The following is a 93864-nucleotide window of genomic DNA, read 5'->3' as shown; positions in this document are numbered from 1 at the left end:
ACGTGAAATGGCAATAAAGAAGTCTAGGTTGGGCAATTGGCTGAAAGCCTCCGTGACTGCTGGGGTGAAGGGCTCATCCAATTCAATGATCATGGTTGCCGTTTGGTCAAGGCGGCTCACGTGCATATGCGCAATATTGAGATTATTTTCGTGACAAATACTGCTGGCGTAGTAGACCATGCCTGGGGAGTCGGGATAGCGGAGGATGAGGGTGGGGTATTCGCCGGTAAAATCAGTGGCAGTCCCATCTATATCCGTAATCCGGATGTTGCCGCCGCCAATGGAAGAGCCGGTGACGGTGAAGTCCGGCGCTTGGTCCCGATGAAAACGAAAGCGGATGGTATTGGGATGGACATTGCCCAGGTCAGCGGATTCAAAGACCAGGTCAATCCCTGCTTGCGCAATGAGGTCTAAGGCCTCTACCAGCCGCTCATCATCAGGGGCATAGCCCAAAAGACCGCCGGCAATGGCCCGGTCGCTGCCATGCCCTTGATAGGTGTGGGCAAAGCTGCCGTGGAGCTCGCAGGTCACAGCGGTCAGGTCCTTTCCATAAATGCGGCGCGCCATATCCGCTAAGCGACAAGCGCCGGCTGTATGGGAGCTGGATGGCCCGACCATAATAGGGCCTAGAATATCAAACATCTCATAATGTTTGCCTTTTGACATAAAACCACCCTTTCTATTACTTTCCTCTTGATTTTGACTTGCGCAATAGCGCTGTATGTGTTAAAATAACTGTGTTTTTGATCCGAACGGTCCGCTGGGTATTGGCCTATGAACGTTCTCTAGATGAAAGGAGAAACTATGGATATCTTAAAGAAAATTGAACAAGACCAACTCAAAACGGATGTACCTGACTTCCGTCCCGGGGACACTGTCCGGGTTCAGGTAAAGGTTGTCGAAGGTAACCGCGAACGTCTGCAGGCTTTCGAAGGTGTTGTCTTGAAACGCGTTGGTGGCGGCTTAACCGAAACCTTTACTGTGCGTCGTACGGCTTATGGGGTCACTGTGGAACGTATTTTCCCGATTCATTCTCCGCGTGTGGCTGAAATTGAGCTTGTACGCCAAGGTCGTGTGCGTCGTGCTAAATTATATTATATGCGCAACCGGTTCGGCAAGGCAGCCCGCATCAAAGAAATTCATCGTTAATGGTAAGCCCCTCGCCTTCGGCGAAGGGCTTTTTCTAGTTGACAGCTAAAAATGTCAGGGAAGGGGGCAGACGCCATGCAAGAAGAGGGCAAGCCCAATAACAATGAAAAAAACCAGCAAAAGGGCGGTTTTATCCGCGAATTTGTGGTACCGGTTGCCATCGCTATCGTACTCGTCTTATTTTTACGGCACTTTATTGTGGGCACCTACTATATTCCTTCAGGCTCCATGATACCAACCCTGGGCTTGAATAATCAAGTCGTGGTAACCAAATTATCCTATAAAATGCATGAGCCGGAACGGGGCGATATTGTGGTCTTTAAATACCCCGTCAATGAGAAAGAGGGCCTGGAGGAAATGGACTATGTCAAAAGGCTCATTGGCTTGCCCGGGGAAAGGGTAGAAGTCAAGAATAATACCGTTTTCATAGACGGTAAGCCCTTAGAAGAACCCTATGTAGCAGCAGATACCAATATGCCTGACTTTGGCCCGGTCCAAGTCCCTGAGGACGAATATTTCATGATGGGCGATAACCGGAACCATTCCAGCGATAGTCGCTACTGGGGAACAGTGGAAGAGGACTATCTTATCGGGAAGGCCCAGTTTATTTACTGGCCAATCAGTGCTTGGCAGGTGTTAGGATGAGTATCCAGTGGTTTCCGGGTCACATGGCTAAGACCCGGCGCATCATTGAAAAAGAATTGGCCATGGTTGATGTAGTGATTGAACTGGTCGATGCCCGGCTCCCTAAAACCAGTAAGAACCCCCTTTTAGAAGAGATTGTCGGTAAAAAGCGGCCTCATTTAATTGTTATGACCAAGGCTGACCTGGCTGACCCCGGCCGGACAGCCCATTGGCTCCAGACCTACCGGAAAAAGGGCTTCGGGGCCCTTGCCCTGGACCTGAGCCGGGGGGGCAAGCAGGCGGCAGCGGCGCTGTCTGAAGCCATTTACGACCTGTCGGCAAAAAAGCGGGAGCGATTTTTAGGTAAAGGGGCCAAAAAAGTACGGGTCCATGCCATGATCATCGGCATCCCCAATGTCGGCAAGTCAACCCTTATTAATGCGGTCATTGGCCGGTCGGTAGCCGATACCGGGAACAAGCCCGGGGTGACCCGGGGCAAGCAGTGGCTGCGCCTATCTGAAGACATTGAACTCTTAGACACCCCGGGGATTTTATGGCCCAAGTTCGACGACGACGAAATCGGCTACCGGCTGGCCATTAGCGGGGCCGTTTCTGACGATGTCTTTGTCCCGGAAGAAGCGGCCTTCCGCCTGGTGCGTCACCTCAAGACCCATTATCCGGAAGCCTTAGCCAGCCGCTATGCCCTGGATTCGGACCTCATCGCTGAAGAAGAACCCTACGCCCTCATGCAGGCCATAGGCCGGCGGCGGGGGGCCCTGATCAGTGGTGGCCGGGTCGATGACCGAAAAACATCGGTACTCTTGCTAAAGGAATTTAGAAATGGAGCCATTGGGCGCATTTCCCTGGAATAGGAGGTCCCATGGAACAAGCAATCGCAGCTATCTATAAAAATCCCACCGCTTTTTATAACCAGGAGGTCCGGCTGACCGGCTGGGTGCGTAACCACCGGGCCGGGAAACAGGTTGGCTTTATCGAATTGGTAGACGGGAGTTGCCCGGATGCCATCCAGCTGGTCTATTCAGCAGACCAGGGGGAGGCCCTGCAGGACCTGTCTCTGGGGGCAGCAGTGGCCGTGTCCGGTCGCTTGCTGGCCACCCCTGAAGCCAAGCAGGCCTTTGAACTCCGGCTAACAGAGCTGGACCTAGTTGGTGGAACAGACGAAGACTACCCCCTACAAAAAAAGCGGCATAGCTTTGAATATTTACGGACCATCGCCCACCTGCGGCCGCGAGCCAATACCTTTCAATCTGTTTTTCGCCTGCGGAGCCTGGTGAGTTTTGCGGTCCACCGCTACTTTCATGAAAAGGGTTTCTTGCAGGTCCATACGCCGATTTTAACGGCCAGTGATGCCGAAGGGGCCGGAGAAATGTTCCAAGTGACCGCCCTGGACTTGGACCGGTTAGCTGTCCAACCACCGGCCGCCTTAGACTATAAGGATGATTTTTTCGGCCGGCCGGCCCACTTGGCCGTTAGTGGCCAGCTGAATGCAGAGGCCTTTGCCCATGCCTTTAAAAATGTCTACAGTTTTGGCCCAACCTTCCGGGCAGAAAACTCCAATACCGCCCGGCATGCAGCGGAATTTTGGATGATTGAACCGGAATGCGCCTTCTGTGACCTAGATGGCCTCATTGACCTGGCGGAAGACTTTATTCGCGCCATGATTCAAACCGCTTTCGAGGAAGCCCCACAAGACATCCAGTTTTTCAATGACTTCATAGATGACGGCCTAATCCAGCGGTTGGAGGCTGTTCAAGCAGCCGGTTTTTCCCGGATGACCTATACTGAGGCCATTGACCTCTTGGAAAAAAGTGGCCAGTCCTTTGCCCATCCGGTCTCCTGGGGGCTAGACCTGCAAACAGAGCATGAGCGGTTTTTGACCGATGAAGTGGTCAAGGGACCGGTCTTTGTCACTGACTACCCGGCAGCCATCAAGGCCTTTTATATGCGGGGGAATGATGACCAAAAGACCGTCGCCGCTGTGGACCTTTTAGTGCCTGGCATCGGTGAGATTATCGGCGGCAGCCAAAGGGAAGAGCGCTTTGACCTCCTGGTCCAGCGGCTAGCGGCTAAGGAAATGTCTACCAAGGCCTACCAATGGTACCTGGATTTACGCCGCTACGGTGGTACCCCGCACGCAGGCTTCGGCGTTGGTTTTGAACGCCTCTTAATGTACCTGTCCGGCATGAAAAATATACGAGATGTGATTCCCTTCCCCCGTGTACCCAAGCAGATCGATTTTTAGGAGGTCATTATGGCTAAAGATGCAACTTTTGATGTGGTTTCTCAAGTGGACACCCAAGAAGTCGACAATGCGGTCAATCAAACCTTAAAAGAAATCACCAACCGCTATGATTTCAAGGGCGCAAAAACAGAAATCAATGTCGATGGGGATACCATCCACTTAAACGCAGATGATGAAATGCGGATGAAGAGTGTTGTAGATGTCTTACAGTCTAAATTTATCCGGCGGGGCGTGCCCATTGAAAATATGGAATACGGGAAGGTAGAAGCTTCCGGTGGCCGGGTCAAGCAGGATATCATCATCCGCCAAGGGATTGACAAGGACCTGGCCAAAAAAATCAGTAAGGATATCCGGGATACCAAGTTGAAAGTCCAGACCCAGATCATGGATGATAAAATCCGGGTCAGCGGTAAAAAAATCGATGACCTGCAAACGGTTATCGGTTTCCTGAAAGAAAAGGATTATGGTCAGGCCCTCCAGTATGAAAACTTCCGGTCATGACCGGTCGGATAAGAAAGCCGGAGACCCGGCCAGCTAGGGAGGAAGACCTTCCGGTCATCGTATTGCCTAAAGGGGCTGTGTCAGAATGGGTAAAATCATTCGACACAGCTTTTTTTGTAAACAAGCTTAGCGCCGATACCTACCTGGGAAAGCTTTGATTCAATCCCATATTGTGGTCAAACATGAGCGATAAGAAGAATAGCAAGGCCCCAGTTCATTTTTTGAGCTGGGGCCTTGCTATTCTTGGGCTATTTTGTAGCATTTCTTTATATTGTTCATAGCTAGACGGGATAAGACTTATTCCCAGTCCTTCTCTGCAAGGAGCCGGTTTTTCCTTGCAGGCACTTATTCAGCGTTGGTATAGACGTTTTGGACATCGTCGTCGGCTTCCAGGTCATTGACCAGTTTGGCGACCTTGGCAGCGACATCTTCTTCGGTCTTGACGACGGTCATCGGAAGCATGCTGATATCGCTGGTGATGACAGCGGCCCCAGCTTCCCGGCAGGCTTCCAAGACTGCAGAAAAGTCTTCCGGGCCGGTGATGACTTCGTAATGGTCGGCTTCGGCGATAAAGTCTTCTGCGCCGGCCTCCAAGACCAGGTCCATCAATTCTTCTTCGCCAAGGGGTGTTTCGGCCCGGTCGATGCCGATGGCCCCCTTGCGTTCAAATAAAAAGGCAACACAACCGTTGGTGCCCAGGTTGCCGCCGTTTTTGTCCAATAAGTGGCGGACATTACCGGCGGTCCGGTTTTTGTTATCGGTCAGGCAGTCGATCATTACCGCAACACCTCCGGGGCCGTAGCCCTCATAGGTGATGTGTTCATAGTTATCAGACGCGGTATCACCGGTTCCTTTTTTTATGGCCCGCTGTATGTTATCATTAGGCATATTGTCAGCCTTGGCCTTGTCGATGGCTAACTTCAGGGTTGCGTTATAAGCCGGGTCCCCACCGCCCATACGGGCAGCAACGCTGATATTGCGCGCATGTTTGGTAAAACTGGCAGACCTTTGGCTGTCCATTTTATTCTTCTTTCCTTCGATGTTATGTATACGACCCATTAAAATCCCCTTTTCTTATTAAACTAGCAGTAAAATTATAGCAGGTTGACATCTATCTTTCAAGAAAAGCGAGGTCTGGAGTGACGATATGATCCTATTTGAAAAAGTGAGTCAAAAGCAGTTTGTAGCCGACTGGATAGATAAACAAGGGGACCGGGAGACCCTAGAGCAAGTGTATGACCAGATTCCCTTGCCCAAGCGGGCAACGGCAGGTAGCGCCGGCTACGATTTTTATCTGCCGGCCGACCTGACCCTGGCCCCAGGCGAGAGCGCCTGCATCCCGACCGGCATCCGGGTCCTGATGCCGGCCGGGGTCGTTCTTTTACTGATGCCCCGGAGCGGGCTGGGAACCCGCTACCGGTTGCAGTTGGCCAATACCACCGGGGTCATTGATAGTGATTATTATGGTGCCTTAAATGAAGGGCATATCCAGGCTACCCTGACCAATGACAGCAAGGAGGGAAAGGTCTTAACCCTGGCTGCCGGGGACCGCTTTATGCAGGGCATCTTTATGCCCTATCTCCTTTGTGATGATGACCAGACCGAGATCGGTCAGCGGCTGGGTGGACTGGGGAGTACTGACCAATCACCGATAGGCCAAAAGCGATAGTCAGGGGGCGTTTTGCAGGGCTTCAGGTGTAGCCCAAATCTTTATCAATTAATGGGTGCTGACAAGGAAAAAAGCTTGACAGCTGCCGGGATCCTTGTTATCATACCAAAGGTGTCAAGGAAAATGGATTGACAGGTGATAGTATGCGTGAAAGTCTAGGCCATTTGACTTATATCACACAGTTATTTGATTTATATTCCAATTTATTAACCAAGCATCAACGACATGTTTTTGCTTTATACAATGAAGAAGACCTTTCATTAGCCGAAATTGCCGAAACCACCCAAACCTCTCGTCAGGCGGTCCACAATACCCTTCAACGGGTAGAAGGGCTACTTGATGAATATGAAGATAAGCTGGGACTGGCCAAAAAAGAGGGTTTGCAACAAGCTTATTTCAACCGGCTCCAAGAGCTGGTTGAAGGGTTGGCAGCAGGTGATCGCAAGCACCTGGATGAGGCAATGGAGATACTTTCAATTTTGAAAGGGGGCCAAAACGATGGCATTTGACGGATTAGCAGACCGCCTGCAGGATGTTTTTGCAAAAATTACCGGCAAGGGTAAAATCAGCGAAGCCGACTTAAAAGAAGTCCTAAAAGAAGTGCGCTTGGCCTTGCTGGAAGCAGACGTCAACTATAAAGTGGTCAAATCTTTTGTGGCCCACATTAAAGACCGGGCCTTAGGGAGCGAGGTCATGGAGAGCCTGACCCCGGGCCAACAGGTGGTCAAAATTGTCCATGACGAGCTGACCCAATTGATGGGCGGAGAGCAGGAAAAGCTGAAGATTGCCTCTAAACCGCCAACGGTCATTATGATGGTCGGTTTACAGGGGTCCGGTAAAACCACTACCTCTGGGAAATTAGCCCGCTACCTGCGGGATAAGCTGAAGAAACGGCCCCTCCTCGTGGCCTGTGACGTTTACCGCCCGGCAGCGGTTAAACAATTAGAAGTCCTGGGCGAACAATTGGAGATTCCTGTTTACTCTGAGGGAACTGATGAAAACCCGGTAGAAATTGCGCAAAGGGCCATTGTCCATGCCGGTAACCATAATAATGACATTGTCATTCTGGATACCGCCGGTCGTCTCCATATTGATGAAGCCCTGATGGGAGAGCTCTCTGCCATCCAAGAGGAAGTAGAGCCGACGGAAATCCTCCTGGTCATCGATGCCATGACCGGGCAAGACGCCGTCAGCGTCGCAGAGGGATTTAACGCAACCCTGGGCATTAGCGGCCTGGTTCTGACCAAACTGGACGGCGACACCCGCGGGGGCGCAGCCCTTTCTGTTAAAGAAGTCACCGGCTGTCCGATTAAGTTCATCGGGATGGGGGAAAAGCTGGATGCTCTTGAGCCCTTCCATCCGGACCGGATGGCCAACCGGATTCTGGGCATGGGCGATGTCCTGACCCTGATTGATAAGGCCCAGGAGGCCTTCGACGAAGACCAGGCCAAGAAAATCCAAGAGCGGATCATCAACCAATCCTTTACCTTGGATGACTACCTGGACCAGATGACCCAAATGCAACAGATGGGCGATATGGACTCTATTTTAGAAATGGTTCCCGGCCTCAATAAAAAGGCCTTGAAAAATGTTAAAATTGACGCCAGAGAAATGGATCGGAGCAAGGCTGTCATCCTTTCCATGACCAAGGCTGAGCGGCAGAATCCCAAGATTATCAATGGGAGTCGCCGCAAACGCATTGCAGCCGGCGCCGGTGTCCGCGTCCAAGACGTCAACCGGCTCTTAAAGCAATTTGACCAATCGCAAACCATGATGAAACAATTAACCCAAATGGCCGGTGGCAAAGGCGGCAAAAAGAAACGCCTGCCCTTTTTCGGCCTGTAATCTCGCATAGGAGGTGAGTAGGAATGGCAACAAAAATCAGATTAAAACGGATGGGCGCTAAAAAGAAACCTTTTTATCGTATTGTTGTAGCTGATAGCCGGGCACCGCGTGACGGTCGCTTCATCGAAGAAATCGGTTATTATGACCCCAACAAGAACCCCGCTGACATTAAAGTTGACGCTGAGAAAGCACAAAAATGGCTTTCCACCGGTGCACAACCGTCTGACACCGTACGTAGCTTATTTAAAAAAGTTGGCGTTAAGAAAAACGCTTAAGGAGTGGGAGCCATGGAAGCACTGGTCAAACACCTGGTGCAAGCACTGGTTGATCAACCAGATCAGGTGGACGTCTCTATAGAAGAAAACGATACCACTGTTCAGGTGACTGTACAGGTCGCTAGCGAAGATATGGGCAAGATTATCGGTAAACAAGGCCGGATTGCCAATGCTTTGCGCACAGTGCTCAAAGCAGTCGGCGCCCGTATGCATAAAAAAGTTTACGTAGAAATTGTAGAATAACTTGAATCCGGAAGCCCGTTGGGATTCCGGATTTTTTAGAAAGGAGATTCCTATGGATGCAAATAAATTAACCGTTATGGGCAAAGTGACTTATAAGCAAGTCGTTACCCAGACCTATAAGGATAAGGCCCTGGCTGAAGTGGATGAGCAAATCAAGCAAATTGACGATGAGCTCGCCAACTTTGACAAGCAAATGGACAAGACCATGACGGAACTCACCCTTAAAGCCCACCCCCAAGTGGAACAACTGCGCCAGCAGTTCAATATGGAGCGGCAAAAAATTGCCGTTTACCGTGAACAAATGGAAGCCAGCAAGGCGGCGGTAGATGCCCTCCAAGAAGGGGAAGAAGTGACCGCCGGAGAAGGCAACTTTGTCACTGAACTGGTCGAAGGGGAGGCCTTCAACCTCAACTTAAACCGTGAAATCGTCGTTAAAGATGACATCGTTGTCAAAATCCGTCAAATCAATGGCTAAGACAATCCTGATTGGACGGGTCCAGGGGGCCCATGGGGTCCAGGGAGAGCTGAAAATCCAGCCCCTCTGTGATGATCCCCTCCGCTTTTCGGACCTGGAGGAAATCATCCTGGTCAAGGGGAACCGGCAAATGGCCCACGCCATTGACCATGTCCGCTACCATAAGGGCAGCGTCCTTCTTGTATTGGCTGATGTAGAAGACCGGACGGCGGCTGAGCTGTTGAAGGGATACGAGTGCCATATTCCTTTGGCCTTAAGGCGCCCTCTGCCGCCGGACCGCTTTTATATCGAGGACTTAATTGGCCTGGATGTCTACCAGGGCGATGAGCACCTGGGCCAGGTCAAGGAGGTCCTCCAGCCCGGCGCCAATGATGTTTATGTGGTCCAGGGGGCAGAGGAGGTCATCTATGTGCCGGCTTTAAAAAAAGTGGTTCGCCAGGTGGACCTGGCTGCCGGCCGGATGGATGTTGACCTGCCCAAGGGCTTGAGGGACTAGGCCGATGAAGATACGTATTTTTTCCTTATTCCCTGAAATGTTTGAAGGGCCCCTGACCGCCAGTCTTTTAGGTAAGGCCTGTGATAAGGGGATCCTTTCTATAGAAGTCGTGAACTTCAGGGACTACGCCCTGGATAAGCACCGGCATGTGGACGATACCCCCTATGGTGGTGGCCAGGGGATGGTTTTAATGCCCCAGCCCCTGGTCGATGCCCTGGAAGACCATGCGCCGACTTCAGCCAATAGTGAGGTCATCCTCCTATCGCCCCAGGGTAAGCCCTTTAGCCAGGCAGATGCCGTCCGTTTATCCAAGCGGGAGGACCTGGCCTTTGTTTGTGGCCACTACGAGGGATTTGATGAGCGGATCCGCCATTTTGTGGATAGCGAGTATTCCATTGGTGACTATGTCCTGACCGGCGGCGAGTTGCCGGCCATGGTTATGATTGATACCATTGCCCGGCTGATCCCCGGGGTCATCAAGGAGCAGGCCTCCTATGAAGAGGACTCTTTTTTCCAGGGGCTCTTGGAATACCCCCAGTATACCAAGCCAAGAGACTACCGGGGGATGGAGGTGCCTGAAGTTCTCCTGTCCGGCCACCATGCCAATATCCGCCGCTGGCAAAAAAAAGAAGCCCTCCGCCGGACCTGGCAGCGGCGGCCGGACTTGCTGGCGGACTACCCTTTCTCGCCTGAAGAAGAAGCACTTTTTCAAGAAGTACAGGCGGAAGAGGGCTTAAGTAAATAGATATGGGAATACCCCGGCAGCTTGTCCTTAGGGATGAGCTGCCGGGGTATTTGTTTATTTATGCATGGGTGCTGGCTCAATATCTCACCTAGATTTGCTTGTATAAATCCATCATTTCCAGGGCGCCGACCGCAACATCGTAGCCTTTATTACCGGCCTTGCTCCCGGCCCGTTCAATGGCTTGGGCAATGGAGTCGGTTGTCAGGACCCCAAACATGACTGGACACTTGGCTGTCATGGATAGGGCGGCAATCCCCTTGGAAACTTCTGCACAGACATAGTCAAAGTGGGGGGTGGCCCCGCGAATGACAGCACCGAGGCAAATAACAGCATCATACTTGTCGCTTAAGGCAACTCGCTGGGCGACAGAGGGGATTTCAAAGGCCCCGGGTACCCAGAATAAGTCAATCTGGTCGCTGGCAATGCCGTGACGGGTCAGGGCATCTTCGGCTCCGCCAATTAATTTATTGACGATGAGCTCGTTAAAGCGGGAAGCAACAATGGCAATTTTTTCGTCTTGACCGACTAAGTGACCGTTGATAATACGCATAATTTCCTCCTAGTTTGTGGTATCGTAGTTGAGCCAGTGGTTCATTTTTTCTTGTTTGGTTTTTAAGTAGCAGGCATCCGTGTCATGCATAGGCATTTGAATGGGGACCCGTTCGACAATTTCCATGCCATAGGCCTTGAGGTCGTAAACCTTTTGGGGGTTGTTGGTCATAATCCGCAGTTGTTTGGCGCCGAGGTCTCGCAGGATTTGGGCGCCTACGCTGTAATCCCGCATATCGTCCGGAAAGCCCAGCATATTATTGGCTTCGATGGTATCATAACCCTGGTCTTGGAGGGCGTAGGCCTTTATTTTATTGATCAGGCCGATACCGCGGCCTTCTTGGCGTAAGTAGAGGAGGATGCCTCGGCCTTTTTCGGCGATGGCCTTCATGGCGGCGTCGTACTGCTCGCCGCAGTCACACCGGCGGCTGCCCAGGGCATCACCGGTTAGACATTCGGAATGGACCCGGCAGAGGACCGGTTGACCGTTGTTGACATCGCCTTTAACCAGGGCTACATGGTGCTCGCCGTTAATGAGGTTAATGTAACCGTAAATGGTGAAGTCGCCATACCGGGTGGGCATTTTTGCCTTGGCCACTTGTTCAATGATGACTTCGTTGACCTTCCGGTAGTGGAGGAGGTCCTTGATGGTGATGAAGGGCATGTCGTACTTTTGGGCCAGCTGGTGGAGGTCAGTGGTCCGCATCATGGTGCCATCGTCATTCATGATTTCGCAGCAAAGCCCGCAGGCATCTAGGCCGGCTAGGCGCAGGAGGTCAACGGTGGCCTCGGTATGCCCTTGCCGTTCAAAGACCCCCCGGTCCTTGGCGATGAGGGGGAACATGTGCCCCGGCCGGCGGAAGTCCTCAGGCTTGGCACTGGGGTCAATACACTGGCGGGCGGTATAGCCCCGCTCTACGGCAGAAATGCCGGTGCTTGTATCGACATGGTCAATAGATACGGTAAAAGCCGTTTCATGGTTATCGGTATTTTTGGTGACCATCTGGGACAGGCCCAGCTTTTCGCCAAATTCACTGCTCATGGGCATACAGATGAGCCCCTTGGCAACGGAGGCCATCATATTGACATTTTCAGTGCTGGCAAATTCGGCGGCACAAATCATATCGCCTTCATTTTCCCGGTCCGGGTCATCTGTTACGATGATGATGCCGCCATCGCGCAGGCGCTGTAAGGCTTCTTCTACGGTATTGAATGCGTGCATAGTCATGCTCCTTTACTTTATAGGTAGCCGTGTTGGGCGAGAAAGTCGAGGTCAACTTGGTCAGAGGGGGCATCGCTGGTGTTTCCGGCCAGCATTTTTTCGACATACTTAGCCAGGATGTCACACTCAATGTTCACTGTTTGCCCGATTGTAGCCTTTTCCAGGGTGGTGGCTTGGAGGCTGTGGGGGATGACAGCGATGGTGATAATGGTCCCTTCGACCTTGGCTAGGGTAAGGCTGATGCCGTCAATGGCAATAGACCCTTTTTCAACGACCCAGCGGGTCATGTCGGAACCGATATCCAGGCTAAAAAGTTTCACTTGGCCATCCGGGACAATCGCCAGGATCTGGCCGGTACCGTCCAGGTGACCGCTAACAATATGGCCACCAAAGCGGCCGCCCATGGCCATGGCCCGTTCTAAATTGACGGCATCGCCGCGGCTAAGCTGGGCAACATTCGACCGGTGGATGCTTTCCCGGCTGACATCTGCGGAAAAGGCCTCACCCTTTATCTTTGTAACGGTCAGGCACATCCCGTTGACAGCAATACTTTCGCCTAAGACCAGCTGGTCGTAGGGCGGGCTGGGTAAGATGGTCAGCTCTAAGCCGGATGGCGTAGGCTCCAGGGATTGGAGGGTTCCGGTGCGGTCGATTAATCCGGTGAACATGGGTCTACCTCCTTATAGGCGAGGGTAGCGGTATAGAGTACATCGTCACCTAAGAGGGCCAGCTCCGGGTGGATGAGCTGGTAGGCGGTAGAGGGGCCCGAACACCCTGTTTCTTGCAGGATGGCCTGGCTGAGGGCCGTCTGGCCCAGGAGCTTCGGCGCTAAAATCAGCTGGAAGGTATGGATTAAGCGGGCTTTAAGCATGGCGGCAGCCAGCTGGGCCCCACCTTCCAGGAGAATTTCATCAATGCCCCTTTCAGATAGGCGGCGACAGAGTTCGGGGAGGGGGACGTCATCTTGGTCCGGCCAATGCCAGAGTTCGATCCCAGCCTGGTCCAGGTCTTCCAAGTAAGCACTTGGGCCGGCACAGGCAAAGATGGTCGGCACTTCCCGGGCTGTCTTCAGAATTTGACTATCTGCCAGGACCTGGCCATCATGCCCCACAATGACGCGAACCAGGGGGGTTGCCGGACTAATGCCGGATCGGTCGGTTAGGCGGGGGTTGTCCTTTCGGACAGTGCCGGCACCAACCATAATGGCCCCGACCCGGTGACGGAGGTCCTGGACCCATTGGTCTGCTTCAGAACCAGAGATTTTCCGGTCCTGGCTGCCCGGAGCCGATGCCACACAGCCATCAGCTGTTGCTGCCACCTTCCAGCGGACCAGGGGAAGGCCGGTCTTTAACCGGTAGAAAAAGGCCTCATTTAACTTTTCTGCCTCTTCCCGCATGAGACCGATGTCTACCTTTAAGCCGGCCTCTAGGAGTATTTCGGCCCCGCCCTTGGCAACCGGGTTGGGGTCCCTGCTGGCGATGACCACCCGGCTAATGCCAGCGGCGATGAGGGCTTCGGTGCAGGGGGGCGTCTTACCGGTATGGCTACAGGGCTCCAGGGTGACGAAGCAGGTGGCCCCCTGCAGGTCCTGGTCACCGGCAGCGGCCAAGGCCTCCCGTTCGGCATGGGGGCCGCCGTACTTTTTATGCCAACCTTCTGCAAGGATTTTGCCATCCTTGGCAATCACACAACCCACCATGGGGTTGGGTGCCACTTGCCCGGCGCCCCGGATGGCTAGGTGTAAGGCGCGGGTCATCATTAAACGATCATTCATAGGCCCTCCAATAAAAAAAGTGTGCCCGGTCAGGGCACACTGAAATGGACTCAATAAGCATCGCTTTTGAGGAAGTCTTCTTTCATCCAGACTCTACTGTCGGCTTCGTACTTGCAACGAATCAGCACCGAAGTGCTCGCGGGCTTTACCGCCGGTCGGGAATTTCACCCTGCCCTGAAGAATTATTCAATTATTAATCTTATGATAGTCCTTTCATATACACCTGTCAAGTCTGTAAAAGGGACCATCCTGGGGGCAAGCGTTGACGTAGTGGAACGGTCAAGGTAAAATAAAACGGAAAGACAGGTGATCGGATGGCTGAATACAGCAGCAAAGAAGATATGATGGCACTTATCGAAAAACTCCGCCATTATGAATATTGTTACTATGTTTTGGATCAGCCGGAAGTTAGCGACAGTAGGTATGACGGCCTTTACCAAACCCTACTCGCTATTGAAGCGGCCCACCCGGATTGGGTCCAGCCGGATTCGCCTAGCCAGCGGGTCGGGGGGGCGGTGGCAGAGGGCTTTGATACAGTCGTCCACCAGGTACCCCTGCTCAGCCTGGCCAATGCCTTTTCTAAAGAGGACCTATACGCCTTTGATAGTCAGGTTCGCCGGAGTCTGGGTAAAGACCAGGTGGCCTACAGTGTTGAATACAAGATTGATGGTCTCTCCATGGCCCTAACCTACCAGGATGGCCTCCTCGTCATGGGGGCCACCCGGGGCAATGGTCAAATTGGCGAAGTGGTGACGGACAATATAAAGACCATCAAGAGCGTGCCCCTGCGGCTTAATGAGCCCGTTGGTCAGCTCGTGGTCCGGGGGGAAGTCTACCTGCCCAAAAAAGACTTTTTAGCCTTAAATGACCAGCGTCAGGCGGCAGACCTGCCCTTATTTGCCAATGCCCGGAATGCAGCAGCAGGGTCTGTCCGGCAGCTTGACCCCAAGGTGGCCGCTGCCCGTCCCTTAGCCCTGCGTTTTTATGATATCCTCGCCAGCAGTGCCTCTTTTTCCAGCCAGGCCGAAGTCCTGGCCGCCATCCGGTCCTGGGGTTTGCGGCCGGTGGAAGCCTACCACTGTGAGGGGATAGAGGCCGTTTGCCAAGCGGTTCAGAAGATAACCGCCGACCGGGACCAAATCCCCTATGATATTGATGGGATTGTCGTCAAGGTGGACAACTTGGCTGACCGATCGGCCTTAAGTGTCCGGGCCAAGACGCCCCGCTGGGCCATTGCCTATAAGTTTCCGGCTGAGCAGCAGGAAACGCGAATCACCGCCATCACAACCCAGGTGGGACGGACAGGTGCAGTTACACCGGTTGCTGAGCTTGAACCGACCCTGGTGGCCGGTTCCGTTGTCAGCCGGGCGACCCTCCATAATGAGGACTTTATCCAGGCCAAGGATGTCCGGGTGGGAGATAGCGTTCTTATCCAAAAAGCCGGCGATGTCATCCCGGAAGTGGTCCAGGTCTTGCCGGAAAAACGTCCGGCAGCCAGTGCACCCTACCAATTTCCCCAGGCCTGCCCATCCTGCCAGTCCCACCTCATCCGCATAGAAGGGGAGGCCGTCTGGCGTTGCCCTAACCGATTGGGTTGTCCGGCTCAAATCCAGGCCGGCATCCTGCACATGGCTGCCAGAGATGCCCTGGATATCGATGGCTTGGGGCCGTCCTTGATTCGACAGCTTTATGAAGCGGGTCTGATCCATACCGCTGCAGACTTATTCCAGCTCAGCAAGGAAGACCTCCTGCCCCTGGACCGGATGGGGGATAAACGGGCGGATAATTTACTCAAGGCCTTGGAAGAAGCGAAATCCAGGCCCTTTGACCGCTTTATTTACGCCCTGGGTATTCCCCTAGTGGGCTTAAATGTCAGCCAAATATTAGTGCGCCACTTACAGGACCTGGATGCCTTTCAAGAAGCCAGGGAAGAAGAACTCCTGGCCATTGACGGCATTGGTCCCGGGATTGCCGAAGCGGTTGTCGGTTACTTTGAGGATGAGGCCAACCAAAAGCTCTTGGCCGCCTTAAAAGCAGCTGGCGTCAGCTACCAGGTCCAGGCACAAGCGGAAGTGGAGGGCCGCCTGACGGGTAAAACCTTTGTTTTAACCGGGACCCTTCCGGACTATTCAAGAAATGAGATGAAGGCCCTCTTGGAGCAGGAAGGGGCTAAGGTTACTGGGTCTGTGAGCAAGAAGACCGACTATGTCGTTGCCGGTGAAGAAGCTGGCTCAAAACTGGATAAGGCCCAGGCCCTGGGGATTCCCATTCTCAACCAAGCGGAGGTCCTTGACCTCCTTCATCAATAGACCATAGATCATTCAGAGGAATAGGAGATGCGAGATGCTAACAAAAGAAACCGTTGAACACATTGCGCATTTGGCGCGGCTGTCCTTCAGCGAAGCGGAAATCGAGGACCAATTAAAACAATTGGATATGATCATTGATATGATGGACATCTTAACCACCATTGATACCGAAGGCGTTCCTCCCTTGAACCACGTTTTAGAGCTTTCCAATGTTTACAGGGAAGATGAAGTTCAAGACAGCTTGCCCCGGGAAGAAGCCCTGGCCAATGGGCCTGAAGTGGCAGCAGGCATGTTTCAAGTGCCCAAGATTGTATAGGAGGAAATATGCATAAACATACTGTCGCCTCTGTGCGAGAGGCCTTTGTTTCCGGTCAGGAAAGTGCTGTGGATATTGCGACAGCCTACTTAAACCGCATCAAGGAAGCGGATAAGACCATCAATGCCTTTATTACTGTAGATGAGACACAGGTTCTTGAGCAAGCAAAAAAATTAGATGAAAAACGGGCCCAGGGCAAAGACCTTGGCCGCTTGGCCGGGGTGCCTATTGCCTTAAAGGATAACCTGAGCACCCGGGGCTTACGCACGACCTGTGCCTCTAAAATGCTCGAAAACTATGAGCCGATTTTCAATGCCCATGTCGTTGACCGGCTTCTGGCCGAGGACGCCATCATTATTGGTAAAACCAATATGGATGAATTTGCCATGGGGGCAACCACCGAGACCTCTTATTTTGGCCCAACCCTGAACCCCATCAGTCAAGACCGGGTACCGGGCGGGTCCAGTGGCGGTTCTGCTGCCGCCATTGCTGCTGACATGGTACCGGTAGCCCTGGGCAGTGACACCGGGGGATCTATCCGTCAACCGGCCGCCTACTGTGGTATTTACGGGATCAAGCCAACCTACGGCGTGGTCTCCCGCTATGGCTGCGTGGCCTTCGGGTCTTCCCTGGACCAAATAGGGCCAATGGGCCATTCTGTCGCTGACCTGGCCACCCTCCTGTCTGTCATTGCTGGCTATGATGACCGGGATAGCAACTGCCTGCCGGAAGACCGGCCGGACTACCTGGCGGCCCTCCAGGCAGACATCAAGGGGAAGAAGATCGGTATTCTCCAGGAAATGCTGGATGCGGTTACCAACCCGGCCATTCGTGAGGCCGTTCAGGAAGCCGCTAAGATATATGAAAGCCTGGGGGCAGAAGTGGAAATCTGCCACCTGGACTACCTGGAAGCCTCTATTCCGACCTACTACCTCATCGCAACCGCTGAGGCCTCCTCTAACCTAGCCCGGTTCGACGGTGTCCGCTACGGCTTGCGGGTTGAAGGCAAGGACGTGGTTTCCATGTTCAAAGAAACCAGACATGACGGCTTTGGCGATGAAGTCAAGCGGCGGATTATGCTCGGGACCTATGCCTTGAGTGCCGGCTATTATGATGCCTTTTACCTTAAGGCCCTGAGAGTCCGTCGGCTCATCCAAAATGCCTTTAAGGACCTCTTTAAGACCTATGATGTCTTATTGACGCCGACCGCCATCCAAGTGGCCCCGGCCCTTGGGGAACACCTGGATGCTGTAGATGCCTACCGGCAGGACCTCCTGACCTGTCCGGTGAATTTAGCCGGCTTACCGGGGTTATCGATGCCCTTTGGCGAATTAGACGGCCTGCCCATAGGCTTGCAGCTCATTGGCGATGTGCGTGGCGACAGCACCCTCATTAGCTTTGCTGCTGCGCTGGAAGGTCAAATGACGGAGGTGGCTCAATGAGATACGAACCGGTAATCGGCTTAGAAGTCCACGTAGAGCTGAAGACAAAAACAAAAATTTTCTGTGGGTGCACCACCGCTTTTGGCGGAGACCCCAATACCCATACCTGCCCGGTTTGTTTAGGCCTACCCGGGACCCTGCCGGTCTTAAATAAGCAGGTCCTCCATTATGCCATTTTGGCCGGCCTGGCAACCAACTGTACCATTAATAAGTTTAGTAAGTTTGACCGGAAGAACTACTTTTATCCGGACCTGACCAAGGCCTATCAGATCTCCCAGTTTGATGAGCCCATTGCTGAACATGGCTATGTTGATATTACTGTAGATGGCCAGGAAAAACGCATCGGCATGACCCGGATCCATATGGAAGAAGACGCCGGGAAACTCATCCACCAAGGGGCCAGCATTACCGCCTCCAATAGTTCCCTAGCTGACTATAACCGGGCCGGTGTCCCCTTAATTGAAATCGTTTCCGAGCCGGATATGCGGTCCGCTGCAGAGGCCCGGGCCTACTTGGAAGAATTAAAGGCCATTATTACCTATATCGGTGTCAGTGACGCTAAAATGGAGGAGGGGTCCTTACGGTGTGACGTCAATATCTCCTTGCGACCGGTCGGCCAGGAAGCCTTCGGGACCCGGGCTGAAATTAAGAATCTCAACTCTTTCCGGGCCGTTGAACGGGCCATTGCCCATGAAATTGACCGGCAAAGTGACCTCCTGGATGACGGTGAAAAAGTGAAACTCGAAACCCGGACCTGGGACGATGCCAAGGGGGTAACCCACTCCCTCCGAAGCAAGGAAAATGCTGATGACTACCGCTACTTCCCCGATGCCGACCTCCCGCCGGTTATTGTTAGTGACGCGGACATTGACCGCTTGCGGGCAGAAATCCCGGAATTACCCCGGAGTCGCCGCCAGCGCTTTGTGACTGAGGCCGGCCTTTCTGAAGCGGATGCCGGTCTCCTGACTGAAGACCGCTACCTGGCTGACTTCTTTGAAGCGGCCTGGAAGGCCTATGGGGAAGCCCAACCGGTTGCCAACTGGCTCCTGGGGGATATTGCGGCCAAACTTAATACAGATGGCATCCAGCTGGCCGATAGCCAGTTCCAACCAGCCCAGCTGGTCGACCTCTTAAATCTGATTAAAGATGGGTCCATCAGTGGTAAAATTGCCAAGGAGGTCTTTGTTAAGGCCTTTGAAACTGGTGACAGCCCGGCTGATATCGTAGAAAGAGAAGGGCTGAAGCAAATTTCCGATACGAGCTCTTTAGAACCCCTTATCCGGGACATTGTAGCGGCCAATCCCAAGTCTGTCGAAGACTATAAGGCCGGGAAAAAGAAGGCTCTGGGCTTTTTGGTCGGCCAGGTTATGAAGGAAACCAAGGGCCAGGCCAACCCCGGCTTGGTAAACCAGCTCCTAACAGAGGTTTTGGACAATGCTTAAGCTAGACAAGGCCGCTATCCTGTCGGCCCTAGACCATACCCTCTTGAAGCCCCAGGCCGGTGCGGCAGACTACCAGGCCTTCTTTCAGGCGGTCAGAGACATTCCTGTTGCCTCGGTTTGCATCCCGCCCAACCGGGTTCGAGCAGCCCAGGCGGCCCTGGAAGGGAAGAATAAAATCTGTACGGTCATCGGCTTTCCCAATGGCTACCAAACCCCTGCGGTCAAGGCCTTTGAGGCCAAGACGGCTGTTGCTGAGGGGGCCGATGAAATCGATATGGTGGTCTGTATTGGTGACGTCTTATCCCGGGATAAGGACCGTCTGACAGACGAGGTCCGGCGGGTCCGGGAGGCGGTGCCGGAGGCCTTGCTCAAGGTCATCATTGAGACCGGGGCCCTGTTCCCGGACCAGATCCGCTGGCTGTGTGAGATTCTACCGCCTTGTGGGGTGGACTTTTTAAAAACCAGCACCGGCTTTAACTTCCCCGGGGCCTCTTTGGAGGCTGTTCACATTATGCGCCAGGCCCTACCAGAGACCATTGGCATCAAGGCTTCAGGGGGGATTCAATCCCTGGAGGAGGCCATGGCCTACCTAGATGCCGGCGCCAGCCGGATTGGGGCCAGTCGCCTACTGGCGGCTTGCCAGTCATTGTAACCAGTAAAAAAATCCTATTCCACAGGTCTGCGGAATAGGATTTTTCATATCTTTTGTACTTGTTTGAGGAGGTGCATATGGCCATTCACTATAAAGGCTACCTGGCAAGGCTGGAAGACCTGCCCAGTTCTGACCTGCCTGACCATGCAGTCCCCTATGATGAGCCGGCCGACCTGGATGGGTTGATCAAGGCGATCATGCCCTGGCACTGGCCCCTTTTGGCCTTGATAGCTGCCGCCTATGTCATCCGGTCCTTGTTGACCGGTCACTGGCTGCACTTGCCTACTCTTTTAGGTTGTCTGGCTATTATTCCCGGCTTTTTTCTCCATGAATGGGTCCATGCCTGGTCTTTTCCAAGGGGGGCAGAGGTCCATATTTATCAAAAGATAGATGCCGGCCTGCTCATGGCTTATTCACCCCAGCCGGTCAGCCGGCTGCGTTTTATTGTCATTTCTGCAGCACCGGGGCTGCTTTTGGGCCTTCTGCCCTTAGGAATTTGGGCCTTGACGGCCAGCGACCATTACCTGGCCCGGTCCCTACTTCCCTTTGGCTGTGCCCTTTTATTAGGGGCTGTTGGAGACTTTTACAATATCTACAATACCCTTGTTCAGGTGCCCAAGGGGGCCCATGTCCAATTATCCGGCTGGCGCAGTTATTGGTTCCGCTAAATCCTGGCTGGCGTGCATCCGGGCATAGACGCCGCCTTTTTCCAGGAGGGTCTGGTGGTTGCCCTGCTCAACAATCCGCCCGTCATCGATGACAATGATGTGGTCTGCATTGCGGATGGTAGAGAGGCGGTGGGCAATGATCATGGTCGTCCGGCCCTTGGTCAGTTGGGCAAAGGAGGCCTGGACCAGCTTCTCTGTTTTGGTATCAATAGAAGAGGTGGCCTCATCCAGAATGAGGAGGGGCTTGTCGGCTAAAATGGCCCGGCTGACGGCCAGCAATTGCCTTTGGCCGCCGGATAGGTTGCTGCCGTTATCCTTTAGGATGGTTTCATAACCGTGGGGCAGCTGGCGGATAAAGTCATCCGCCCCGGCTGCCTTAGCTGCTGCAATGACTTCAGCCTTCGTGGCCGCCGGTCGACTGTAGCGGATGTTATCGGCGACACTCTCCGTAAAGAGGAAGGTGTTTTGGAGGACAAGGCCAATCTGGTCCCGGATAGACTGGCGGGATAGGTGGCTGGTATCTTGGCCATCCAGGAAGATGGCCCCCTTATCTGGGTCATAGTAGCGGTTGAGCAAGGAGGCAATGGTCGTCTTGCCAGACCCGGTCGCCCCGACCAGGGCCACTGTTTCCCCGCTGGGCACTTCAAAGGAAATATCATGGAGGACCTCTTCATCATCATAGCTGAAGGAGACCTGGCGGTAAGAAATGGCGCCGCCCTTGAAGTCATAGGCTCTGAGGCCGGTATCATCTTCCGGCGGGCTATCCAGGAGGTTGAAGATCCGTTCAGCGCCGGCAATGGCTGCCTGGATGGTGTTAAAGAGACTGGCCAGGTCGTTGAGGGGGCGGGTAAACCGCCGCATGTACATCAAGAAGGAGAAGAGAACCCCAACGGTTAAGTGCCCCCCTGTAATAATCAAGTAGCTACCAATGAGGGTGACGGTCAGAAAGACTAGGTTATTCAGAAAGTCGGTAATTGGCTTCAGGACTGAAGCGGCTTGAGCCTTTTTGTAGGCATCTGCCAGGTTGTCATTTAGACGGATAAAATCCTTCTGGACACTATTGCGGGTATCATAGAGGAGGAGCATTTTTTGAGCAGAGATATGCTCTTCCGCATATCCATTGACCGCCCCCAAGTTTTGTTGCAGGGCCCGGTAATAGCGGGATGAAAAGTGAACCACCACCCGGGTACTGATAAAGACGAAGGGGAGGACCAGCATGCTCCAGCCTGTCAGGGTAGGCGATAGGAGCATCATGGCGATGAAAATCCCCACCAGGTTAATGAAGGCCTCTAGGACAGAACTCACACTGGTGGCCAGAGTCTGGTTGATGCTGTCGACATCGTTGGTCAACCGGCTCATCAGGTCGCCGGAGCTCTGTCGGTCAAAATAGGACAGGGGGAGGCGGAGAAGTTGGGTGAAGATGGAGGCTCGTAAGGACTTGGAAATATTTTGGGCGACGAGGGCCATGATGCGGGTGTCTAAGTAGCTTAAAGCAGACGTTGTTATAAAGAGGATAATCATACCCAGGGCCAGCCGGCCGAGCCCCTCCAGGTCCAGCTGTAAAATATACTTATCGATGGCCAGGCCCATCAGGTACATGCTGAAGATGGTCAGGGCGGTGACCAGGGTGTTGGCAATAGAGGCCAGGATGATCATGCCCAAGGAGGGACGGAGGGTGCCGATGAGGCGTTTAAGGGTTGGCCAGGTGTTTTGGGCGGGCTTGGGCCCTGCCATGGCCTTTTTCTGCCGATGTCTACTCATAGCATCACCTCCCGGTCAGATTGGTTCAGGGCAATGGCTTGATAGGTGGGGCTCTCTTCCAACAAAGCCTCATGGGACCCCATGGCTTCGATGCGGCCACGGTTTATAACGATAATTCGGTCACACCGCTTCAAGGTGCTGATTCGTTGGGCGATGATAATCTGGCTTTGCTCGGTCTTATGCCGGTCCAGCTCATCTAAAAAGCGCTTTTCCGTCAGGACGTCTAGGGCGCTGGTGCTATCATCCAAAATCAGGACCCGGGGCTTTTGTAAGAGGACCCTGGCAATGGAGAGCCGCTGTTGCTGGCCGCCGGACAAGTCGTTCCCCCGCTGCTGGATGGCCGTGGATAGGCCACCCTCCCGGTGGACATAGAGCTCCTGGGCCATGGCCTGGTCCAGGGCTTTTTGCATATCATCGCGACCGGCTTGGGGGTTGGCAATTTTCAGGTTTTCTTCAATGTTACCGGAAAGAACGGTAGTGTCCTGCTGGACCAAGCCAATATGCTTCCGCAAGGCCATCAGGTCCAGCTGCGGCAGGGGGACTCCGCCAAAGGAAACAGTCCCCTCTTGGGGGTCATAAAAGCGGAGCATTAAGCCGACCAGGCTGGACTTACCCGACCCTGTCGGCCCAACAATGCCAATCCGTTCATTTTCCCGGATGGTCAAGTGGATATCCCTTAAGGTATCCTCAGCAGCCTCTTCATCATAGCGGAAAGAGACATGGTCAAAGTCAATCTGGTAGCCCTGGGCTTCTTTGCCGCTTGCAGGTGATTGGATGCTGGTTTCTGTATCAACCACTTCCTGGATCCGTTTTAAAGAGGCCTGGGCCTGGGAAAACATATAAATAACAAAAGAGCTAATCATGACCGCCATTAAAATTTGAGACAGATAAGTGGAGAAAGCCATGATTTTCCCGACTTCAAGCTGGCCGGCATAGACTTCATAGCCCCCCACCCAGAGGATGGCGACAGTAGAAAAGTTGAAGGTCATCATAATAAAGGGAGACATGAGGATCATCAGGAGGGCAGACTTGAGCTGCCAGTTATAGAGATCATCATTGGCCTTGCTAAAGCGGATTTTCTCCAGGGGCTCAGCCAAGTAGCCCTTGATAATCGGCATGCCAAGGATGCTTTCCCGGGCAATCCGGTTTAAGGCATCCAATTTTTCCTGGACCACCGGAAAGACCTTGACGGCCCGGACCAGGACAATGGCGATAATAGCAATGAGGACAGGAATAGCGATACAAAAGATCAGAGACAGCTGGCGACTCAGCCGGATGGCCATAAATAGGCCCCCAGCTAATAGGAAGGGGACCTGTAAAAAGGTATTCTGGATGGATAGAATCACCGATTGGACATGGCTGACATCATTGGTCATTCGGGTGATAAGGGTGGGGACGGAAAAACGGTCTAATTCCTTGTGGGAAAAGGTCGTTATTTTTGAAAAGAGAGAAAGCCGGATTCGTTGGCCGGCCCTGGCTGTCGTCCGGGCAGCCATATAATAAGAAAAGATCCCGGCCAGGAGTCCACCGATGGTTGTTAAGAGCATGAACAGGGCTCTTTCTTTGATGTAGGCCAGGTCTCCATTGGCCACCCCGTTATCGACAATCTGCGCCATAAGCGTTGGCTGGAGCAAGTCTGCAGCGACAGATAGGAGCATAAAGGCCGGGGCAATCAGTAAAAAAAGCGCATCTTCTTTAATATACTTCCAAATAAAAGCCATGGGACACCTCCATATCCTAGGATAAATTACCAAATAACCAAGGAAGGTAACCAATAAACATCTATAAAAAAGAAAAAAGTGGTCTGACAATCAGACCACTTAGACCACGCCCAAGGCGGACTTGCCACCGCCTGTGTTTACTAAGTATATCAAATATGGCAAGAGATGACAAAAAGAAAAGCAGTATATAATCCTGAAGCTGATAAAAAGTGGGCTGAAAATAATAAAGACCACCAGCGCTATTTAATTGACCGCACTAGCACTAGGCGTTTCATCCGAACTAAGGCTACAGAAGAGGACTTAGCAGAGTTAAAAGAACTAATCGCCTTGCGTGAAGCGTCTTATCCGAATCAACTGAATAAGAATAACAAACCTATAAATTAAACAAACACATTGATGTTTTAAGAAGCGGGTTTTATAAAAAACGTGTAGAAAAACGTGTAGAACTATTGTCTAAACTTGTGTTTCAGCGAAATGCCAAAATGTTAAAAACCGCTCTATTGAGCGGTTTTTGGGTCTGTTTGAATATCCTCGAGAAGTTATAACACGCCCGATAGGAGTCGAACCTACGCTTTTGCCTCCGGAGGGCAACGCTCTATCCACTGAGCTACGGGCGCTTAACGATTGATATTATAGCCTGAATGAAGTGATTTGTAAAGGGGTGGTTTTCATAAGATAAAAGGAAATTGACCTCGGTCTGGCGGTAGGCTGGTGTGGTCTTTAGGAAAATTTGATAACAGGACATCAATTTTTTGTAAAAAAGGCTTGCATTTTTTCTGGAGTGTGATATTATGTAATAGCGCCAGAGATGAGCGCTATGCGGAAATGGCTCAGTGGTAGAGCATCGCCTTGCCAAGGCGAGGGTCGCGAGTTCGAATCTCGTTTTCCGCTTCCAGCACCCCAAAGGGTGCTTTTTTTATATCTAAAATCAGGAGGGTCTATGATTAAACTGGTACTTGCCACCCATAATGAAAAGAAAAGAAAAGAGATGGAAGCCCTACTTGCTCATTTACCCTTTGAAGTAGAGAGCCTGGCCGCTTACCCGGCTGTAGGTGAGATTGTCGAGGATGGGGAGACCTTCCAGGAAAACGCAGCCATTAAGGCGCAAACCGTCGCCCGTCTGACTGGCCAGCTGGCCCTGGCCGATGACTCAGGCCTGGTGGTAGAGGCCCTAGACGGAGCCCCTGGGATTTATTCGGCCCGGTATGCCGGGGTTGCCCATGATGACGCAGCCAATAATAAAAAATTATTGGCCGATTTGGCCGATACCCCCAATGATAAGCGCCAGGCCCACTTTGTCTGTACCTTAGCCCTGGCCCTTCCCGACCAAGAGCCGATTTTTGTCGAAGGGCGGCTGGATGGGGTCATCCTCCGGTCACCGGTCGGGGCCAATGGCTTTGGCTATGACCCCCTCTTTTTAGTCCCTGAAGCCATGAAGAGCCTGGCTGAAATGGAGGCAGAGGAGAAAAACGCCATCAGCCATCGGGCCCAGGCCTGTGCCAAGGCCGTCCCTATTCTCCAGACCTTTGCTAAAACCGGCCACTTGGCCCAGAAAGGGTAAGGGGCAGGGTCATGAAACAAACAGCTAGCCGCTTATTCTTGTCCTTGGCAGGCTACTGGCTGTCTGACCGGGCCCAGCAAGCGGTTGCCTTTCCCTCGCCCACCGGCCTTTCCTTTTCAACCTTAGGAGAAGAACAGGCCTACCGCCATCGCTTTATCCTACCGGCGGTTTTTTTGGACCAACGCTGCGCCTTTTTCTGCGAAAGCATGGCTGCCCCGGCCTATCTTTATATCAATGGGGTCCTGGCTCATATCCACTATACCCCCGGCAAGCCTGTTGAATTTGCCTGCAATGACTTGCTCCAGGTCGGCGACAACCAGTTGGTTATTCGCTTTGTCAACCTGCCGGATAAGGATACCTGCCCCTTGTTACCGCCGCTCAATATAGCTGCAGAAGACTGGCTGGCCCTAGCTGCCCCCCTTGGCATGCCAAAAGCAGGTGTCTTTGCGACCATTGGCATTAGGACCAGTCCCTGGTCTTATATAGCCGGCTGCAGGATGGGAAGAGAAGAGGGGCCGCTGACTTTTTGCCTGGATACCGTCGGTGAATTGACTCAGCTATATGTCTTTCTTGTTGATGATACAGGCGAGGCCGTTTATACAGGCGAGGGCCAGTGCCATACCATACCGGAAGGTCTGCTGGCTACCTGGTCCCCAGACCAGCCGATCCTCTATCAGCTAGAGGTGCAGGCAGTCGATAATAACCGGCTCATGGACCACTGGTTGTTGCCCTTTGGCCTACTGGCCCCTGGGTCTGATATAGACCGGGACCTCCCCATCCTACCTTTAGAGGCCTTTTGCCAGGGACAAACCGGTCCGCTGGTTCAAGCCCGGAGAGGTTATCTCCGGCTGGATGGCCTGACCCAAGCTGATGCCTACCTAGACCTATGTGACCAGGTTGGCCAGCAGGCCATCCTGGACCTGCCGCCAGTCACTGTCTACGCCCAGGGCCTCAAGGGGGCCAGGCGGCGTACTTTACTGGAAAAATGGTTAAGGCGGTATGGCCACCACCCCTGTATCCAGGCCTGGGGCCTTGGGGAAAATAGCAGCGGCTTTTCTGCAGAGGATCTGGGCGCCTATAGGGCCTTGGTCGACCGGCTGGACCCCTTTCAAAGGCCCTTATTGACCGAGCCCTTGGCCAAACAAAAGGTGACCCCTACCTGGACTAATGACAAGTATTGATAACTTTCAATTGACGCCCATGCAAATCTATGTTAGCCTTAAGGCAATATCATATTGTAATGCAGAGGTTGCGAGGACAATGAGTCGGCTGCGGAGGCGAAAAAGCGCCATTGAAACAGACCTAAAGGTGTCTTCGCCGAAAGAGGGAGTGCTTTCTTCACTGCCCTCTTGGAACTAAACTCAATAGGTTTAGGGCTGTCAATGGGTCCATTGTTGTGCTGCAAAACTGATGCATTACACCACAAGCAATTGTGGTGTTTTTATATGGTAAAAAAAGAGGAGGTTTCTGGATCATGAAACTAAAAAAACTAATGGCAACCGTACTCACCCTGGCTTTAGCGGTATCTGTCACCGCCTGTGGCGGTAATGGCGCCAGCGAAAGCTCTGCAACATCTGAACCGGCGGCGTCAACCGCAGCGACTGATGGCGGACTTCAAACCGTTGAAAAAGGAAAATTAACCATTGCTATGGAAGCCCAATACCCGCCCTTCAACTGGACCCAGGTCGATGACAGCAACAATGCTGCGCCGATTAAGGGGACCAACACCTTTGCCAACGGCTATGACATCCAAATGGCCCAATTGGTTGCTAAAGAACTCGGCTTAGAATTACAAGTGGTTAAACTGCCTTGGGATTCCCTGTCTCCGGCTGTTCAATCCGGTACCGCCGACTTAGTTATGGCCGGGATGAGCCCGACAGCTGAACGCCGAAAAACCGTCAACTTCTCTGACCCCTACTACCTCAGTCAACTGGTTGTTGTCGTCAAAGAAGACAGCCCCTATGCCCAGGCCAAGACCAAGGAAGACTTCAAGGATGCCAAGGTAACGGCTCAGGTCAATACCTTCCATGCTACAGCCCTCAAGCAATTAACGGCAGCTAAGATTCAAGACCCGATGAAGGACTTCAGCACCATGCGGGAAGCCTTAAAATCCGGCATCATCGATGGCTATGTATCTGAAAAAGTAGAAGGCTTATCTGCTCAAAACGCCATCAAAGGCTTTACCTTTGTCGAATTTGACGAAGCCAACGCTTTTGAAACCGACCCTAACGATGTTGCCATTGCTGCAGCTGTGAAAAAAGGCAATGACGCCCTGATGGAAGCGGTTAATAATGCCCTGAAGAAAATCAGCGATGAAGACCGTGAAGCCCTGATGGAAAAGGCCATCAAGGAACAACCGGCTGCATAATCAAGTTCAACTACGGACTGCCCTTATATAAGGGCAGTCTCTTTTCTGAAAGGAAGGCTATAATGGCATTATTAGAACCCATTTCCAATATATTGGCCAATTATGGGCACTGGTACTTGCGCGGCATAGGGGTGACCCTGCTTTTAGCTGTCGTCGGGACCCTGGTGGGTCTGGCCATCGGCATGCTGGTAGGGATGTACCGGGTCATTCCCATCGAGCGTCAGTCTAACAAGGTCCTGGTGACCCTGTATAAAATCGGTCGCTTTCTGACCACCTGCTATATTGAATTTTTCCGGAGTACCCCCATGATGGTCCAGGCCATGTTCATCTACTTTGGGATTGCAGCCGGCCTCTTTGGCGTCCAGCTCAATGTCCTGACGGCCGGGCTCCTCATCATTACCATTAATACCGGGGCCTATATGGCGGAAATTGTCCGGTCCGGGATTATTTCTGTGGATAACGGCCAATATGAGGCGGCCCATTCGGTGGGCCTGAGCCACTGGCAAACGATGAAGGGCATTATCATGCCCCAGGCCCTGCGCAATATTTTACCGACCATCGGTAATGAATTTATCATTAATATGAAGGATAGCTGCGTCTTATCCATTATTGGGGTAACGGAGATTTTCTATACCTCCCAAACCATCGGTGGGGCCATGTTTAATGTTGGCCCGCCCTTCCTCATTGCCTGTGTCATTTATTTGGTTTTAACCCTTGTGACCACCCGGGTTCTGGGTTTAATTGAACGTAAAATGGATGGCAGCGACCACTATGAACTGATGGTTGACTTAGATGGCAGCGCCTATATGAGCAACCTGGGCCAAGGAGGGCAAACGAAATGACAGAAGCTGTTCTTCGGATTGAAAAACTTAAAAAATCCTTCGGCTCCAGGGAAGTGTTGCGGCAAATTGACCTGGATGTGGCGCCGGGTGAAGTGGTCTGCCTCATTGGGTCATCCGGGTCTGGTAAGTCAACCCTGCTCCGCTGCATCAACCTCTTAGAGCAACCGACCGGCGGTGCCATTTACTTTAAAGACCAGAATATCCTAGCGGACCAGGTCGACCAAAACCAATACTGCACGAAAGTAGGGATGGTCTTCCAGCAGTTTAACCTATTCAATAATATGTCTGCCCTTCATAATTGCACCTATGCCCAGGTCAAGGCCCTGGGCCGGTCAGAGCAAGAGGCAGAGGAAACAGCTAAAAAATATCTTAGACAAGTGGGCATGATCGAATTTGCCAATGCCCTGCCCAGGCAACTTTCCGGTGGGCAAAAGCAACGGGTGGCTATAGCCCGGGCCCTCTCCATGGACCCGGAAGTGGTTCTCTTTGACGAACCGACCTCCGCTTTAGACCCGGAAATGGTTGATGGTGTCTTGGCCATCATGAAGGACTTGGCTGATAGCGGTCTGACCATGATTGTCGTCACCCATGAAATGAACTTTGCCCGCGATGTTGCTGACCGAATTGTCTTTATGAATGAAGGCATTATCCTGGAAAGCGGGACGCCGGACCAATTATTCGAAAATCCCCAGCATGACCGGACGCGGGAATTTTTGGCCCGGGCTGCCCGGTAATATTTGACAGCCTAAATCCTGCATGATAGCATGACCGGTAACTGATATATAAAAGGAGATGCTGCTATGAAAGAATTAAATATTGCCGTTGTTGGCGCCACTGGTGCTGTAGGGCAAGAAATTCTCAAAGTGATTGAAGAGCGTAAAGTGCCATTTAAATCCCTAAAGATGCTGGCCAGTTCCCGGAGCGCCGGCAAAAAAATAACCTTTATGGGGAAAACATATACCGTAGAAGAAACCACCCTGGATGCCTTTAAGGGTGTAGATGTGGCCTTATTTGCCGGTGGCCCGGCCAGCAGGGCCTTCGGGCGAGACGTCCAGGCAGCCGGTACGGTTGTCATCGACAATAGCAGCACCTTCCGCTTAGAGGAAGATGTTCCCCTCATTATTCCGGAAGTCAACGGGGAGGCAGCTAAAAACCATAAGGGGCTCATTGCTAGCCCGAACTGCTCGACGACCCTCTTGGTCGGAGCCATTAACCCCCTCCACCAGAAAGCGGGCGTCAAGCGGATTATTGTCAGTACCTACCAGGCCGTTTCCGGTGCCGGTGCTGCCGGCCTGACGGAATTAGAAAACCAGTCCCGTCAAATCCTGGATCACGAACCCATCCATCCGGATGTCTTCCAGCACCAGATTGCCTTTAACTTAATCCCCCATATTGATGTTTGGCAGGAAGAGGACTACAGTAAGGAAGAGACCAAGGTCCTCCATGAAACCCATAAAATTTTAGACGCGCCGGATATGGCCATTACGGTCACAGCCGTTCGGGTGCCGGTCATGCGGAGCCATGCGGAAAGTGTCTATGTAGAGTTTGAAAAGCCCCTTTCCCCGGATGAAGCTCGTGAAATTCTCGCTGCAGCCCCCCGGGTGGTCTTACAGGACAAGCCCCATGATAACATCTACCCCATGCCGATTACGGCAACGGGCAGCGATGATATTTATGTTGGCCGGATTCGCAAAGACCTCTACAATGACCATGCCTTAAACTTATGGGCCTGTTTCGACCAAATTCGTAAGGGGGCAGCTACCAATACGGTGCAAATTTTAGAACTTTTACTAGAAAAGGATTGGATATAAGCAGACCATTCGCTTAAGGAGGCATCCCCTCCTTAAGCGTTTTTTGTGGATTAATAAAAAAAAGTAATCCTAGCATAAAGTAAAACTGTTCCATGTGGAGATATGGTATACTTGATTTGTATGTACAATATGTCGTCTTTATATGGGATTACTTATACAATGAGGTGACGATATGACAGCGAAGGTCATAACGGCCTTGACCTATGCAGAAACCGATGTGCCAAATGTATCCGGGGAAGAATTCCCTGCAGATATCGGTGTTTTATATGATATTCCTTTTAATTATTCGGTTATTGGTCAACGCTTAGCCCTGTTACTATATGAAAAGGGCGTTAAACTATTTGAACAAGAAAAATTAACGGTCGTTTTCAGTACTTACCTACCGGCCACTGAAATTGAAGATGAGATGCGCTTGTCCAATGATGGGTCTAGATACATTACCATTGGGCTCAATGCAGAAGATTTTAACCGGCGGTCAGATCAAGAGAAGAAGGCTATTTTACTGGCGACAACAGAACGTATTCTTTTAACCTATGATGCAGAAGATCAGTTTACCGATGATATCCTAGAGGCGGTAGCTGTGATCCGAGAAGGGGATGAAAACCTGCCTCTTTTATACCGCAGTAAGTGTGACCAAAAAATAGAGGTCAACTTGTCCCTACGGCTTTTTAATAACGGCCAGTGCCAAATTTATTCTACTATTAAAGATAAGCATGGGGATGTGCTCCGCCACGACCACTTGGATGATGCCCATTGCTTATCAGTGGCCATACAGCGCTGTGGCAGTATTTTAATCCGTAAAAATAAGGTCATCATTAAGCCCCAAAAAAACATCCTCAGCAAAAATTTAAAACCGATTGAAATTGAATATTCCCTATAAGCCTACGGCTGACGGTTCCGGCGTCAGCCGTACTCTTTTAACGGATTGGTTGCCGCTACTTTTTTTACCGGCGGATTTGTGGTATTGTAAGGTAAAACTATTTTAGGAGGTCCTATGCGCAGCATGACAGGATTTGGGGCCGGTACTGCAGAAAATGCTCAATGGCATGTATCGGTGGCCATCCATTCGGTGAACCATAAACGGTTGGACTGGCGGATTTCAATGCCACAGATTTTGCGCCCCTATGAAGTAGACCTGAGACAGGCCTTAAGCCAGGAAATATTTCGCGGCAATATTAGTGTTGAGGTCCGCCTGGAAGACCTGGCCGCCGGCCAAGCCCGTTGGGCTATTAATGAAAGCTTATTGAGTACCGTTGCCAGCCACTTGAGCAGCCAGGTGGGAGAAGGGGCTTTCAGTCGGCAGGAATGGCTGGCACTTTTACAGATTCCCCATATGATAGAAGACCAGGTCCTTACTTTTGACGAAGAAGATAAACCTTTGATTTTTCAAGCCCTCCAAATAGCCCTAGCCAATTATAGACAAGCGACACTGGCGGAAGGCAACCGGCTGGCTGCCGACTTAGACCAGCGGTTAGAAAAGTGTGCGGCCAACCTAAGGGTCTTACAGGAGGTCGCCCCCCGGGTCCGCCAGCAACTGGAGGACAAATTACGCGAGAAATTGGAAGAAGTCCTCGGCCAAGCCGGTATCAATGAACAGCGGCTGATGGAAGAACTCGTTTACTTTATGAACCGGACCAGTATCGAAGAAGAACTGGTGCGCTTAGATAGTCATATAAAAAAACTCAGAGACCTTTTCAAAGAAGAGGGGCCCATTGGCCGTGAAGCAGACTTTTATCTCCAGGAAATGAACCGGGAAGTGAATACCTGTGGATCAAAGATTAATGATACCCGTGGTAGCCATGCGGTTGTTGAACTGAAAACCCTAATTGATGCCATGCGGGAACAAATTCAAAACATCGCCTAGGATTGTGACTGGAAGGAGGCGCTTATGTTAGCGCATAAAAAAGAAGGCATTGTCATCGTATTATCAGGACCTTCCGGCGCAGGAAAAGGGACCCTCTGTGAACACTTAAGAGAACAAATTGATATCAGCTACTCGATTTCTGCAACGACGCGAGAGCCCAGGCCCGGTGAAAAAGACCAAGTCGATTACTTTTTTATGACCAGGGAGGCCTTTAAAGAAAAAATCAAGGCTGATGGTTTCCTGGAATGGGCTGAAGTCTATAAAAATTATTATGGGACCCCCCTAGACTATGTGGAAGAGCAGGTCCGGGCGGGCAAAGATGTGATGATTGAAATTGACCCGCAGGGAGCCAAGCAGGTTAAATTGAAAAAAAGTGATGCGGTCCTGGTCTTTATTATGCCGCCGTCTTTTGCTGAGCTGGAGCGGCGCATTCGGGGCCGGGGGACGGAAAGCGAGGAGCAGATTTGTCATCGCCTAGGGAATGCCTTGAATGAAATCAACACCCTAACGGCCTATGACTATGTCATCGTCAATGACGATATCCATGAAGCAACAGCAGACCTGCAAGCCATTATCAATGCAGAGAAATGTCGCGTTGAGCATAATAGCCGCTTGCCGCGCCAGTTTAGATTGGAAAAGGAGCAAAAATATGATTCAACCGAGTATCGATAAATTACTTGAAGAAGCGGATAGTAAGTACTCTCTGGCAGTCGTCGCTGCCAAACGGGCCCGGGAACTGGTTGACGGGGCGGTGCGGTTAACGGATGCCCCGACCAATAAAAGCGTTTCCATTGCCCTATGCGAAATCGGAGAAGGGCATGTTTCCTATACTTTTAATGATGATGTGGAGACAGAGATCCCTGTAGAGGAGTAGGTCTTTATGAATGTTATCTTAGCTGTTAGTGGGGGGATTGCGGCCTACAAGACCCTGCCCTTGACAAGCGCCCTGACCAAGGCAGGTTGTGACCTGCAGGTGGTTTTGACCAAGCACGCCAGGGAAATGGTTATGCCGCTGCCCTATGAAACCCTAACATCTCGCAAGGTCATTCTAGATATGTTTGATCCCCAGGCTGAAGATGTCCTGGCCCATATTAACCTGGCTCGGTGGGCCGACCTGGTCCTTGTCGCACCGGCTACGGCGAATATCATCGCTAAAATGGCCCATGGCATAGCCGATGACTTTTTATCCACCCTACTCCTGGCCTACCGCGGCCCGCTGCTCGTGGCCCCAGCCATGAATGATCAAATGTACATGCACCCGGCGACCCAGGCTAATATTGAGACCATTGCCCAACGGGGAGCCGAGATTTTAGCCCCGGTGGAAGGCCAACTGGCCTGTCATACAGTCGGGGTTGGCAAGATGATGGAGCCGGCGGATATTTTAAAGGCCGTCCTCGCTACAGCCATGCCAAAAACGATGACGGGTAAACGGATCCTGGTGAGTGCCGGACCGACCCAGGAACGGGTAGACCCTGTCCGTTATTTAACCAACCATAGCTCCGGCAAGATGGGCTATGCCCTTGCCCAGGCCGCTAAAAATGCCGGGGCGGAGGTGACCCTGGTCAGTGGCCCAGTCCAGCTGGACCCACCGCAGGGCGTTCAGACCATTCCTATTATTAGTACCAGGGACCTGGAAAAGGCCATTACAGAGGAATTTGGGACCTGCGATGCCTTAATTATGGCGGCGGCGCCGTCAGATTATCGGCCGGCGGTTTACCTGGATAACAAGATGAAAAAGGGGAAGGAAGACCTATCCCTGGCCCTGACCCGGAACCCGGATATCCTATCTGCTGTCAAGGAGATTAAAAAGCCCCATCAAGTGCTGGTGGGATTTGCTGCTGAAAGTCAGAATGTAGAGGGCTATGCCCAGGACAAGTTACAGCGCAAAGGCTTGGATATGATTATCGCCAATGATATTACAGCAGCCAATGCCGGTTTTGGTCATGATGTTAACACAGTGACCGTGATTGACCGCACCGGCCAGGTGGACCACTGGCCCACCATGGCGAAAGACCGTCTAGCTGCTCAAATCATTGAACGTGTTGATAAACTTTTAAATGAAAAAAGACCTTATAAGTATTAAGGCAAAAGGGGAGAACTCATTTGAAAAAGTTTTTTACTTCAGAATCGGTGACTGAGGGGCATCCGGATAAAATTGCCGATCAAATTTCCGATGCCATCCTAGATGCTATTTTAGAAAAAGATCCCAATGCCCGGGTGGCCTGTGAAACCTTCTTAACCACCGGCATGGTCTTTATTTCCGGTGAAATCAGCACCAGCTGCTATGTGGATATGCCGAAGATTGCCCGCGGGGTCATCCATGACATTGGCTACAATGACGCCCGCCAAGGCTTCGATTATAAGACCTCTGCAGTTATTACTGCCATTGGGGAACAGTCACCGGACATCGCCCAGGGGGTCGACTGTGCCCTGGAAGCCCGTGAAGGGTCGATGACAGATGAAGAAATAGAGGCCATCGGTGCTGGGGACCAGGGGATGATGTTTGGCTATGCCTCTGATGAAACCCCTACCCTGATGCCCCTGCCGATTTACCTGTCCCACCGGCTGACCCGCCGCTTAACAGAAGTGCGAAAAAAGAGGATTCTGGACTACCTCCTGCCTGATGGCAAGAGCCAGGTCACCGTTGAGTATGAAGACGGGGCACCGCGCCGGGTGGATACGATTGTTATCTCTGCCCAGCATACAGATGCCGCTAACCTGGACCAGTTGCGGGAAGATATTATTGACCAGGTGGTCAAGGCGGCCATTCCGGCAGACCTCCTGGATGACCAGACCCAATACTTTATTAATCCGACCGGCCGCTTTGTCATTGGCGGCCCTCAAGGGGATGCCGGCTTAACCGGACGGAAGATTATTGTTGACACCTACGGCGGTATGGCCCGGCATGGCGGCGGGGCCCTGTCCGGTAAAGATGGCACCAAGGTTGACCGGTCCGGCGCTTACGCGGCTCGGTATGTCGCTAAAAATATCGTGGCAGCCGGCTTCGCTAAAAGATGCGAAGTCCAACTGGCCTATGCCATTGGGGTGGCCCGGCCGATGAGCGTCCTCGTAGAAACCTTCGGTACCGCTACTGTTGATGAAGAAAAGCTGGCCCAGGCGGTGATGACCGTCTTTGACCTGCGGCCGGCCGCCATCATTCGTGACCTGGAATTACGGCGGCCCATCTTCCGGGCCTGCGCTGCCTATGGGCACTTTGGCCGGGAAGACCTGGACCTGCCCTGGGAAAGAACCGACCGGGTCGATGCTTTAAAAGAAGCCGTCAAGGGTTAATATCAAAGATGCCGCATGCGGCATCTTTTTTTTGAAAGGAGGCGGGGTCTTGTTTGCTCAAGTGGCTTTGAATTTACCCTATCCGCCAGGCGGAAAAACCTTTACCTATGCCATTCCACCGGATTTGACTGAAATGTTGGCAGTAGGTATGCGGGTCCTCGTGCCTTACGGCCGGGGAAATAAAGCCTTGCCGGCCATCGTCGTGGCCGTATCCGATAAGCATAGTATGGAAGCCGGCGTCCAGATCAAGGCAATCATGGACCTTTTAGACCAGTCTCCTGTTTTAAGTCCGGAGCAGCTGGCCCTTGGCCTGTGGACGGCTAAACGCTTTTTATCACCCATTTACCTGGTCTTTGAGGCCATGTTGCCGGCCTATATCCGGCAAAAGCTTGAAAGGGTCCTAGTCGGTCAAGCTGGTACAGGTAACTTGGAAGCCAGGGCCCAGTCTTTTTTAGACTACCTCCAGACAGCCAGAACAGAAAAAGAAATAAGAAGCGCCTTTCCCGACTGGCAGCCCCTGCTTGCCTCTTTGGAAGAAGAGGGGTTGGTGCATTGGCGCTGGCAATACACAGAGCCTAAAGAAAAACCCCTGGCCCTCTACCTGGCGGATTTATCTGAAGAGGCCTTCAAGCTGGCCGAGCAGGCCCTGGATCGGGCCCCCCGCCAACAGGCCACGCTTCTAGCCCTTTTTACAGATGGCCCCCAGACCGCCGGCCAATTGCGCCAGCGCTTTGGCGGCACCGATCCTCATGCCAGCCTCTCAGCACTTATTAAAAAGGGTTATGTGCGTAAGGAAGAGAGCTACCAGGCAGCGACCATCCATTCGGCCCAGGTGACCCCGCCTGCCCGAGACATTACCCTTTCTGAAGGTCAGACCCAGGTCATGGCTACTCTGGAAAGAAGTTTACAGGCAGGGGTCTTTGCCTCTTTTCTTTTACAAGGGATTACCGGGAGCGGGAAGACGGAAATTTATATCCGGTCGGTGGCCAAGGTCTTGGCCAAGGGCGAGGCCGCCCTGGTTTTAATTCCTGAAATTTCCTTAACCAAGCAGATGCTTTCCCGCTTTGCCGCCCAATTTCCCGATGACATAGCTATTTTACATAGTGGGCTGACAGATAAAGAGCGCTACCAGCAGTGGCGGGAAATCAAAGTAGGTAAAAGACGGATTGTCATCGGGACCCGGAGTGCTGTCTTTGCCCCACTTGACAACCTGGGCCTGGTCATCATTGATGAGGGCCATGATGGGGCCTATAAGCAAACGGAACCGGACCCCCGCTACCATGCTCATACGGTTGCGGAAAAGCGGGCCCAAATGAATCAGGCCCTCTTTATTTCAGGGAGCGCCACCCCTTCTGTAGACCTGGCCTACCGGGCAGATACGGGCAGCATTACCCGCTTGACCCTCCATGAACGGGCCGGTGGCGCCAACCTCCCTACCGTTCAAGTCTGCGACCTCCGCCGGGAGCTGGACCCCCGGCAGGTCTTCAGTGACCAGCTAATCCAGGCCTTAAGGGAGCGGTTAGCCCTGGGCGACCAGGCCCTCTTATATATGAACCGCCGGGGCTATGCGACGGCCCTCGTCTGTGACGAGTGTGGTGAAGCCATCCTTTGTCCCCACTGTGACGTGGCCCTGACCTACCACAAGAACAAGGGCGTCCTCCGCTGCCACTACTGCGACTTTGTCAGTCGACCACCGACGACCTGCCCCAACTGTCAGTCAGACCAGCTCAGCCACCAGGGCATGGGGACCGAGCAAATCGAGCAGGCCTTTCATACCCTTTTCCCCCAGGTGAAAACCGCCCGGCTGGATTCGGATACCAGCCGCAACCAGGGAGACATCTTGCGGGCCTTCCAAAAAGGGGAGGCCCAGGTCTTGGTCGGCACCCAGATGATTGCCAAGGGCTTGGACTTCCCCAATATTACCCTGACAGGGGTCTTAAATGCAGACCTGGGCCTTTACCTGCCCGACTACAGGGCGGCTGAAAGGACCTTTCAGGAGCTCACCCAGGTGGCTGGTCGGGCCGGGCGCGGAGACAAGCCCGGCCTGGTCATCTTTCAAACCCGGCAGCCGGACCACCCCGCTCTTGTCGCTGCCAGTGTCCAAGACTATGATATGTTTTATAATCATGAAATTGAGGTACGTAGAATGATAGACTATCCACCCTTTACCCACCTGATGCAGGTGGTGGTGAGTGCTGGAGACCGACTGGTGGCTGAAGAAGCCATCCAGGCCCTGGCCAGGGACCTCAAGGCCCTGACCCAGGTCAGTGCCAAGGATGGCGAACGCTATGTTCAACTGGCCAATGACCCGGATCCCCGGGACCTGCCTGACCGGCACCTAATCATCCTTGGTCCGAGTCCGGCCCCCTTAGAAAAGGTGAGAAACCGCTGGCGTTACCAGATGATTTTGAAGGCAGGCTACCTGCCGACCCTACTGACCGTGGGCATTTGGTGTAGGAATTACCGATTTTCCTCAAGAAAGAGTAAAAGTTTGCGCTTAACGGTTGATGTTGATCCTGAAAATATTCTATAGTAGACACTGATAAGGAGGCGTCTATGGCTAGATTTCAAATTGTTACCGCAGGCGATCCCATCTTACGGAAAACGGCCAGACCGGTCGATGAAGTGACGGATCGGACGCGTCAAATATTAACCAATATGACTGAAACCATGTACCATGCACATGGCGTTGGCTTGGCAGCCCCTCAAGTGGGCATTTCCCGCCGGATGATCGTCGTCGATGTAGGTGATGGCCTCATGCAGCTCATCAACCCTGAAATTGTCAAAAAAGAGGGCCTCCAGGAAGGGCCTGAAGGGTGCTTGAGCGTACCAGGCTTTAACGGCATCGTCATCAGGGCTAACCAGGTTCAGGTCAAGGCCCTGAATGAAGAAGGGCAGGAAGTGACCATTGATGCCGAAGGCTTTAAGGCCCGGGCCCTGCAACATGAGATCGACCACCTAGATGGGATTTTATACACCGATAAGGCCAGCAATGTGGAGCGTGCAGAATAATGCGGATTATCTTTATGGGCACCCCGGACTTTGCTGTTCGTATTGCTGAAGCGGTTATCGCCGCCGGGCATGACCTGGTGGCCGTTTACACCCAGCCGGACAAGCGGGCAGGGCGGGGCAAGAAGGTCTTGCCGCCGCCGGTTAAGGTTTTTGCTGAAGAACGGGGTATCCCCGTTTACCAACCGGCCAAACTCGATGATGAGGCTTTTGCAGAATTCATGGCCCACCAGGCCGATGGGGCTGTGGTTGCCGCCTATGGCAAAATCCTACCTAAAAAATGGTTGGAGGCCCTGCCCCAAGGCTTCATCAATGTCCATGCCTCCCTACTGCCGGCCTATCGCGGCGCAGCCCCCATCCAATGGGCTATCCGCAATGGCGATGCTGAAACCGGCATCAGTTTGATGCGGATGGAGGAGGGCCTAGACACCGGGGCCGTTTATACTCAGGAGCGCTTGGCCATTGAGCCCGATGAAGATAGTGATGCCTTATTCGGCCGGCTAGCAGCCCTTGGCGGCGCAGCCATTGAGGCTCACTTAACAGATATCCTGTCCGGTCAGCTAATCCCGGTGACCCAAGACGATAGCCAGGCTTCCTATGCCCCCAAATTCAGCAAGGCAGATGAAGCCATTGACTGGCAGCAGCCAGGGCGAGACCTTGTTCAGCTCAACCTGGCCTTTGGTCATCAGACAGGGACCTATACCAAGCTAGCCGGCCAACGCTTGAAGGTCATCAAGATGACCTTCCTGTCTCCGGAAGATAGCGGCCAGGCCCCCGGCACGATTTTAAATGCCTCTAAAGCCGGAATTGACGTTCAAACAGGAGCCGGTGCGGTCCGCCTGCAGACGGTTCAACCGGCAGGGAAGAAGGCGATGCCTGTTCATGCTTACCTGAATGGCACCAGGCTGGCTGCCGGTGATCACTTTGACACTATGGAGGAAATCAACGAGAGGTGAAATCATGTATTTTGACCCGACATTTCTACTGCTTATTCCCTGCCTGATCTTAGGGGTTTATGCGCAAAGTAAGATATCCAGCACCTATCGCAAGTACAATGACATTGCCAATATGCAGGGCTACACAGGCTTAGATGTGGCCCGCAAAATGCTTGATGATAACGGCCTTTATGATGTAACCATCAGTCAAATCGGTGGCGAACTCAGTGACCATTATGACCCACGTGAAAAGGAAGTCCGTCTATCTTATGACGTTTATTACGGCAATTCTATTTCTGCTGTAGGGATTGCTGCTCATGAAGTTGGCCATGCTATCCAGCATGCCAAGGGCTACTTTCCTTTACGGATTCGTAATACTGTTATCCCCATTACCAACTTCGGTAGCTTTTTGTACCTGCCGCTGATTATCCTGGGAATTGTGTTGAGTGCAGCACCACTTATCAAATGGGGTATTATTTTCTTCTCCCTTATCGTCTTTTTCCAGGTCATCACCCTGCCGGTGGAGTTTAACGCTTCCCGCCGAGCCATTGCGACCTTGGGTGGAGAAAATATTTTGAACCAGGGCGAACTTGCCGGCGCCAAGTCGGTTTTAGGTGCCGCTGCTCTAACCTATGTAGCGGCTGCTGTAACAGCTATTTTTCAACTCTTGCGTTTGATCCTTATTTTTGGAGGTGGCCGCAGTGACTGAGCATCATGCACGTGATCTCGCGGTGCAGATACTCTATGCAGTTGATGAAGAGGGGGCTTATACCAATCTTGAATTGGATAAAGCCCTTTTTTCTTGTGAGCTATCTGCTGAAGATAAGGGCTTGGTCACAGAGTTGGTCTATGGCACGGTGACCTACCGAGACCACCTGGACTATGTTCTGGCCAAGTATAGTAATAAGCCGCTTAAAAAATTAGACAGCTATACCCATAAAATTTTACGGATGGCCCTATATCAATTGATTTTTTTAGACCGGATTCCCGACCATGCTGTCGTCAGTGAGGCCGTCAATACAGCCAAACGGCTCCAAGGTAAACACCAACAGGCAGATAAATTCATCAATGCCATCTTGCGGAACTATCTCAAGGACGACCAGCCGGTGAAGTGGCCGGATAAGCGGAAAAATGCAGCCGGTTACCTGGCCAAGTACTACAGTTTTCCCCAGTGGATTGTAGATACCTGGCTGAAGGAATACGGCAAGGCCGGCGCAGAGGCCTTGTGCCAATATATGAACGCCCGGCCGCCCCTCTTGGCCCGGGTCAATACCCTACAGATCCAACCGGATGCCTTAATTAAAAAACTGGCCCAGGAAGGGGTCCGGGCAGACCGGCTGAACCAGGTCCCGGAAGGTTTAATCCTTTATACGCCGGGAGGCCTTCGCCAGGTCAAGAGTTTTCAGGCCGGCGACTTTATCATCCAGGATGCTTCCTCGATGCTTGTAGCCCATGCCCTGGACCCAAGGCCCGGTGAGCATATTGCTGACCTATGCGCGGCACCAGGGGGGAAGACAACCCATGTCGCCGCCCTGATGAAGGATCAAGGGCGGGTTGATGCCTTTGACCTCCATCCCCACCGGGTCCAGCTGATTAAGGAAAATAGGGATAGACTAGGCATTTCCAGCATTGAGGCCAGGGTCCAGGATGCTCAGACGCTGGAGGCCCAGGGCACCTATGACCGGGTCCTCGTTGACGCCCCCTGTTCCGGTCTAGGCGTGCTCAACCGCCGTCCTGACGCCCGCTGGCACAGACGTCGTCAACAGGTGCCTGACCTGGTGAATTTGCAGGCCGCCATTCTCGATAAGGCGGCTGTGGCCCTCAAAGAAGGCGGGACCCTTCTGTATAGCACTTGTACCACCTTCCGGGCTGAAAATGAAGACCAATGCCAGCACTTCCTCGACCGTCATCCGGACTTTAGACCGGTCCCCTTACCGGACCTTTTACAGCCTTATGTGTTAGAAGGGGCTAGCCATATCTGCCGCATCCTTCCCCAGCGGGATCGAATGGATGGTTTTTTCATTGCGAAATTTCGAAAGGTAGGCCAGGATGACTGACTTAAGAAACCTATCCTTTGATGAGCTGGCCGCCTTGCTGACCAGCTATGGTCAACCGGCCTTCCGGGTGAAGCAGCTCTTTGCCTGGCTCCACGACAAGCAAATCGCCGCCCTGGATGAGGCCCACAATGTAAGTCAGGGCCTCATTGACCAACTGCAGGCAGATGGTTACACTATTGATCCGGCCACCTGCCTTAAAAGGCAGGTCTCCAAGGATGGAACGGAAAAATACCTCTTGGGCCTGGGTGATGGCCAGCTGATTGAATGCGTCCTTATGAAGTACCGCGGCGACTATAGCAAGCAGCGGAATACCCTGTGTGTGTCCAGCCAAGTCGGGTGTGCCATGGGCTGTTCCTTTTGTGCCACTGGGACCCTGGGCTTTCACCGGCAACTCACAGTTGCTGAAATTCTAGGTCAAGTCTATGGGACCAACGCCCTCTTGAAGGCAGAAGGGGAGCCGATGCAGGTCCGTAACCTGGTCTTTATGGGGATGGGGGAACCCTTTGCCAATTTTGATACAGTTCTTAAGGCTATTGATATCCTTTGTGATAAGCGGGGGGCAGACATGGCCAGACGCCGGATGACCATATCCACCTGTGGCTTGGTTCCGGAAATCAAACGGTTTGCAGACCTGCAGACAGATATCGGTCTGGCTATTTCCCTCCATGCATCTAATGATGAAACCCGCCGCCGGCTCATGCCGGTGGCTAAAAGCTATCCTTTAGATCAATTAATAGAGGCCTGTCATTATTACTGTGACAAGACCGGCCGGCGGATCAGCTTTGAATACGCCCTGATTGCCGGTGTTAATGATGGAAATAAAGAGGTCGATGAACTGGTCCGGTTGGTGAAGGGGCTGGACTGCCACTTCAACATCATTCCGGTTAACCCCGTCAGCGGCAAAGATTTTTTCCGGCCGGATATGCGGGCCTCTAGGGCCTTTCAAAATAAACTGGTTGCTAAGGGGCTGGCCGCCAGTATTCGTGAAGAAAAAGGGGCAGATATTGACGGGGCCTGTGGCCAACTTAAAGCCAACCACTTGGCTGCCCCTGAGTAATCCTAATTTATTTCGAAGAGGTGAGACAATGATTGTCCTTCAAGCATCTGACTTACGCCATGCCTATATTGTAGAGCCAACCTTCGACCACCTATCCTTCGTCATCCAAGAGGGTGAAAAGATCGGTCTAATCGGTCCAAATGGCGCCGGAAAAACAACCCTTTTCAAGTGTCTCACCGGTGAACTTCCTATTGAAGCCGGTCAAATCAGCATCCAAAAAGACTGCACCCTGGGCTATTTGGAACAGCGGATTGATTTTCAATCGGATACCGTCTTGCTGGATGCCTTGATGGCTGTTTTTGATGATATCCTTGATATGCGGCGGCAACTCCGCCAGTTAGAGGAAAGAATGAGCCAGGCCGATGGAGGCGGCCTCGAGGACATCTACGACCGCTATGCTGACCTCACCCATGCCTATGAAAAGCAGGGGGGCTATAGCATAGAAAGCCGGGTCAAGGGGGTTATCCAGGGCCTGGGCTTTACAGAAGCGGACTACAACCGCCCCCTCCATACCTTTAGCGGTGGGGAAAGAACCCGGTTGGAGTTGGCCGCTTTACTGGTCCGGGAGCCGGATATTCTGCTCCTGGACGAGCCGACCAACCACCTGGATATTAAGGCTCTTGACTGGCTGGAAGGTTACCTGAAAAACTACAAGGGGAGCCTCCTGCTCATTAGCCACGACCGCTACTTTTTAGACCAGGTTACCAGTAAGATCCTGGAATTGGACCATGGCAGCTTAACGGCCTATCCGGGCAATTATTCCCGCTACCTGGTCTTAAAGCGGGAGGCTGACCTGGCCCATGACAAGGCTGTGGCCAACCAGCAGCGGATGCTTGCCAAGGAGCAGGCCTACATTGAAAAAAACAGGGCCGGCCGGATGGCCAAGCAGGCCCGGGGCCGGGAGAAAAAACTGGCCCGTTTGCAAATCCTGGAAAAGACCGAAAGGGATAAGACGGCCCATTTTAAGGATTTTGATGTGGATATGTCCGCCAAGATTGTCTTGGACCTTCATGACCTTGCCCAGGGCTTTGACCAGGACCTACTTTTCTCCCACTTGCATTTAACCGTCTACCGGCAGGATAAGATTGGCATCATTGGGCCCAACGGTTGTGGCAAGTCCAGCCTATTAAAGACCATTATTGGGCAAATTTCTCCTGCTGCCGGCGAAGTGGCCTTTGGATCCAGAGTCCATTGGGCCTACTTTGACCAGGAACAATCCCGGCTGGACTACGAGAGCACGGTCTTAGACCAAATCCTCTACCACACGGACTTAAATCTACCCGAATCCCGGAGCGAGCTGGCTAAAATGCTCTTTTTTGAAAGCGACTGGGATAAGCAGGTGAAAAGCCTATCTGGTGGGGAAAAGGCCCGGCTGTCCCTGCTTATGCTTTTGCTGGAACGGCCAAACTTTATCATTATGGACGAACCGACCAACCACCTGGATATAGCTTCTAAGCAAATCATGGAGGCCTACTTAAAGGAATACCCCGGGACCCTTCTCATTGTCAGCCATGACCGCTACTTCTTAGATGAGGTGACAGATAAAACATGGGCCTTTGATAACCGAGAGGTTCAGATCTATTATGGCAACTATAGCTACTACCGGGAAAAATTGGCCGAACAGGCAGAGTTGGCGGCCTTGAAAAGCCAGGAGAAAGGCCTTGATGCAAAAGAGGAAGCCAAAAGCCCTGCGCCTAAAAAAGACGGTAAAAATAAATTAAGCAAGAGTAAGCTGAGAGACCAGATTGCTCGGGCTGAAAAAGAAATTGCTGAAAAAGAAGAGGCCTTGGAAGCAGTGGAGGGGGCCCTTCTTGAAGCGGCGCAAAACTATACGCAAGAGTCCCAGGCGGCCTATGAAGCCCAGCTTTTAGAAAAGGACCAACTTGAAGCAGATCTGGAAAACCTGTATCATACTTGGAGTACATCGAGCGAGTTATTGGAGGCGTTAATCGATGAATAAGCCCGAATTATTAGCACCGGCCGGAGACCTATCCTGCCTGCAAACGGCTGTCAACGTCGGTGCGGACGCTGTTTATTTCGGGGGTCAAGCCTTTAGCGCTCGGGCCTATGCTAAAAACTTTGGCCCGGAAGAAATCCGGGCCGGCATTGATTATGCCCACCGGTATGGGGTCAAGACCTACTGCACAGTCAATACCTTGCTCTTTAACCATGAGTTGAGCCAGGCCCTAGAGGCCGTTTATGACCTCTACGAAGCTGGAGTGGATGCCTTAATTATTCAGGACCTGGGTCTGGCTACTCTCTTGCGGCAAGAGCTGCCGGACTTGCCCCTCCATGGGTCTACCCAAATGGTTGTCCATAATGCGGCAGGTGCCCTTCAACTCCATGAGCTTGGCTTTGAGCGCGTCGTCCTAGCACGGGAGTGTACTACAGAGGATATCAAAAAAATCCATCAGGCCTCGCCCATAGAGCTGGAGGTCTTTATCCATGGGGCCCTCTGCATGGGCTATTCGGGAAACTGCCTGATGAGTAGCTTCTGCGGCGGACGGAGCGGTAACCGCGGGGCCTGTGCCCAGCCCTGTCGACAAAACTACCAGCTCCTCGATGACCAGGCCCAGGTCGTGGAGGAGGGGCACTTGCTCAGCATGAAAGACCTGTGCACCCTGAAAGAACTGCCGTCCCTGCTCCAACTGGGGATTAGTTCTCTGAAGATTGAAGGACGGATGAAAAAAGAAGCTTATATCGCCTCAACAGTCAGTGCCTATCGTAAGCAGATCGATGCCTGTATGACCCACCAGCCGCTGACCAGTCAAGAGGTCAGCCGTGAAATCAATAAAATGGCCCAGATTTATAACCGGGGTGGCTTTACCCAGGGTTACCTTGGTGGGGCGGAAAAAGAGGACCTACTCAGCACCCGGCTGGCCAACCACAAGGGGATTCCCCTGGGCCAGGTCAAGAAAGTGGAAAAAAACCGTCTGCTTGTCAGCCTTGCTCAACCCCTGGCCCTCGGTGATGGGTACGTTTTACTAGATGGGGAGGGCGCTGTCCTTGATGGTGGCTATATCAATAAAATATTTATCCGTCAGGAAGCAGTTCGAAAAGCAAAAAAAGGCGACCTGGTTGAACTGCCGAGCCAGGTGAAAAAAATTCCCGGTGGTCCCTATCATATTTTTAAGAGCTATGACAACCAACTTGTCAAGGGCCTGGCCCGGGAGGAAAAACAAATCCCTGCCGGCAAGGACCGCTTGGATATCTATCTTTATGCCACTGTAGGTGCACCCTTAACGGCTCAAGTCATGGCTTCTGACCAAGAACTACCGGTAACCCTTGAAGATGAGTATATTGTTCAAGCGGCTAACCGCCAGGCCACTGATTTAGAGGTGGTACGGAAGCAACTGGACCGCTTGGGTGGGACCCGGTTTATTTTAGGGGAAGTTGGCTTGGAGGCAGGAGAGGATGTATTTATCCCGGCCAGCGTCTTAAACCGGGTCAGACGGTTAACTGTTGAGGCTTTTTCTGAAGAAGAGACCGACCGGGAAAAAAGAAGCAGGGAGGCCTTTTTAGAGGGGGCCTATACCCGCCTAGACCGCATTCCGCCCCAAGTCAAGACCTGGCCCCTGCCGGACCTGGCTGTTACCGTGGCCAGTCCTGACCAGGCCCAGCTGGCCTTGGCCTGGGGCGCTCACCACATCATTATCAAGGTATCGGCCCAGGCCGCCCCCTTCCCCTGGAAAGAAGCGGACATTGTCTCCCTGCTTGCTGCCGGTTGCCAGGTCAGCGCTGAAGAAGGCCCCATTGTCATGCCGGATCAGCAAAAGATCTCTACAAACCGCCTGCACCAATTGGCGCAATGGGGCGTGAGCACCTGCTATATCAGTAACATCTCTCAGCTGGCGGCCAAGCAGTGGTACGAGAACCTAAGAGGCAGCTACCCCCTCAATGTCACCAATGATGTGACCCTGAGTTTTTGGACCCAGGCGGGCTTATCCGGTCTGACCCTGTCCCCTGAATTAAGTCGGGAGCAGATTGATGACTTATCAGCTATCGGCAATGTGCCGCTGGAAATCATTGTTGCCGGCCGCTACCCCCTCCTGCAGAGTGCTTACGGATCTTTAACGGAAGCCGGACAGACTGATTTGGACCATCCCGCAGTCCTCCACCAGGCCAAGGGCAGCCAGTTCCCCTGTTCTGAAAACAGCTACGGAGACCTTCTGGTCCTCAATGGGCGGCTCCTGTCTTTATATGAGCATATGGACGACCTCCTGGCCTTATCCCTCGATAGTTGGCGGATTGAAGGGGCCTATCTAAGCCAGGCAGAGCTGTCTACCCTGGTCGAGGTATTTGCTGATGCCCTGACCCGGTATGCTCAGGGCGAACCGGCCTTTAAGGCAACAGATGCAGACCGCCTCGCTGGGTTAATGAAGGATACCCCTCCGGCCGATGAACAGTTCACACAAGGAGTGTTTTAATGAATACAGCTGCTGGCCTAGCAGATTCTAAAACCCTGGAAAAATTAGATTACTTTAAAATTATAGACCGCCTGGAGAAGGAATGTTCATCCCAGCTGGGTAAACAGGCTGCCAGTCGCTTGAGACCGATGACCCATGCCCGGGAAATTGCCCTGGGGCAAGCGGAAACGGCAGAGGCCCTATCCCTCTTAGAAGTGGATGGCGACATTCCCCTGGGCGGCATCCATGACATCAGGGACCTGTTAAAAACAGTTAAGGTGGGGGGCGTCTTAGAAGGGCCTGCCTTCTTACAAATCTATACCGTCCTTTATGCGACCAAGCGGCTTAAAAATTTCCTTTTGGACAAGCACAGTGCCAGTGAAATCCCCGCCTTAGCCGACTGGGCAGAAGGGCTCCATGTTTTTGACACCTTGACCAAGAGTATTAAAAGAAAAATAGGGGATGATGGCGAGGTCCTGGACCATGCTTCCGACAAGCTATCTAATATCCGTCGCAACCAGACCAGCCTCCGCCAGCAGGTCCGCAGCCAAATGGAAAAAATGCTGCATAATAGAAATTATGAGGACTATTTCCAAGACCAGATTCTAACCATCCGGAATAACCGCTTCGTCTTTTCGGTCAAGGCCAGCTACCGGTCAAAAATGCCGGGCATCATTCATGACCAAAGTGCCAGCGGAGCCACCCTTTTCATCGAACCCCTAGCCCTGGTTGAAAAGAACAACAATATAGCTGCTCTGGAATTGGCCGATCGAGAGGAGGTCTTGCGAATTTTAAGGGAAATGGCCGATCTGCTCCGGCCTTATGTGCCCAATTTACTTGATAACCTTGAATTTTTAGCTCACCTGGACCTCACCTTTGGCAAGGGCCGGCTGGCCCTGCAAATGAAGGCCGTTGCCCCGGATTTTGAAGAGGGGACCTTTTTTGAATTGATCAAGGCCCGTCACCCCCTTTTAGACCCGGAAACGGTGGTGCCGATTGACATCGACCTGGGCGCCCACCGCCAGGCACTCATCATCACCGGGCCCAATACCGGCGGGAAGACCCTGAGCCTTAAGACAGCGGGTCTCTTAATCCTGATGCACCAGTCCGGTCTCCACATTCCGGTGCGTGAAGATAGTCGGATAGGCCTTTTTAGGCGGGTTTTTGCCGATATTGGCGATGAACAGAGTATTGAACAGTCCTTGAGTACCTTTTCAGCCCATTTAACAAAAATCTGCCAAATCCTACCGGAATTGGACAAGGACACCCTGGTTTTATATGATGAGCTTGGGGCCGGCACAGACCCGTCTGAAGGGGCGGCCCTGGCCATTGCCATTTTGGAAGAGTCCCTGGCCAAGGGCAGTTATGTCTTGGCGACGACCCACTATAGCCGGCTGAAGCGGTTTGCCTACCACTGGCCGGGTGTCACCAATGCCAGTGTCGAATTTGACGTCGAGTCCCTCCAACCCACCTACCGGCTCTTAATTGGGGTCCCCGGGAACAGTAATGCCTTTGCCATTGCCAAGCGGATTGGTTTAAAGGAAAGGGTTATTGACCGGGCCGACCAACTGGCTAAAGAGGTTGAAAGTGAGACCGAACGGCTCATCAAAAATTTGCAAGAAGAACAATTGCGGACGGCAGAATTAGACCGACAGTTAAAGGATTTGCAAGAGGAACTGGACCGTCGGGAAGCGGATCTTAGACATAAGGCCTCGACTTTGGCCAAACAGGAAGAGGCCATGCTGGCCCACAGTAAAGACAAGGCCGCTAAAATTTTAACCGAGGCCCGGGCTGAAGCAGACCTCATTGAACAAGAACTGAAAAAACTGCGAAAGGACCCCTCCCAAAAAGGGGTCAGTCAGGTTAGGCAGCTGGGCCGTCGGGCGGCAAAAGGCGCCGCCCGCTTACGTCATAAAAACGAGGTTAGTACCCATAAGCCCTTGGAAAAAGATAGCCTTGAAGTGGGCCAAGACGTCTACCTACCGAAATTTTCCCAGGGAGCAACGGTCCTGGAATTGCCGGATAAAAAGGGAGACTTGTTGGTCCAGGCCGGCCCCATGAAGTTAAATGTGAATATCAGTGACCTAGCCCATGGCGGCAGCGCCGGCCGGTCCTCAACAGCCGGTAATCCTAAGAAGTCAGCCGGCAAAAAAGTCAAGTCTGTTTCTACGGAACTGGATATTCGCGGCCAGTACCCTGAAGATGGGGTAGCCATCATGGATAAGTACCTGGACGAAGCAGCCCTCAATAACTTAAATGAAGTTACCATCATTCATGGCAAGGGCACCGGTATCTTACGTCAGGCTGTGCATACCGCCCTGAAGAAAAACAGCCATGTCGCCGATTACCGCCTGGGGGACTTTAGTGAAGGTGGCGACGGCGCCACAATCGTCCAGATTAAATAGGAGGAAGCATGCAAGGAACAACGCCGATGTTCAAACAGTACAATGCCATTAAAACTGAGCACGAGGATGCCATCCTCTTTTTTAGGATGGGCGATTTCTATGAAATGTTTGGTGAAGATGCAGAAACAGCCAGCCGGGTCCTGGGCCTGGCCTTAACGGCCCGAGATGGGGGGAACAATATTAAAGTACCCATGTGCGGGGTTCCTTTTCATTCCTCCGAATCCTATGTGGCCACCTTGGTAAGCCAGGGCTATAAGGTCGCCATTTGCGAACAGGTCGAAGACCCCAAGGAAGCCAAGGGGCTGGTTAAAAGAGAAGTCATCCGGATTATTACCCCGGGGATTGTCTTAGATGACCAGATGCTTGCTAAGGATAATAACTATATAGCCGCTGTAGCTTCTGGCGGTAAAAAGACCAGCTTTGCCATCGCTGACGCCTCTACCGGTGAATTCTTTGCCCTTTACCCCACTGATACCAGTACGGCCCTGGAAGAGCTGGACCGCTACCATCCGGTTGAAATTATCTACAGTGAGTCGGATAGGAGTCTATTAGCGCAATGCCAGGAGGCCCTTGGAGACCACGGTATTCAATACAATGGCCACTATGAACACGCCTTCCACCTGGAGGATGCTGAAGCCTACCTCAAGGGCCACTTCCAGGTCAATAGCCTGGAAGTCTTCGGCTATGCCAACCCCTCAAGAGAGGGGGCAGCCATTGCTGCTGCCGGTGGTCTTTTGAGTTATATCGAAACCATGCAGCGGAGTAAGGCGGCTAATATTACCCAATTCCACCTCACCCAGATTGATGACTACATGGTCCTAGACCGGGCCACCCGCTACAACTTAGAATTGGAGCGGTCCCTGGCCTTTAATGATGGGGCCCCAGCCCTCCTGGATATTTTAGATGAGACCAAAACCGCCTTTGGCCGCCGCCTCTTGCGCCAGTGGCTGGAACACCCCCTGACCCAGCGGCCGGAAATAGAAAACCGGCTGGCTGCCACAGCAGAATTTTTCCATGCCCACCAGGCAAGAGAGGCCTTGAGGGACCAGCTTGAACACGTTCTGGATATGGAGCGGATTACCTCCCGGATTTCCTACCAAACGGCCAATGCCAAAGACCTCCTCTCATTAAAACAGTCTCTTATGCGGCTACCGGCTATTAAAAGGGTCGTCGGCCAGCTCATAACCCCCAGCTTCCAGGCCCTTGACAGGTCTTTTGATACCCTCCAGGACCTTTATGCCTTCCTGGACCGGGCCATAGCAGAGGATGCCCCCTTTTCCCTCCGTGATGGTGGCCTCATTCGCGATGGCTATAGTGATGAGGTTGATGAGCTCCGTAGCATGGTTGGGGATGGTAAAAACTGGCTGACCGACTTCCTGGACCGGGAGCGGGAAAGGACCAATATTAAAAACTTGAAGGTCGGCTTCAACAAGGTCTTTGGCTACTACATTGAAATCACCAAGAGCCAGTTGGACAAGGCTCCGGCAGACTACGAAAGAAAGCAGACCCTGGCTAATTCGGAAAGGTATATCACTCCGGACCTCAAGGATATGGAGGCAAAAATGTTGGGGGCCAGCGACCGGTTGAAAAGCCTGGAGTATGACCTCTTTGTCGATATCCGTCGCCAGCTGGGGGACCATGTGGCAAGGATTTTGGCTAGCAGCCGGCTCTTAGCCCTCCTAGATGTCCATGCCGGTTTGGCCACCTGCGCCATCCGTAACCAGTACACCCGGCCGGTTCCCCAGGACCAAGGCATTGCCATTCGTGGCCTGCGCCACCCTATGGTTGAGCAGGCCGTAGGGGCAACGAACTATGTGGCCAACGATGTCTCCTTTGATCCCCGCACTTCTCGTTTTGTCCTTTTAACCGGGCCGAATATGAGTGGTAAGAGCACCTACTGCCGGAGCATTGCCATTGCTTCGATTATGATGCAGATTGGGTCCTTTGTGCCGGCAGAGGCCGCAGAAATCGCCGTTGTCGACCGGGTCTTTGCCCGGATTGGGGCTAGTGACCAGCTTTCTAAGGGGCAGAGTACTTTTATGGTTGAAATGAACGAGGTCTCCAATATCTTGAATTACGCCACCAGCCGGTCCTTGGTGGTCCTGGACGAAGTTGGCCGGGGGACCAGCACCTACGATGGCCTTTCCATTGCCTATGCGATTGTCCGTTATATGAATGCGCGGATTCAGGCCATGACCATCTTTGCCACTCACTACCACGAATTAACCAGCCTGGCCCAAGACAATGGGATTGTTAACCGGTCTGTAGCGGTAGATGATGTCGGCTCTGACATTGTCTTCCGGCATACCATTAAAGAGGGACCAGCCAGTAAGAGCTACGGCATTCATGTCGCTAAAATGGCCGGCTTGCCGGCAGAAATCATTGCCATGGCAGAGAATGCCCTCCAGACCCTGGAAAAAGAAGGAAAGGCCAATTTAAAGGCTGTGAAGGATGAGGACATTAGCCTCAGGGGGCAAAACTTGCAATTAGAGCAATTTATTAGCCTAGTGGCCAACTGGGATATCGAGGGCATGTCCGTCGGGGACTTGTTAAACCGGGCCCTGGCACTGAAGGAAGAAGCAGGCCGGTTCCTCCGGTCTTCAGATCAATAGAAAGGTAGTTCCTATGGGTCAAATTAATATACTTAGCCCACAAATCGCCAATAAAATAGCCGCTGGAGAAGTGATTGAGCGGCCGGTATCTGTCGTCAAGGAGCTTCTGGAAAATGCCATTGATGCCGGGGCGGATACCATTGATATCCAGCTCCAGGCCGGCGGCATGCGGCTCATCCAGGTGACAGACAATGGCAGTGGCATGACCAAGGATGACCTGCCCCTGGCCTTTGAACGTCATGCCACCAGCAAAATATCGGACTTTAACGACCTTTTTGCCCTACATAGCTTTGGTTTCCGGGGGGAGGCTTTGGCCAGCATTGCTACTGTCAGTCAGGCCTCTGCCACCAGTGGCACTGCGAAAGAGGAAAAGACCTGGAAGTACAACCCCGGCGCCAACCCCGGCGAGGCCTTTGAGGCCGTAGCCCCTCGCCAGGGGACCCAAATAGAGGTCCGCAACCTCTTTTACAATGTGCCTGCCCGGCGTAAATTCGTAAAATCGGAAAGCTATGAGTTCGGCCAGTGTGCAGAGCTCTTTAGTGTCTACGCCACCGCCTATCCCCAGGTGACCTTCACCTTATCCCACAATAACCAACTGGTTTACACGACCGTGGGGCGGGATTCTGTCGAAGACCGCTTTGTTTACTTCCGGAGCGCAGACCTCCAGGGGCACTTACTCCATCTGGAAGAAGTGGAACTGGCACCGGGGATTTTTGCAGAAGCCTGGATGAGCGATGCAAGCGTCACCCGGAATAACCGGAAAGAAATGACGGTCTTTGTCAATGGTCGCTGGGTCAAGAGTAAGGAAATTAATACCCTTATTGAAAATGCCTACCACACCTATATCCCCAAGGGACGGTTTCCTTCCAGCCTGCTGTTATTGACGGTGCCTCCGGATACCCTGGATGTGAACATCCATCCGGCTAAAACCACGGTAAAAATTGCCCATCCGGGCTTGTGGCAAAGTCAATTGGAAGACTTGGTCAGAGATATCATCTGGAAGGACCGGGTAGCCCTGACTTACACCCCGGCAGCCTTGCGGGAAGACGATTTAGCTGACAAGGGCTTATTTTCAGAGGAGCAAGAGTCAGAAGCAATAGATCCCCCCTTCAGCTTAGGCCGGCAGGAGGGGAGGGGGGCGGCTAAGGGCCCCTTTCCCCGGTCCCAGCAGCTCCCCTTTAACTCAGATGCCTATACCAGTCACCAGGCCCCTGCATTTAGCCCTGTACCTGAAGTGAGTGACCAGCGCTCAACCTATCAGTATGAGAAAAATGAAGAGGCTGCAAGTGACCATCCAGCTTTAGCGCATGAGCGTCCGACTTTGGATATCGACCCTGAAGCCAACAGGGGCTTTTTGGCCAGCTCCCTTGATGTAGCTGCTGAGGAGCCCTTGGATATCGGAGACCTTCACGACCTCCAGGTGATTGGTCAATTAAATAATACCTTTATTCTTGCCCAAAGTAAGAAGGCCCTTTATATCATTGACCAGCACACCTGCCATGAGCGGATCCTGTACGATGCCTTTATGGCCCAAGAAAAGGAAGAAAAAGTCCTGATCCAGCACCTGCTCCATCCCTTTCCCCTGGACTTGACCCCCAGGGAGAAGGATGCAACCAACCGGGCCATCCTGGCCTTACGGGATATGGGGATTATCATTGAGGTCATCGACGAGGACTATAGCGTTGTGGCCCTGCCGGCGGTTTTGGTGCATGTGCCCAATATCAAGGACTTTATCCTGGAAATCCTCGATATTTTTGAAGAAAACCCCCGGCTGACCATCGCTGAAATCCGGGAGGAAGTCTTGACCACCCGGGCCTGTAAGTCGGCAGTCAAGGCCAACTGGCCCCTCAGCCATGCAGAACAACATGCCCTGATCCAGAGCCTGGCCAAGCTGTCGTCTCCCCGGACCTGCCCCCATGGCCGGCCTATCTTTATTGAAATCAGCATGAATGATTTGTATCTCTTTTTCAAAAGAGGAAGCTTTCCCGGGTAAGGGGTAAAGGAGTAGGTATGCAAAAATTATTGGTTCTTGTTGGGCCGACAGCCAGTGGTAAAACCGACTTAAGCATTGAGGTGGCGAAGACCCTGGATGCAGAAATCATATCCGGTGACTCTATGCAGATTTATCAAGGCATGGCCATCAGTACCGCCCAGCCCTCTCTAGAGGAAATGGCCGGTGTCGTTCATTATGGGATTGCCGACCGTCCGCCGGCCGAGGCCTATTCTGCAGCCCAGTTTCAAGCAGCTGCCCGTCAGCGGATTGAGGATATCGGCCAAAGGGGGAAGGTTCCCTTTGTCGTCGGCGGCACCGGGCTGTACATTAATGGCCTGATTTATGACTACCAGTATGCCGACACCGACCGGCAGAGGCGCCTTTTAGCGGAGCAAAAGGTTCAAGAATTGGGTCTGGCCACAGTGGTCAACTTCCTTCTCGAAAGGGCCCCGGACCTCTTGAACCATGTTGAGAAAAGGGACCCCCGGCGGGTGATCCGGGCCCTGGAATTATACTACTTGAAACAGAAGGATTTCCTGGAAAAGGATATGCTGGCCAAGTATCAGCAAAAGGCCTATGACTTAACTTTCTTTGGCCTGACCATGGACCGGAAACGCCTGTATGAGCGGATTAACCGCCGGGTTGACCTCATGGTTGACCAGGGCCTTTTAACTGAGGTGGAAGCCTTATTGCAGCAAGGCTTGCCGGCCGATACCCCGGCCTTGAGGGCCATTGGGGTCAAGGAATTCATCCCCTATTTTCAAGGGGAAATGTCCCTGGAAAAAGCCATCAATGACGTGAAAAAGAATACCCGGCGATTTGCCAAGCGGCAGCTGACCTGGTTTCGACGGGACCCGAATTTAATTTGGCTGAATTTAGACGTCCTCTCTAAGGCAGAGGCGGCGGAAAAAATAATCGCTACTTTTAAAGGAAAAGAGAAATGACTTAAAAGTATCGCACTTTCCTTTTCACCTTATTCATGATATGATGACTTGATATGAATTACCTATTACGGAGGTGATGTTTTTGGCTAGAAAAAAACAACTTGATCGGTCAAATATCCTATTGCGCGTGCTAAGTGGATTAATACTTATTATTTTAGCCGGCTACCTAGTCTGGGTTTTAGCACAAGGCGCTGGTATCCATCCCTCTAATCTCAATGATGAGATGGGGGTATTGGGTGGCTTCTTCTATCGAGTTATTCATTCCTTGGCTGGCTCGGGCGGCTTCCTTGTACCGATTCTCATTGGGACCCTAGGGGTCCATCTCAGTGTGCCACGTTTTTCACCCAACCGCCTCCAGGTGATTGGCTTTATTGGCATAGCCGTCCTGTTTTTAGGCATCAAGCACCTTAATATTGAACTGGAAAAGAGCTTTGAATATGGCAGGGATGGGATTGGCGGCGGCCTGATTGGGGCCCTGGTTTCCTACCTGTTTGTTAAACTTTTTGGGGCTACAGGCACCCGGCTGATTATGATTGCCGGCATGGTGATTTTCTTATACTATGGCAGTGAAGGCAAGTTGGTCATTTGGCTAAAAAGCCTGGCCAACAATTTACGCCCGGCGATTGGAAAATTTACAGACCAGTTCAGACATTTTGTCTTTGTTGATGACCACCAGGCTGGAGACCGGCCTGCTAAGGAAGGTCATAATAAACTGATTGACCGGGTAAAAAGTCGCTTACCTGAAAAAAAAGCCCAGAAACAATTGGCCGCTGCTGATAACTCACCTGTAGAAAAGGAGCGGACCGAAAGACCTAGAAAGAAAAGGAAGGGCCAGGCGGAAAAAAACAACCCCACCCTGGCGGACCAGACCATTTTTATCAGCAACTTGAAAGAGTTTGAAGAAGAGTTAAGGGAAGAGGATGCCCGTCAGCAGGTCCAGTCCTATGTAGAAAGTGGCCTGGCAGATGCCGTTGCAGCCAAGGCCCATTCGCCCCAACAGCTTTACCACCTGCCTTCTGTTGACCTTTTAGAAGATGTCTCTAAAAAGGGGTTAAAGATTGACCAGGCAGAAATTGACGAAAATGCCCGGACCCTGGTTGAAACTCTGGATAACTTTGGGGTCAAGGGGGCCATCCACTCGGTGAGTGTGGGCCCGACCATTACCGAGTATGAGTTCCAACCGGCAGCCGGCGTCAAGGTCAGTAAAATCCTCAACCTGGCCGATGACCTGGCCCTTAACCTGGCCACGACCGGGATTCGAATTCAAGCACCGATTCCGGGCAAGCCGGCGGTGGGCATTGAAGTACCTAACAAGCGGGCCCGGGTCGTGCGGATCAAGGAATTAATCGCAGGCAAGGCCTTCCAAGAGGCCGATAGCCCCTTGAGTGTTGTCCTCGGTAAGGATATCAGTGGCCAGTCAATCGTCACTGATTTATCCAAAATGCCCCACCTCCTGATTGCCGGGTCGACTGGGTCCGGGAAGAGTGTTTGCTTAAACGCCCTCATTATTAGCCTGCTTTACAAGGCCAAGCCCTATGAAGTCAAGCTGCTCATGATCGACCCCAAAATGGTTGAGCTGGGCAACTATAACGGGATTCCCCACCTCCTGGCACCGGTGGTTACCGATCCTAAAAAGGCAGCCGGTACCCTGCGCTGGGCGGTCAAGGAAATGGAAAAGCGGTATGAAAAATTTGCCGCGACAGGGGCTAAGGACATCCGCCGTTATAATGAAAAGTGTCTCGAACGGCAAGCCAAGGGAGAGTTTTCCCCAGAAACAGAAACCCTGCCGAATATTGTCATCATTATTGATGAATTGGCAGACCTCATGATGGTCGCGCCGGCTGATGTAGAGGATGCTATCTGCCGCCTGGCCCAGATGGCCCGGGCCGCCGGCATGCACCTGGTCATCGCTACCCAGCGCCCCTCTGTTGATGTCATCACCGGAATTATCAAAGCCAATATCCCGTCCCGGATTGCCTTTGCTGTTTCCTCCCAGGTCGATTCCAGAACCATCCTGGATATGGGCGGGGCTGAGAAGCTGCTTGGTCGCGGTGATATGCTCTTTTACCCAACAGGCATAGCTAAACCCAAGCGGGTTCAGGGCGTTTTTGTAACCGATGATGAGATTGATGCAGTGGTAGAGGCGGTTAAAGCTGAAGCCCAACCAAACTATGATGAAGAAGTGATGGCCGCTGAAGTGGCCATGGCTGAAAATGGTCAAAAAGGCGAAGCCGGCGAAGCGGCCTACGATGACCTGCTCCCGGATGCCTGCCGACTCTTTATTGAGAGTGGTCAGGCCAGCATTTCCATGCTGCAACGTCATTTTAGAATTGGCTATACCCGGGCTGCCCGGATTATTGACCAGCTTGAAGACCTAGGCTATGTAGGCCCCTATGAAGGCAGTAAACCACGACAAATCAAGATGACCCTGGAGGAATACGAGGAAGTATTCAACAACAGCAATACCTAATGGAGGCTATACAGCGTGAAGCATATATATATCGAAACCCTTGGTTGTGCGAAAAATACCGTCTATAGTGAAGTGATGGCAGGCTTACTGTCATCCGGTGACTTCAGCTTAACAAATGATCCCCAGATGGCTGAGGTAATCATTGTCAATACCTGTGGCTTTATTACCGCCGCCAAGGAAGAATCGATTAATACATTACTGGCCTATGCTGACTATAAAGAATCCGGTCACTTAGAGCTTTTAATTGCCTTGGGTTGCCTGGTCCAAAAGTATGCCGATGAATTAGAAGAGGCCATGCCGGAAGTGGACCTTTTCCTAGGGACGACCGGTTATGACCACATCGTGGAGATTATCCAGGACTACTACCAGGCCGGTCAGCCGCCCATCCAAGTGGATCGCTACTGGCGTCTTCCTGAGGCCAAGGACTATGAAGCCCGGCTGGTCAGTACGCCAGGGCATTATGCTTACCTCTCTATCGCTGAAGGCTGCAATAATCGCTGCTCCTACTGTGCCATTCCTGACATGCAGGGCCCTTATAGGTCCCGGCCTATGGAGGATATCCTGGCTGAAGCGGAGGCCATTGTGGCCCAGGGCACCCGGGAACTCATTCTGATCGCTCAAGATACCAGCTACTATGGCCTTGACTTATACGGTAAGCCTCAACTAGCTACCTTGCTGCGTAAGCTTTGCCAGGTTGAGGACTTGGAATGGATCCGCCTTTTATATGCCTATCCGGACCATATTACCGATGAACTCATTACCTGCTTTAAAGAAGAGGCCAAGATTTGCAACTACATTGATATGCCGCTTCAGCATATTAATGATGATATCCTGGATTCGATGCGCCGCCATATCACTAAGGCTGAAATCAAAGATATTATTCACCGATTCCGGCTAGCCATTCCGGATATGGTTTTTCGGACAACCTTTATTACCGGCTATCCCGGCGAAACGGAGGATCAGTTTGTCGATCTTCTGGCCTTCTTAAAGGAAGCTAAGCTGGACCGGGTCGGCGTCTTTCCCTATTCCCAGGAGGACCGGACCCCTGCTGGACAAATGCCCAATCAAATCCCGGAAGAAATCCGTGAAGAGAGAGCTCAGGTCCTGATGGATGACCAGTTCCAAATCATGCAGGACAAGCACCGGGCAGCAGAGGGAGAAGAGCGGCTGGTGGTCGTGGAAGAAATCAGCCCGGATATAGAGGGCCTTTACCTGACTCGGAGTTTTGCTGAGGCCCCGGATATTGACCCCTTTATTCTGGTCCAAGCCGAAGTAGGGGCTTATCAAGTGGGAGATACCTTACAGGTCCGCCTAACTGGCGTTGATGAATATGATATGGTAGGGGAGTTGATCTAAGATGATGAATCTACCGAATATGCTAACCACTTTACGGATTGTTATGATCCCCTTGTACCTCATCTTTCAAATGGTGGGATCGGGACGAGCGGAAGTGGTGGCCGCTATTATTTTTATTGCAGCCTCCTTCACAGACTTTCTCGACGGCTACCTGGCCCGAAAGAATAACCTGGTGACCAATTACGGGAAGATTATGGACCCCCTGGCTGATAAGTTGCTGGTCTTAACGGCCCTCATTGCCCTGGCGGTCCAAAACAAACTGGCCATTTGGGTGGTTATCATTATCTTGGCCCGGGAACTGGGCATTACCAGCTTACGGGCAGTGGCCTCTTCAGAAGGAATTGTTATTGCAGCCGGTCCCTGGGGGAAGGTTAAAACGGTTACCCAAATGGTAGCCATTGTCTTACTAATACTGGGCTGGCCCTTCGGTACGGCCTTGATTTATCTCGCTGTCCTTTTAACAATCATTTCTGCTGTCGACTATGTGGTGAAATTTAGCCACCAAGTTTCTTGGCAGTGAGTATAATTAGGGTGGTCATATGGCAATAAAAGCAAGAAAAAAACGCTCAAAAATGGGCTGTTTATTAGGCCTTTGCTTACTTTTGCTCGTCGGCATTGGCCTAGGGATTATTCTTCTCAGCCAGATGGATACTGTATCCGGCGATGAAATCGCCAACCTAGAAGAAACCAAGCGGATTGACTTTACCATTGATCCGAATGATAACCTAGAAACCGTCGCCATGCGGTTAGAAAATGAAGGCTTCATCAAAGAAGACAGTCACTTTCTGGAATACGTCAAGAACAACGAAGACAACCAGGTGCCCCGGCCTGGAAGCTATAAGATTAGTGCGGCCATGCCCTTGAAGCGCATTAGCGCCATTCTCATGCGGCCAAAGGGGGCCACCCGGGTCATCACCATTCCCCCGGGGATTACCCTAAGCGATGTCGCATACCTTTTTGAAAAGAAAGAGATTTGTTCTAAACAAAAGTTCTGGGAAACGGTCAGGAACGGTCAGTTTATCGGCTATTCCTTTATCACCTCGCCCGGTGGCGATGACACCCGCTTAGAAGGCTATCTTTTTCCCGGCACCTATGAATATGAAGATAATATGGACCCGGAAAGCGTCATCGAGCTGATGCTGGATAATTTTGATGCCCACACGAAAAAGATACCCAAACGTACCAATAAGTTGAACGACCGACAAACGGTTATCCTGGCCTCTATGCTTGAGCGGGAAGCCAGGAGTGATGGCGAAAAACCGGCCATTGCCTCTGTTTATATTAACCGCTTAAACAAGAATATGCCCCTGCAGTGTGATGCTACCATCGCCTATGCGATGAATGAGAAGGGGAGGGCCTTAAACTTTGCCGATTATCAAATCAAGTCGCCCTATAATACTTATTTACACAAGGGATTTCCCCCGTCGCCTATTTGTAATCCTAGTATGACCTCCCTGGTGGCGGCTTCCAATCCAGCCAAAACAAATTATTACTTCTATCTTTTTAACACCCAAACCCGGAATGCCCACGTTTTTGCCAGGACCTACGAAGAGCACTTGAAAAATAGAAAGATTTACGGTTATGACTGACTACCAAGCCTATCCGAATGAAAGCGCCTATCTAGAGGCGCTTTTTCCGGAATCAAATGAAATAAAAAGCATGCGAGCCTATGCAGAAGAAAACCATATTCCGGTGATCGTCCCGGAGGTGGCTCGGACCTTGAAGATGATTGCTGCCCTAAAAAAACCGGTGCATATCTTAGAGTTGGGGACAGCCATCGGTCTATCCACCCTGACCCTGGCCCAAGCGGCCCCAGCGGCTAAAATTACCAGTATTGAGATCAATGAAAAGCGCTATGCAGATGCAAGGCGCTTTCTTGCTTCATATCTTGTTAGCGGCCAGGTTCAACTGATCCAGGGCGATATCCGCTCGGAGGTTTTTTGGGCGTCAGCCGGGCTCAAGGACCAGGTCTATGACCTTATCTTTATCGATGCCGCCAAGGGGCAGTATGCGACTCTGGCCGACCGATTGTGGCAGCATGTCAGCCCGGGCGGATTGATGGTTTTTGATGACGTCCTGCAGCACGGTTGGGTCGCTACCCTGGCCTATCCCAGCCATAGGCAAAAAACGGCCGTATTGAGACTTCGGCAATTCCTGGAAGATGTCGCAGCCAGTGGGCGGGGTCATGTCTTAAATATCGATGATGGCGTCTTGCTTTTAATCAAGGAGTAGAGGAGCGTGTCCATGAATCAGGTGGAATTATTGGCGCCGGCAGGCGATTTTGAAAAATTAAAGTTCGCCTTTCACTATGGCGCAGATGCAGTTTATCTGGCCGGAAAACGGTTTGGCCTCCGGGCCTTCGCCGGCAACTTTAGTGATGAAGAGCTGGAAGAAGCCGTTCGCTATGCCCATGACCGTCATAAAAAAGTGTACGTAACCATGAATGCCTATCCCCACAATGAAGGCTTGGAGGGCATTGGGGAATATGCTCAGTTTTTAGAAAGCATCCAGGTTGACGCCATCCTCATTGCCGATCCGGGTGTCTACTGGCTCATTAAAGAGGCCGGGGTTGAGGTCCCCATCCATATCAGTACCCAGGCCACCATAGTGAACTGGGCCGGCATCCGCTTTTGGGAAAACATGGAAGGGGTCGACCGGGTGGTATTGGCCCGGGAGCTCTCCCTGGAGGAAATCAGAGAAATCAAAGATAAGACCTCCGCTGAACTGGAAGTCTTTGTGCATGGAGCCATGTGTATGTCCTATTCGGGTAGATGCCTGCTCAGCAACTACATGACCGGCCGGGATGCCAATCAGGGGGCTTGTGCTCAACCCTGCCGCTGGCGGTATGCCCTGGTTGAAGAAAAGCGCCCTGGTGAATACTATCCGGTAGAGGAAGATGCCCAGGGGAGCTATATCTTCAACTCCCATGACCTGTCGACTCTGGGATACTTAAAGGACCTCATAGACGCCGGCGTTTCTTCCTTGAAAATTGAAGGCCGGATGAAGAGTATTTTCTATCTATCAACAGTTGTCCGGGCCTACCGGCGGGTTTTAGATGGCGTCTTGGCCGGTCAGGTTGATGAAGATGCTTTTGTGTATAGTGAAAAGGAATTAAATAAAATCAGCCACCGGCCTTATACCAGCGGCTTCTTATTTGGCCGCCCTGAAGACCATGCTATCAATTCAGCCTTTTCAGGGCCGGTGACTCCCTACGAATTTTGTGGCGTCGTCTTAGACTATGACCCGGCTAAAAAAATGGCCAAGATAGAGCAACGCAATAAAATGGTCTTAGGCGAGGCCATCCAGTTTTTCGGGCCAGACTATACCGAGCTGGACCATCAAATTGACCAGATGTATGACGAAAACATGGAGGAGATTACAGAAGCGCCTCATGCTAGACAGGTCATCTATATGCCTGTTGACCAGCCTGTTAAGCCAATGGATATTTTACGGCGAAAAGCAAAGGCTTGAATCTAAAAGACCGGACTTGTAAGAAAGCTTTGTATAATATAATAAAGGCCCTTAGAAAATGAGCTGTAGGGATCTCATTTTCTAAGGGCCTTTTTGGATAAGAGGGGTGTAGATACCTAATCAGTGCTCTAAGCTTACTAAGCCGTAAATTCCCATAATATATATTATGTAAACTCTTTGGATGGTCAGTTATCGTCTGCCTAAAGTGTTTAAACAAGCACTAATTAAAAGGGTTCACCTCAACCTGAGTATCTACGGTAACCGCCTTCTTCAAGGCGTCAATGGTTGGATATAGATACTGGCTCCGTTCAAGGTTGTAATGCAGCAAGGCAATCCGTTCGCCGGTAAATACGGTATCGCCGACGTGCTTATCCAGGGTAATACCTGCAGCTGGATGGATATCATCATGGTCCAGTCGGCCGGCGCCCAGGTCATGGGCCGCGATGCCAAAGACCTTGGCATCTATGGCCGTAATTCGACCGGATTCACCGCTATAGAAGTCATAGCTGAATTCAGTTTCTTCATCAAGTGCTTCGTCTAAATCGCCGCCTTGGGCCTGGACCATCTCATTGAATTTCCGTAGGGCGCTGCCGTTTTTTAAGGCCATGGCGCACTGTTTCTTCCAATGGTCGATATCTGGCTTTTCCGGGTCGATTAAGGCTAGCATATTGGCCGCGAGGTCAATGGATAGGTCCACTAGAGGGCCTTGATTGACCTTACCGGATAAAATACGAACCACTTCCTGGATTTCCAGCCCGTTTCCAATGGCATCGCCCAGGGGCTCATTCATATCAGATAAAATGATTTCACAAGGCTTGTGAAAATATTCGCAAGTTTTTTCTATTTTTTGGGCGAGGATGAGGGCCTTCTCTTTGCTGTTCATAAAGGCTCCATGGCCGTATTTGATGTCAAAGACAAAGGCATCGGCCCCAGAGGCGATTTTTTTGCTGACAATGCTTGAGCAGATGAGCCCCGGTTCTTCTATGAGGCCGATATGGTCGCGTAAGGCGTACATTTTTTTATCAGCCGGGGCTAATTGGTCAGTGGCGCCACCAATATAGAGGCCAATTCGGCTGACTTGGGCTTCTATCTCTTCTTCGCTAAAGTCGGTTCGTAAGCCGGGAATGCTCTCTAGCTTATCGATGGTGCCGCCGGTATGGCCGAGGGCTCTGCCTGAGAGTTTGACCACCGGATAGCCAAAGGAGGCCACCAAGGGGGTGATGATAAGGGTGGTCTTGTCCCCTACCCCTCCACTGCTGTGTTTATCCACTAAGCGGTAGCGGCCGTCCTGCCGTAGATGGTCCGACCAGGTCAATTGATCACCTGATAGGGCCATGGCTTCTGTTAGGAGGATGGTCTCTTCATCACTCAGGCCATGAATATAGCAGGCCGTGAGCCAGGCGGCCATCTGTGGGTCGCTGACTTCATTTTTCACATAGCCATCGACCATGAAGGTGATGGCTTCTTTATTTAAGGGAATGTCCTGGGCCTTGTTGGAAATGTAGTACTGGGCGTTTTTTGACATAAGTCCTCCTAGGTATCCAAGTATTCTTTGAAAGAGCTGCCGGCACCGCTATAAGAAATAGCAAATAGGTCAGCGATAGTGCTGGCAATATCCGCATAGCTGGTCCGTTCGCCGATATATTTACCCTCTGTTAGCCGTGGTGAATAGAAAAGCACCGGTATTTTTTCCCGGGTGTGGTCTGTCCCTGGCGCCAAGGGGTCACAGCCATGGTCGGCGGTTAAGATTAGCCAGTCCTCTTCCTGTAAACTGGCCAAGAGGTCTGGTAAGGCCCGGTCAAAGGCCAAAAGGGCCTGGGCATACCCTTCCGGGTTCCGCCGGTGGCCATAGAGCATATCGAAATCAACAAGGTTGGTAAAAATAAGGCCATGGGGGACTTCCTGAGCAAGCGCTAAGGTTGAAGCGAGGGCTTCGGCATTATTATGGCCCGGCCAATTACCTGTAAAGGTAACATTGGGGAAGATGGTCTTTATTTTTCCGACTGCGTAGCTTGGAACCTTGGTTTGGGCCAGGTCATCTAAGAGGTGTCCCGCCGGAATAGGGACGGTAAAGTCCCTCCTATTTTCGGTCCGGGTAAAGGGGCCAGCTGAGGGGCCGATGAAGGGCCGGGCAATAATCCGGTTGACCTCCTCCTCCGGCGCTGAAAAGTCCTGGCGAAGTTGGGCACAGATGCGGTAGAGTTCGTCCAGGGGGACGATGTCTTCATGAGCGGCTATTTGCAAAACGCTGTCTGAAGAGGTATAGACGATGAGGGCACCCGTTCTCAGGTGTTCATCGCCGAAGGTTTGGATGATGGCGGTGCCTGAAGCGGGCTTATTCCACAAGACATCCCTTTGGGCAACTGATTTGATGTGGTCGACCATTTTCTCAGGAAAGCCCTGGGGAAAGGTGGGAAAAGCTCGATCGCTGATTTTACCGGCCAATTCCCAGTGACCGACAACGGTATCCTTCCCTTTGGATGCTTCAAGAGCCCGGGCGGTTATGGCCCGACCGGGCTCAGGTTTTTCTTGGCAGAGCTGGATGAAGCCTAGGTCCTCTAGGTTTTTTAGGCTGGTGCCCTGGGGCAAGTGCTTAAGGGCTGAGGCCAGGGTATTTACACTGGATGGATCTCCGAAAGCGCCTGCATCCGGTGAAGCGCCTACGCCAACGCTATCTAGAACAATCATTATGACTTTCATCTGAAACCTCCCTATCCACGTGGGTGTGCAGCACGATATTGGGATAAGAGCGCATCATCTGCGATATGGGTATAGATTTGAGTGGTGGATATATCAGCATGGCCCAGCAATTCCTGGATTAATCTCAGGTCAGCGCCACCAGCCAATAAATGACTGGCAAAAGAATGGCGAAGGGTATGGGGTGTCAGGCTTTCATACCGGTCGATACCCGCTTCTTTAGCGTAACGCTTGATGATTTTCCAAATGCTTTGCCGGGATAACTGGCCACCCCGGTTATTGAGAAAGACCAACTGGGTCAAGCGGTAATTTTTTTGCCGGGGCCGCCCCTGGGCCAAGTAGCGGTCCAGGGCCTTGCTGGCAGAGTCGCCATAAAAAACCAGGCGTTCCTTTTTCCCCTTGCCGATGACCCGGATGAACTGGTCTTCGGTAAAAATCTGCTGGAGCTCAAGGGCCGAGAGTTCACTGACCCGCATGCCGGTGGCATACAGGAGTTCTAGGATGGCTGCATCCCGGACGCCCGGCATTTTAAACCGGTCCGGGGCAGCTAAGAGCTGACTAACTTCTTCAACTGAAAGCACCTCAGGCAGGTGTTGGCTGTTGCGAGGCGCCTGCCAACGGGGTGTACATGTTAATATACCCGGATAGACTTGCTGGTAATAGCTGAAGAAGGTCCGCAAGGCAGCCATCCGCCTTGCCACGGTGCTGGGCGCAAAACGCCGACCGGCGTCTTGCAGGTAGTGGTCAATATCACGCTCTGCCCAGTCGGTCGGCGCTTTATCGTCTATAAAGTGGAAAAAATCCTTGAGGTCGCGGATATAGGCTTCTTGCGTTTGACTGGCCAGGCCACGCTCTAGGTGTAAATATACCTTGAAATCCTTTAGGAGATCAGACTGCTCAAGAGGCGTTAGCATGCTGCCACTTCCTTTAATCCTCTATTTTTTGAATGGGAGCGTAGGCTGAAATGAGCTTCTTTAAGCCCATATCCGGGAACATCACGCTAATTTGCGTAAAGGGTCCCTTGTCATCAACAGCGACAACAGCTCCCTTGCCCCAGAGTTGGTGGTTGATTTTATCGCCTACCAAGTAGGTGACGTCTTCTGCCTTAGACCGTTTGACGTGTTTGGTTTCCTTGGCCGGTGTATTCTTATTATGCCGGCTATTTAAGTCATCTAAAACCAAGGATGGAATTTCATCTAGGAAACGAGAAGGCAGGTTTGCCTGCATCTTGCCATAGAGCATCCGTTTTTCGGCCCGTAAGAGGAAAAGGTGGTCTTCTGCCCGGGTAATGCCAACATAGCAGAGGCGTCGTTCCTCTTCTAAGTCACTTTCATCTACCAAACGGTAGGCATGTGGGAAAATCCCTTCTTCCATACCGGGAATGAAGACAACTGGAAACTCCAACCCCTTGGCGGAGTGGAGGGTCATGATGGAAACCGTATCCTGGTTGTTTTGGTAGTCATCTGTGTCAGTATAAAGGGCCAGGTCTGATAAAAAGACCGTCAAGGAGGCATCCTCAAGGTCTTCATGGCTGGCATCAAATTCAGCTGTCGTTGCTAAAAACTGGTTGATGTAGTCTAGCCGGGTTTCGGCTTCTACAGAGTCCTCCTCTGTCAGCATGGCTCGGTAGCCACTTTCGTCTAAGAGGAAGTTGGTTAGTTCGGCAATACTGTAATTGCCTTCATAGATTTGCTTGGCATCTGCTAAAAGCTTGAGGAAGACGTCAATAGCAGCTAGTATTTTTTTTGTGCTAATAACTTCCCGAGCCCGGGCTAAAGCGTCGATGCCGGTGATATTTTCAGACCGCATCAATTGGCGGATCTTTTCAATGCTGCCGTCTCCAATACCCCGCCGAGGAGTCTGTAAGGCCCTTTCCAGGGAGATAAAGTCATAGGGGTTAGACAAGAGGCTTAAGTAGGCCATAATGTCTTTGATTTCCTTTCGACTGTAGAACTTAATGCCCCCAAAAATTTTATAGGGGATCTTCCGCTGGATAAAGTCTTCTTCAATTTTCCGGAATTGGGCGGTCATCCGGCAGAGGACAGCAAAGTCCTTGTAGCTATAGCCGCTGTCATCTCCCAGTAGTTGGTTGATATGACGGGAAATAAAAAAGGCCTCATCTGTATCATCCAGGGCCGTATAGAGCTTGACCCTTTCGCCATCAGGTCGTTCAGTCCATAGGCTCTTGTCCTTCCGTTCCTGGTTATTGGCAATGACGCCATTAGCTGCCTTTAAAATAAACTGGCTGGACCGGTAATTTTCCTCGAGCTTGATGACCTTGGCCTGCGGGTATTGGTGTTCAAAATCCAGGATATTACGGATATCAGCCCCCCGCCATTCATAAATGGACTGGTCATCATCGCCAACAACGCAGATGTTTTTGTGCTGGTCAGCCAGAAGCTTGATTAGGGTGTACTGGGCGTAATTGGTATCCTGGTATTCATCGACCATAATATATTTAAACCGGTCCTGGTATTTTTTTAAAACGTCAGGCTGGCTTTCAAATAAGCGGATCAATTCAAAAATAATGTCATCAAAGTCCATGGCATTCTGCTGCTTCAAGGCCCGTTGATAGGCCTCATAAAGGGTTGCCAGGTTTTCAGAGCTGCCATCTCCCTGGGCCAAGCGGCGGGTATCTTCCGGGCGATGTAAGGCATTTTTCTCCCGGGAAATATCGGCAAGTAAGGCCCGTGGCGTCAGGGACTTTTCGTCAATTTTTGCCTCTTTTAGAACCCTTTTAATGACCGTTTGCTGGTCAGCTGCATCAAAAATAACGAAGTTATCCTCATAGGGAATCAAATCGTTTTCAAAGCGTAAAATATTCAGGGCTGTCGCGTGAAAGGTTTTGGCCCAGACCCGACGTCCTTCAGGGCCGATGAGGCGGCTAATCCGGTCTTGGAGTTCTTGGGCCGCTTTATTGGTGAAGGTTATGGCTAGGATATGATAAGGGGATACCTGCATTTTTTCAATTAGATAGGCAATCCGGTAGGTGATCGCCTTTGTTTTCCCACTACCGGCGCCGGCCAGTATTAGCAAGGGCCCCTCTGTTGTTTCTACAGCTAGCCGTTGGCTTTCATTTAATTCCTCTATTTGCAAACCATATCCCTTCCTTTCTTATCTTATAATATATTATCTCATAAAGAATAACTTCAAGCAAATAAAAAGCCGCTTTAAAGCGGCTTTTTATTTGCTTGGGACCTTGCTGAGGATAACATTAACTTGAGTCGGTTTTCCTGGTTGACCTGGGTGGCGCTGGCATCATAGTCAATGGGGACAATATTTGCTTCCGGATAAATTTCCTTAATTTTGCGCATCATCCCCCGGCCAACAATATGGTTGGGCAGGCAGCCGAAGGGCTGGGTACAGACGATGTTGTTGACCCCACTATTAATGAGCTCTACCATTTCACCGGTTAGGAGCCAGCCTTCCCCCATTTTCGTGCCCACATGGACAATTTCAGCAGCCTGCCCCTTGGTTTCTTCAAAATGAGCCGGGGCCTTAAATCGGGGGTAGTCGGCATACTGGTCAATGATGTTATTTTGCAGGCGGATCACCCGTCGGTAGAGGTATTCGGAGACAAGGCGCTTAATGAAGCCGGTTCCGTAGAGTTTATTATCTTCAATGCCGGCATCAATGGTGTAAAGGACGAAGTCCATTAAGCCCGGGACCACGACCTCTGCCCCTTCTGATCGGAGGAAGGCTTCCAGGTTATTATTGCCCAGGGGGGCGAATTTAACATAAATTTCCCCGACAATCCCAACCCGAATTCGCTCTTCCTCGCGAACTTCGATTTCAGAAAAGCGTTGTAGGATATCTCTGCTTTCCCGGACAATATCCTTGTCCTTAAAGGCTTCATGCCGCTTGAACTTATCACAAAGCTCTTCGACCAGGGTCTCTACCAGGGCGTCACAGTCCCCCGAATGGACTTCGTAAGGCAGGGTTTGGTTATAGAGGTCCATCAGGACATCCCCATAGAGGACGCCTACAGCCATCCGGTGGATGAGGTCTTTTGACAGGGTAAAGCCTGGGTTCTTTTCCAGGCCTAAAAGATTAAAGGACAGGACTGGGATATGCTCCATATGGGCTTGTTTTAAAGCCTTTCGGAGGAGGCTGACATAGTTGGATGCCCGACAGCCACCGCCGGTTTGCATGAGCAGTAAGGCAATCCGGTCGGTATCATACTTCCCACTTAAGGCGGCCTGCATGAGCTGGCCGATGGTCAGCTGGGCCGGATAGCAGGTGTCATTGTGGGTGTATTTCAAACCGGTATCAATGAGCTCCTGCCCCTGACCGGTTAAAACGTCTATTTTATACCCTTCCATCTCTAAAATGCGCTGTAAAAACTTAAAATGAATGGGTAGCATCATCGGGACTAAAATGGTATGCGTTTCTTTCATTTCTTCAGTAAACACAACGCGGTTTGTGGTAGACATGGCCGGTTCGTCACCTCCTAAGAAGTTTTGAGTAGCATTTACTGTTTGTTTTGCTGCTGGGCAATGGTCGCAAATAGGCTACGGAGCCGGATACGGACAGCGCCCAGGTTGTTGATTTCATCGATTTTGATCTGGGTATAGATGTCTTCTTTTTCTTCTAGGATATCCCTTACCTCATCGGTGGTGATGGCATCTAGTCCACAGCCAAAGCTGACCAGTTGGACCAGGTACATGTCATTGGTGTCTCGTACCAGTTTAGCTGCATTGTAGAGGCGGGCATGGTAGGTCCACTGGTTCAGGATATCTGTCTCGATATGGTCAGGGTCCATGGGGAGGCCATCCTCTGTTACAACCACCGCATTAAAGGTTTCAATTAATTGGTCAATTCCATGGTTGATTTCTGGATCAATGTGGTAGGGCCGACCGGCGAGCACGATAATGGGCGCTCTAACCGCCCGGGCCTTTTCAATGGCCTGAGTCCCGAAGTCCAGGATTTTATGATGGTAGTCGTCCATGGCCTTATAGGCGGCATCGACCGCCTGCTTGGTTTCTTTGGACGGAATACCAAAGGTTGCCTGAATATCTTGGCTGATGGCCTTGGTGAACTTCTTCCGGTTGTGGACCCCATAAAAGGGATATAAAAATTTGACGTCCTTGAGGGCCTTCATATTGGCTTCTAAGACCTGGGGATAGTAGGCGACCACCGGGCAGTTGTAGTGGTTATCGCTAATATTTTCGTCAAAGTTATAGGTGAGGCAGGGGTAAAAGATGGCATCGACACCCTGATCGATAAGGTTAAGGACCTGGCCGTGCATGAGTTTTGCCGGATAGCAAACGGTATCTGATGGAATGGTTGCCTGGCCGGCCAGGTAGGTATCCTTGGTGCCAAAGGGCGATAAGATTACCCTAAAGCGGAGGGCCTTCCAAAAGGCCATCCAGAAGGGGTACATCTCATAGATATTTAAGCCCAAGGGGAGGCCGATGGTCCCCCGGCAATTGTCCATGGTCCGTTTTCCTCTGGCCCGGGCCTGGCTGATCAATTGACGCTTAAAGTTCATTTCATTTGGTAGGTGGTCGCGTTTTTGCCCATCTTTATAGAGGGGCCGTTCACACCGATTACCGGCAATGAGTTCCCGGCCACCGCTGAACTGGTTAATAGTCAGCTGGCAATGGTTGCCACAGAGCTGACAAATCCGGGTGGTGGTTTTTTGCTCGAAGTCTTCCAGGTCTTCTTTCTTCAGGATGGTTGACTGGTCCTTTTCGGGTTGGCTTTTGGCAAATAAGGCGCAGCCATAGGCCCCCATGAGGCCGGCGATTTCCGGCCGGATGACCTGGCCACCAATTTCACGTTCAAAGGCCCGTAAAATGGCATCGTTGTAGAAGGTTCCGCCTTGAACGACAATGTGCTGACCCAGGTCTTCTGCGGAATTCACCCGGATAACCTTATAGAGGGCATTTTTAACCACAGACATGGACAGGCCGGCAGAAATATCTTCAACACTGGCCCCCTCCTTCTGGGCTTGTTTAACGGAAGAGTTCATAAAGACCGTACACCTGGAGCCCAATTCAACAGGGTGCTTGGCAAATAAGCCCAACTTGGCAAAGTCGGCGACATTATAGCCCAGGGCGCTGGCAAAGGTTGAAATAAAGGATCCACAGCCGGATGAACAGGCTTCGTTTAAGAAGATGGTGTCGATGAACCCATCCTTGATGCGGAAGCATTTCATATCCTGGCCGCCAATGTCTATGATAAAGTCTACATTGGGCTGGAAGGCCTGGGCGGCTGTTAAGTGGGCCATGGTTTCAACCAGGCCATAGTCAATTTGCAGGGCTGTTTTCACCAGTTCTTCCCCGTAACCGGTCACTGCGCCGGAAACCAGGTTGATGGTCGGATTGCTTTCATAGATTTTAAGTAGGGCCTGGCGAACAAATTCAACCGGCTTCCCATTTGAGGCCTCATAGCTTTCAAACAGGAGCTCTTCATCTTCACCGATGACCACCAGCTTAACCGTTGTAGACCCGGCATCGATACCCAAATAGGCCTTGCCGGTATAAGTGGTCAGGTCAGCCCGGGGCACAGCGGTCTCACTATGTCGCTGGATAAAAGCCTCATATTCGGCCAGACTTTCAAAAAGAGGGGCAACATGACTTTCAAACTGGTGGCCCTCCTGTTGCTTTTCAATGGCCTCAAGGAGGTCGCCAGCCAACATGCTCTCTTCTGATTTGCTATACAAGGAAGCCCCATAGGCTACGAAGTATTGGGCATTGTCAGGGAAAAGATAGTCATCTTCATCCCGGGCTAAGACCTCTTTAAAGGCCTGTTGAAGCCCTTTTAAAAAGGTTAGCGGTCCACCGAGGAACATGACCTTCCCCTTGATTTCCCGCCCCTGGGCCAGGCCACCAATGGTCTGGTTCACAACGGCATGAAAAATACTCATGGCCACATCGGCCTTATCGGCCCCTTGGTTTAACAAGGGCTGCACGTCCGTTTTCGCGAAAACACCACAGCGAGAAGCAATCGGATAGATGTGCTTGGCCTTTAGGGCCCATTCATCTAATTGGGCCAGGTCGGTATCTAAAAGGACGGCCATTTGGTCAATAAAGGCCCCTGTCCCCCCGGCACAACTGCCGTTCATCCGGACTTCTGTGCCGCCGGTCAAGAAGAGGATTTTAGCGTCCTCTCCCCCAAGCTCAATGACAACATCTATATCATCGTAAGCATCTTCAACAGCTAATTGTGTAGCGACAACCTCCTGAATAAAGGGTAGGTTGACTTGTTCAGCAAAGCCCATACCTGCTGACCCGGTGACAGCTATCGTTACTTGTTGATCTGTACCTATGATATCAATGACTTCACCCATTGATTCAACCGCAATGTCACGTATGAAAGAGCGGTGGCGCTTGTAAGATTGGTAGACCAAGTGACCGGCGTCATCCTTGACAGCCATTTTAAGGGTGGTCGACCCGATATCTAATCCAATATGGTACAAGAAACTCCCCCTCCAACTTTTTGTAAAATATATAACTAAAAAAGGTATGAATTCACCGTACTTGAATTCATACCCAATTTTAGGGAAAAGAATGCTTAATCAAGTAGGGCTTTCCGTGATAGATTAATCCGTCCCATCCGGTCGATTTCGATCACTTTAACCGTTACTTCATCGCCGACTTTGACGACATCTTCCACTTTATTGACCCGTTTTTTATCCAGTTGAGAGATATGAACCAGGCCATCTTTGCCGGGTAGAATATTTACAAAAGCACCGAAGTCCATGATACGAACGACTTTGCCGGTGTAAATTTCCCCAACCTCCGGATCCTTGACAATGTCTTGGATCATTTTGACTGCCTGGTCTGCTGCTTGTGCATCATTTGATAAGACGCTCACTGTGCCATCCTCTTCTACATCGATTTGAACACCCGTTAACTCGATAATCTTTTTAATGGTTTTGCCGCCACTGCCGATGACATCCTTAATTTTATCCACATCAATTTTAAAGGATTCAATTCGAGGGGCAAAGGGTGATAATTCTGTCCGGGGTGCATCAATGCATTTGAGCATGGTATCCAAGATGAACAAGCGCCCTTCCTTGGCCTGCTTCAAGGCCTGCTCTAAAATAGCCTTGTTAATGCCATTAATCTTGATGTCCATTTGGATGGCGGTTACCCCATCTGAGGTACCGGCGACCTTAAAGTCCATATCCCCAAGAGCATCTTCCAGTCCTTGTAAGTCGGTCAGGACGCTGAATTGGTCTTCTTCACGGATGAGGCCCATGGCCACGCCGGATACCGGTTTTTTAATGGGAACCCCTGCAGCCATGAGGCTCAGGGTACTGCCACATACAGAGGCCATTGAAGTGGACCCATTGGATTCGATGGCTTCTGACACCACCCGAATCATATAGGGGAAGTCTTCAATATCAGGAATCACCGGCTCTAGAGCCCGCCGGGCCAGGACCCCATGACCAATTTCCCGTCTGCCTGGGCCCCGAATCGGCCGGGTTTCCCCAACGCTGTAGGGTGGGAAATTGTAATGGTGGAGGTAGCGACGGCTGCTTTCATCATCCAGGCCGTCCAGGGGTTGGTTATCTCTTGTGGACCCAAGGGTCACAACAGAAAGAATTTGCGTCTGCCCCCGGGTAAAGACAGCACTCCCGTGGGTCCGCGGCAAGAGGTCCACTTCACAGGTCAGGGGGCGGACTTCATCTAAGGCCCGGCCATCCGGGCGGATTTTATCGTGGGTAATTAACCGGCGGACGATGGCTTTGGTTAAGTCATCCAGGGCCTGCTTGATCTCCCCTTCGCCCTCTTCAAAGCGGTCGATGAGGAGGGTTAGGGCCTTGTCTTTAGCCGCTGCAATGGCTTGGTCACGGTCTTTTTTGTTGACAATTTTTAGGGCAGCCGTTAAATCATCCCAGGCTGCCTCTTTAACAGCTGCTTGAATATCTGGGTCAATCGCCGGGGGATCGAAGGCGATTTTTTCTTTGGCAATCCCCTTTTCCAGGGCTTCCTGGCGCATGTCCTCAATTAAGTCGGTTAATGCTTGAATGGCCTTGTGGCCTTCGAGAATCCCCTCCAGAATGACCTCTTCTGAGACTTCCTGGGCACCGGCTTCTACCATCATAATGGCGTCGTGGGTCCCTGCTACAGCTAGGTCCAGCAGGCTGGCTTCCCTTTCGGCATGGTTGGGATTAATCATCATTTCCCCATCCACATAGCCGACATGGACCCCTGCAATCGGGCCTAAAAAGGGAATATGGGATAAATGCAGGGCACAAGATGCCCCGATCATGGCTGCCATATCCGGGGGATTATCCGGATCAACGCATAGGACCGTGGCAACAATCTGCACATCATTCCGGTAGCCCTTCGGAAATAGGGGTCGAATCGGTCGATCGATTAAGCGGGCAGATAGGGTTGCCTGTTCTGATGCCCGGCCTTCACGGCGCAAGAAGCTGCCGGGGACTTTCCCGGCGGCGTACATTTTTTCTTCAAAGTCAACGGTTAAAGGGAAAAAGTCAATACCTTCCCGGGGTTCTTGGCTACCTGTAGCGGTGACCAAGACAACGGTATCCCCGTACCGAACCAGGACCGAACCGCTGGCCTGCTTGGCTAAATGGCCAGTCTCCAGGCTTAGTGTTCTTCCGGCTAACTGCATTGACCGGCGAATCACTGTATCCATATAAAGCCTCCTCACGAATTTATAAAAATTGCCAAGGACACAAAAGCGCCTTGGCAATGTATACGCTTACCAGTTGGCTTCACTTACCGACGTAAGCCAAGCTTCGAGATGAGATTACGATAGCGATCCATATCGATTTTCATCAGGTAATTTAATAACCCTCTCCGTTGGCCGACCATTTTTAATAGGCCACGACGAGAGTGGTGGTCTTTTTTATTGCTTTTTAAGTGCTCGGTCAAGTAATTAATCCGATAGCTTAATAAGGCGACTTGTACTTCCGGGGACCCGGTGTCACCTTCATGGGTTTGATATTCCTTGATGATTTCTTGTTTTTTAGCTTGATCTAATGCCATAATTATTTTCCTCCTTAAAATGAGTGTCACCGGAAACAAAGTCCTCGCCGGAGAAACGGTAGACTGTGCTTCGGTCCAATTCAACTACTTAATTATACAAAATAGTGCAGGGGGCGTCAAGACATAGGCTTATATTTCTCAGCTAAATATGCCCTGCCCATTTCGATATCCTTCATAATGGCTGCCTTCAATTCTGGAAAAGAGGCAAACTTGGTGATACCCCGCAAAAAGTGCAAATCACGGACGCAAAGCCTTTCGCCGTAAATATCCCGGTCAAAATCCATAAGGTAGGCTTCAACCGTTTCAAAGGGGTCATCATTGACCGTTGGCTTGGTGCCAATATTAATGACGGAATGAAAAATCTGGTGCGGCTTGTCGGCTAAAAAACACCGGCCGGCATAGACCCCGGGCCTGGGTAGGAGCAGGTCTTTTGGCAAGGAAATATTGGCCGTTGGAACCAGAAACTTCCGGCCATTGGCCAGCCCATGGATGACCTCTCCACAGAGCTGGTAGGGGTAGCCCAGATAGGTCTCCACCTGGGCGACGTCCCCTTGTCGAAGCAGCTGACGGATGACGGTACTGCTCAAGACCTGCCCATCGCACTTGTAAGCCGGAATCACTTCCACCGGAATAGGGGCCACAAGGTCGACCAGGTCCTGGGCCTTCCCCCTGGCCTGGTGACCAAAGGTGTAGTCAAAGCCCACTACCAGGCCCTTGGCTGTCAGCGTTTTTTGAAGGAGGTCCCGGGCAAAAGCTTCCGGGGGCAGTTCGGCAATCCTTTTATCAAAGGGCACCGAAAAAACTTCGTCAACAGCCAAGTCCTCAAGCCGCTTCATTTTTGTTTCTTGACTCATAATATATTTAAAACCAGGGTCAGCCAAGGACTGAAACTGGGGGTAAAAAGTGGCAACCATCAGGGGTATGCCAAGCTTCTGAGCCATTTCATAGCCCTTTTGGATCAGGGCCTGGTGACCTAGGTGGAGTCCATCAAAGTGGCCTAGGACAAGGACTCTTGCCTGATTGGGAACTTCTTTAAATGAATGGTATATTTTCATATTTCGCCTACCTCTAGTCATTAAAAACCTTTTTAGGTTGAAATTCCGCGTCTTTTATAAAGCCGATTGCGACCATCTTATCCAGATGACTTGCAACAACCGGGCCCCCTTCTATCCCAGCGTTGGCCTGTAGGGGGATGGCATTCCCATTCTGGACCCGTTTCTGCTCATCCCCAGTTAAGGCAAGTTGGGGATAACCTTTCATGGCTTCGTACATGGGAATAATATAGGCAGCTGGATCCGTAGCTTCTTCTAACTGGGCTAAGGGAATGGCCTGGGAAAGGTCAAATTGTCCGCTGGATAAGCGGCGCAAGCTGGCCATATGGGCAGAAGATCCAGCGGCCTGGCCGATATCTGCACAAAGGGACCGGATATAGGTGCCCTTGCTGACAGTTACTGAAAAACAGGCCTGGTGTCGGTCATATGTATGGAGCTGGATTTCTTTGATGGTAATCTGCCGGGCCTTCACTTCCGGTAGGGGCCTGCCTGCTCGGGCCAGTTTGTAGAGGGGGACACCGTCTATCTTAATGGCCGAATACTTAGGCGGGATTTGCATTTGCTCACCTAAAAAACCCTCCAGGAGGGCTGCAAAGGCCTCTGTACTTAAGTCCGGCAGGTCCGTTTCCTCAACCACCTCGCCGGAGGCATCTAGGCTGTCTGTGGCCTGGCCAAAAACAAGCTGGGCCTGGTAGGATTTATCATCTGCTGTTAAATATTCAGCCAACCGGGTCGCCTGCCCCAGGCAGATGGGTAAGACTCCTGTTGCATCCGGATCCAAGGTTCCCGTATGGCCGATCCGCCTTTGCTTGAAGACCTTCCGTAACCGGCTGACTACATCGTGGGAGGTTAAACCGGCCGGTTTATCAATGACGAGGATGCCGTTAATCATAAGGCCTCCCTTTTCAAGTAGCTACGGGCCCTTTCGGTAAGGACTTGGCGGGCCTCTGCCATCGGCAGCTTCAACTTACAGCCGGCAGCACGTACGTGTCCGCCACCGCCAAATTCGCCGGCCAATTGGTTACAGTCGACATACTGCTTGCTCCGTAAGCTGACTTTTATTTCGCCAGTGGCTAGTTCGCGAAGCAGGATGGATAACTCAACCCCCTGCACTTCCTTCAGCTGACCGACCAAGCCGTGGACCTCATCATCCGCAACCCCCAGAGAGGCCATGAGGTCATGGGAGATTTCCGCTACGGCGACTTTACCGTCAAAGATAAATTCGCTGGAATTATACAGGGCATTGAGCAACTGGAAGCGCGCCTTTGAAGTACTTTCAAAGACATGGTAGCGAATGGCAGCTAAGTCTGCCCCACAGGTCATCAGCCAGGCAGCTGTGGAAAAGGTATCGGCTGAGGTTTTTTCATAGCGAAAGGACCCGGTATCGGTGTGGATACCGGTTAAAAGGCAGGTCGCCGCCTCTGCTGAAAGCGGGAAGCCCCACTTCCGGCACAGGTCGGCCATAATGGCACAGGTAGCCGGGGACTCGCTATCTACATAGTTTAAATCCGAGAAGGGCTCATGGCCGGCATGGTGGTCAATGGTAATGGTTCTTTTGCCGGCCCAGGCGGCCTGGCTTAGGCCGAGCCGGTCCAGGTTGCCGCAGTCCAGGGCTATTTTCACATCCGGCTCAGGGCTTTGGTCAGTCCAGGGGGATAAGTCATTCATGCCGGGCAGAAAGGCAAAGCTTTCCGGCCGGCCGGTTTGATTATAAATGTCCACTGTCTTACCTAACTGTCGTAAAACCTGGGCCAAGCCCAGTTGGGCTCCAATGGCGTCTCCATCCGGATGAATGTGCGAAAAAATAGCAATCCGCTCTGCGTCCTCAAGGGCAGAGCGAATGGCCATATCATTGTTATTGATCATTTTTGAGGTCATTTAAAATCCCATCTATCTTAGCGCCGTAAATCATTGAGTCGTCCAATAAAAATTCCAAAGCAGGAACCGTCCGGGTTTTTAACCGCTTGCTTAAAAGGGTCCGGATATAGCCGCTGGCCTTGTTCAAAACATCAACGACTTCCTGACGTTCCTCATCCTTACCCAGTTTGCTGATGTAGACCTTGGCATAGCCCAGGTCCCCGCTTACAGATACCTCAGTGACACTGATTAAGCTGTCGATACGCGGATCATTGATTTCTGACCGAATGATATCCGTCATGTCTCTTTTAATTTCTTCAGCTACCCGCTCTATATTGGCCATACTACCTCCTAAGAGAGTTCGCGTTTAATTTCTTCAAAGGTGTACGCTTCGAAGACGTCACCTTCTTTGATGTCATTGAATTTTTCAAATCCGATACCACATTCATACCCAGCAGCGACCTCTTTAACATCATCTTTAAAGCGTTTTAAAGAGGCCATTTCACCGTCATAAATGACGACGCTGTCGCGAAGAATCCGGATATTGGCATTGCGGACAATTTTACCGTCAGTGACATAGCAGCCGGCGACATTCCCAATCTTAGGTACCTTAAAAACGCTCCGGACCTCTGCTTGGCCCAGGTCAACTTCCCGAATTTCAGGAGCTAAAAGACCGCTCAGGGCATTTTTAACGTCATCGATGGCTTCATAGATAATGCGATAGGTATTGATATCGACATTTTCCTTGTCAGCTAACTTCTTGGCGTTGATATCCGGCCGGACATTAAAGCCAATGATAACAGCCTGGGAGGCCATGGCCAGCATAACGTCAGATTCCCGGATACCACCGACAGCCGTTCGGATAATATTGACCCGGACCTCTTCTGTACCTAATCCCTCTAAAGATTGGCGCATGGCTTCGATAGACCCCTGGGTATCTGCTTTTAAAACGATATTCAATTCCCGGACATCGCCTTCTTGGATCTGGCTGAACAATTCTTCCAGGGAAACCGCCGACCCCCGACTAATTTCTTTCATGTGCTTTTCTTGTTGACGTTTTTCAGCCAGTTGTTTGGCCAGTTTTTCATTGGCAACGGCTGCAAAGTCGTCCCCGGCTTCCGGCACTTCACTGAGCCCGAGAATTTCTGCCGGTGTTGAAGGGCCGGCTTTTTCTAAGGGCTTGCCATTGTAGTCAAACATGGCCCGAATCCGCCCTTGGGTGGAGCCGGCAATGACGAAGTCACCGCTATGAAGGGTCCCGTTTTGAACCAGGAGGGTTGCTACAACCCCACGGCTTTTATCCAGCTTGGATTCAACAACCTTCCCGACAGCATGGCGGTTGGGGTTGGCCTTCAGGTCTTCCATTTCGGCAACTAAGAGAATCATCTCTAGCAGCTCTTCAATACCATCGCCCCGTTTGGCAGATACCGGGACCATAATGGCGTCGCCGCCCCATTCTTCAGCCACAATGCCGTACTGGGTCAGCTCTTGCTTGACCACTTCCGGGTTGGCGTCAGGTTTGTCTATTTTATTGATGGCCACAATAATGGGCACTTCTGCCGCTTTCGCATGGTCAATGGCTTCAATGGTTTGCGGCATGACCCCATCATCTGCAGCGACTACAAGGATGGCAATGTCGGTAATTTGTGCCCCCCGGGCCCGCATGGAAGTAAAGGCTTCGTGGCCTGGAGTATCCAGGAAGGTAATGCGCTCATTATTAAAGCGCACCTGGTAAGCACCAATCTGCTGGGTAATCCCGCCGGCTTCTTGGGTGGTTACGTTCGTTTGGCGAATCTTATCCAGGAGGGAGGTCTTACCATGGTCAACGTGCCCCATGATGGTGACAACAGAGGGACGTTTACGCAGGTCATGAGGATTATCTTCGACTTCCAGTTCCTTGAGTAAGTCCTCTTCCATGGTGGTTTTAACTTCAACGGTTGCCCCATATTCTTCAGCAATAATGGAAGCCGTATCGGCGTCCAATTCCTGATTCATGGTTGCCATCATGCCCAGGCTCATGAGTTTCATGATGATTTCACTGGCCTTTTTACTCAACTGACGGGCCAGGTCTTGGACAGTGATGGTTTCATTAATCACGACATGGTGCTTAACTTCAGCAAATTCGCGCGGTTCATGTTGGGGCGCCCGCTTATTATGGCGTTTGTCCTTTTTCCCCTTGCGATTTTTCTTGTTAAAGGACTGGTTTCTGTTTTGACCGTTCTTATCGTTTCTATTTGAATGGTTGTTTTGATGAGAAGACCGATTGTCATTTGGACGGTTTTGTTGCTTTTGTCTTTTGTTGACGTTTTTCTGGCTATGGGATTTTTCCCCTTTTTTCTGGTCAACATGGTTGCCTTTTTGCTGCCCATTCGACTGGTGCTTATGCTCAGATTTTTGACCATCTTTTTTATGATGATGCCCGGCGCCTCCCCCTGCCTGCCCCTTCTTTTCCTGATGAGAAGCTTGGCTTGACGGGTTGCCCTTGGCACCCTTATGTGTTTTATTTTTATCAGCTGTTTTATTAGATGGTGCGGTAGACTTTGCTTCATGGCTGAATTTGTTTTTGATATCTTGAGCGACAGACTCAGAAACCGTGCTCATGTGGTTTTTCACCGGCACCTGCATTTTTTCCAGTTCCTGAATAATCGTCTTAGAATCTTGTTTCAGCTCTTTAGCGAGTTCATAGATTCGTACTTTTCCCATCATCACACCCCGATTCTTTCTGGTTTTATTTTTCCATAGATTCCATCCTGCATTTTAAGATTGCATCTGCAAATGAGTCATCTAAAAGGGCAACGATGGCTCTGGGCGACTGGCCCATGGCTAAACCTATTGCACTTTTATTTGAAAAAGAAAAGCATGGCAGGTCAAAGCTTTCGGCTTTACGGTACCAGCGGTTTTTAGCTTCTTCGCTGAGATCATCTGCGATGACGAGTAATTTGACTTGGTCTTTTTTCAGAAGGGCTCGCACATTGGCATCGCCTGAGGTGATTTTTTTAGCCTTTTGGGCAAAACCTAAAAGACTTAAGATTTTCTTTTCAACCACTTCACTTAACATAGGCTTGAACCTCGGCCAGGAGTGCCTCAAAAGCTTCGTCTGTTACGGACGTTTTAAAAGAAGCTTGGAGCCTTTTGCGGAAGGACTTATCTAAGCTGCAAATTTCACGACCGCATAAATAAGCGCCCCTTCCCGGCATTTTCCCACTTGGATCAAGATGGAAGGCACCCTTGCTATCTCGCACAATGCGAATTAATTCTCTTTTTGGCAGTTTCTCACCACAGGACAAACAGGTCCTTTCAGGCACTTTTTTTGTCATGGTCCACCTCTTAATTACATTTCATCTGAAAAAATAAAATTATAATTAATCTCCTGCTCGTCCGCTTGGCTTTTGCTTTTTATATCGATTTTCCAGCCGGTCAACTTAGCGGCTAAACGGGCATTTTGCCCCTCTTTGCCAATGGCCAGTGACAACTGGTCATCCGGCACGACAACAATCGCCTTATTTTCCTCTTCATCGACCAAGACATCGATGACCACAGAGGGACTAAGAGATTCGGCAATGTATAAGTCTGGCGACGGTTCCCAGTTGATAATATCGATCTTTTCGCCGTTCAACTCATCGACAACAGCCCGTACCCGAGACCCATTCGGTCCAACACAGGCACCGACCGGGTCGATGTTTTCATCGTTGGAGGCAACGGCAATCTTAGACCGCATACCGGCTTCTCTAGCCACCGACTTGATTTCCACATAGCCATCCTGAATTTCAGGGACTTCAAGCTCAAATAAACGGCTGAGCAAGTCGGCATGGATACGAGAAAGGATAATTTGTGGCCCTTTAGCTGCATTGCGAACTTCGACAATATAGGCCTTGAGCCGTTGGCCGGCTTGGATGTCTTCGCCGGGGATTTGTTCCGCTACAGGCAACATACCATCTGCATTATTGAGCCGTACAGTACATACCCCATGGTCGATCCGGTCAACAATCCCGGTGACGATATCAGACTCGCGGCTGGCAAATTCTTTGAAGACATGTCCACGTTCGGCTTCGCGTAATTTCTGCACAATGACTTGCTTGGCCGTTTGCGCTGCAATCCGGCCGAAATTTTTCGGTTCTTCTTTTTCAGAAATCGTATCCCCGATTTTAGCATGGGGGTAACTTTCCTGAGCATCGAGTAGGGCAATCTCCGTTTGGGGGTCTTCCACTTCAGCAACGACGATGCGGTCGATAAAGACATCGATGGCATCTGTTTTGCTGTTAAACTCAATGCGGACATTCACATCGCTGCCATAGTTTTTCTTATAGGCTGAAACCAGAGATGTTTTAATGGCTTCTTCAATGACAGCCGGCTTTAAGCCCTTTTCTATTTCCAGTAAAGTAAGAATTTCTCGCAAGGAGTCTTTCTTAGCCTTTTTCTTCATGCTCCACCTCAATACCTCTGTTAAAATTCAAAATATAAGTTTGCTTTAGCAATATCAGTATATGCCAGCTGATAGGACTTTCCGGAAGATGTGACCAGGGTAATGCCTTCTTCATCTGCCTTTTCCAAACTACCGACAAGGGTTTTTAGGCTATCCACAGCCTTATAAAGCTTGACGGAAACCAATTGACCGGTAAAACGGATGAAGTCTTGCGGTTTTTTCAGTGGCCGTTCAATCCCCGGGGAAGAAACCTCTAAGCGGTAGGCCCCCTTAATCGGCAGGTCTTCACGCTGGTCTAGGGCCTCTCCTAAAAGCCGATTGATTTTTTCGCAATCGTTTAAATCTATATGTTCATCCTCAGCTAGACGATCACAGAATAACCGTAAGAAATAATCGCCGCCTTCTTTTCTATATTCAACGTCAACCAATTCAAAGCCATAGGATTCTAAAAGGGACGCAAAATGTTTTTCAATGTAGGATTCGGTTGCATTCATAGGGTGTTCACCACCTTTAATAAATAGGAAAGAGTGGGCTGGCCCACTCTTTCCGCTAATAAGTATAACATAGAATTAAGCGTATAGCAAATTAGGATAACAACCGGTCGACATACTTAGAGAGCTCTCCGACATTTTTAAATCCCTCTACCTCTTCATCAGGCAGGTCGACATTAAATTCACTTTCAATATTCATAATCACTTCTACGACGTCTAAGGAATCTGCCTCTACTTCTTCAAAGGTCGTATGCTCGGTAATCTTAGCCGGGTCAATGGACAATTGGTTGGCGACGATTTCTTTCACTTGTTCAAAGGTGGTCATATTATTCCTCCGTTCCATCTTTTGCTACAGCTTCTTCTATCTGAGCGATGAGTTGGGCTTCGATACATTCTTTGGCAACAAGGATACCATTGACGACGGCTCTTGCGTCACTATTCCCGTGACAGACAATGCTGACGCCCTTGACCCCAAGGAGGGGGGCGCCGCCAACGGCTTTAGGATCCATGGTATCTTTGAGGCCATAAAAAGCCGGTTTGAGTAAAAGGGCCCCCATCTTATAGCGGGCACTCTTTTCAATTTCTCTCTTTAAAAGTTTAAAAATATTTTTACCAAAGCCTTCAAGGGTTTTTAAGATGACATTGCCGGTAAAGCCATCACAAACCATGACATCAGCAGTGCCCTCGGTAATTTCCCGTCCTTCTATATTGCCTATAAAGTGAAGGTCAGATTGTTTCAGCAATTGGTGGCTTGCTTGGGTAAGGTCACTGCCCTTTTCTTCTTCAGCCCCATTGTTGATGAGGGCCACCTTGGCCGGCTGACCGGTTAAAAGCTGCATGTATACGGCACCCATGGTGGCGAAGTCCAGAAGGTTATCTGGGTCGACCTGGGTATTGGCCCCGGCATCAACTAAGAGCTTGGGTCCCTGGAGGGTCGGTAGAAGAACGGCAATGGCCGGTCTCTTAATCCCCTTGATCCGGCCTAGGCGAAAGATGGCTGAAGCCATTTGGGCTCCGGTGTTTCCGCAGGAGACGATACCATCGCAATGGCCATCACGGACGAGATCTGTCGCGAGGCGAACAGAAGCTTGTTTTTTCTGACGGAAGGCTGTCGCCGGGTGTTCATTCATGCCGATGACCTCATCGGTATGTACAATCGATAGGCGGTCCTTGACCTGCTCATCGATAAAAGGCTTAATCTGGGCTTCATCGCCTACTAGGACAATTTCCTCTATTTCCGGAAATTGTTGGAGGGCTTGGCAGGCACCTAGGACGACTTCTTTTGGTGCATAGTCGCCGCCCATTGCATCTACGGCTATCTTCATTGAGCCTCCTTGCCGGTGGCTGCTAGAATCCCTTCCAGGGCCGCTTTTCGGTCCTCTTTGCCAAATATAGCTGATCCGGCAACGAGGCACTTGGCCCCAGCATCGACAACCGCCTTGGCGTTATCTGTGGTAATGCCACCATCTACCTGGAGAATAGCTTTAGAGCCGGCTTCATCCATGAGCCGACGGAGTTCTTTGATCTTAAAGGTGATGTCTATAAAGGACTGGCCCCCAAATCCCGGGTGGACGCTCATAAGTAAAATCAGGTCAGCTTCAGTCAAATAGGGTTCAACAGCTGAAAGGGGAGTTTCCGGGTTGATGGAAAGGCCGGCCTTACAGCCCAGGGCCTTGATATCGGCCAGGGTTTGATGGACATCCCGGCTGGCTTCCTCATGGACTGTAATTAAATCGGCGCCGGCATCGGCAAAGTCTTTGAGGTAGCGGCTGGGCTCGGCAATCATCAAGTGGCAGTCAAAAAAGAGGTCGGAGACCTTGCGAATGGCCTTGATGACAGGGATCCCGAAAGAAATATTAGGCACAAAAAGGCCATCCATGACATCTAGGTGAAGCCAGGGTGCTCCGGCTTGATCGATGGCTTTTAATTCATCTTCGAGCCGGGCAAAATTAGCGGATAAAAGAGACGGTGAAATGATTATAGACACAAGCAGCCCCCTCTTACTCTAGTTCGGATAGTAAAGTGCAGTAATTCTGATAGCGTTTATCGGATAGTATACCCGAATGAACAGCTGTTTTAACACCGCATACCGGTTCATTGATATGCAGACAGTCTCTATACTGGCAGCCATCTGCCTGGTCCATAAAGTCAGGGTAGTAGTGAGATAGGTCCCTTCCTTCTAAATCCTTAGGCAGGTGGAGCATGTTGAAACCGGGTGTATCGACAATAAAGCCACTTTCAAAAGGGATAAAGCGGGTGGTCCGGGTGGTGTGCCGCCCCCGCTTTAATTTATCGCTCACTGAGGCGGTGGCCTGGTCATCACTGCCTGTTAAGGCATTAATGAGGGTTGATTTTCCCACGCCGGATTGGCCGGCGATGGCGGTGGTTTTTCCGCTTAATTCATCCAGCAAGCCCTCTACCCCTAGCCGGTCTCGGGCGCTAACCCGAAAAACCGGGTAGCTATCGCGATAATAGGCCTGGACAGCTGTTAAGTCAGCGGTCAAATCAACCTTATTAAAGACTAAAAGCGGTCTGATTTGATGGTAGTGGGCAATCACCAGCAGGCGATCAATCAATAAAAAATCCACTTCCGGGTCCTTTAGGGCAGATAGGATAATTAATTGATCGATATTGGATAGGCTAGGCCGGTGCAAGACATTCTTTCTAGGATAGATGGACTCTATTGTGCCCTCGGCCTGCTGGCCAGGCGCAATCGCCACCCAATCCCCGGCCACAGCGATTTGCTCGCCTCTTTTATTTTTCCCGCGCAAGCGGCAGGTATAGAGGCCCCCTTCTGTGAGCACCTCATAAAACCCGCCATGCGCAGTTAAAACCCGGCCTTTCATAGTCACCTCACTAAGTGCTGATTTGATCAACTTCTCTACCATTCAGGCTAACATGTAACTTACTCCCGGCGGGAGCATTATAGTTTTTACTGAAGGACTCGCCCTCTTCGTGTACACCCCGGTAGAGCATGGTTTGGTTCCCTGATGCATCCGTTTGGGTAATAACGACGACTCCCTTTTCCGGTAAGACAAAGGACACATTGACAGGAACATCTTCACTGACATGTCTGCCCGTCCCAATAGTGAGGGTAACGCCGGTCCCTTTTTCAAGTTCGGCACCAGGTTCAATGGATTGACCGATAACGCGATCCTTATTATCATTGGAGGATTCTTCTTCACTGGTTGAAGAGACACTCAAGCCACGGCCGGCTAAGGCCGACCGGGCTTCTGAAAGTTTCATTCCCCGCAAGTCCGGCATGGTAGCGTATTCCGGTTTTTTGCCCAAGCTCACCGTAATGTCTATAGCCGTATCCTTGTCGACTTCTTTACCGGACCGGGGTGACTGGGAAATGACCTTTCCTTCCGGGACACTGCTGTCATAGTCCGTCTGGACCTTACCAAGGCGCAGCTTGGCATCCGCTAAAGCTTCTCTAGCTTCAGCCTCTGTTTGTCCCTCTAAGTCCGGCACTTCTATTTTTTTAGGGCCTCGGCTGACGACAACGCCGATAAGGCGGCCTTTTCTAACCTTTTTGCCGGCTACCGGATCCTGACTAATGATGGCCCCTTTTTCAATCTCATCACTATATTCGGTATCAATTTCCTTAATGCGCAAGCCCTCTTGGGCAATAATCTGTTCTGCATCCGGATAGGAAAATCCAATGACAGAAGGCACTTCTATATTCCCGCCGCCAATAAATGACTGGGCAATTTTAAGGGTCCCAAAGGCAGCGAGTAAAACTAAAAGGAAAATCAACACCCGCGTCCAGCGCTTTTTTCGGTCGGCTCTTTTTTTATCCTTAGAGGCCTTTTTGCTTTCCTTCTTGGTTAGTGCCGGCTTGGTTGGCACCGACATGTCTGCATGCTTTTGGGTCAGGTTGCGCGGCAGGGCCAGGGTATCATTCATCGGGTCCAGGTCCGCCTCTACCTGTGGAAAAACCGGCATAGGCTGGTAACCGGTCATATCAGAAGCATCGCTTTCTCGAATCACTTCAAGCGTTTCCGCCAGCTCTGCCATATCTCGGAAACGAAGGTCCTTGTCTTTTTCCAGGCACTTCAAGACCACGGCTTCCATTGCTACCGGGATACCGGGGACAATGGATGTTGGCGGGACAGGCTCTTCTTGAATATGCTTTAAGGCAACGCTGACAGGGTTGTCACTGGTAAAAGGCACCTGGCCGCAAAGCATCTCATATAGGACAATCCCCAAGGAGTAAATGTCGGATTTTTCATCAACCCGCTCCCCTCGGGCCTGCTCCGGTGAAAAATAGTGGGCTGAGCCTAAGATGCCCTTGTTATGGGTAATGGTCGTACTGGAAAGCATTTGCGCAATGCCAAAGTCTGTAATTTTTACTAGGCCACTGCGATCAACTAAGATATTATGGCTCTTAACATCTTTATGTATAATATGGTTTTTGTGGGCGGCGTCTAACCCCCGGGCCGCCTGGATGCCAATATCAGCGACCTGGTCCCAGGGGAGGTAGCCCTCATCATTAATGATTTGCTTAATGGACATCCCCTCAACAAATTCCATGACTAGGTAGGCCGGATCTTGGCTGGCGTCAAAATCATAGATATTGACAATGTTGGGATGGTTTAAGGCCGCAATAGACTTGGCCTCTTTTTTAAAATGCCGTAAGAATTCCGGATCTTCGACGTATTCTTCCCGGAGGACTTTAACCGCAACTTGCCGGTCCAAAAAGGTGTCCTTGGCCAGATAAACAATGGCCATTCCACCACCACCAATTTTCCGGATGATTTCATAGCGACCGCCTAGAATGTCTTGCACAGTTGACCGCCTCCTTCCTGTCGATAGAGAACAATTGTCAGGTTATCCCTGGCCCCACGCTCTAACGCCAATTGCTCAAAACGCAAGGCCACTTCTTCCAGGTCATCGGTGTAGCTGACGACTTCATACATTTCTTCCACATTTGTATACCGATACATACCATCAGTCATCAGCAGTAAGATATCCCCTGCCGATAGGTCACCTGACAAAAATTGAGGGTCACAACTGGGCTCCGGTCCAATAGCCCGCATCAAGGTGTTCTTAGGACTATCTACTCTATTTTTTAACATAGCCTGGCGCATGTCTTCATCTAAATTTTCTAATTCCGCCCAGAAGGTATGGTCTTTTGACAGCTGGTTAGGAAGGCTATTCTGATGAAGGATATAGGCTCGTGAATCGCCCAAATGGCCGAGGTAGTATTTTCCATCACGGATGATAAAGGCCGTTAAGGTCGTCCCCATAATGCCCCCATTGGTTTTGTTTTCTTGATAGCTATGCACCTTTGCATTCGCCCGTTGAAAGCCCTCCCGGAGAAGGGCTTCAGCCGGTAAGTGGATATTCTCCTCTATAAACCAATGCAGCTCATCAACAGCCAGCTGGCTGGCAATATGCCCGTTTTGATGTCCACCGATACCATCAGCGATAATTAAAAAACGTCCCCTTCCATCACAATAGTATTCATCTTCATTCGTTTTACGCACTAAGCCAATATGCGAACGGCCAGCAACCAACAAGCCTGTCACCTTCTTCAGTATAAATTTGCATATAAACGCACAGTAATGTATCAAGCTAATCATACCATGATTGATTATAAATGAAAAGATGACAGAAAAAAATCAAAAGTGCGGAAACAGCTAAGGAAGGCTGTCTTATTTTCTAAGTGATTGCTTAGATAACATCTAGGATGATATATCCAGCTGCTGAGATAAGTTTTTATCCGGCCCTCTGGCGCCATCGCCGCCGGCCGGAGGGACAAAGGGCTTGAAGCCGCTGCCCTCTGGCTTAGTCTCTTGCTGCTCATCTGGCTTTTCTTGCGGTGCAAATAAGTAGGGCCGGTGTTCCTGCATGTGGGCCAGTTGCTTGTCTAGGCCCTCTAGCTTGCCGTCTTTGACCAGGAGGGCTTCCCGGGCCAGGAGCTTTTTCACGATGTCGGCGTCATAGGCGCCGCTACCGGTTAGCCCCTTGTCTAGGAGGCTATCAAAGCGGAGGTCTTCCAGTTCCTGGACGCTGGCCTTGTATTTTTCCTCCCAGTCGTCAGCGGACTTCTGAATGGCCTCGATATCCATGTCCTTGTAGCCCTTGATGGTCTCGGTGGCGTCGGCCAGCTGGGCCTGGAGGGTGTCTCTTTCCTTTTTCAGGCCCTCCGCCTTACCCTGCTCGGCCTTGATGTCTTTTCCGTTTTCTGCCATGACTGCGTCAATTTGCTCTTGGGTTAGGCCTAACTTTTTAAGGGTGTCTGTATTCATGGGGTCTCCTCTCTCGCCTAGGCTTTTTAGGTCGTCGCCATGACCGGGCGTTCCCGTTTTAGGTCGGGCAACCAATTTTAGGTATAGAAAATAGACCTTTTAACGACTTGTCCAGGTCGGTATGGTATACTATTTCTGTTGTCATTACCCATTCCGGCAACGGAAGGGAGGTGTCATGCATGCTAGAAGTATTGGCTTCTTTAGCTTTCCCTATCATAGCAGGTGTCATTACTCACCTCATCTGCAAATGGCTGGATAAGGAAGAAAGCAAATGACAACCAGCCTAAAGAAAAACCACCGGCTCACCCCCGGTGGTTTTTTGTGCCATACATGCTGGCATTGGCTTCTTTTGACAGGCGGCAAAGGCCCTGTCTTATATACAGTATACCACAGTCTCTAGCTTTTTAAACCCTTTTGTGCTTTACCCTGCACGGGAGATAGTGGATCACCTCAGGTCTTTTTACGTTCAGTCGCCGGGATGTGTTTGGCGGTCTCTACAAAGCGTACCCCGCTGGCGTCAATGATGACAGCGGCCCCGGGGCGTTTTTCCGCTATGATTTCAGCTACCTGTAGGGCTAGGTCCATAAGCCATCCGCTTACTTCTTTCTTGTCCATGGGCTTCTCCTTGGCTAGATAAAGGGCATGATGTCTTTCAAGGTCTTTAAGGTCTCATAGGCCTTTTTCATGAAGCTATTTTCCTGCAGGTAGGAAATGCCTGCGGGCGCAATACATGTATCCTCTAGGCCCCGGAATTGAACCACCTTTTTACTGCCTAGGCTAGGCGCCTCGCAGGTATATAGCCCCTCGATTAATCCGTCCTTTAGCAGGTGTTCGAGGATGTAGCTATAGTAGTCCGGGTCTATTTCCTCCGGATAGGCTTCCAGGCGGATAATGCTTTTATCTACCGGCCTGCCCTTTTTCAGGCAGTCGTACAGGTAACTAAGTAGGTAATAGACGATAACGTGGTAGTCATCTTTTGCCATGGCTTGCCTCCTCCCAAGTCGTTTCAACATCAGAATAAGCTACATCAATAATTGTTGCAGTAGTTCTCGCTCATTTTCAAGGTCTCCCAGTGTAACTTGGGGGACCTTACTTGTGTACAAACGTTCTATGGCGCTTGAAAGCCTTGACCACTGTCTGTAATTTAATTTCTCAACCAAGGCCAGAGCCTGCTCCAATTGCTCCTCCGTTAAACCTGAAAGCACTTTCATAAATAATCTCCTTTCAACACAAAAGCCACCCGGATTGGGTGGCTTTTAATATATTTTTCGGAGTGTATTAGCCCCACTCCTCGCATTGCTTATCCAATTCCAACTGCTTGGCCCACGCTTTTTTTGCCGATTCCGGAGCGTCTTCGGGCAGGTATAGATGCCCTTTATCAGTTATTTTAAGGTAGGGCTTATAAATCTCAGCCAGTCCTTTATAAGGCTTTAATTGCTCTTTAGTCATCAACATGCCTAAACACCTCCTTAAATAATTTATCTAGTCGGGCACTCTGCGTCCCCCCGTCACGTATAAAAAGTGTAAACCATTCTGCATAAGGTTCATTAGTCCGCCAGTTGCTCGATGCATATTCACTTAGAACGTTTACTAATTCCTCTTGCGAGGCTTTCGAGAGTGCCAACAGAATATCTTTTTCTAAATATTCTTTAGCTTCTATAAGACTATTATACCTCTTGGCATGGCGCTTGTAAAACTTTTCAACGGCTTTCCAGTGATAATAATGCCCTATTTCGTGTAGGATGACATCATTTAAGCTTTTTGCCGTTGTGTGTTTTACTGACTCTGGATCAAAATTTCTAATTAGGTTTTTAGGCAGGTATATAGCCTTATCGGCTTTATGGTATCCCCCTATCTTCCCTCTTAAAAAATTATTATCCGTGACCATGAGCGGAGGTAAATCTTTTAAGTTGTATTTTTGTTCGATATACCTCAACTCTTTGTCCACTTGATGGGCTAATTTACTGCCATCATGCAGCTTGTCTTGTACCCAGATATTGTGTTTTTCCTTAGTCTTTCGTACAAACTTAGCACTCACAGATACGGTTGCCCCATTTTCAATAAAGGATATTGTAGCCTTTTTCGCCTTCATAGGGTCCATAGCTGCGGATGTTTTTTCTTCCTGCCCCTCTGTCACCCATTCCTTATAGGTCCTGGCATTAGTCAGGTAGGTCTTGCCGTCTGCATCTCTGGCGGCTCGGGGGCCGTCGGGCAGGAGGTCATCAAAGTCGGGGTCGTAGGGGGCAGTGGTGGTCCGGCACCAGGGGTGGAAGGGTGGGGCGGTGGCGCCTATTTCCATCTTGCTGGTGGGGAAGCGCTTGCCGTCCATTTCCTGGCATATGGTTGAGATCTTGCTGTCCAGGGTGGCGACGATTTCGTATTGCTTGACGCCGGTGGCCTTGTAGGCTTCTTGGGTGCCGGCGGTGGCTATGGCGTTGGATTCGGTCATGACCAGGCGGCCTATGGCGCTTCTCATGGTCTTTTCCGGGAAGGCGCCGACTAGGGCCTTGACGGTCTCGTCCGGCGCTAGGCTTAGGGCCACTTGCCGGCTGAGGGTTTGGTGGAGGGTGTTGACCAGGGTGGCCTGGTCTTTCCACAGGCGTTGGGAGAAGGTGAGGCCGTCTACTGCCCAGGGTTTCCGGATGGCGGCGTCTAGCCGGGAGAGGGTCATGTCTATATGGGGCATGGTGATAAAGGCGGTATCCTTTAGGCCGGTTAGGGTGGCCCGGTAGGTGTCGCTATACTGCTTTTTTAGGTGGTCGGCCAGGTCTTTGTCATAGCTGCTGTAAAATAGCTGCATTTCTCGCCGGAGGGTATCCTTGGCGGCCTGGAGCCTGGATATCCGGACCCGCCTAGAGGCGTTATCCAGCTCCCGCTCCATCTGGCTGGTTAGGGCGCCGGCCTGTCGGGCTCTCCGGGCAAAGGTTTCCAGGTCCATCCGGTAACCGGCAAGCTCGCCCCGGCTTAGGGCTTCGGCGGCCTTTTGCGGGGACAGGTGGTTTTTGTCGGCCATCTTGGACAGGTGGCTGTACATTTCAGTGTCTATCTGCCGGAGGGCCTGGTCATAGGTCCTGGCGATGGACTGGACCGTCAAAGCCCTCGCCTAGGCCTCCGGTAGACGTCCTGGTCCTAAACTGGATGACCCCACCGGATTCAAGAAGTTCAAGCCTTTCCTGCCCCTTGGCCTTAATAGAGTTAAAGTGTTCCTTATCCACCAGGCCCATCTTTTCTAGGTACCTTTTGAGTTTTTCAAAGGACGCATGCGCCATTGAAATCCTATGGGCCGTATGTAGGATATTGAGCCCATGAAAGAGCCCCCAGAGTTCAGCCATATAGACCACTTCCGTCTTCCCATTCCGCCGGGGAATGGCATAGCCAAACTTGGAATGCGTCCAAAGTCCCTCCTCATTGACCGCAAACAAGTCTTCCACCATCTGCTCCTGCCAAGGGTAAGGCCTTAGCCCTGTCCGCTTATAAAGGTCCACCGCCTCACTGCCAAGACTTTGCTCATAGCCTAAAATGACCGATACCGTGGGCGTTTGCCTGCCATACCTCACCAAGGCTCAAGCCCCTCCCAAATGAAACGTTATTTCAGCAGTTTATTATCTTTTAGTACAGTATAAATTCCCTTTCCCAATGCATTGACCTCATCCTCTGTAAGGCCAATGCCGTACATATCATCTATGCCATGTATCACTTCATGAATGAGACCTTCATTGCGTGTATCCCGGTTGTACCTGTTACTTAAATAGATGACGTTCTCATTATAATCAATCTTGCCAATCAACTCTGTGCCGTTCTCAAAAAGCACCTGCTTGGGGTCCAAGTACTTAATCTGATAATCCTTGTAGCCTATTTTTATTTTTTCCATTATTTCCCTCCAACAAAAAAGCACATCTAACAAACGTTAGGTGCGCTTTATGGCATTTGCTTAACCCTTACGTGAATCTCCTCGTATATAGCCTTCCAACACAAAAACCACCTGCCGTTTGGTGGGTGGTTAGGCGATTACATCAATGATACCTTTTGCCGCTTTTGCGGCTTTTTTCATCATGCTGTTGTCCTCTAGATATTCTAAGCCCTTGAGTGTGATACGAGGGCGTATCAGCTTGATACCAAAATTACCATACATTTCTTCCGTGGCTATAACACCCTCAATGTAATCATTATCCACAAGCATTTTCATAATAGCTTCCCACATTGCCACGCTTACTCCAAGTGCCTCTGCCGAAATCCACGTATTATCAAATTCCTCGTATTCCATGCTGGTGCATAGTATCTTTAAAATCTTATATATAATCTTAAATTGTTCCATATCTTCACCTATTCCAAAATGTCGATAGATTTTATCTCGGATTCAAATATTTTAACCCATTTAATTGGCCTGTTAACTGATAAATCGTCCTGTCCTTCAGAAATTCAAATGGCAGATTGTCAAATCAAGTGCAACACTTCGTGTTGAAATACTTCAAGAGGTGTTTTCCACCCTAGGCATTTTCTAGGTCGGTTGTTTATTTTTAACAAGA

At 51.2% G+C, this 93864-nt stretch carries 90 protein-coding genes, 2 tRNA genes and 2 riboswitches; of the genes, 51 read left to right on the top strand and 41 right to left on the bottom strand.

The features are described 5' to 3' along the window. On the bottom strand, positions 1-666 hold a 666-nt coding region (sdaAB, locus tag ACLGL1_RS05010), incomplete at its 3' end, for an L-serine ammonia-lyase, iron-sulfur-dependent subunit beta (RefSeq protein ID WP_411007658.1). 138 nt (positions 667-804) lie between these two features. On the opposite strand from sdaAB, the gene rplS reads away from it, so the two are divergent. The 5 genes from rplS to ACLGL1_RS04985 all read left to right on the top strand — a co-directional run bounded on the left by rplS (position 805) and on the right by ACLGL1_RS04985 (position 4537). After that, the gene (gene rplS / locus ACLGL1_RS05005) at positions 805-1149 is read left to right on the top strand and encodes a 50S ribosomal protein L19 (RefSeq protein WP_408976924.1); all 345 of its coding nucleotides are present in this window, start codon (positions 805-807) and stop codon (positions 1147-1149) included. A 75-nt stretch (positions 1150-1224) separates the two neighbouring features. Further along, positions 1225-1794, top strand: coding sequence for a signal peptidase I (gene lepB, locus ACLGL1_RS05000; RefSeq protein WP_411007657.1), 570 nt, complete (start codon positions 1225-1227; stop codon positions 1792-1794). Further along, positions 1791-2645: a ribosome biogenesis GTPase YlqF gene (gene ylqF / locus ACLGL1_RS04995; RefSeq protein WP_411007656.1), complete on the top strand. Its 855-nt coding sequence runs from the start codon at positions 1791-1793 to the stop codon at positions 2643-2645. The genes lepB and ylqF overlap by 4 nt, the downstream gene beginning before the upstream one ends. An 8-nt stretch (positions 2646-2653) precedes the next feature. After that, positions 2654-4036: an asparagine--tRNA ligase gene (asnS, locus tag ACLGL1_RS04990; protein ID WP_411007655.1), complete on the top strand. Its 1383-nt coding sequence runs from the start codon at positions 2654-2656 to the stop codon at positions 4034-4036. 9 nt (positions 4037-4045) lie between these two features. Then, complete coding sequence (locus ACLGL1_RS04985; RefSeq protein ID WP_411007654.1) at positions 4046-4537, top strand: YajQ family cyclic di-GMP-binding protein; 492 nt, start codon at positions 4046-4048, stop codon at positions 4535-4537. A 345-nt stretch (positions 4538-4882) separates the two neighbouring features. Here ACLGL1_RS04985 and ACLGL1_RS04980 read toward each other — a convergent pair whose 3' ends face one another. Then, on the bottom strand, positions 4883-5596 hold the full coding sequence (locus tag ACLGL1_RS04980) for a YebC/PmpR family DNA-binding transcriptional regulator (RefSeq protein WP_411007653.1): 714 nt from the start codon (positions 5594-5596) through the stop codon (positions 4883-4885). Between the two features lie 88 nt (positions 5597-5684). Here ACLGL1_RS04980 and ACLGL1_RS04975 point away from each other — a divergent pair, with 88 nt between their 5' ends. From ACLGL1_RS04975 to trmD, 8 genes are all read left to right on the top strand, one after another. Further along, positions 5685-6206: a deoxyuridine 5'-triphosphate nucleotidohydrolase gene (locus ACLGL1_RS04975; RefSeq protein ID WP_411007652.1), complete on the top strand. Its 522-nt coding sequence runs from the start codon at positions 5685-5687 to the stop codon at positions 6204-6206. A gap of 143 nt (positions 6207-6349) precedes the next feature. Beyond that, positions 6350-6715, top strand: a complete 366-nt coding sequence (gene ylxM / locus ACLGL1_RS04970) for a YlxM family DNA-binding protein (protein ID WP_408976740.1) — start codon at positions 6350-6352, stop codon at positions 6713-6715. Continuing rightward, positions 6705-8051, top strand: coding sequence for a signal recognition particle protein (gene ffh, locus ACLGL1_RS04965; RefSeq protein WP_411007651.1), 1347 nt, complete (start codon positions 6705-6707; stop codon positions 8049-8051). The genes ylxM and ffh overlap by 11 nt, the downstream gene beginning before the upstream one ends. A 23-nt stretch (positions 8052-8074) precedes the next feature. Next, positions 8075-8326, top strand: coding sequence for a 30S ribosomal protein S16 (gene rpsP, locus ACLGL1_RS04960; protein WP_408976742.1), 252 nt, complete (start codon positions 8075-8077; stop codon positions 8324-8326). 12 nt (positions 8327-8338) lie between these two features. Beyond that, the gene (locus ACLGL1_RS04955) at positions 8339-8569 is read left to right on the top strand and encodes a KH domain-containing protein (RefSeq protein WP_411007650.1); all 231 of its coding nucleotides are present in this window, start codon (positions 8339-8341) and stop codon (positions 8567-8569) included. 52 nt (positions 8570-8621) lie between these two features. After that, complete coding sequence (locus tag ACLGL1_RS04950) at positions 8622-9044, top strand: YlqD family protein (RefSeq protein WP_411007649.1); 423 nt, start codon at positions 8622-8624, stop codon at positions 9042-9044. Further along, positions 9016-9540, top strand: coding sequence for a ribosome maturation factor RimM (gene rimM / locus ACLGL1_RS04945; protein ID WP_411007648.1), 525 nt, complete (start codon positions 9016-9018; stop codon positions 9538-9540). The genes ACLGL1_RS04950 and rimM overlap by 29 nt, the downstream gene beginning before the upstream one ends. 4 nt (positions 9541-9544) lie before the next feature. Next, positions 9545-10285: a tRNA (guanosine(37)-N1)-methyltransferase TrmD gene (gene trmD, locus ACLGL1_RS04940; protein WP_411007647.1), complete on the top strand. Its 741-nt coding sequence runs from the start codon at positions 9545-9547 to the stop codon at positions 10283-10285. An 88-nt stretch (positions 10286-10373) separates the two neighbouring features. Here trmD and ribE read toward each other — a convergent pair whose 3' ends face one another. From ribE to ribD, 4 genes are read right to left on the bottom strand one after another with little or no spacing between them, the layout of a single operon-like run. Beyond that, positions 10374-10835: a 6,7-dimethyl-8-ribityllumazine synthase gene (gene ribE, locus ACLGL1_RS04935; protein WP_411007646.1), complete on the bottom strand. Its 462-nt coding sequence runs from the start codon at positions 10833-10835 to the stop codon at positions 10374-10376. A 9-nt stretch (positions 10836-10844) separates the two neighbouring features. After that, complete coding sequence (locus ACLGL1_RS04930; protein ID WP_411007645.1) at positions 10845-12056, bottom strand: bifunctional 3,4-dihydroxy-2-butanone-4-phosphate synthase/GTP cyclohydrolase II; 1212 nt, start codon at positions 12054-12056, stop codon at positions 10845-10847. A gap of 17 nt (positions 12057-12073) precedes the next feature. Then, a complete protein-coding gene (locus ACLGL1_RS04925) occupies positions 12074-12724 on the bottom strand; it encodes a riboflavin synthase (protein WP_411007644.1) in 651 nt (216 codons plus the stop codon). After that, on the bottom strand, positions 12709-13830 hold the full coding sequence (gene ribD / locus ACLGL1_RS04920) for a bifunctional diaminohydroxyphosphoribosylaminopyrimidine deaminase/5-amino-6-(5-phosphoribosylamino)uracil reductase RibD (RefSeq protein WP_411007643.1): 1122 nt from the start codon (positions 13828-13830) through the stop codon (positions 12709-12711). The genes ACLGL1_RS04925 and ribD overlap by 16 nt, the downstream gene beginning before the upstream one ends. Before the next feature lie 70 nt (positions 13831-13900). After that, positions 13901-14016: riboswitch (FMN riboswitch) on the bottom strand. A 128-nt stretch (positions 14017-14144) separates the two neighbouring features. Between ribD and ligA the strand changes: the two genes are divergently transcribed. The 6 genes from ligA to ACLGL1_RS04890 all read left to right on the top strand — a co-directional run bounded on the left by ligA (position 14145) and on the right by ACLGL1_RS04890 (position 20659). Beyond that, a complete protein-coding gene (gene ligA / locus ACLGL1_RS04915; protein WP_411007642.1) occupies positions 14145-16139 on the top strand; it encodes an NAD-dependent DNA ligase LigA in 1995 nt (664 codons plus the stop codon). A gap of 34 nt (positions 16140-16173) precedes the next feature. Then, positions 16174-16455 carry an Asp-tRNA(Asn)/Glu-tRNA(Gln) amidotransferase subunit GatC gene (gene gatC / locus ACLGL1_RS04910; protein ID WP_408976752.1) on the top strand — a complete coding sequence of 94 codons (282 nt, stop codon included), beginning with the start codon at positions 16174-16176 and terminating at the stop codon, positions 16453-16455. 8 nt (positions 16456-16463) lie between these two features. Next, positions 16464-17897, top strand: coding sequence for an Asp-tRNA(Asn)/Glu-tRNA(Gln) amidotransferase subunit GatA (gatA, locus tag ACLGL1_RS04905; RefSeq protein ID WP_411007641.1), 1434 nt, complete (start codon positions 16464-16466; stop codon positions 17895-17897). After that, positions 17894-19339, top strand: a complete 1446-nt coding sequence (gatB, locus tag ACLGL1_RS04900) for an Asp-tRNA(Asn)/Glu-tRNA(Gln) amidotransferase subunit GatB (protein WP_411007640.1) — start codon at positions 17894-17896, stop codon at positions 19337-19339. Before gatA ends, gatB begins: the two co-directional genes overlap by 4 nt. After that, positions 19332-19991, top strand: a complete 660-nt coding sequence (gene deoC / locus ACLGL1_RS04895) for a deoxyribose-phosphate aldolase (RefSeq protein WP_411007639.1) — start codon at positions 19332-19334, stop codon at positions 19989-19991. The genes gatB and deoC overlap by 8 nt, the downstream gene beginning before the upstream one ends. A gap of 77 nt (positions 19992-20068) precedes the next feature. Next, on the top strand, positions 20069-20659 hold the full coding sequence (locus ACLGL1_RS04890; RefSeq protein ID WP_411007638.1) for a metalloprotease family protein: 591 nt from the start codon (positions 20069-20071) through the stop codon (positions 20657-20659). On the opposite strand, the gene ACLGL1_RS04885 is transcribed toward ACLGL1_RS04890, so the two are convergent. Continuing rightward, positions 20627-22420: an ABC transporter ATP-binding protein gene (locus ACLGL1_RS04885; protein ID WP_411007637.1), complete on the bottom strand. Its 1794-nt coding sequence runs from the start codon at positions 22418-22420 to the stop codon at positions 20627-20629. The two genes, ACLGL1_RS04890 and ACLGL1_RS04885, sit on opposite strands and share 33 nt — an antisense overlap. After that, positions 22417-24141: an ABC transporter ATP-binding protein gene (locus ACLGL1_RS04880; protein WP_411007636.1), complete on the bottom strand. Its 1725-nt coding sequence runs from the start codon at positions 24139-24141 to the stop codon at positions 22417-22419. The genes ACLGL1_RS04885 and ACLGL1_RS04880 overlap by 4 nt, the downstream gene beginning before the upstream one ends. A gap of 165 nt (positions 24142-24306) precedes the next feature. Here ACLGL1_RS04880 and ACLGL1_RS04875 point away from each other — a divergent pair, with 165 nt between their 5' ends. Further along, positions 24307-24525, top strand: a complete 219-nt coding sequence (locus ACLGL1_RS04875; protein ID WP_411007635.1) for a hypothetical protein — start codon at positions 24307-24309, stop codon at positions 24523-24525. Between the two features lie 161 nt (positions 24526-24686). Here ACLGL1_RS04875 and ACLGL1_RS04870 read toward each other — a convergent pair. Continuing rightward, a tRNA-Arg gene (locus tag ACLGL1_RS04870) sits at positions 24687-24758 on the bottom strand. Between the two features lie 202 nt (positions 24759-24960). Here ACLGL1_RS04870 and ACLGL1_RS04865 point away from each other — a divergent pair. From ACLGL1_RS04865 to ACLGL1_RS04715, 31 genes are all read left to right on the top strand, one after another. Next, positions 24961-25032: transfer RNA gene (locus tag ACLGL1_RS04865), tRNA-Gly, on the top strand. 49 nt (positions 25033-25081) lie between these two features. Continuing rightward, positions 25082-25702: an XTP/dITP diphosphatase gene (locus ACLGL1_RS04860; RefSeq protein WP_411007634.1), complete on the top strand. Its 621-nt coding sequence runs from the start codon at positions 25082-25084 to the stop codon at positions 25700-25702. A gap of 11 nt (positions 25703-25713) precedes the next feature. Continuing rightward, positions 25714-26883: a hypothetical protein gene (locus ACLGL1_RS04855; protein ID WP_411007633.1), complete on the top strand. Its 1170-nt coding sequence runs from the start codon at positions 25714-25716 to the stop codon at positions 26881-26883. Positions 26884-26937: 54 nt separating this feature from the next. Beyond that, positions 26938-27112, top strand: a riboswitch (Lysine riboswitch). 64 nt (positions 27113-27176) lie between these two features. Then, the gene (locus ACLGL1_RS04850; RefSeq protein ID WP_411007632.1) at positions 27177-28070 is read left to right on the top strand and encodes a transporter substrate-binding domain-containing protein; all 894 of its coding nucleotides are present in this window, start codon (positions 27177-27179) and stop codon (positions 28068-28070) included. Positions 28071-28132: 62 nt separating this feature from the next. Beyond that, positions 28133-28912 carry an amino acid ABC transporter permease gene (locus ACLGL1_RS04845; RefSeq protein ID WP_411007631.1) on the top strand — a complete coding sequence of 260 codons (780 nt, stop codon included), beginning with the start codon at positions 28133-28135 and terminating at the stop codon, positions 28910-28912. Further along, positions 28909-29646 carry an amino acid ABC transporter ATP-binding protein gene (locus ACLGL1_RS04840; protein WP_411007630.1) on the top strand — a complete coding sequence of 246 codons (738 nt, stop codon included), beginning with the start codon at positions 28909-28911 and terminating at the stop codon, positions 29644-29646. Before ACLGL1_RS04845 ends, ACLGL1_RS04840 begins: the two co-directional genes overlap by 4 nt. 66 nt (positions 29647-29712) lie before the next feature. After that, the gene (locus tag ACLGL1_RS04835; RefSeq protein ID WP_411007629.1) at positions 29713-30723 is read left to right on the top strand and encodes an aspartate-semialdehyde dehydrogenase; all 1011 of its coding nucleotides are present in this window, start codon (positions 29713-29715) and stop codon (positions 30721-30723) included. 172 nt (positions 30724-30895) lie between these two features. Continuing rightward, complete coding sequence (locus ACLGL1_RS04830; protein WP_411007628.1) at positions 30896-31603, top strand: hypothetical protein; 708 nt, start codon at positions 30896-30898, stop codon at positions 31601-31603. A 114-nt stretch (positions 31604-31717) separates the two neighbouring features. Beyond that, entirely contained in the window at positions 31718-32587 is an 870-nt protein-coding gene (locus tag ACLGL1_RS04825; RefSeq protein ID WP_411007627.1) for a YicC/YloC family endoribonuclease, read from the top strand. A gap of 24 nt (positions 32588-32611) precedes the next feature. Beyond that, positions 32612-33259, top strand: a complete 648-nt coding sequence (gmk, locus tag ACLGL1_RS04820; protein WP_411007626.1) for a guanylate kinase — start codon at positions 32612-32614, stop codon at positions 33257-33259. Then, on the top strand, positions 33237-33461 hold the full coding sequence (rpoZ, locus tag ACLGL1_RS04815; protein ID WP_411007625.1) for a DNA-directed RNA polymerase subunit omega: 225 nt from the start codon (positions 33237-33239) through the stop codon (positions 33459-33461). Before gmk ends, rpoZ begins: the two co-directional genes overlap by 23 nt. Positions 33462-33467: 6 nt before the next feature. Then, entirely contained in the window at positions 33468-34670 is a 1203-nt protein-coding gene (coaBC, locus tag ACLGL1_RS04810; RefSeq protein WP_411007624.1) for a bifunctional phosphopantothenoylcysteine decarboxylase/phosphopantothenate--cysteine ligase CoaBC, read from the top strand. Between the two features lie 20 nt (positions 34671-34690). Beyond that, positions 34691-35878, top strand: coding sequence for a methionine adenosyltransferase (gene metK / locus ACLGL1_RS04805; RefSeq protein WP_411007623.1), 1188 nt, complete (start codon positions 34691-34693; stop codon positions 35876-35878). A gap of 49 nt (positions 35879-35927) precedes the next feature. After that, a complete protein-coding gene (priA, locus tag ACLGL1_RS04800; protein ID WP_411007622.1) occupies positions 35928-38411 on the top strand; it encodes a primosomal protein N' in 2484 nt (827 codons plus the stop codon). 23 nt (positions 38412-38434) lie between these two features. Further along, complete coding sequence (gene def / locus ACLGL1_RS04795) at positions 38435-38890, top strand: peptide deformylase (RefSeq protein WP_411007621.1); 456 nt, start codon at positions 38435-38437, stop codon at positions 38888-38890. Beyond that, positions 38890-39843 carry a methionyl-tRNA formyltransferase gene (gene fmt / locus ACLGL1_RS04790; RefSeq protein WP_411007620.1) on the top strand — a complete coding sequence of 318 codons (954 nt, stop codon included), beginning with the start codon at positions 38890-38892 and terminating at the stop codon, positions 39841-39843. Before def ends, fmt begins: the two co-directional genes overlap by 1 nt. Position 39844: 1 nt before the next feature. Next, positions 39845-40531, top strand: coding sequence for a zinc metallopeptidase (locus ACLGL1_RS04785; RefSeq protein WP_411007659.1), 687 nt, complete (start codon positions 39845-39847; stop codon positions 40529-40531). After that, positions 40524-41879 (top strand): 16S rRNA (cytosine(967)-C(5))-methyltransferase RsmB, encoded by a 1356-nt coding sequence (gene rsmB, locus ACLGL1_RS04780; RefSeq protein WP_411007619.1) that lies wholly within the window; start codon positions 40524-40526, stop codon positions 41877-41879. Before ACLGL1_RS04785 ends, rsmB begins: the two co-directional genes overlap by 8 nt. Continuing rightward, positions 41872-42936 carry a 23S rRNA (adenine(2503)-C(2))-methyltransferase RlmN gene (gene rlmN, locus ACLGL1_RS04775; protein WP_411007618.1) on the top strand — a complete coding sequence of 355 codons (1065 nt, stop codon included), beginning with the start codon at positions 41872-41874 and terminating at the stop codon, positions 42934-42936. Before rsmB ends, rlmN begins: the two co-directional genes overlap by 8 nt. A gap of 28 nt (positions 42937-42964) precedes the next feature. After that, positions 42965-44896: an ABC-F family ATP-binding cassette domain-containing protein gene (locus tag ACLGL1_RS04770; protein WP_411007617.1), complete on the top strand. Its 1932-nt coding sequence runs from the start codon at positions 42965-42967 to the stop codon at positions 44894-44896. Beyond that, positions 44889-47363: a DUF3656 domain-containing U32 family peptidase gene (locus tag ACLGL1_RS04765; RefSeq protein ID WP_411007616.1), complete on the top strand. Its 2475-nt coding sequence runs from the start codon at positions 44889-44891 to the stop codon at positions 47361-47363. Before ACLGL1_RS04770 ends, ACLGL1_RS04765 begins: the two co-directional genes overlap by 8 nt. Further along, positions 47363-49747, top strand: a complete 2385-nt coding sequence (locus ACLGL1_RS04760; protein WP_411007615.1) for an endonuclease MutS2 — start codon at positions 47363-47365, stop codon at positions 49745-49747. Before ACLGL1_RS04765 ends, ACLGL1_RS04760 begins: the two co-directional genes overlap by 1 nt. A gap of 8 nt (positions 49748-49755) precedes the next feature. After that, on the top strand, positions 49756-52359 hold the full coding sequence (gene mutS, locus ACLGL1_RS04755) for a DNA mismatch repair protein MutS (protein ID WP_411007614.1): 2604 nt from the start codon (positions 49756-49758) through the stop codon (positions 52357-52359). Positions 52360-52372: 13 nt separating this feature from the next. Next, positions 52373-54352 (top strand): DNA mismatch repair endonuclease MutL, encoded by a 1980-nt coding sequence (mutL, locus tag ACLGL1_RS04750; RefSeq protein WP_411007613.1) that lies wholly within the window; start codon positions 52373-52375, stop codon positions 54350-54352. 17 nt (positions 54353-54369) lie between these two features. Next, positions 54370-55296 (top strand): tRNA (adenosine(37)-N6)-dimethylallyltransferase MiaA, encoded by a 927-nt coding sequence (gene miaA / locus ACLGL1_RS04745; RefSeq protein ID WP_411007612.1) that lies wholly within the window; start codon positions 54370-54372, stop codon positions 55294-55296. A gap of 82 nt (positions 55297-55378) precedes the next feature. Continuing rightward, positions 55379-57766 (top strand): DNA translocase FtsK 4TM domain-containing protein, encoded by a 2388-nt coding sequence (locus ACLGL1_RS04740; RefSeq protein WP_411007611.1) that lies wholly within the window; start codon positions 55379-55381, stop codon positions 57764-57766. 15 nt (positions 57767-57781) lie between these two features. Beyond that, a complete protein-coding gene (gene rimO / locus ACLGL1_RS04735) occupies positions 57782-59122 on the top strand; it encodes a 30S ribosomal protein S12 methylthiotransferase RimO (RefSeq protein WP_411007610.1) in 1341 nt (446 codons plus the stop codon). A gap of 1 nt (position 59123) precedes the next feature. Further along, entirely contained in the window at positions 59124-59642 is a 519-nt protein-coding gene (gene pgsA / locus ACLGL1_RS04730) for a CDP-diacylglycerol--glycerol-3-phosphate 3-phosphatidyltransferase (protein WP_411007609.1), read from the top strand. A gap of 19 nt (positions 59643-59661) precedes the next feature. Next, positions 59662-60711, top strand: coding sequence for an endolytic transglycosylase MltG (gene mltG, locus ACLGL1_RS04725; protein ID WP_411007608.1), 1050 nt, complete (start codon positions 59662-59664; stop codon positions 60709-60711). Continuing rightward, positions 60704-61354 (top strand): O-methyltransferase, encoded by a 651-nt coding sequence (locus ACLGL1_RS04720; protein ID WP_411007607.1) that lies wholly within the window; start codon positions 60704-60706, stop codon positions 61352-61354. The genes mltG and ACLGL1_RS04720 overlap by 8 nt, the downstream gene beginning before the upstream one ends. A 12-nt stretch (positions 61355-61366) precedes the next feature. Then, positions 61367-62593 carry a peptidase U32 family protein gene (locus ACLGL1_RS04715; RefSeq protein WP_411007606.1) on the top strand — a complete coding sequence of 409 codons (1227 nt, stop codon included), beginning with the start codon at positions 61367-61369 and terminating at the stop codon, positions 62591-62593. Positions 62594-62813: 220 nt separating this feature from the next. Here the strand turns inward: ACLGL1_RS04715 and ACLGL1_RS04710 are convergent, their stop codons facing one another. The 32 genes from ACLGL1_RS04710 to ACLGL1_RS04555 form a co-directional block, all read right to left on the bottom strand. Further along, positions 62814-64118: a thymidine phosphorylase gene (locus ACLGL1_RS04710; RefSeq protein WP_411007605.1), complete on the bottom strand. Its 1305-nt coding sequence runs from the start codon at positions 64116-64118 to the stop codon at positions 62814-62816. Between the two features lie 8 nt (positions 64119-64126). Next, the gene (locus ACLGL1_RS04705) at positions 64127-65293 is read right to left on the bottom strand and encodes a phosphopentomutase (RefSeq protein ID WP_411007604.1); all 1167 of its coding nucleotides are present in this window, start codon (positions 65291-65293) and stop codon (positions 64127-64129) included. Positions 65294-65304: 11 nt separating this feature from the next. Next, positions 65305-66204 carry a site-specific tyrosine recombinase/integron integrase gene (xerA, locus tag ACLGL1_RS04700; protein ID WP_408976789.1) on the bottom strand — a complete coding sequence of 300 codons (900 nt, stop codon included), beginning with the start codon at positions 66202-66204 and terminating at the stop codon, positions 65305-65307. A gap of 13 nt (positions 66205-66217) precedes the next feature. Beyond that, positions 66218-68386, bottom strand: a complete 2169-nt coding sequence (locus ACLGL1_RS04695) for an ATP-dependent helicase (RefSeq protein ID WP_411007603.1) — start codon at positions 68384-68386, stop codon at positions 66218-66220. 74 nt (positions 68387-68460) lie between these two features. Beyond that, complete coding sequence (locus ACLGL1_RS04690; protein WP_408976791.1) at positions 68461-69723, bottom strand: 2-hydroxyglutaryl-CoA dehydratase; 1263 nt, start codon at positions 69721-69723, stop codon at positions 68461-68463. A gap of 38 nt (positions 69724-69761) precedes the next feature. Then, on the bottom strand, positions 69762-72713 hold the full coding sequence (locus ACLGL1_RS04685) for an acyl-CoA dehydratase activase-related protein (protein ID WP_411007602.1): 2952 nt from the start codon (positions 72711-72713) through the stop codon (positions 69762-69764). A 95-nt stretch (positions 72714-72808) separates the two neighbouring features. Further along, positions 72809-74905, bottom strand: a complete 2097-nt coding sequence (locus ACLGL1_RS04680) for a polyribonucleotide nucleotidyltransferase (protein ID WP_408976793.1) — start codon at positions 74903-74905, stop codon at positions 72809-72811. Between the two features lie 83 nt (positions 74906-74988). Beyond that, positions 74989-75258, bottom strand: a complete 270-nt coding sequence (gene rpsO / locus ACLGL1_RS04675) for a 30S ribosomal protein S15 (RefSeq protein WP_408976794.1) — start codon at positions 75256-75258, stop codon at positions 74989-74991. 116 nt (positions 75259-75374) lie between these two features. After that, a complete protein-coding gene (gene ribF / locus ACLGL1_RS04670; protein ID WP_411007601.1) occupies positions 75375-76313 on the bottom strand; it encodes a riboflavin biosynthesis protein RibF in 939 nt (312 codons plus the stop codon). A 13-nt stretch (positions 76314-76326) separates the two neighbouring features. Further along, positions 76327-77202: a tRNA pseudouridine(55) synthase TruB gene (gene truB / locus ACLGL1_RS04665; RefSeq protein WP_408976796.1), complete on the bottom strand. Its 876-nt coding sequence runs from the start codon at positions 77200-77202 to the stop codon at positions 76327-76329. After that, positions 77199-78188 (bottom strand): DHH family phosphoesterase, encoded by a 990-nt coding sequence (locus ACLGL1_RS04660; RefSeq protein ID WP_411007600.1) that lies wholly within the window; start codon positions 78186-78188, stop codon positions 77199-77201. The genes truB and ACLGL1_RS04660 overlap by 4 nt, the downstream gene beginning before the upstream one ends. Then, positions 78166-78510, bottom strand: a complete 345-nt coding sequence (gene rbfA, locus ACLGL1_RS04655; protein WP_408976798.1) for a 30S ribosome-binding factor RbfA — start codon at positions 78508-78510, stop codon at positions 78166-78168. The genes ACLGL1_RS04660 and rbfA overlap by 23 nt, the downstream gene beginning before the upstream one ends. Before the next feature lie 8 nt (positions 78511-78518). Next, positions 78519-80870 (bottom strand): translation initiation factor IF-2, encoded by a 2352-nt coding sequence (gene infB / locus ACLGL1_RS04650; RefSeq protein ID WP_411007599.1) that lies wholly within the window; start codon positions 80868-80870, stop codon positions 78519-78521. 25 nt (positions 80871-80895) lie between these two features. Further along, positions 80896-81225, bottom strand: a complete 330-nt coding sequence (locus ACLGL1_RS04645; protein ID WP_408976800.1) for a L7Ae/L30e/S12e/Gadd45 family ribosomal protein — start codon at positions 81223-81225, stop codon at positions 80896-80898. Beyond that, positions 81215-81484: an RNase P modulator RnpM gene (gene rnpM / locus ACLGL1_RS04640; protein ID WP_408976801.1), complete on the bottom strand. Its 270-nt coding sequence runs from the start codon at positions 81482-81484 to the stop codon at positions 81215-81217. Before rnpM ends, ACLGL1_RS04645 begins: the two co-directional genes overlap by 11 nt. 14 nt (positions 81485-81498) lie before the next feature. Then, positions 81499-82590, bottom strand: coding sequence for a transcription termination factor NusA (nusA, locus tag ACLGL1_RS04635; protein ID WP_408976802.1), 1092 nt, complete (start codon positions 82588-82590; stop codon positions 81499-81501). A gap of 20 nt (positions 82591-82610) precedes the next feature. Continuing rightward, entirely contained in the window at positions 82611-83084 is a 474-nt protein-coding gene (gene rimP, locus ACLGL1_RS04630; protein WP_411007598.1) for a ribosome maturation factor RimP, read from the bottom strand. A gap of 91 nt (positions 83085-83175) precedes the next feature. Then, on the bottom strand, positions 83176-83406 hold the full coding sequence (gene acpP, locus ACLGL1_RS04625; RefSeq protein WP_411007597.1) for an acyl carrier protein: 231 nt from the start codon (positions 83404-83406) through the stop codon (positions 83176-83178). Between the two features lies 1 nt (position 83407). Further along, positions 83408-84406: a phosphate acyltransferase PlsX gene (gene plsX, locus ACLGL1_RS04620; protein ID WP_411007596.1), complete on the bottom strand. Its 999-nt coding sequence runs from the start codon at positions 84404-84406 to the stop codon at positions 83408-83410. After that, complete coding sequence (gene rpe, locus ACLGL1_RS04615) at positions 84403-85068, bottom strand: ribulose-phosphate 3-epimerase (RefSeq protein WP_411007595.1); 666 nt, start codon at positions 85066-85068, stop codon at positions 84403-84405. The genes plsX and rpe overlap by 4 nt, the downstream gene beginning before the upstream one ends. Before the next feature lie 13 nt (positions 85069-85081). After that, a complete protein-coding gene (gene rsgA / locus ACLGL1_RS04610; RefSeq protein WP_411007594.1) occupies positions 85082-85927 on the bottom strand; it encodes a ribosome small subunit-dependent GTPase A in 846 nt (281 codons plus the stop codon). A 10-nt stretch (positions 85928-85937) separates the two neighbouring features. Beyond that, positions 85938-87872 carry a Stk1 family PASTA domain-containing Ser/Thr kinase gene (pknB, locus tag ACLGL1_RS04605; protein WP_411007593.1) on the bottom strand — a complete coding sequence of 645 codons (1935 nt, stop codon included), beginning with the start codon at positions 87870-87872 and terminating at the stop codon, positions 85938-85940. Beyond that, entirely contained in the window at positions 87857-88606 is a 750-nt protein-coding gene (locus ACLGL1_RS04600; RefSeq protein ID WP_411007592.1) for a PP2C family protein-serine/threonine phosphatase, read from the bottom strand. The genes pknB and ACLGL1_RS04600 overlap by 16 nt, the downstream gene beginning before the upstream one ends. A 165-nt stretch (positions 88607-88771) precedes the next feature. After that, positions 88772-89338 carry a phage scaffolding protein gene (locus tag ACLGL1_RS04595; RefSeq protein WP_411007591.1) on the bottom strand — a complete coding sequence of 189 codons (567 nt, stop codon included), beginning with the start codon at positions 89336-89338 and terminating at the stop codon, positions 88772-88774. 450 nt (positions 89339-89788) lie between these two features. Then, the gene (locus ACLGL1_RS04590; protein ID WP_411007590.1) at positions 89789-89953 is read right to left on the bottom strand and encodes a hypothetical protein; all 165 of its coding nucleotides are present in this window, start codon (positions 89951-89953) and stop codon (positions 89789-89791) included. 14 nt (positions 89954-89967) lie between these two features. Then, positions 89968-90321 carry a YjcQ family protein gene (locus ACLGL1_RS04585; protein WP_411007589.1) on the bottom strand — a complete coding sequence of 118 codons (354 nt, stop codon included), beginning with the start codon at positions 90319-90321 and terminating at the stop codon, positions 89968-89970. A 39-nt stretch (positions 90322-90360) separates the two neighbouring features. Continuing rightward, complete coding sequence (locus ACLGL1_RS04580) at positions 90361-90549, bottom strand: hypothetical protein (protein WP_408976948.1); 189 nt, start codon at positions 90547-90549, stop codon at positions 90361-90363. A 67-nt stretch (positions 90550-90616) separates the two neighbouring features. Continuing rightward, the gene (locus tag ACLGL1_RS04575) at positions 90617-90793 is read right to left on the bottom strand and encodes a hypothetical protein (protein WP_408976947.1); all 177 of its coding nucleotides are present in this window, start codon (positions 90791-90793) and stop codon (positions 90617-90619) included. Then, on the bottom strand, positions 90780-92432 hold the full coding sequence (locus ACLGL1_RS04570; protein WP_411007588.1) for a minor capsid protein: 1653 nt from the start codon (positions 92430-92432) through the stop codon (positions 90780-90782). Before ACLGL1_RS04570 ends, ACLGL1_RS04575 begins: the two co-directional genes overlap by 14 nt. After that, positions 92401-92895 carry a hypothetical protein gene (locus ACLGL1_RS04565; RefSeq protein WP_411007587.1) on the bottom strand — a complete coding sequence of 165 codons (495 nt, stop codon included), beginning with the start codon at positions 92893-92895 and terminating at the stop codon, positions 92401-92403. Before ACLGL1_RS04565 ends, ACLGL1_RS04570 begins: the two co-directional genes overlap by 32 nt. Positions 92896-92924: 29 nt before the next feature. Next, positions 92925-93209 (bottom strand): hypothetical protein, encoded by a 285-nt coding sequence (locus ACLGL1_RS04560; RefSeq protein ID WP_411007586.1) that lies wholly within the window; start codon positions 93207-93209, stop codon positions 92925-92927. A 129-nt stretch (positions 93210-93338) separates the two neighbouring features. After that, positions 93339-93653, bottom strand: coding sequence for a YjcQ family protein (locus tag ACLGL1_RS04555; protein ID WP_411007585.1), 315 nt, complete (start codon positions 93651-93653; stop codon positions 93339-93341). Positions 93654-93864 lie beyond the last annotated feature (211 nt).

This window comes from Peptococcus simiae (genome assembly GCF_046569735.1).
Classification (GTDB): domain Bacteria; phylum Bacillota; class Peptococcia; order Peptococcales; family Peptococcaceae; genus Peptococcus; species Peptococcus simiae_A.
Note: the sequence above shows the minus strand (reverse complement) of the source record. Positions and strands in the feature narration are given on the sequence as shown.

Coding starts and splice junctions, on each gene's coding strand:
- rplS (WP_408976924.1), top strand. CDS start 805: ATGGATATCTTAAAGAAAATTGAACAAGACCAACTCAAAACGGATGTA.
- lepB (WP_411007657.1), top strand. CDS start 1,225: ATGCAAGAAGAGGGCAAGCCCAATAACAATGAAAAAAACCAGCAAAAG.
- ylqF (WP_411007656.1), top strand. CDS start 1,791: ATGAGTATCCAGTGGTTTCCGGGTCACATGGCTAAGACCCGGCGCATC.
- asnS (WP_411007655.1), top strand. CDS start 2,654: ATGGAACAAGCAATCGCAGCTATCTATAAAAATCCCACCGCTTTTTAT.
- ACLGL1_RS04985 (WP_411007654.1), top strand. CDS start 4,046: ATGGCTAAAGATGCAACTTTTGATGTGGTTTCTCAAGTGGACACCCAA.
- ACLGL1_RS04980 (WP_411007653.1), bottom strand. CDS start 5,596: ATGGGTCGTATACATAACATCGAAGGAAAGAAGAATAAAATGGACAGC.
- ACLGL1_RS04975 (WP_411007652.1), top strand. CDS start 5,685: ATGATCCTATTTGAAAAAGTGAGTCAAAAGCAGTTTGTAGCCGACTGG.
- ylxM (WP_408976740.1), top strand. CDS start 6,350: ATGCGTGAAAGTCTAGGCCATTTGACTTATATCACACAGTTATTTGAT.
- ffh (WP_411007651.1), top strand. CDS start 6,705: ATGGCATTTGACGGATTAGCAGACCGCCTGCAGGATGTTTTTGCAAAA.
- rpsP (WP_408976742.1), top strand. CDS start 8,075: ATGGCAACAAAAATCAGATTAAAACGGATGGGCGCTAAAAAGAAACCT.
- ACLGL1_RS04955 (WP_411007650.1), top strand. CDS start 8,339: ATGGAAGCACTGGTCAAACACCTGGTGCAAGCACTGGTTGATCAACCA.
- ACLGL1_RS04950 (WP_411007649.1), top strand. CDS start 8,622: ATGGATGCAAATAAATTAACCGTTATGGGCAAAGTGACTTATAAGCAA.
- trmD (WP_411007647.1), top strand. CDS start 9,545: ATGAAGATACGTATTTTTTCCTTATTCCCTGAAATGTTTGAAGGGCCC.
- ribE (WP_411007646.1), bottom strand. CDS start 10,835: ATGCGTATTATCAACGGTCACTTAGTCGGTCAAGACGAAAAAATTGCC.
- ACLGL1_RS04930 (WP_411007645.1), bottom strand. CDS start 12,056: ATGCACGCATTCAATACCGTAGAAGAAGCCTTACAGCGCCTGCGCGAT.
- ACLGL1_RS04925 (WP_411007644.1), bottom strand. CDS start 12,724: ATGTTCACCGGATTAATCGACCGCACCGGAACCCTCCAATCCCTGGAG.
- ribD (WP_411007643.1), bottom strand. CDS start 13,830: ATGAATGATCGTTTAATGATGACCCGCGCCTTACACCTAGCCATCCGG.
- ligA (WP_411007642.1), top strand. CDS start 14,145: ATGGCTGAATACAGCAGCAAAGAAGATATGATGGCACTTATCGAAAAA.
- gatC (WP_408976752.1), top strand. CDS start 16,174: ATGCTAACAAAAGAAACCGTTGAACACATTGCGCATTTGGCGCGGCTG.
- gatA (WP_411007641.1), top strand. CDS start 16,464: ATGCATAAACATACTGTCGCCTCTGTGCGAGAGGCCTTTGTTTCCGGT.
- gatB (WP_411007640.1), top strand. CDS start 17,894: ATGAGATACGAACCGGTAATCGGCTTAGAAGTCCACGTAGAGCTGAAG.
- deoC (WP_411007639.1), top strand. CDS start 19,332: ATGCTTAAGCTAGACAAGGCCGCTATCCTGTCGGCCCTAGACCATACC.
- ACLGL1_RS04890 (WP_411007638.1), top strand. CDS start 20,069: ATGGCCATTCACTATAAAGGCTACCTGGCAAGGCTGGAAGACCTGCCC.
- ACLGL1_RS04885 (WP_411007637.1), bottom strand. CDS start 22,420: ATGAGTAGACATCGGCAGAAAAAGGCCATGGCAGGGCCCAAGCCCGCC.
- ACLGL1_RS04880 (WP_411007636.1), bottom strand. CDS start 24,141: ATGGCTTTTATTTGGAAGTATATTAAAGAAGATGCGCTTTTTTTACTG.
- ACLGL1_RS04875 (WP_411007635.1), top strand. CDS start 24,307: ATGACAAAAAGAAAAGCAGTATATAATCCTGAAGCTGATAAAAAGTGG.
- ACLGL1_RS04860 (WP_411007634.1), top strand. CDS start 25,082: ATGATTAAACTGGTACTTGCCACCCATAATGAAAAGAAAAGAAAAGAG.
- ACLGL1_RS04855 (WP_411007633.1), top strand. CDS start 25,714: ATGAAACAAACAGCTAGCCGCTTATTCTTGTCCTTGGCAGGCTACTGG.
- ACLGL1_RS04850 (WP_411007632.1), top strand. CDS start 27,177: ATGAAACTAAAAAAACTAATGGCAACCGTACTCACCCTGGCTTTAGCG.
- ACLGL1_RS04845 (WP_411007631.1), top strand. CDS start 28,133: ATGGCATTATTAGAACCCATTTCCAATATATTGGCCAATTATGGGCAC.
- ACLGL1_RS04840 (WP_411007630.1), top strand. CDS start 28,909: ATGACAGAAGCTGTTCTTCGGATTGAAAAACTTAAAAAATCCTTCGGC.
- ACLGL1_RS04835 (WP_411007629.1), top strand. CDS start 29,713: ATGAAAGAATTAAATATTGCCGTTGTTGGCGCCACTGGTGCTGTAGGG.
- ACLGL1_RS04830 (WP_411007628.1), top strand. CDS start 30,896: ATGACAGCGAAGGTCATAACGGCCTTGACCTATGCAGAAACCGATGTG.
- ACLGL1_RS04825 (WP_411007627.1), top strand. CDS start 31,718: ATGCGCAGCATGACAGGATTTGGGGCCGGTACTGCAGAAAATGCTCAA.
- gmk (WP_411007626.1), top strand. CDS start 32,612: ATGTTAGCGCATAAAAAAGAAGGCATTGTCATCGTATTATCAGGACCT.
- rpoZ (WP_411007625.1), top strand. CDS start 33,237: ATGATTCAACCGAGTATCGATAAATTACTTGAAGAAGCGGATAGTAAG.
- coaBC (WP_411007624.1), top strand. CDS start 33,468: ATGAATGTTATCTTAGCTGTTAGTGGGGGGATTGCGGCCTACAAGACC.
- def (WP_411007621.1), top strand. CDS start 38,435: ATGGCTAGATTTCAAATTGTTACCGCAGGCGATCCCATCTTACGGAAA.
- fmt (WP_411007620.1), top strand. CDS start 38,890: ATGCGGATTATCTTTATGGGCACCCCGGACTTTGCTGTTCGTATTGCT.
- rlmN (WP_411007618.1), top strand. CDS start 41,872: ATGACTGACTTAAGAAACCTATCCTTTGATGAGCTGGCCGCCTTGCTG.
- ACLGL1_RS04770 (WP_411007617.1), top strand. CDS start 42,965: ATGATTGTCCTTCAAGCATCTGACTTACGCCATGCCTATATTGTAGAG.
- ACLGL1_RS04765 (WP_411007616.1), top strand. CDS start 44,889: ATGAATAAGCCCGAATTATTAGCACCGGCCGGAGACCTATCCTGCCTG.
- ACLGL1_RS04760 (WP_411007615.1), top strand. CDS start 47,363: ATGAATACAGCTGCTGGCCTAGCAGATTCTAAAACCCTGGAAAAATTA.
- mutS (WP_411007614.1), top strand. CDS start 49,756: ATGCAAGGAACAACGCCGATGTTCAAACAGTACAATGCCATTAAAACT.
- mutL (WP_411007613.1), top strand. CDS start 52,373: ATGGGTCAAATTAATATACTTAGCCCACAAATCGCCAATAAAATAGCC.
- miaA (WP_411007612.1), top strand. CDS start 54,370: ATGCAAAAATTATTGGTTCTTGTTGGGCCGACAGCCAGTGGTAAAACC.
- pgsA (WP_411007609.1), top strand. CDS start 59,124: ATGATGAATCTACCGAATATGCTAACCACTTTACGGATTGTTATGATC.
- mltG (WP_411007608.1), top strand. CDS start 59,662: ATGGCAATAAAAGCAAGAAAAAAACGCTCAAAAATGGGCTGTTTATTA.
- ACLGL1_RS04720 (WP_411007607.1), top strand. CDS start 60,704: ATGACTGACTACCAAGCCTATCCGAATGAAAGCGCCTATCTAGAGGCG.
- ACLGL1_RS04715 (WP_411007606.1), top strand. CDS start 61,367: ATGAATCAGGTGGAATTATTGGCGCCGGCAGGCGATTTTGAAAAATTA.
- ACLGL1_RS04710 (WP_411007605.1), bottom strand. CDS start 64,118: ATGTCAAAAAACGCCCAGTACTACATTTCCAACAAGGCCCAGGACATT.
- ACLGL1_RS04705 (WP_411007604.1), bottom strand. CDS start 65,293: ATGAAAGTCATAATGATTGTTCTAGATAGCGTTGGCGTAGGCGCTTCA.
- xerA (WP_408976789.1), bottom strand. CDS start 66,204: ATGCTAACGCCTCTTGAGCAGTCTGATCTCCTAAAGGATTTCAAGGTA.
- ACLGL1_RS04690 (WP_408976791.1), bottom strand. CDS start 69,723: ATGTCTACCACAAACCGCGTTGTGTTTACTGAAGAAATGAAAGAAACG.
- ACLGL1_RS04680 (WP_408976793.1), bottom strand. CDS start 74,905: ATGGATACAGTGATTCGCCGGTCAATGCAGTTAGCCGGAAGAACACTA.
- rpsO (WP_408976794.1), bottom strand. CDS start 75,258: ATGGCATTAGATCAAGCTAAAAAACAAGAAATCATCAAGGAATATCAA.
- ribF (WP_411007601.1), bottom strand. CDS start 76,313: ATGAAAATATACCATTCATTTAAAGAAGTTCCCAATCAGGCAAGAGTC.
- truB (WP_408976796.1), bottom strand. CDS start 77,202: ATGATTAACGGCATCCTCGTCATTGATAAACCGGCCGGTTTAACCTCC.
- ACLGL1_RS04660 (WP_411007600.1), bottom strand. CDS start 78,188: ATGACCTCAAAAATGATCAATAACAATGATATGGCCATTCGCTCTGCC.
- rbfA (WP_408976798.1), bottom strand. CDS start 78,510: ATGGCCAATATAGAGCGGGTAGCTGAAGAAATTAAAAGAGACATGACG.
- infB (WP_411007599.1), bottom strand. CDS start 80,870: ATGGGAAAAGTACGAATCTATGAACTCGCTAAAGAGCTGAAACAAGAT.
- ACLGL1_RS04645 (WP_408976800.1), bottom strand. CDS start 81,225: ATGTTAAGTGAAGTGGTTGAAAAGAAAATCTTAAGTCTTTTAGGTTTT.
- rnpM (WP_408976801.1), bottom strand. CDS start 81,484: ATGACAAAAAAAGTGCCTGAAAGGACCTGTTTGTCCTGTGGTGAGAAA.
- nusA (WP_408976802.1), bottom strand. CDS start 82,590: ATGAAGAAAAAGGCTAAGAAAGACTCCTTGCGAGAAATTCTTACTTTA.
- rimP (WP_411007598.1), bottom strand. CDS start 83,084: ATGAATGCAACCGAATCCTACATTGAAAAACATTTTGCGTCCCTTTTA.
- acpP (WP_411007597.1), bottom strand. CDS start 83,406: ATGACCACCTTTGAACAAGTGAAAGAAATCGTCGCCAACCAATTGTCC.
- plsX (WP_411007596.1), bottom strand. CDS start 84,406: ATGAAGATAGCCGTAGATGCAATGGGCGGCGACTATGCACCAAAAGAA.
- rsgA (WP_411007594.1), bottom strand. CDS start 85,927: ATGAAAGGCCGGGTTTTAACTGCGCATGGCGGGTTTTATGAGGTGCTC.
- ACLGL1_RS04595 (WP_411007591.1), bottom strand. CDS start 89,338: ATGAATACAGACACCCTTAAAAAGTTAGGCCTAACCCAAGAGCAAATT.
- ACLGL1_RS04590 (WP_411007590.1), bottom strand. CDS start 89,953: ATGGACAAGAAAGAAGTAAGCGGATGGCTTATGGACCTAGCCCTACAG.
- ACLGL1_RS04585 (WP_411007589.1), bottom strand. CDS start 90,321: ATGGCAAAAGATGACTACCACGTTATCGTCTATTACCTACTTAGTTAC.
- ACLGL1_RS04580 (WP_408976948.1), bottom strand. CDS start 90,549: ATGAAAGTGCTTTCAGGTTTAACGGAGGAGCAATTGGAGCAGGCTCTG.
- ACLGL1_RS04575 (WP_408976947.1), bottom strand. CDS start 90,793: ATGTTGATGACTAAAGAGCAATTAAAGCCTTATAAAGGACTGGCTGAG.
- ACLGL1_RS04560 (WP_411007586.1), bottom strand. CDS start 93,209: ATGGAAAAAATAAAAATAGGCTACAAGGATTATCAGATTAAGTACTTG.
- ACLGL1_RS04555 (WP_411007585.1), bottom strand. CDS start 93,653: ATGGAACAATTTAAGATTATATATAAGATTTTAAAGATACTATGCACC.